General features: G+C 71.4%; 103 protein-coding genes (1 of these 103 only partly in view). 40 read left to right on the top strand and 63 right to left on the bottom strand.

Annotated elements, in window-relative coordinates:
- Positions 1-192 carry the 5' portion of a helix-turn-helix domain-containing protein gene (locus tag ACYSUO_RS13750; RefSeq protein ID WP_461776354.1) on the bottom strand. Its footprint begins 348 nt before the window's first position, so only the first 192 of its 540 coding nucleotides appear in the window; the start codon lies at positions 190-192; its stop codon lies off the left edge, out of view.
- A gap of 108 nt (positions 193-300) precedes the next feature.
- On the opposite strand from ACYSUO_RS13750, the gene ACYSUO_RS13745 reads away from it, so the two are divergent.
- Complete coding sequence (locus ACYSUO_RS13745) at positions 301-1,602, top strand: benzoate/H(+) symporter BenE family transporter (protein ID WP_461776353.1); 1,302 nt, start codon at positions 301-303, stop codon at positions 1,600-1,602.
- On the opposite strand, the gene ACYSUO_RS13740 is transcribed toward ACYSUO_RS13745, so the two are convergent.
- Positions 1,562-2,281 (bottom strand): type 1 glutamine amidotransferase, encoded by a 720-nt coding sequence (locus ACYSUO_RS13740; RefSeq protein ID WP_461776352.1) that lies wholly within the window; start codon positions 2,279-2,281, stop codon positions 1,562-1,564. The genes ACYSUO_RS13745 and ACYSUO_RS13740 overlap by 41 nt on opposite strands.
- Positions 2,282-2,396: 115 nt before the next feature.
- Here ACYSUO_RS13740 and ACYSUO_RS13735 point away from each other — a divergent pair, with 115 nt between their 5' ends.
- Positions 2,397-3,248, top strand: coding sequence for a fructosamine kinase family protein (locus ACYSUO_RS13735; protein ID WP_461776351.1), 852 nt, complete (start codon positions 2,397-2,399; stop codon positions 3,246-3,248).
- Positions 3,249-3,257: 9 nt separating this feature from the next.
- Here ACYSUO_RS13735 and asnB read toward each other — a convergent pair whose 3' ends face one another.
- Positions 3,258-4,808: an asparagine synthase (glutamine-hydrolyzing) gene (gene asnB / locus ACYSUO_RS13730; RefSeq protein ID WP_461776350.1), complete on the bottom strand. Its 1,551-nt coding sequence runs from the start codon at positions 4,806-4,808 to the stop codon at positions 3,258-3,260.
- An 81-nt stretch (positions 4,809-4,889) separates the two neighbouring features.
- Here asnB and ACYSUO_RS13725 point away from each other — a divergent pair, with 81 nt between their 5' ends.
- Positions 4,890-5,660: an IclR family transcriptional regulator gene (locus tag ACYSUO_RS13725; protein ID WP_461776349.1), complete on the top strand. Its 771-nt coding sequence runs from the start codon at positions 4,890-4,892 to the stop codon at positions 5,658-5,660.
- 54 nt (positions 5,661-5,714) lie between these two features.
- Here the strand turns inward: ACYSUO_RS13725 and ACYSUO_RS13720 are convergent, their stop codons facing one another.
- Positions 5,715-6,539: an SAM-dependent methyltransferase gene (locus tag ACYSUO_RS13720; RefSeq protein WP_461776348.1), complete on the bottom strand. Its 825-nt coding sequence runs from the start codon at positions 6,537-6,539 to the stop codon at positions 5,715-5,717.
- Between the two features lie 206 nt (positions 6,540-6,745).
- Here ACYSUO_RS13720 and ACYSUO_RS13715 point away from each other — a divergent pair, with 206 nt between their 5' ends.
- Positions 6,746-7,210, top strand: coding sequence for a cupin domain-containing protein (locus ACYSUO_RS13715; protein ID WP_461776347.1), 465 nt, complete (start codon positions 6,746-6,748; stop codon positions 7,208-7,210).
- A gap of 7 nt (positions 7,211-7,217) precedes the next feature.
- On the opposite strand, the gene ACYSUO_RS13710 is transcribed toward ACYSUO_RS13715, so the two are convergent.
- Positions 7,218-8,174 carry a D-2-hydroxyacid dehydrogenase family protein gene (locus ACYSUO_RS13710; RefSeq protein ID WP_461776346.1) on the bottom strand — a complete coding sequence of 319 codons (957 nt, stop codon included), beginning with the start codon at positions 8,172-8,174 and terminating at the stop codon, positions 7,218-7,220.
- Positions 8,175-8,380: 206 nt separating this feature from the next.
- Between ACYSUO_RS13710 and ACYSUO_RS13705 the strand changes: the two genes are divergently transcribed.
- A complete protein-coding gene (locus ACYSUO_RS13705) occupies positions 8,381-9,241 on the top strand; it encodes a glycoside hydrolase family 16 protein (protein ID WP_461776345.1) in 861 nt (286 codons plus the stop codon).
- 84 nt (positions 9,242-9,325) lie between these two features.
- On the opposite strand, the gene ACYSUO_RS13700 is transcribed toward ACYSUO_RS13705, so the two are convergent.
- Both ACYSUO_RS13700 and ACYSUO_RS13695 read right to left on the bottom strand, forming a co-directional pair.
- A complete protein-coding gene (locus ACYSUO_RS13700) occupies positions 9,326-10,018 on the bottom strand; it encodes a ribonuclease H family protein (protein WP_461776344.1) in 693 nt (230 codons plus the stop codon).
- Between the two features lie 6 nt (positions 10,019-10,024).
- Entirely contained in the window at positions 10,025-10,420 is a 396-nt protein-coding gene (locus tag ACYSUO_RS13695; protein WP_461776343.1) for a nitroreductase/quinone reductase family protein, read from the bottom strand.
- Between the two features lie 371 nt (positions 10,421-10,791).
- Between ACYSUO_RS13695 and ACYSUO_RS13690 the strand changes: the two genes are divergently transcribed.
- On the top strand, positions 10,792-11,619 hold the full coding sequence (locus ACYSUO_RS13690) for an endo alpha-1,4 polygalactosaminidase (RefSeq protein WP_461776342.1): 828 nt from the start codon (positions 10,792-10,794) through the stop codon (positions 11,617-11,619).
- Between the two features lie 9 nt (positions 11,620-11,628).
- On the opposite strand, the gene ACYSUO_RS13685 is transcribed toward ACYSUO_RS13690, so the two are convergent.
- The 4 genes from ACYSUO_RS13685 to ACYSUO_RS13670 form a co-directional block, all read right to left on the bottom strand.
- A complete protein-coding gene (locus tag ACYSUO_RS13685; protein WP_461776341.1) occupies positions 11,629-13,857 on the bottom strand; it encodes a hypothetical protein in 2,229 nt (742 codons plus the stop codon).
- Positions 13,858-13,932: 75 nt separating this feature from the next.
- Complete coding sequence (locus ACYSUO_RS13680) at positions 13,933-15,288, bottom strand: LCP family protein (protein WP_461776340.1); 1,356 nt, start codon at positions 15,286-15,288, stop codon at positions 13,933-13,935.
- Positions 15,289-15,384: 96 nt separating this feature from the next.
- Positions 15,385-16,527, bottom strand: a complete 1,143-nt coding sequence (locus ACYSUO_RS13675; protein WP_461776339.1) for a methyltransferase — start codon at positions 16,525-16,527, stop codon at positions 15,385-15,387.
- A 247-nt stretch (positions 16,528-16,774) separates the two neighbouring features.
- Positions 16,775-17,716: an SDR family oxidoreductase gene (locus ACYSUO_RS13670; protein WP_461776338.1), complete on the bottom strand. Its 942-nt coding sequence runs from the start codon at positions 17,714-17,716 to the stop codon at positions 16,775-16,777.
- 200 nt (positions 17,717-17,916) lie between these two features.
- Between ACYSUO_RS13670 and ACYSUO_RS13665 the strand changes: the two genes are divergently transcribed.
- On the top strand, positions 17,917-18,483 hold the full coding sequence (locus ACYSUO_RS13665; RefSeq protein ID WP_461776337.1) for a rhodanese-like domain-containing protein: 567 nt from the start codon (positions 17,917-17,919) through the stop codon (positions 18,481-18,483).
- 23 nt (positions 18,484-18,506) lie between these two features.
- The gene (locus tag ACYSUO_RS13660; RefSeq protein ID WP_266725789.1) at positions 18,507-18,752 is read left to right on the top strand and encodes a metal-sensitive transcriptional regulator; all 246 of its coding nucleotides are present in this window, start codon (positions 18,507-18,509) and stop codon (positions 18,750-18,752) included.
- Positions 18,753-18,938: 186 nt separating this feature from the next.
- Here ACYSUO_RS13660 and ACYSUO_RS13655 read toward each other — a convergent pair whose 3' ends face one another.
- The 5 genes from ACYSUO_RS13655 to ACYSUO_RS13635 form a co-directional block, all read right to left on the bottom strand.
- Positions 18,939-20,330, bottom strand: a complete 1,392-nt coding sequence (locus ACYSUO_RS13655; protein ID WP_461776336.1) for a GH1 family beta-glucosidase — start codon at positions 20,328-20,330, stop codon at positions 18,939-18,941.
- Positions 20,331-20,350: 20 nt separating this feature from the next.
- Positions 20,351-21,232, bottom strand: a complete 882-nt coding sequence (locus ACYSUO_RS13650) for a carbohydrate ABC transporter permease (protein ID WP_461776335.1) — start codon at positions 21,230-21,232, stop codon at positions 20,351-20,353.
- Positions 21,225-22,232 carry a carbohydrate ABC transporter permease gene (locus ACYSUO_RS13645; RefSeq protein WP_461776334.1) on the bottom strand — a complete coding sequence of 336 codons (1,008 nt, stop codon included), beginning with the start codon at positions 22,230-22,232 and terminating at the stop codon, positions 21,225-21,227. Before ACYSUO_RS13645 ends, ACYSUO_RS13650 begins: the two co-directional genes overlap by 8 nt.
- A gap of 11 nt (positions 22,233-22,243) precedes the next feature.
- Positions 22,244-23,560 carry an ABC transporter substrate-binding protein gene (locus ACYSUO_RS13640; RefSeq protein WP_461776333.1) on the bottom strand — a complete coding sequence of 439 codons (1,317 nt, stop codon included), beginning with the start codon at positions 23,558-23,560 and terminating at the stop codon, positions 22,244-22,246.
- Between the two features lie 185 nt (positions 23,561-23,745).
- Positions 23,746-24,444 (bottom strand): maleylpyruvate isomerase N-terminal domain-containing protein, encoded by a 699-nt coding sequence (locus ACYSUO_RS13635; protein ID WP_461776332.1) that lies wholly within the window; start codon positions 24,442-24,444, stop codon positions 23,746-23,748.
- A gap of 213 nt (positions 24,445-24,657) precedes the next feature.
- On the opposite strand from ACYSUO_RS13635, the gene ACYSUO_RS13630 reads away from it, so the two are divergent.
- Complete coding sequence (locus tag ACYSUO_RS13630; protein ID WP_461776331.1) at positions 24,658-25,101, top strand: GNAT family N-acetyltransferase; 444 nt, start codon at positions 24,658-24,660, stop codon at positions 25,099-25,101.
- On the opposite strand, the gene ACYSUO_RS13625 is transcribed toward ACYSUO_RS13630, so the two are convergent.
- The 3 genes from ACYSUO_RS13625 to ACYSUO_RS13615 all read right to left on the bottom strand — a co-directional run bounded on the left by ACYSUO_RS13625 (position 25,077) and on the right by ACYSUO_RS13615 (position 28,576).
- The gene (locus ACYSUO_RS13625; RefSeq protein ID WP_461776330.1) at positions 25,077-26,009 is read right to left on the bottom strand and encodes a sigma-70 family RNA polymerase sigma factor; all 933 of its coding nucleotides are present in this window, start codon (positions 26,007-26,009) and stop codon (positions 25,077-25,079) included. The genes ACYSUO_RS13630 and ACYSUO_RS13625 overlap by 25 nt on opposite strands.
- 134 nt (positions 26,010-26,143) lie before the next feature.
- Entirely contained in the window at positions 26,144-27,757 is a 1,614-nt protein-coding gene (locus ACYSUO_RS13620; RefSeq protein WP_461776329.1) for an MDR family MFS transporter, read from the bottom strand.
- Between the two features lie 171 nt (positions 27,758-27,928).
- On the bottom strand, positions 27,929-28,576 hold the full coding sequence (locus tag ACYSUO_RS13615) for a TetR/AcrR family transcriptional regulator (protein WP_461776328.1): 648 nt from the start codon (positions 28,574-28,576) through the stop codon (positions 27,929-27,931).
- A 171-nt stretch (positions 28,577-28,747) separates the two neighbouring features.
- Between ACYSUO_RS13615 and ACYSUO_RS13610 the strand changes: the two genes are divergently transcribed.
- Together ACYSUO_RS13610 and ACYSUO_RS13605 are read left to right on the top strand one after the other, a co-directional pair.
- A complete protein-coding gene (locus ACYSUO_RS13610) occupies positions 28,748-29,317 on the top strand; it encodes a DUF4232 domain-containing protein (RefSeq protein ID WP_461776327.1) in 570 nt (189 codons plus the stop codon).
- 133 nt (positions 29,318-29,450) lie between these two features.
- Positions 29,451-29,672, top strand: a complete 222-nt coding sequence (locus ACYSUO_RS13605; RefSeq protein WP_461776326.1) for a hypothetical protein — start codon at positions 29,451-29,453, stop codon at positions 29,670-29,672.
- Positions 29,673-29,682: 10 nt separating this feature from the next.
- Here the strand turns inward: ACYSUO_RS13605 and ACYSUO_RS13600 are convergent, their stop codons facing one another.
- Together ACYSUO_RS13600 and ACYSUO_RS13595 are read right to left on the bottom strand one after the other, a co-directional pair.
- On the bottom strand, positions 29,683-29,946 hold the full coding sequence (locus tag ACYSUO_RS13600) for a DUF5133 domain-containing protein (RefSeq protein WP_461776519.1): 264 nt from the start codon (positions 29,944-29,946) through the stop codon (positions 29,683-29,685).
- 116 nt (positions 29,947-30,062) lie between these two features.
- Positions 30,063-30,791 carry a PP2C family protein-serine/threonine phosphatase gene (locus ACYSUO_RS13595; RefSeq protein WP_461776325.1) on the bottom strand — a complete coding sequence of 243 codons (729 nt, stop codon included), beginning with the start codon at positions 30,789-30,791 and terminating at the stop codon, positions 30,063-30,065.
- A 283-nt stretch (positions 30,792-31,074) separates the two neighbouring features.
- Between ACYSUO_RS13595 and ACYSUO_RS13590 the strand changes: the two genes are divergently transcribed.
- Positions 31,075-33,426, top strand: a complete 2,352-nt coding sequence (locus ACYSUO_RS13590; RefSeq protein ID WP_461776324.1) for a helix-turn-helix transcriptional regulator — start codon at positions 31,075-31,077, stop codon at positions 33,424-33,426.
- A gap of 77 nt (positions 33,427-33,503) precedes the next feature.
- Entirely contained in the window at positions 33,504-35,243 is a 1,740-nt protein-coding gene (locus tag ACYSUO_RS13585) for a sensor histidine kinase (RefSeq protein ID WP_461776323.1), read from the top strand.
- Between the two features lie 11 nt (positions 35,244-35,254).
- Here ACYSUO_RS13585 and ACYSUO_RS13580 read toward each other — a convergent pair whose 3' ends face one another.
- The 3 genes from ACYSUO_RS13580 to ACYSUO_RS13570 form a co-directional block, all read right to left on the bottom strand.
- Complete coding sequence (locus ACYSUO_RS13580) at positions 35,255-35,962, bottom strand: response regulator (RefSeq protein ID WP_461776322.1); 708 nt, start codon at positions 35,960-35,962, stop codon at positions 35,255-35,257.
- 127 nt (positions 35,963-36,089) lie between these two features.
- Positions 36,090-36,548: a cyclic nucleotide-binding domain-containing protein gene (locus ACYSUO_RS13575; protein WP_461776321.1), complete on the bottom strand. Its 459-nt coding sequence runs from the start codon at positions 36,546-36,548 to the stop codon at positions 36,090-36,092.
- 282 nt (positions 36,549-36,830) lie between these two features.
- The gene (locus ACYSUO_RS13570) at positions 36,831-37,418 is read right to left on the bottom strand and encodes an Rv1733c family protein (protein WP_461776320.1); all 588 of its coding nucleotides are present in this window, start codon (positions 37,416-37,418) and stop codon (positions 36,831-36,833) included.
- Positions 37,419-37,663: 245 nt separating this feature from the next.
- Between ACYSUO_RS13570 and ACYSUO_RS13565 the strand changes: the two genes are divergently transcribed.
- The 7 genes from ACYSUO_RS13565 (at position 37,664) to ACYSUO_RS13535 (ending at position 46,415) form a co-directional block, all read left to right on the top strand.
- Positions 37,664-38,521, top strand: a complete 858-nt coding sequence (locus ACYSUO_RS13565; RefSeq protein ID WP_461776319.1) for a universal stress protein — start codon at positions 37,664-37,666, stop codon at positions 38,519-38,521.
- Between the two features lie 99 nt (positions 38,522-38,620).
- Positions 38,621-39,622, top strand: coding sequence for a LacI family DNA-binding transcriptional regulator (locus ACYSUO_RS13560; protein ID WP_461776318.1), 1,002 nt, complete (start codon positions 38,621-38,623; stop codon positions 39,620-39,622).
- A gap of 185 nt (positions 39,623-39,807) precedes the next feature.
- Positions 39,808-41,196: an ABC transporter substrate-binding protein gene (locus ACYSUO_RS13555; RefSeq protein WP_461776317.1), complete on the top strand. Its 1,389-nt coding sequence runs from the start codon at positions 39,808-39,810 to the stop codon at positions 41,194-41,196.
- A gap of 59 nt (positions 41,197-41,255) precedes the next feature.
- Positions 41,256-42,209 carry a carbohydrate ABC transporter permease gene (locus tag ACYSUO_RS13550; protein ID WP_461776316.1) on the top strand — a complete coding sequence of 318 codons (954 nt, stop codon included), beginning with the start codon at positions 41,256-41,258 and terminating at the stop codon, positions 42,207-42,209.
- A 28-nt stretch (positions 42,210-42,237) separates the two neighbouring features.
- Complete coding sequence (locus ACYSUO_RS13545; RefSeq protein WP_461776518.1) at positions 42,238-43,113, top strand: carbohydrate ABC transporter permease; 876 nt, start codon at positions 42,238-42,240, stop codon at positions 43,111-43,113.
- 33 nt (positions 43,114-43,146) lie between these two features.
- The gene (locus tag ACYSUO_RS13540) at positions 43,147-44,751 is read left to right on the top strand and encodes a glycoside hydrolase family 13 protein (protein ID WP_461776315.1); all 1,605 of its coding nucleotides are present in this window, start codon (positions 43,147-43,149) and stop codon (positions 44,749-44,751) included.
- Positions 44,752-44,993: 242 nt separating this feature from the next.
- Complete coding sequence (locus tag ACYSUO_RS13535; RefSeq protein WP_461776314.1) at positions 44,994-46,415, top strand: PP2C family protein-serine/threonine phosphatase; 1,422 nt, start codon at positions 44,994-44,996, stop codon at positions 46,413-46,415.
- Positions 46,416-46,493: 78 nt separating this feature from the next.
- Here the strand turns inward: ACYSUO_RS13535 and ACYSUO_RS13530 are convergent, their stop codons facing one another.
- Entirely contained in the window at positions 46,494-47,993 is a 1,500-nt protein-coding gene (locus tag ACYSUO_RS13530) for a DNA-binding protein NsdB (RefSeq protein WP_461776313.1), read from the bottom strand.
- 233 nt (positions 47,994-48,226) lie between these two features.
- On the opposite strand from ACYSUO_RS13530, the gene ACYSUO_RS13525 reads away from it, so the two are divergent.
- Both ACYSUO_RS13525 and ACYSUO_RS13520 read left to right on the top strand, forming a co-directional pair.
- Positions 48,227-49,381 carry an aminoglycoside phosphotransferase family protein gene (locus tag ACYSUO_RS13525; protein ID WP_461776312.1) on the top strand — a complete coding sequence of 385 codons (1,155 nt, stop codon included), beginning with the start codon at positions 48,227-48,229 and terminating at the stop codon, positions 49,379-49,381.
- 249 nt (positions 49,382-49,630) lie between these two features.
- On the top strand, positions 49,631-51,565 hold the full coding sequence (locus ACYSUO_RS13520; protein WP_461776517.1) for an N-acetylmuramoyl-L-alanine amidase: 1,935 nt from the start codon (positions 49,631-49,633) through the stop codon (positions 51,563-51,565).
- A gap of 27 nt (positions 51,566-51,592) precedes the next feature.
- Here ACYSUO_RS13520 and ACYSUO_RS13515 read toward each other — a convergent pair whose 3' ends face one another.
- Entirely contained in the window at positions 51,593-52,090 is a 498-nt protein-coding gene (locus tag ACYSUO_RS13515) for a hypothetical protein (protein ID WP_266724986.1), read from the bottom strand.
- A gap of 80 nt (positions 52,091-52,170) precedes the next feature.
- Entirely contained in the window at positions 52,171-55,053 is a 2,883-nt protein-coding gene (locus ACYSUO_RS13510) for an ATP-binding protein (protein WP_461776311.1), read from the bottom strand.
- Positions 55,054-55,201: 148 nt separating this feature from the next.
- Between ACYSUO_RS13510 and ACYSUO_RS13505 the strand changes: the two genes are divergently transcribed.
- Positions 55,202-55,924 carry a leucine-rich repeat domain-containing protein gene (locus tag ACYSUO_RS13505; protein WP_461776310.1) on the top strand — a complete coding sequence of 241 codons (723 nt, stop codon included), beginning with the start codon at positions 55,202-55,204 and terminating at the stop codon, positions 55,922-55,924.
- A 46-nt stretch (positions 55,925-55,970) separates the two neighbouring features.
- Here ACYSUO_RS13505 and ACYSUO_RS13500 read toward each other — a convergent pair whose 3' ends face one another.
- The 6 genes from ACYSUO_RS13500 to ACYSUO_RS13475 all read right to left on the bottom strand — a co-directional run bounded on the left by ACYSUO_RS13500 (position 55,971) and on the right by ACYSUO_RS13475 (position 61,415).
- Positions 55,971-56,879, bottom strand: coding sequence for a universal stress protein (locus ACYSUO_RS13500; RefSeq protein ID WP_461776309.1), 909 nt, complete (start codon positions 56,877-56,879; stop codon positions 55,971-55,973).
- A 144-nt stretch (positions 56,880-57,023) separates the two neighbouring features.
- Positions 57,024-57,266: a DUF397 domain-containing protein gene (locus tag ACYSUO_RS13495; protein ID WP_327658884.1), complete on the bottom strand. Its 243-nt coding sequence runs from the start codon at positions 57,264-57,266 to the stop codon at positions 57,024-57,026.
- 94 nt (positions 57,267-57,360) lie between these two features.
- Complete coding sequence (locus tag ACYSUO_RS13490) at positions 57,361-58,527, bottom strand: thiolase domain-containing protein (RefSeq protein ID WP_461776516.1); 1,167 nt, start codon at positions 58,525-58,527, stop codon at positions 57,361-57,363.
- A gap of 11 nt (positions 58,528-58,538) precedes the next feature.
- Positions 58,539-59,597: a thiolase domain-containing protein gene (locus ACYSUO_RS13485; protein WP_461776308.1), complete on the bottom strand. Its 1,059-nt coding sequence runs from the start codon at positions 59,595-59,597 to the stop codon at positions 58,539-58,541.
- A complete protein-coding gene (locus tag ACYSUO_RS13480; protein WP_461776307.1) occupies positions 59,597-60,559 on the bottom strand; it encodes a Zn-ribbon domain-containing OB-fold protein in 963 nt (320 codons plus the stop codon). The genes ACYSUO_RS13485 and ACYSUO_RS13480 overlap by 1 nt, the downstream gene beginning before the upstream one ends.
- Before the next feature lie 55 nt (positions 60,560-60,614).
- On the bottom strand, positions 60,615-61,415 hold the full coding sequence (locus ACYSUO_RS13475) for a crotonase/enoyl-CoA hydratase family protein (RefSeq protein WP_461776306.1): 801 nt from the start codon (positions 61,413-61,415) through the stop codon (positions 60,615-60,617).
- 199 nt (positions 61,416-61,614) lie between these two features.
- Here ACYSUO_RS13475 and ACYSUO_RS13470 point away from each other — a divergent pair, with 199 nt between their 5' ends.
- On the top strand, positions 61,615-63,234 hold the full coding sequence (locus tag ACYSUO_RS13470) for an acyl-CoA synthetase (RefSeq protein ID WP_461776305.1): 1,620 nt from the start codon (positions 61,615-61,617) through the stop codon (positions 63,232-63,234).
- 22 nt (positions 63,235-63,256) lie between these two features.
- On the opposite strand, the gene ACYSUO_RS13465 is transcribed toward ACYSUO_RS13470, so the two are convergent.
- Positions 63,257-63,646, bottom strand: a complete 390-nt coding sequence (locus ACYSUO_RS13465; RefSeq protein WP_461776304.1) for a VOC family protein — start codon at positions 63,644-63,646, stop codon at positions 63,257-63,259.
- Positions 63,647-63,732: 86 nt separating this feature from the next.
- Between ACYSUO_RS13465 and ACYSUO_RS13460 the strand changes: the two genes are divergently transcribed.
- Together ACYSUO_RS13460 and paaK are read left to right on the top strand one after the other, a co-directional pair.
- Positions 63,733-64,521 carry a GNAT family N-acetyltransferase gene (locus ACYSUO_RS13460; RefSeq protein ID WP_461776303.1) on the top strand — a complete coding sequence of 263 codons (789 nt, stop codon included), beginning with the start codon at positions 63,733-63,735 and terminating at the stop codon, positions 64,519-64,521.
- A 108-nt stretch (positions 64,522-64,629) separates the two neighbouring features.
- The gene (gene paaK / locus ACYSUO_RS13455; protein ID WP_461776302.1) at positions 64,630-65,931 is read left to right on the top strand and encodes a phenylacetate--CoA ligase PaaK; all 1,302 of its coding nucleotides are present in this window, start codon (positions 64,630-64,632) and stop codon (positions 65,929-65,931) included.
- A 27-nt stretch (positions 65,932-65,958) separates the two neighbouring features.
- On the opposite strand, the gene ACYSUO_RS13450 is transcribed toward paaK, so the two are convergent.
- Complete coding sequence (locus tag ACYSUO_RS13450; protein WP_461776301.1) at positions 65,959-67,467, bottom strand: acyl-CoA synthetase; 1,509 nt, start codon at positions 67,465-67,467, stop codon at positions 65,959-65,961.
- Positions 67,468-67,821: 354 nt separating this feature from the next.
- Here ACYSUO_RS13450 and ACYSUO_RS13445 point away from each other — a divergent pair, with 354 nt between their 5' ends.
- Entirely contained in the window at positions 67,822-70,233 is a 2,412-nt protein-coding gene (locus ACYSUO_RS13445) for a penicillin acylase family protein (RefSeq protein ID WP_461776300.1), read from the top strand.
- Positions 70,234-70,269: 36 nt separating this feature from the next.
- On the opposite strand, the gene ACYSUO_RS13440 is transcribed toward ACYSUO_RS13445, so the two are convergent.
- Complete coding sequence (locus ACYSUO_RS13440; RefSeq protein ID WP_461776299.1) at positions 70,270-71,868, bottom strand: acyl-CoA synthetase; 1,599 nt, start codon at positions 71,866-71,868, stop codon at positions 70,270-70,272.
- 9 nt (positions 71,869-71,877) lie between these two features.
- Positions 71,878-72,978 carry a nitronate monooxygenase gene (locus ACYSUO_RS13435; protein WP_461776298.1) on the bottom strand — a complete coding sequence of 367 codons (1,101 nt, stop codon included), beginning with the start codon at positions 72,976-72,978 and terminating at the stop codon, positions 71,878-71,880.
- A 177-nt stretch (positions 72,979-73,155) separates the two neighbouring features.
- On the opposite strand from ACYSUO_RS13435, the gene ACYSUO_RS13430 reads away from it, so the two are divergent.
- On the top strand, positions 73,156-74,937 hold the full coding sequence (locus ACYSUO_RS13430; RefSeq protein ID WP_461776297.1) for a serine hydrolase domain-containing protein: 1,782 nt from the start codon (positions 73,156-73,158) through the stop codon (positions 74,935-74,937).
- Between the two features lie 185 nt (positions 74,938-75,122).
- Here the strand turns inward: ACYSUO_RS13430 and ACYSUO_RS13425 are convergent, their stop codons facing one another.
- From ACYSUO_RS13425 to ACYSUO_RS13410, 4 genes are all read right to left on the bottom strand, one after another.
- A complete protein-coding gene (locus ACYSUO_RS13425; protein ID WP_461776296.1) occupies positions 75,123-76,682 on the bottom strand; it encodes a phytoene desaturase family protein in 1,560 nt (519 codons plus the stop codon).
- A gap of 51 nt (positions 76,683-76,733) precedes the next feature.
- Positions 76,734-79,043, bottom strand: coding sequence for a serine/threonine-protein kinase (locus ACYSUO_RS13420; protein WP_461776295.1), 2,310 nt, complete (start codon positions 79,041-79,043; stop codon positions 76,734-76,736).
- A 26-nt stretch (positions 79,044-79,069) separates the two neighbouring features.
- Positions 79,070-79,951: an oxygenase MpaB family protein gene (locus ACYSUO_RS13415; protein ID WP_461776294.1), complete on the bottom strand. Its 882-nt coding sequence runs from the start codon at positions 79,949-79,951 to the stop codon at positions 79,070-79,072.
- Between the two features lie 68 nt (positions 79,952-80,019).
- Positions 80,020-81,786, bottom strand: coding sequence for an aminotransferase class I/II-fold pyridoxal phosphate-dependent enzyme (locus ACYSUO_RS13410; protein ID WP_461776293.1), 1,767 nt, complete (start codon positions 81,784-81,786; stop codon positions 80,020-80,022).
- Between the two features lie 206 nt (positions 81,787-81,992).
- On the opposite strand from ACYSUO_RS13410, the gene ACYSUO_RS13405 reads away from it, so the two are divergent.
- Positions 81,993-83,021, top strand: a complete 1,029-nt coding sequence (locus tag ACYSUO_RS13405) for an endonuclease/exonuclease/phosphatase family protein (RefSeq protein WP_461776292.1) — start codon at positions 81,993-81,995, stop codon at positions 83,019-83,021.
- Here the strand turns inward: ACYSUO_RS13405 and ACYSUO_RS13400 are convergent.
- From ACYSUO_RS13400 to ACYSUO_RS13380, 5 genes are all read right to left on the bottom strand, one after another.
- A complete protein-coding gene (locus tag ACYSUO_RS13400; protein ID WP_461776291.1) occupies positions 82,978-84,156 on the bottom strand; it encodes an acyl-CoA dehydrogenase family protein in 1,179 nt (392 codons plus the stop codon). The genes ACYSUO_RS13405 and ACYSUO_RS13400 overlap by 44 nt on opposite strands.
- A gap of 120 nt (positions 84,157-84,276) precedes the next feature.
- On the bottom strand, positions 84,277-84,705 hold the full coding sequence (locus tag ACYSUO_RS13395; RefSeq protein WP_461776515.1) for a ferredoxin: 429 nt from the start codon (positions 84,703-84,705) through the stop codon (positions 84,277-84,279).
- 147 nt (positions 84,706-84,852) lie between these two features.
- Positions 84,853-85,983 carry an enolase C-terminal domain-like protein gene (locus tag ACYSUO_RS13390; RefSeq protein ID WP_461776290.1) on the bottom strand — a complete coding sequence of 377 codons (1,131 nt, stop codon included), beginning with the start codon at positions 85,981-85,983 and terminating at the stop codon, positions 84,853-84,855.
- Between the two features lie 16 nt (positions 85,984-85,999).
- Positions 86,000-86,992 (bottom strand): LLM class F420-dependent oxidoreductase, encoded by a 993-nt coding sequence (locus tag ACYSUO_RS13385; RefSeq protein WP_461776289.1) that lies wholly within the window; start codon positions 86,990-86,992, stop codon positions 86,000-86,002.
- Between the two features lie 181 nt (positions 86,993-87,173).
- The gene (locus tag ACYSUO_RS13380; RefSeq protein WP_425825199.1) at positions 87,174-87,344 is read right to left on the bottom strand and encodes a hydrophobic protein; all 171 of its coding nucleotides are present in this window, start codon (positions 87,342-87,344) and stop codon (positions 87,174-87,176) included.
- A 73-nt stretch (positions 87,345-87,417) separates the two neighbouring features.
- Here ACYSUO_RS13380 and ACYSUO_RS13375 point away from each other — a divergent pair, with 73 nt between their 5' ends.
- Entirely contained in the window at positions 87,418-88,353 is a 936-nt protein-coding gene (locus ACYSUO_RS13375) for a cation diffusion facilitator family transporter (protein WP_461776288.1), read from the top strand.
- A gap of 12 nt (positions 88,354-88,365) precedes the next feature.
- Here ACYSUO_RS13375 and ACYSUO_RS13370 read toward each other — a convergent pair whose 3' ends face one another.
- The 3 genes from ACYSUO_RS13370 to ACYSUO_RS13360 are packed head-to-tail and all read right to left on the bottom strand — an operon-like array spanning position 88,366 to position 92,869.
- Positions 88,366-89,781, bottom strand: a complete 1,416-nt coding sequence (locus ACYSUO_RS13370; RefSeq protein WP_461776514.1) for a VWA domain-containing protein — start codon at positions 89,779-89,781, stop codon at positions 88,366-88,368.
- The gene (locus ACYSUO_RS13365) at positions 89,778-91,010 is read right to left on the bottom strand and encodes an AAA family ATPase (RefSeq protein WP_461776287.1); all 1,233 of its coding nucleotides are present in this window, start codon (positions 91,008-91,010) and stop codon (positions 89,778-89,780) included. The genes ACYSUO_RS13370 and ACYSUO_RS13365 overlap by 4 nt, the downstream gene beginning before the upstream one ends.
- 59 nt (positions 91,011-91,069) lie before the next feature.
- Entirely contained in the window at positions 91,070-92,869 is a 1,800-nt protein-coding gene (locus tag ACYSUO_RS13360) for a thiamine pyrophosphate-requiring protein (protein ID WP_461776286.1), read from the bottom strand.
- A gap of 135 nt (positions 92,870-93,004) precedes the next feature.
- On the opposite strand from ACYSUO_RS13360, the gene ACYSUO_RS13355 reads away from it, so the two are divergent.
- From ACYSUO_RS13355 to ACYSUO_RS13340, 4 genes are all read left to right on the top strand, one after another.
- Positions 93,005-93,406: a VOC family protein gene (locus ACYSUO_RS13355; protein WP_461776285.1), complete on the top strand. Its 402-nt coding sequence runs from the start codon at positions 93,005-93,007 to the stop codon at positions 93,404-93,406.
- A 111-nt stretch (positions 93,407-93,517) separates the two neighbouring features.
- Positions 93,518-93,676: a hypothetical protein gene (locus ACYSUO_RS13350; protein ID WP_461776284.1), complete on the top strand. Its 159-nt coding sequence runs from the start codon at positions 93,518-93,520 to the stop codon at positions 93,674-93,676.
- A gap of 66 nt (positions 93,677-93,742) precedes the next feature.
- Positions 93,743-94,240: a response regulator gene (locus ACYSUO_RS13345; RefSeq protein ID WP_461776283.1), complete on the top strand. Its 498-nt coding sequence runs from the start codon at positions 93,743-93,745 to the stop codon at positions 94,238-94,240.
- A 129-nt stretch (positions 94,241-94,369) separates the two neighbouring features.
- Positions 94,370-95,434, top strand: a complete 1,065-nt coding sequence (locus tag ACYSUO_RS13340) for an ABC-2 transporter permease (RefSeq protein WP_461776282.1) — start codon at positions 94,370-94,372, stop codon at positions 95,432-95,434.
- A gap of 86 nt (positions 95,435-95,520) precedes the next feature.
- On the opposite strand, the gene ACYSUO_RS13335 is transcribed toward ACYSUO_RS13340, so the two are convergent.
- Positions 95,521-96,147, bottom strand: coding sequence for an HdeD family acid-resistance protein (locus ACYSUO_RS13335; RefSeq protein ID WP_461776281.1), 627 nt, complete (start codon positions 96,145-96,147; stop codon positions 95,521-95,523).
- 126 nt (positions 96,148-96,273) lie between these two features.
- Between ACYSUO_RS13335 and ACYSUO_RS13330 the strand changes: the two genes are divergently transcribed.
- Positions 96,274-96,663 (top strand): DUF488 domain-containing protein, encoded by a 390-nt coding sequence (locus tag ACYSUO_RS13330; protein WP_461776280.1) that lies wholly within the window; start codon positions 96,274-96,276, stop codon positions 96,661-96,663.
- Positions 96,664-96,670: 7 nt separating this feature from the next.
- Here ACYSUO_RS13330 and ACYSUO_RS13325 read toward each other — a convergent pair whose 3' ends face one another.
- The 10 genes from ACYSUO_RS13325 to ACYSUO_RS13280 all read right to left on the bottom strand — a co-directional run bounded on the left by ACYSUO_RS13325 (position 96,671) and on the right by ACYSUO_RS13280 (position 105,516).
- The gene (locus ACYSUO_RS13325; RefSeq protein ID WP_461776279.1) at positions 96,671-97,048 is read right to left on the bottom strand and encodes a helix-turn-helix domain-containing protein; all 378 of its coding nucleotides are present in this window, start codon (positions 97,046-97,048) and stop codon (positions 96,671-96,673) included.
- Positions 97,049-97,109: 61 nt separating this feature from the next.
- Complete coding sequence (locus ACYSUO_RS13320; RefSeq protein WP_461776278.1) at positions 97,110-97,688, bottom strand: dihydrofolate reductase family protein; 579 nt, start codon at positions 97,686-97,688, stop codon at positions 97,110-97,112.
- 19 nt (positions 97,689-97,707) lie between these two features.
- Complete coding sequence (locus ACYSUO_RS13315) at positions 97,708-98,058, bottom strand: luciferase domain-containing protein (protein WP_461776277.1); 351 nt, start codon at positions 98,056-98,058, stop codon at positions 97,708-97,710.
- Between the two features lie 54 nt (positions 98,059-98,112).
- Positions 98,113-98,874 (bottom strand): SDR family oxidoreductase, encoded by a 762-nt coding sequence (locus tag ACYSUO_RS13310; protein WP_461776276.1) that lies wholly within the window; start codon positions 98,872-98,874, stop codon positions 98,113-98,115.
- Positions 98,871-100,091, bottom strand: coding sequence for an acyl-CoA dehydrogenase family protein (locus ACYSUO_RS13305; RefSeq protein WP_461776275.1), 1,221 nt, complete (start codon positions 100,089-100,091; stop codon positions 98,871-98,873). The genes ACYSUO_RS13310 and ACYSUO_RS13305 overlap by 4 nt, the downstream gene beginning before the upstream one ends.
- Before the next feature lie 32 nt (positions 100,092-100,123).
- Positions 100,124-100,753 carry an HAD family hydrolase gene (locus ACYSUO_RS13300; RefSeq protein ID WP_461776274.1) on the bottom strand — a complete coding sequence of 210 codons (630 nt, stop codon included), beginning with the start codon at positions 100,751-100,753 and terminating at the stop codon, positions 100,124-100,126.
- Positions 100,750-101,562, bottom strand: a complete 813-nt coding sequence (locus tag ACYSUO_RS13295; RefSeq protein ID WP_461776273.1) for an SDR family oxidoreductase — start codon at positions 101,560-101,562, stop codon at positions 100,750-100,752. The genes ACYSUO_RS13300 and ACYSUO_RS13295 overlap by 4 nt, the downstream gene beginning before the upstream one ends.
- 112 nt (positions 101,563-101,674) lie before the next feature.
- Positions 101,675-103,180, bottom strand: a complete 1,506-nt coding sequence (locus ACYSUO_RS13290) for a long-chain-fatty-acid--CoA ligase (protein ID WP_461776272.1) — start codon at positions 103,178-103,180, stop codon at positions 101,675-101,677.
- 141 nt (positions 103,181-103,321) lie between these two features.
- The gene (locus ACYSUO_RS13285; RefSeq protein WP_461776271.1) at positions 103,322-104,125 is read right to left on the bottom strand and encodes an enoyl-CoA hydratase-related protein; all 804 of its coding nucleotides are present in this window, start codon (positions 104,123-104,125) and stop codon (positions 103,322-103,324) included.
- A complete protein-coding gene (locus ACYSUO_RS13280; RefSeq protein ID WP_461776270.1) occupies positions 104,122-105,516 on the bottom strand; it encodes an MFS transporter in 1,395 nt (464 codons plus the stop codon). Before ACYSUO_RS13280 ends, ACYSUO_RS13285 begins: the two co-directional genes overlap by 4 nt.
- Positions 105,517-105,676: 160 nt before the next feature.
- Here ACYSUO_RS13280 and ACYSUO_RS13275 point away from each other — a divergent pair, with 160 nt between their 5' ends.
- Together ACYSUO_RS13275 and ACYSUO_RS13270 are read left to right on the top strand one after the other, a co-directional pair.
- Positions 105,677-106,618: an alpha/beta fold hydrolase gene (locus tag ACYSUO_RS13275; protein ID WP_461776269.1), complete on the top strand. Its 942-nt coding sequence runs from the start codon at positions 105,677-105,679 to the stop codon at positions 106,616-106,618.
- A 57-nt stretch (positions 106,619-106,675) separates the two neighbouring features.
- Entirely contained in the window at positions 106,676-107,353 is a 678-nt protein-coding gene (locus tag ACYSUO_RS13270; protein ID WP_461776268.1) for a TetR/AcrR family transcriptional regulator, read from the top strand.
- On the opposite strand, the gene ACYSUO_RS13265 is transcribed toward ACYSUO_RS13270, so the two are convergent.
- Positions 107,302-107,904: a PadR family transcriptional regulator gene (locus tag ACYSUO_RS13265; RefSeq protein WP_461776267.1), complete on the bottom strand. Its 603-nt coding sequence runs from the start codon at positions 107,902-107,904 to the stop codon at positions 107,302-107,304. The two genes, ACYSUO_RS13270 and ACYSUO_RS13265, sit on opposite strands and share 52 nt — an antisense overlap.
- A 91-nt stretch (positions 107,905-107,995) precedes the next feature.
- On the opposite strand from ACYSUO_RS13265, the gene ACYSUO_RS13260 reads away from it, so the two are divergent.
- From ACYSUO_RS13260 to ACYSUO_RS13250, 3 genes are all read left to right on the top strand, one after another.
- Positions 107,996-108,397 carry a nuclear transport factor 2 family protein gene (locus ACYSUO_RS13260; RefSeq protein ID WP_461776266.1) on the top strand — a complete coding sequence of 134 codons (402 nt, stop codon included), beginning with the start codon at positions 107,996-107,998 and terminating at the stop codon, positions 108,395-108,397.
- Between the two features lie 150 nt (positions 108,398-108,547).
- The gene (locus ACYSUO_RS13255) at positions 108,548-110,893 is read left to right on the top strand and encodes a molybdopterin cofactor-binding domain-containing protein (protein ID WP_461776265.1); all 2,346 of its coding nucleotides are present in this window, start codon (positions 108,548-108,550) and stop codon (positions 110,891-110,893) included.
- Between the two features lie 46 nt (positions 110,894-110,939).
- Positions 110,940-111,416 carry a (2Fe-2S)-binding protein gene (locus ACYSUO_RS13250; protein ID WP_267073281.1) on the top strand — a complete coding sequence of 159 codons (477 nt, stop codon included), beginning with the start codon at positions 110,940-110,942 and terminating at the stop codon, positions 111,414-111,416.
- A 63-nt stretch (positions 111,417-111,479) separates the two neighbouring features.
- Here the strand turns inward: ACYSUO_RS13250 and ACYSUO_RS13245 are convergent, their stop codons facing one another.
- Complete coding sequence (locus ACYSUO_RS13245; protein WP_461776264.1) at positions 111,480-111,893, bottom strand: Zn-ribbon domain-containing OB-fold protein; 414 nt, start codon at positions 111,891-111,893, stop codon at positions 111,480-111,482.
- Between the two features lie 134 nt (positions 111,894-112,027).
- Entirely contained in the window at positions 112,028-112,747 is a 720-nt protein-coding gene (locus ACYSUO_RS13240; protein WP_461776263.1) for a TetR family transcriptional regulator, read from the bottom strand.
- Positions 112,748-112,878 lie beyond the last annotated feature (131 nt).

Raw genomic sequence — 112,878 nt, 5'->3', positions numbered from 1 at the left:
GGCGCTGAGCGGGCGGCCGAGCGCGGTGGTCAGGGCGTAGAGGGTTTCGAGGGTGGGGTTGCGGCGGCCGGTCTCGAGCTCGGAGAGCGTGCCCTTGCCGACGCCCGAGCGGCGCGCGAGTTCGGACAGCGACAGGCCGCTGTCCACGCGCAGCTGCTTCAGCCTGCGCCCCACTTCGTCACCAAGCCCCATCGCCCGGCCCCCTCCCGCGCCGGTCGGCGCGTGTTGACGTGTCGCCATCCGCGTCCTTAGTGTTCCACAAACAGAACGTTCTGTTCATGGAACGCTCTATGAGGCGCCTTGCGCGCTCCCACCATCCTGCCCTCCCCTGCCCCCGGAAGTGACACCCGCATGTCCTCGCTCGCCCGCATCCGCGCCCTCGCACCACCCTCGGCCGTGGTGGCGGGGCTCATCGCGACCACCGTCGGTGTCACCAGCGCGGCCGCCATCGTGTTCACCGCGGCGCGGACCGCGGGGGCGGACGCCCGGGAGGTGTCCTCGTGGATGCTGGCGCTCGGGGTGGGCATCGCCGTGACCACCGTGGGCCTCTCGCTGCGGAACAAGGCGCCCGTGCTCACCTCCTGGTCGACGCCGGGGGCCGCACTCCTTGCCACGAGCCTCAGCGGGGTGTCCATGGAGAAGGCCGTGGGCGCGTTCGTGTTCAGTGCCGTGCTGACCGTGGTGAGCGGTCTGACGGGGTGGTTCGCGCGGCTCATGGACCGGATACCGGTGCCGCTCGCCTCCGCGCTGCTCGCGGGGGTTCTCCTGAACTTCGGTACGGGACTCTTCTCGCAGATGGGCGGGCACTTCGGGATCGCGTTCCCGGTGTTCGCGCTGTATCTGCTCGCCCGCCGACTGCTGCCGCGCTACGCCGTGGTGGTCGCGCTCGCCGGCGGCGTCGTGGCCTCCGTGATCGCCGGTGGCTGGCACCTGGAACGGGTTCAACTGTCGCTCGCGCAGCCGGTGTTCACGGCTCCCGAGTTCGACTGGAAGGTACTCGTCAGCGTCGGTGTGCCGCTGTTCGTGGTCACCATGGCCTCGCAGAATCTGCCGGGTGTCGCCGTGCTGCGCACGTCCGGCTACGAGGTGCCGATCTCGCCCGTCCTGACCTGGACCGGTGTCGCGCAGGCGGTGCTCGCCCCGTTCGGTGCCTTCGGCCTCAACCTCGCGGCGCTGACCGCCGCGATCTGCACCGGGGAGGAGGCGCACCCCGACCGGAAGCGGCGCTACCTCGCGGCCGTGTGGGCGGGTGTCTTCTATCTGTGCGTCGGCCTGCTCGGCGCGACCGTGGCCTCGCTGCTCGGCGCGATGCCGCACGCGCTGGTCCTGGCGGTCGCCGGGGTGGGCATGCTCGCCACGATCGAGTCCGCCCTGGCCGGCGCCCTGTCCGATCCCCGGTCCAGGGAGGCGGCCGTCGTCACCTTCCTCGCGACGGCCTCCGGCGTGACGCTGCTGGGCATCGGGTCCGCGTTCTGGGGCCTGCTCGCGGGTGTGCTCACCACGGTCGTCGCGTCGGTGGCACGGCGCCGCCCCACCCCGTCGGCGCCCGCCGACCGGCCGGTCACGGCATCGTCGCGCACACCCGAGCGAACCTCCGTGTGACCTTTGACCATGCCGCGACGGCCGCGCCCTCTTCGGCCACCGCCGCGGCGTGCAGTCGGTCCCGGTCGAAGCCCTGCCGGGCCAGCGGAACCGGGTCCCACCCCGCGATCCGCGCAGCCTCCGCCTCCGGGTGGAACTGGACACCCCAGGCCCGCTCCCCCACCCGGAACGCCTGGTGCGGACAGTCCTCGGTGGACGCCAACCAGGCGGCGCCCGGCGGCAGTTCGGTGATCTGGTCGACGTGCCGCTCGATCGCCGGAACCGTGTCACCGAGCCCGTGCAGCAGCGGGTCATCGGCGGCCTCGGGCCGCAGCCGTATCCGGGTACTGCCGTACTCGGGCCGCCCGTGACTCCCCCGCACACGCCCGCCCGCGACGTGTGCGAGCAGCTGGCCGCCGAGGCAGATGCCGAGGACGGGCGTGCCGCCGTCGAGGGCCTCCGCGACGAGGCGGCGGGTGGCGGGCAGCCAGGGCGCACGTTCGTCGTCGTCCGGCAGAAAGCCGCCGCCCAGCACCAACAGGGGCCTGCCGTCGAGCGTCCCGGGCATCTCCCCACCCTCGTACGGACGCAGCACTTCGAGCGCGAGACCCGCCTCGCGCAGCCAGTCGCCGACCCGGCCGGGGCCGCCGCTCTTGGTGTTCTGCACGACCAGGACGGGAGCAACTGCCGTGGTACTCATCCGCGTTCGCCTCGTTCCCTACGTAGACGGGGTCGAGCCCCGCGTTGATCACCGCAGCAGACCAGCGCGCGGCGCGCCACGTCAACGGCCTCGCGGTCGTCCTACGCTGAGGGGCATGTCAGCACTCGAAGCCGCAGCGACCCGCTTCACCGGCCGTCCGGCCACCGCTCAGCGCCGCCTGTCGTCCCACCTCGGCGAGGTCACCCTCGACGACGGCCGCGTGGTGATGGTGAAGCAGGCCGACGCCCCGGCGGCAACGCGCGCGGAGGCGGCCGGGCTGCGGTGGCTCGCGGCGGCCGACGCCGTGGCGGTGCCCGCCGTGCACGGTTACGACGAGCGGTGCCTGGTCGTCGACCGGGTCGCGCAGGGGCGGCCGAGCGCGGACGCGGCGCAGCGGTTCGGCGCGGACCTCGCGCGGCTGCACGGCGCCGGAGCCCCGGCGTTCGGCGCGCCGCCGCCCGAAGGGCCGACGGAGGCGTACATCGGGCTCGCCCCCATGCGCAATGTGCCGGGCGACGACTGGCCGCGCTGGTACGCCGCCCACCGGGTGCTCCCCTACCTGCGCGAAGCCGTCGACGCCGGCACCGTCTCCCCCGCCGAGGCGAAGCCGATCGAGCAGGTCTGCGAGCGGCTGCCCGAGCTCGCGGGCCCCGCCGAGTCGCCCGCGCGGCTGCACGGCGACCTGTGGAACGGCAACCTGTTGTGGGGCGCCGACGGCGCGGCCCGGCTCATCGACCCGGCCGCGCACGGCGGGCACCGCGAGACCGATCTGGCGATGCTGCACCTGTTCGGCGCGCCGCACCTGGACCGGATCCTCGACGGCTACCAGCAGGCGGCGCCGCTCGCCGCCGGCTGGCGCGACCGCGTCCCGCTGCACCAGCTCTTCCCGCTCCTGGTGCACACCGTGCTGTTCGGCCGCGGCTACGCCGAGCAGGCGGTGGCCGCGGCCCGCTCACAGCTCGGGTAGTCGTTGGGCCTACGCCGTCGCGAACCGCGTGAGCACCGCCTCCGGGCGTACGCCGGGCAGCGCGGCCCGGAACGTTCGGTAGTAGCCGAGCTCCTCCTTGCTGCGCAGCTCGGGCGCCCCGACCTCGGTGGTCGCCGTCGCGAACTCCGCGTCCGTGATGCGGCTGTCCCACAGCGGGCTCAGGACGCTCTCCGCGCCGCTGCCCGTGCCGAACTGCTCCTTGCGCCGCCACAGCAGGTGCTCCGGGAGCCAGCCCGTGAAGGCGCGGCGCAGGTGGCCCTTCTCCATGCCGTCGGCCTCAAGTCCCTTGACGGGCGCGGGCAGTGACATGGCGTGCGCGATGACGTCGCGGTCGAGGAACGGGACGCGTGCCTCCAGGCCGTGGGCCATGGTGACGCGGTCGCAGCGCTGGAGGTTGAGGCCGTGCAACGCGCCTATGGTGCGCCGCAGTTCGGCGTCCAGCTCGTCGGGAGCGGCGTGCCGCTCGTGGTAGTAGCCGTATCCGGCGAAGAGTTCGTCGGCGCCCTCACCGGTGAGCACGGCCTTGACGTGCCGGGAGGCGAGTTCGGACAGGAACCAGTTCGGGACGGCGCTGCGGATGAGGCTGGCGTCGAAGGACTCCACGCACCCGACCACCTCGTCGAGCACCCGCGCCGCGGCCTCGGCGTCGAGCACCGCCTCGTGGTGCTCGGTGCCCAGGAACGCGGCGGCGTCCCGCGCGGCGAGCAGGTCCGGGGAGTCCTCCGTGCCGACGGCGAAGGTCTTGAGGCGGCGGCCCTGGCGGGCGTACTCGTCGGCTGCGACCGCGGCGACGAGGCTGGAGTCGAGCCCGCCGGAGAGGAACACGCCGACCTCGACGTCCGCCATCAGATGCCGGCGGACGGAATCGGCGACGGCCTCGAAGGTGGCCTTCTCGACGACCTGCTCGGACACCCCGCCCCAGGAACCGGTCGCCTCGGGAACCGGCTCCGCGAAGCGGCGCAGACCGTCCTCGGGCGTCCACCAGTGACCGGGCGGGAAGATCTCGGCGTTCGGCTGGACGTCGGGGTGGAACGCGCGCAGTTCGGAGGCGAAGTGCACGGCGGTGTCGGTGCGCGCCCAGTACAGGGGCTTGATGCCGATGGCGTCGCGGGCGGCGACGAACCGGCCGCCCGGGGTGGCCGCGCACAGCGCCCACATGCCGCACAGCCGGAGCAGACCCTCGGGCCCGTCCGTGCGCAGCACGGCGAGCGCCGCCGCCGAGTCGGAGGAGGAGCCGAACGCCTCGGCGGGCAGTTCCTCGCGCAGTGTCTGGTGGTTGTAGATCTCGCCGTTGCACACGAGCGACCAGTCGTCGTCGCCGTCCGTGCCGCCGAGGGGCTGGTGTCCGCCGTCGAGGTCGACGATGGAGAGGCGGCGGTGGCCGAGCCAGCTGTGGCCGCCGACCGTCCGGGTCCCGCTGTCGTCGGGCCCGCGGTGGGCGAGCCGGTCGAGCATGCCCTGTGCCGCCGCGTCGGCGCACTCGGTGTCGGGACTGTCGGGACTTCCGTGATGACTGTGTATGGCTGCGATTCCGCACATGTCGATCGACCATAGAGCGGTCCGTGCGAATGGAACAATGCGAGTTGCTCTATACGCACGCCGCTGTGGCACGCTTGCGTCATGGCAGCGGAGAACCTGAGCAGCGTGCACCGCGCGCTGGACGTGCTGCGCGCGCTCGCGCAGGGCCCGATGGGCGTACAGGAAGTGGCCCGGGCGGTGGGCCGGGAGAAGACGCAGGTGTCACGGACCCTGAAGGTCCTGGCGCAGGAAGGGTTCCTGGAGCGGGACCCGCGCACGCTGCGCTATCGCGTCGGCTGGCAGCTGCTCGCGCTGGCCTCGTCGGCGGGCGAGGAGCGGCTGTACGGGGAGGCGCCGCCGGTCCTGCGGGATCTGGTGCACCGCGTCGGGGAGCCGGCGTATCTGACGGTGCTGTCCGGGCACGGCGTGGTGACGGTGCTCACCGAGCGCACCTCGCGCGGCCTCCAGGCGCACGAGTGGATCGGCCGCACCTCGCCCCTGAACTGCACGTCCGCGGGCCGCGCCCTGCTGTTCGGGCTGCCCGACGACCAGGTGGCGGCGCTCCTGACGACCGAGAACGGAGCCCCGCTGCCCGGCACGGACGCGGCGCCCCGCGACGTACCGGCCGTCCTGGAGCGGCTGCGGGCGGAGCGGGCGCGCGGCTTCGCGCTGGCGGCGGAGGAGATGGAGCCGGGCCTGACCGCGGTCGCCGTGCCGGTGCACGACCACCGGGGCGATGTGGTGGCGGCCGTCAATGTGTCGGCACCTGTGTTCCGGCTGCCGCCGGAGGCGCTGCCAGGGGTCGCGGAGGCGGTGGTCGCGGCGGCGCACCAGCTGTCGGCCCGGCTCAATGGCGCGCCGCCGTCCGCGTGACTCAGGAAATCCGTATATCCGTATGACGGAAACCCGAATTCAGGAAATCCGTATTCAGGAGATCCGGGCGACGCCCGAGTAGATGCCGCTCGGCTCGGGCGCGGGAGCGGGCTCGCCGCGGAACCACTCCGTGGCGGTCACCAGACCCGGCTCGACGAGGTCGAGCCCCTTGAAGAACCGCGCCACCCCGTCGCGGGTGCGGAAGCCCAGCTGGATCCCGGCCTTCGTGTACTGGGCCACGACCTTCTCGACCAGCTCGGGGAAGATGTCGCTGGAGGCGTTGGACAGCACCAGGTGACTGCCGGGCGGCAGCTCGGACACCAGCCTGGAGACGATGCCGTACGCCTCCTCGTCGTCCGGGATGAAGTGCATCAGCGCGATCAGCGACAGGGCGATCGGCCGGTCGAAGTCCAGGACGGTGCGGGCGTGTTCGAGGATGGCGTCCGGCTCGCGGACATCGCCCTCGATGTAGTCGGTGGCGCCCTCGGGGCTGCTGACGAGCAGCGCCTGCGCGTGCCGCAGCACGATGGGGTCGTTGTCGGTGTAGACGACCTTGGCCGCCGGGACGATCCGCTGCACGATCTGGTGCAGGTTCGGCGCGGTCGGGATGCCGGTGCCGATGTCCAGGTACTGGTCGACGCCCTGCCCGGCGAGCCAGGCGGCGGCCCGGTGCATGAACTCCCGGTTCTGCCGCGCCGCGTCCCGCGCCTCGGGCGGCAGCTGCTCGCCGACGGCCTCGTCGACGGGGTAGTTGTCCTTCCCGCCGAGCAGCCAGTCGTAGACCCGCGCGGGGTGCGCCTGGCTGGTGTCGATACGGGGCCGGGAATGGGGCCTCCCCTGCTCGAGCGAAGCCGAGAGCTTGGGGATGGGTGCTGTCATGAGGACTCTCCAACGTCGCTGAGCGGGCGGGGCGATGCGTGTGACCTGCCCGCAGTCTTTCATGCCAACTCCCGTCGTTCACCACGGAGTTGCAGGTCACGGCGGGTGCGCGGGCGACAGCGCACGGTACTCGCGAGCCTCCCGCGGCCCTGCCCCGCGCCCTCTACGCTTGACCACCCATCCATGATCCACCCTGAGGAGCGACCGTGCGCGACTGGCGTTGCGAGTTGGACCTGGAGCCGCACGGCGAGGGCGGCTACTTCCGCCGCGTCTACACGAGCCCGCACGACCTTTCGACGCCGCACGGCCCCCGCCCCTCGGCGACATCGATCTACTACCTGCTCGACGAGCGGCAGCCCAGCGGCCTGCTGCACCGCAACCGCAGCGACATCCTGCACTTCCTGATCGACGGCGGCCCCCTGGAGTACGTGACCGTCTCCCCCGACGGCACCCTCCACCGCACGGTCCTCGGCCCGGACGACGAGCGATTCCTGCTGGTGCCCGGCGGCCACTGGAAGGCCTCACACCTGCTCGGCGACGCCCACCACGGCCTGGTGGCGGAGGTCGTCACCCCGGGCTTCGACTACACGGACCACGAGTTCGCGACGCGCGCGGCACTGGAGGAGTTCCCGCACCTCGCGCAGGAGTTGCGGGAGTTCGTACGCGACTGATCCCGGGTCAGCCGAGGGTGCGCACCGGGCTCCCCGCCAGATACGCCTCGATGTCCTCCACGGCGCCCTGGAAGAAGCCCTCGTAGTTGCGGCGCGTCACGTAACCGAGGTGGGGCAGGCCGAGGAAGTTCGGGGCGGTGCGCAGGGGATGGTCGGCCGGGAGGGGCTCGGTGTCGAAGACGTCGCTGCCCGCGCCGGCGATCCAGCCCTCGCGCAGCGCCCGTACCAGCGCTTCCTGGTCGACGATCGCGGCGCGCGAGGTGTTGACGAGGTAGGCGGTGCGGCGCATGCGGCGCAGTTCGTCGGCGCCCAGCAGACCGCGGGTGCGGTCACCAAGGACGAGGTGGACGGAGACGAAGTCGCTGGATTCGAGGAGTTCTTCCTTCGAGGCGGCGAGGGTGGCACCGGCTTCGGCGGCCCGCTCGGCGGTGAGGTTCTGGCTCCACGCCGTCACGTCCATGCCGAAGGCGGCGCCGACGCGCGCGACTCGTGCGCCGATCTTGCCGAGGCCGAGGAGGCCGAGCCGGCGGCCGTGCAGGTCGGCGCCGAGGGTGGACTGCCAGGGGCCGCCGTCACGCAGGTTGGCGCCCTCGGTGAGGACGCCGCGGGCGAGGCCCAGGATCAGGGCCCAGGTGAGCTCGACGGGCGGTTCGGGGTTGCTCGCGGTGCCGCAGACCGTGACGCCGTGCGCGGCGGCGGCGTCGAGATCGATGGACGCGTTGCGCATCCCCGACGTGACGAGGAGCCGCAGCTTCGGCAGGCGCGCGATCAACTCGGCGGGAAACGGGGTGCGTTCGCGCATCACGACGACGATCTCGCAGTCACCGAGCAGCGCGACGAGTTCTTCGTGCGTATCGATATAGCGATTGAGGTACGTGACGTCGACGCGGCCCGAGAGGCGGTCCCAGTCGGCAAGTTCACGGGCGACGCCCTGGTAGTCGTCGAGTACAGCGCACCGCAGCATGCTCACATCACTCCTGGTTCGAAGATCGTCGGGAAACCTTAACCGGGAACACTGGTACGGACTTTCTGTGCAGTCCCTTGACGCCCCTTCGTCCCACCCCTTAAATCAACTCTTGAACAGAACACGTCAAGCGCAGCTTTCTTGCCTTCACTTTCTGGCGTGCCGCGGGACGGCACGACCCCCTACCCGAAGTGATGTGATGCCCCATGCGCAGTTCCCTCCGCCCGCTGAGCCGCAGACTCCCGCTGGGCGCCGCGGCCCTGCTGTGCGTCGCCGCCGCGTTCGTGCCCTCGGCGAACGCCGCCGAGACCGACGGTGACACGCACACCGCGGCGGTCACCTTCTCCGACGACTTCGACGGGCCCGCGGGCTCGTCGGTCGACGGTTCGAAGTGGCAGACCGAGACCGGAGACAACGTCAACAACCACGAGCGGCAGTACTACACGGCGGGCAACAACAACGCCAAGCTCGACGGCCAGGGCAACCTGGTGATCACCGCAAAGCGCGAGAACCCGTCCAACTACCAGTGCTGGTACGGGACATGCGAGTACACCTCGGCGCGGCTCAACACGTCGGGGAAGTTCGAGACGACGCACGGCCACGTCGAGGCCCGGATGAAGATCCCGCGTGGGCAGGGCATCTGGCCCGCGTTCTGGATGCTGGGCAGCGACATCGGTTCGGTCGGCTGGCCGAACTCCGGCGAGATCGACATCATGGAGAACGTCGGCTTCGAACCGTCGACGGTGCACGGCACGATCCACGGGCCCGGCTACTCCGGCTCGGGCGGGATCGGCGCGGGGTACTCGCTGCCGAACGGCCAGGCCTTCGCGGACGCGTTCCACACGTTCGCGGTGGACTGGACGCCCACCAAGATCACCTGGTCGGTGGACGGAACGGTGTACCAGACCCGGACGCCCGCCGACGTCGGCGGCAACCAGTGGGTCTTCGAGAAGCCGTTCTTCCTGATCCTCAACCTCGCCGTGGGCGGGTACTGGCCGGGCGACCCGGACTCCAGTACGCAGTTCCCGCAGCAGCTGGTGGTGGATTACGTGCGGGTGAGCACGTGAGTACGTGATCACGTAGGGAACGGAGAGGGGCCCGGCGCCGTGTTGCACGCCGGGCCCCTCTTTGTCGTCTCGGGTCGTCTTCGGTCAGGCCGACGTGCGGCACTCCGGGTGACCCCAGCCGTCGGGGTTCTTGGCGATGTCCTCCCCGGCGGCGTACGAGCGGCCGCAGCGGCAGCGGCCGGGGAACTTCGCCTTGAGGGTGCGCGAGGAGGAGCCGGAGGAGGTCTTCTTGGCGGACGCCGACTTCGCGCGCGGCGGCTTCGCGGAGGACGGGCTGGAGGGCGGCGGCTCGGGAGAGCCGAGCGCGCTGCCCGCGTCCTCCTGGGCGACGGCGGCCTGGCTGGCGGCGCGGTCCGCGAAGTCGTTCAGCGGGTCGCCGTCGACCTGGTGCGCGGGCACGTACTTGAACTCGACCTTGCGGCCGTCGAGCAGCGCGTCGATCCGCTGGACGAGCTCCTGGTTGGCGACCGGCTTACCGGCCGCCGTCTTCCAGCCCTTGCGCTTCCAGCCGGGCAGCCACGTCGTGACCGCCTTCATCGCGTACTGCGAGTCCATCCGCACCTCGAGCGGCACGTCCGCCGCGACCGTGCTCAACAGCCTTTCCAGGGCGGTGAGTTCGGCGACGTTGTTCGTCGCGGTGCCGAGCGCGCCGGCCTCCCACTGCACGGGCTTCTCGTCACCGTCGGCGACGACCCAGGCCCACGCCGCGGGTCCGGGATTTCCTTTGGACGCGCCGTCACACGCGGCGATCACACGTTCTGCCATGCCCCCGATCATGCCAGGTCAGTCGTCGAGGTCGACGCGTACGGTCAGCAGATCGACGCCGAGGCCGCGGACGGCGGCGCTGTTGAGGCGCGGCAGGACCCCCAGGCGGGCGCGGGCGTCGTCGTCGGGCAGCAGGTGCGCGGTGCCGCTGTGCCAGTGGCCGCGCAGGCGGACGCGGACGCGTGGGTCGGCCTGGATGTTGCGCACGTACTGGGACTTGAACCCGAATTCCGAGACCAGCCAGAAGGCGCCGCCGACACGTCGCCCGCCGACCGGGGTGCGGCGCGCGAGCCCCGACGTGCGCCCGGTCGTCTCCAGGAGGACCTGGGTCGGCAGGCGCCGGGTCACGGGATTGGCGATGTGGCGCTGGAAGGTGGTGACGAGCCGGTGCTTGGTCTCGTGGAAGCGCGTCATGGGCGAACTCTAGGTCCTGTCGTCGCCGGGCAGACGGGAGTTTGACGACAGGCCCTAGACCGGGGCCCGGCGGCGCATGAGGAAGCCCCGGCCGTGACGGGGGACCACGGCCGGGGCGGCTTGGGTGGGACACGGATGGCGGTCGCCTCTCGGCGGAGGGCTCCGCAGGGCTTCAGCCGAACGATCTTCCCTGCGGGCGATAGGTTGGGCCCGGGGACACTGTTCCATCCGCGTCCACATCTGAGTCAACGGACTGGGTGGCAGGGTTGTTCCCGACGGTGCCGGGAGGCGGCGTGAGGTGAGTCACGACCGGTACCGATTCCGGCACCCGTTGTGAACGGTGGCCGAGCTTTTCGTTCTAGGCTGCGACGATGATCTTCCGCCCGGCTTCCCGACGTCTGTCGGCTTTGTGCCTCGCCCTGACCGCCGCGTTCGCGCTGTCCGCCTGCTCGTCACCGGAGTCCGGGGACCGCTCCCCGCGCGTCCAACGGCCGACGCCGGACGCGCAGTTCGACTACCAGCTCGGCGGCGCGTACAAGCCGCCCGCGGGCGTGAAGGCCGTCTCCCGGGACCGCGGGGACGCCCCCGCCCGCGGTCTCTACAACGTCTGCTACGTCAACGCCTTCCAGGCCCAACCCGACGCGGTGCAGTGGTGGCGGGCCCACCACGACGACCTGCTGCTGCGTGACGACGACGGGAAGTTGGTGGTCGACGAGGACTGGCACGAGCCGCTGTTCGACATCTCCACGAAGACGAAGCGGGCGCGCCTTGCGAACATCGTGGGCGGCTGGATCCGGGGCTGCGCCGACGACGGGTTCCAGGCCGTCGAGCCGGACAACCTCGACTCCTACGAGCGCTCCGACGGACTGCTCGACCCCTCCGACGCGGTCGCGTTCGCCAAGCTCGTCGCCGACCGGGCGCACGGGTCCGGGCTCGCGGTCGGGCAGAAGAACACCGCGGAACTCCTGCCGAAGCGCCGCGACATCGGGTTCGACTTCGCGGTGACGGAGGAGTGCCAGGCCTACGACGAGTGCCGGGGGTACGCGTCGGCGTACGACGACCGGGTCTTCGCCGTGGAGTACCGCAAGGCCGACTTCAAGCGGGCGTGCCGCGCGTGGGGCGACCGGCTCTCGATCGTGCTGCGCGACATGGACGTGCGGCCCGCCGGTACGAAGGGGTATGTGCGGCGGGCCTGTTGAGCGGCGGGGTCAGGCCCTACGGGTCGGGTCGCTCAGCGCGTCCAGGCGGCGCTTGATCGCGTCGAGGGCGCCGGGGCGGCGGCCCGGCACCTGCTCCCGCAGGGCGGTGAGACCGGCGGCGTGGCCGCGGGCCCGGTCCGGGTCGCTGACCTGTTCCCACTGGTGGTGGGCGCGGTCGACGGCCGCCTCCACGTCCTCGTCGGAGGGCGACTCGCCGCGCGCGATCCGGGCGTGCGCCACGGCGATCCACAACTCGCAGCTGCGACCCGGCTCATCGGCCAGCCGTGCGAGGTCGGCACGCACCTCCATCCAGTGCACGACCTGCGAGGACCGCATCCCATGCACCCGCAACGCCTCCCCCTCCCACGCTGCAGCAATGGACGCGGCCTCCCCATGCCGCCCCGCCTGCACGGCGGCGAGCAGCAGGGCGTGCGGGTCGGGCGCGGTGGGTTGGGCGGGGGCCGCGGGCGCGGTGGCGGGCATCGGCGGGATGGCAGGCGCGGCCGGCGCGGGGGCGGGCGGGGCCACCGGGTTGGGCGGGACGGGCGCGGGCGCGGCGGGGGCGGATACGGGGGCCGGGCTGGGCGTGGGCGCGGCGGGGACGGGTGCGGGCTCCGGGCTGACGGGAGCGGGTACCGGGGCCGGGGTGACCTGGCTCGGCGCCGGCGCCTTGGCGAGCTGCACGGCGGGTGCGGGTGCCGAGGTGGGGGCCTGAGCATGGCTCGCGGCCGGAGCCGCAACCGTGTCCGCCCCGTGGGCGTGGCCCGAAACCGAGGCATCAGCGGGTGCCGGAGCTGCGACGGCGGTCGGGTTCGGCTGCGAAGCCGAGGCAGCCCCCACGGCAGACGCCGGAGCCGGCGTCGGAGGAGCCCCCGGCCCCGATGGCTGGGCCGAGGCCGGAGCCGCAACCGAAGCGGGTGCCGAGACAGGACTCGGAGCCGGCACTGCCGCAGGGGCCGAACCTGAATTCGAAGCCGGGACCTGGACCGGCTCCGGCCCGGGCGCCGGTTGCGCGGCCGATATCGGAGGCGAGGCCGAGACGGAAGCCGCCGACGGACCCGAAGTGGCCGTCCCACCCGCAGCCGAAGGCGGTGCCGACGCGGGAGCGGCGCCTACCGCGACAGCCAGTGGCGCACCCGGATTCGAGAGCTGGTCCTGAGCCGAATCCGGAACCGGAACCGGATGTGCAGCCGGAGACGTCACCGAGTCCCCGGCCGACGCCACCGACGGGCCCTGTCCGGGGACGGATCCAGAAGCCGGACCCGCGGCGGGAACGGCAGGCGGAGGCGAAGCAGCCGCTGGCTCACCAGCGGACGGAACCGGAGCGGAAGCCGCGGGCTGACCGGCAGCCGGAAGCGGAGCAGCCGCGGGCTGACCAGCGGGCGGCGTCGACGTCGGGGCCGGAATCGTTGCCGAACGCGGTGGCGTGGCGGCAGGTGTTTCCGCGGCCTCCGCGCCAGTGGGCCGCCCCGAGGGCGTGGCCTCGATCGGGCCCCCGGCGCCGGGCGCGTGGCCGGTCCCCGTCGCAGGTGCCGGCTCACGACCGCCGCTGGGCGTCCCCGGCGGCACGTAACCCGAACCCAGCGCCACGAAGAGCGCGTCCTTCGGGCCCGCGTGGGACGCCGCCGTTTCGTGGAGGTCGGGTGGGGTGGGGCGGGCTCCTGTGCGCCAGATGTCCGCGTAGGCGCGGAGGTACGTGGGCGTGAGGGTCGTGCGGCGGGGCGGCGGCGGCAGGACCCGGCCGAAGACGTTGGTGCCGTGGCCGAGGCCGAGGCCGCCCACGCCGACGTGCTTCCACGCCTCCGCGTCGGCGACGAGGTCGAGCACGACGGTCGTGGTGTGCGGGCGGCGCAGGGTGAGTTCACCGGTGAGCCAGTGCCAGGGCAGCGCCGTGTAACGCAGCGTCGACGGGGTGGTCCTGGCGAGGGCCAGGTGCAACAGGCGCTGGCGTTGGTCGAGGTGGAGCTGGCCCGCGAGGTACAGGTGGAGCGGTCCGGGCTGCGCGGCCACCGTCCGCAGGCGGGTGAGGACGGCCTGCGGGTCGAGCGGGTCGGCGAGTTCGACGACGGACGCCGCCGCCGTGCCGGTGAGCACGCTCGGCGGCACCGCCGCGAGCGTGGGCAGCACGGAGACCGCGTCGATGAGGCCCGCCTTGCCGACGGGCGCGGCCGCGAGGAGCAGCGCCGTGCCCGGCTCGGTGGAATGTGCCTCGTTGTTGCCTTGCGCGTTGATCACCACAGCAGAACCGTAACCGCAACACAGAGCGTCGCGCTTCCGTCACGGAACCCCAAGTGGCCCCGCAGTGGTCGGTTTTCAGCCCTTTTTGCCCGAAGGGTGCCCGCAACGCAGCCGGTCTCCGGTAACCGGCGCCCCTTCCACCATGCTGCGGTCGTACGTCACTTGCGTCACACCCCGATCGTCACCGCCGACGACGACGCGGAAGGCGGGACCGAATCCGGCCACGGGCCGCAGCTTCGCACCGGGGAGCGCGGCCGCCAGCGAGGGCGCGAAGCGGGCGCGTTCGGGATCGTACGTGACGACGGTGGGTCCGCTCGGACGGCTGCTCGGCGCGGGCACCTCGGTCACGTCGAAGCCGCTCTCGCGCAGCCCGTCGGCGATGCGCGGGTCGTCGACCGTCACCTTGGTCTCCTGGGGCGGCATACCGACCGGGACCGGACCGCCCGACTTCCGCGTGGACGTCAGCGGCCGGTCCGCACGCAGCGCCCCGAACATCCGCTTCGCCCGCTTGTCGTCCCACAGCAGCGACGAGCCCCATGTGGGGTCCCGGTAGTCGAAGTTCGAGATGGGCACGGTGGCGAACTCCGTCTGCCGTGGCGTGAGGTCACGCAGCTTCCACGCCAGGGTGGTCAGCGTACGGACGTCCGTGTGGCCGTCGGTGCGTACGTGTGACATCAGCGCGCGGGCCGTACGGGCCGTCGCCATCGGGTCCTTGAAGACCTTCGCGTCGGAGAGCCGCGCCAACATGCCGAGCAGCAGCTTCTGTTGGCGGCGCACCCGCCCGAGGTCGCCGGGCGGGTTGAGGTGCCGTGCGCGGACGTAGCGCAGGGCGTGCTTGCCGTCGACGTCGTGCGTTCCCGCGGCGAGGTCGAGCCCCGAGTTCTCGTCCCGCAGCGGCCTGTCGCTGCACACCTCGGCGCCGCCCAGGCCGTCGACGGCCGCCACGAACCCGCGGAAGTCGGCCTCCATGTAGTGGTCGATACGCAGGCCGGTGGCGCGCTCGACCGTACGCACGGTCAGGTCCCGGCCCCCGTGCGCGTACGCCCCGTTGATCTTTCCGCTGTGCGCGGGGTGGTCGTGCCGGGCGAAGGGGACGAAGGAGTCACGGGGCAGGGAGACGACGCTGAGCCGGCGGCCGTCGGCGGCGATGTGCACGAGCATCAGCACGTCGGTGCAGCCGCACTCCTGGCCGCCGACGTGCAGCCGCTGGATCTCCTCGCGGGACATCCCGCTGCGGCGGTCGAGCCCCGCGACGAGCAGGTTGGTGCCCCTGCCCTTGCCCACGCCCTGACCGGACCCATGGCCGACGGCGGGGGCGGATCTGCCCTCCGCCGCTCCGGCCCCCGCGGGCGCCGCACCCGCGAGCGTAGTGATCAGCAGGGCGGCCGCGGCCACCGAATTGCGGCGGCGGAGACGATGCTGAGGGGCCATGGAGTACCTCCGTCGAGCGGATGTCGGGGCGGATGCGATCTGACCCCTTTACCCCACATTGCCCCTCTGGTCCCACCCGCCGCGCCTGATTCACCGTCATGTACGCATGGGTGCCTCCCCCGTCGGAACCAATCGCCACAACGACGTCGTCTCCGCCGCGCGTGCGGCGTGCAGCGGATCGGTGCGGTCGCGGGAGCGCGGGTGGCGCGGCCGGACGTCGAGCCGCTCGGCGACACGCAGGCCCGCGGCGGCGAACGCGTCCGTGAGCAGGTCGCGTTCGCGGAGCCCGAGGAGTTCGGCCAGGTCGGAGAGGATCAGCCAGCCCTCGCCGCCGGGTTCGAGGCGGCCCGGGAGCCCGTCGAGGAAGCCGTGCAGCATGCGCGAGTCGGGGTCGTACACGCCTTCTTCGAGGGGTGAGGTGGGGCGTGCGGGCAGCCACGGCGGGTTGCAGACGACGAGCGATGCGCGCCCGTTCGCCGGCCAGAGCCCCGCGTCGCTCACCTCGATCCGGTCCGCGAGCCCGAGCCGGTCGACGTTGTCGCGGGCGCAAGCGAGGGCGCGCGGGGCCGCGTCCGTGGCGACGACCCGGCCGACGCCGCGCCGGGCGAGGACGGCGGCGAGCACGCCCGTGCCGGTGCCGAGGTCGAAGGCGACACCGCCGACCGCGCCGCGCGGCAGCTCCGCCTCCCCGACGAGGTCGACGTACTCGCCCCTGACCGGGGCGAACACTCCGTAGTGCGGATGGATGCGGGCGCCGTCGAGCGCGGCCACGGGCACACCGGTGCGGCGCCACTCGTGCGCGCCGAGCACACCCAGCAGCTCGCGCAGCGGTACGACGCCGGGGGTTCCGGGGGCGGGCCCATAGGCCTCGGTGCACGCGCGGCGCACATCGGGGGCGCGGCGCAGGTCGAGCCCGTAATCGGCGTCGAGGACGACCAGGAGCATGCCGAGGACGCGGGCACGGTGGGCGCGGTTCCTGCGGTGCTCGTGGAAGCCGTCGGCGGGCGGCAGCGCCCGGTCGACGCGGCGGCCGAGGGCGCTCAGCAGCTGCCGGGCACCGTGGTGGTCGCCGCGCCACAGCAGCGCGGTGCCTTCGCAGGCGTGGCGGTAGGCCTCCCGCGCGCTGGTCCGGTCGTCGGCGACGACGACGCGCCGGGGCGGCCGTCCGCCGCCGAGCGCGCGCCAGGGTGCGGTGCGGGTGGTGTCGGTATCGGGTTCGGTCCAGGACAGGACGGTCACCGTGGGAACTCCTCGTAGTGGAACGTGCGGGGCACGAAGCGCACTTCGGCGAGGAGCGGGAGGCGGCCCGGTGACGGTCACCGGGCGAGCACATGGGTCAGGGGCGGCTCGGCTCCCGCGTCGCGGTGCGCGGGAGCGAGTCGCCGAGGACCAGGCCTGGAACGATGCCGGATGTCATGGCGCCGATTGTCGCAGACCGTACGAGCAGAGTCGCAGACCATACGAGCAGATCAGAAGCCTTGGGCTGTCAGCGGTACCCCGTGACGTCGGCCGGCTTGCCCGCGTCCTGGACCTCGACGAGGTAGCGCCAGGAGTCGGGCCTGCTGCCGTCGAGATCGGTGAATCCGTAGATCTTGGCGAGGCCGCCGCTGGACTGGGACGTCCCGTTGAACCGGGCGACGTCCGGGTCCGCGGCGAGCGCGGCGACGGCGCGGCCGGTGTAGCGGGGCGTCTCGGAGATGGCGAAGTGCGGCTCCACCCGCAGTCCGTCGCGCCAGTTCTCCTCCGTGACACCGTAGTGGCCGAGCATGATCTCCGAGCGCATCCAGCCGGGCGTGAGGGCGACGGCGGTGGCGCCGCGTGAGCCGAGTTCGTGGCCGAGGGCGAAGGCCATGCGCAGGACGGAGCTCTTGGCCAGGTCGTAGAAGAAGGACACGCGGTAGTTCGTGCTGTTGTACTCGGCCGTGCCGTCGGTGACCTCGACGACCAGGCCGCCGGGGTTGCGCAGCAGGAGAGGCAGCGCGTAGTGGCTGGTGATGGCGTGCGTCTCGACGGCGAGGCGGTGCAGCCTGAGCCCGTTGTCGAGGTCGTGCTCCCAGACGGGGGTGTCCCATGCGAAGAGGTTCTCGCCGCCCCAGATGTCGTTGACGAGGATGTCGAGGCGGCCCTGTTCGCGGTCGATGCGCTCGACGAGGGCGCGCACCTGGTCCTTTTCGAGGTGGTCGGTGGGGACGGCGATGCCGTGGCCGCCCGCCTCCGTGACGAGGTCCGCGGTGTCCTCGATGGTCTCGGCCCGGTCGTACTCGGAGCGGTGGGCGCGGGTGGTGCGGCCGGTGACGTAGACCGTGGCGCCGGCCGCGCCGAGTTCGACGGCGATGCCGCGACCCGCGCCGCGGGTGGCGCCCGCGACGAGGGCGACCTTGCCGCGCAGGGGTTGTTCGTCCGTCGCCGGGTGGGCGTTGTCAGACATGAGGGTGTCTCCCGTTGTTTCCAGGTGTCTCGCGTTGGTGCCGTGTGGCTCGCTCTCACGAGCATGTCCCGGAAACCCGACAACCCTTGTCCTGCTTTCGGTGGGACTTTGCCCGGCCGATCGAGCCGGGTACCTGCGGGCGTACCTACGGGGCACGCATTGATACCCTCGGGGGTATACCAGTGAGACAGGAGAGAGACATGAGCACCACCCTCGCCCCCGCCGAGCTGCACGGCAGCGCCGCCGACGACACTCTCGTCCTCGATGTGCGCCCGCCCGCCGAGTACGCGTCGGGGCACGTGCCCGGCGCCCTCAATGTGCCCGCGGAGCTCATCGACGAGCTGCTGCCCGACCTGCGTGACGCGGCCGGGCGCCGCCGGATCGTCGTCGTGTGCGCGGCCGGGCACCGCTCCGCCGCGGCCTGCGCGAAGCTCGCGGAGGCGGGCGTCGACGCCGTCGGCCTCGACGGTGGCACGCAGGCCTGGACCGCCGAGGGGCTGCCGGTCGACACCGCGGCCCGCCCCGAGCGCGCCGTCTGGGCGATGGACCGCCAGGTCCGGTTCGCCGCCGGTTCCCTGGTGCTGCTCGGTCTCGCGCTCGGCCGCCGCGCCCCGAAGGGCCGGCTGCTCGCGGCGGGCGTCGCCTCCGGCCTCGTCTACTCCGGCGTGAGCAACACGTGCGGCATGGCGGCGTTGCTCGGCAAGCTCCCGTTCAACCAGCCGGCGCCGGGCGCGCTCGACACCGCCCGCGCGGCCCTGCGTTCGTGAGCGGTACGGGCAATCCGGAGGCGATGGACGCCGTCCTGAAGCGGCTTCGCCGCGCGCAGGGGCAGCTGGCCGGCGTCATCGCGATGATCGAGGCGGGCCGCGACTGCAAGGACGTGGTCACCCAACTGGCCGCCGTTTCGCGCGCGTTGGACCGGGCCGGATTCAAGATCATCGCCTCCGGTATGCGGGACTGCATGAACGCGGCGGACGGCGAGCAGCCGCCGCTCAGCGAGGAGGAGCTGGAGAAGCTGTTCCTGTCGCTGGCGTGACGGGGCCGCCGGGTTCGTGCCACGCGGGGTGGCGCAGGCGGGCGACTTCGGGGTCCTGACGGCCCTCGTGGCGCGGGGCGCGGGCGTGGCGCTCGTACCTCAACTGACCCCGCCCGCCCGACGTCGCGTACGTACTGGACCGGCTCAGCGAGGCCGCTTCCGGTCGGCCCCGCTGAACCGGTGGCCTCAGGCGGCCCGCCGCGCCAGCGCACCGTGGCGGCGCACGAGGTCCGCGTACCGGTGACCGCTGCCCTTGATGGTGCGTTTCTGCGTCGCGTAGTCGACGTGGACGAGGCCGAACCTCTTGTCGTAGCCGTACGCCCACTCGAAGTTGTCGAGCAGCGACCAGGCGAAGTACCCGGCCAGCGGGACGCCTTGGTCGATCGCGCGGGCGCAGGCCGCGAGGTGCCGCACCAGGTACGCCTCGCGCTCGGGGTCGTCGACGGTGCCGTCGGGACGTACGACGTCGGGGTACGCGGAGCCGTTCTCGGTGACGTACAGCTTGCGGGCGCCGTAGTCGTGGGTGAGGCGGAGCAGCAGCGCCTCGATTCCGCCGGCGTCGACCTCCCAGTCCATGCCGGTGCGCGGGAGGCCGGGGCGGCGCACGGCGTCGGCGTGCGGGGCGGGTCCCGATGGGTCGTCGGCGATGGCGGAGGAGAAGTAGTAGTTGAGGCCCAGCCAGTCGAGGGGCTCGGCGATGGTGGCCATGTCCCCGGACATCTCCGGGAGTTGGACTCCGTACACCTCCAGCATGTCCGCCGGGAAGCCGCGGCCGTGCACCGGGTCGAGCCACCAGCGGTTGGCGTGGCCGTCCATGCGGCGGGCGGCGGCGATGTCCTCGGGGCGGTCGGTGGCGGGTTCGACGTGGGCGAGGTTGTTGACGATGCCGATCTCGGCGTCCGGCACGGCGGCGCGGATCGCCTGCGTGGCGAGGCCGTGGCCGAGGAGCAGGTGGTAGGAGGCGCGGACGGCGGCGGTCAGGTCGGTGAGCCCCGGTGCCATCCGGCCCTCCAGGTGGCCGATCCACGCCGAGCACAGCGGTTCGTTCAGCGGCGTCCAGTGCTTCACCCGGTCCCCGAGACGCTCTGCGACCACGGCGGCGTACGCGGCGAAGTGCTCGGCGGTCTCCCGCACCGGCCAGCCGCCGCGGTCCTGGAGCGCCTGCGGCAGGTCCCAGTGGTAGAGCGTGACCGACGGGGTGATGCCCTCGGCGAGCAACGCGTCGATCAACTCGTCGTAGAAGTCGAGGCCCTTGGGGTTCACCGGCCCGTCGCCGCCGGGGACGACGCGCGGCCAGGCGACGGACAACCGGTAGGCGTTGGTGCCCAGTTGCCGCATCAGACCGATGTCCTCGCGCCACCGGTGGTAGTGGTCGCAGGCGATGTCACCGTCGTCGCCGCCGTCGATCTTCCCCGGTGTGTGCGCGAAGGTGTCCCAGATGGAGGGCGCGCGACCGTCCTCGGCGACGGCTCCTTCGATCTGGTACGCCGATGTGGCCGTGCCCCACAGAAAGTCGTGCGGGAAGGCGGAGACATCAAGAGCGGAGTGGGGGTCGGACACGAAGTTCCTTTCAGTCATGGTCACTTGACCGGCAGCGGTCACTTGACGGCGCCCGCGGTGAGTCCGGTCACGAGGTAGCGCTGGAGCAGCAGGAAGCCGGCCACGACGGGCACGCTCACGACGAGCGAGGCGGCCATGATCTGGTTCCAGTACACGTCGTTGAGGTTGGCGTAGGCGCCGAGGCCGACGGAGAGCGTGCGGGTGGTGTCGTTGGTCATGACGGAGGCGAAGAGGACCTCGCCCCAGGCCGTCATGAACGAGTAGACGGCGACCGCGACGATGCCGGGGATCGCGGCCGGCACGATGATGCGGAACAGGGCGCCGAGCGGCCCGCAGCCGTCGACCAGGGCCGCCTCGTCGAGGTCGCGCGGCACCGACTCGAAGTACCCGATGAGCATCCAGATCGAGAACGGCAGCGTGAACGTCATGTACGTGAGGATCAGCCCGCCGCGCGATCCGAACAGGGCGATGCCGGTGGCGTTGCCGATGTTGACGTAGATCAGGAACAGCGGCAGCAGGAAGAGGATGCCGGGGAGCATCTGCGTCGACAGCACCGTCACCGTGAAGACGCGCTTGCCCCGGAAGCGGTAGCGGCTGACGGCGTACGCGGCGAAAATCGCGACGACCACCGAGCAGACGGTCGCCACACCCGCCACGATCAGGGAGTTCATGAAGTAGCGGGCCAGCGGGACCGTCGACCAGATGTCGATGTAGGGGCGGATCGTCAGGCTGCTGGGGATCCAGCGGAACGCGCCCTGCACGTCCTGGAGCGGCTTGAGCGAGCTGGACACCATCACGTAGACGGGCAGCAGGACGAAGCCGGCGAGCAGGGTGAGGAAGATCCGGCGGGACCAGAGGAAGGAGCGCGGCGGCGCAGACGGCGACCTGTACCGCGCACGCGCCAGCTGTGTGTCAGACATCGGCGGTCTTCCTCCCCCTGGACGTGAGCACCAGGTACACGCCCGTCACGACGAGCAGGAACAGCAGCAACAGGACGGACATCGCGGAGCCGGTTCCGAAGTCCCATGTCACGAAGGACGCTTGATAGATGTGGACCGAGATCAGGTCCGCGGCCTCGGGCGCCGCCTTGCCGAACATCACGTACGGGGTGTTGAAGTCGTTGAACGTCCAGAGGAACAGGACGAGGACGAGGACCTGGTTGACGGGCCGCAGCGACGGCAGCGTGATGCGGCGCAGTTGCTGCCACAGGCCCGCGCCGTCGAGGGCGGCGGCCTCGTACAGATCCTTCGAGATGTTCTGAAGCCCGGCCATCACGATGAGGAAGGCGAACGGCCAGCCCTTCCACACGGAGACGGTGAGCAGCGCGAAGAAGCTGTTGTCACCGATGAGCCAGAACGACGGTTTGTCGGTGATGCCGAGCTGGTCGTGCAGCACGTGGTTCACCAGGCCGTTGTCGTGCTGGAACAGGAACACCCAGGTGATGACGGCGGCGTACACGGGCAGCGCGTACGGGACGAGGAACAGGGCACGCAGCAGGCCGCGCCCCTTGAACGACTCCTGCATGAAGACGGCCGCCGCCGTGCCGATCACCCAGCACAGGGCGACCGAGGACACGGTGAACAGGCACGTGGTGACGAAGGACTTGAGGAGCGCCTCGCCGATGGCGCCGTCGAAGTCGACGGCGACCTTGAAGTTGTCGAGGCCACTCCAGGGTGCGGTGGTCCAGTCGCGCAGGAAGAGCCGGGTGAGCTGCTTGAAGCTCATCAGGATGCCCATGGCCATGGGCACGAGGTGGACGAGGAGTTCGAGCACCAGGGCGGGCAGGAGCAGCAGGTAGGGCAGGCCGAACCGGCGGATCCGGCCGGGGCGGCGGGTCCGACCGCCCGCCGCCTTGGGGGACTTGGGGTCGACGGCCGGCTCTGCCGACCGTTCGACCGTCGGGGTGGGTGTGGTCGTCATCGGGGTTCCGCTCACTTGGTCGGCATCTGCTGCTGCGCCTTGGCGAGCTTGGCCTTGACGGTGGCGGTGGTGACGGGCCGGCCCTCGGCGGCGTCCGCGAAGAGTTCCTTCACGGCCGTGCCGACGGCGGTCTCGAACTGCGACTCGTCGGCGACCTGGGGCAGCGGCGCCGCGCTCGTGGCGATGGTCTCCTTGAGCGTCGCGACGGCCGGGACGTTGAACGCGGCGTCGTCCTGCGCGGACTTGACCGGCGGGATGGACCCGTAGGCCTTGTTGAGGATCTTCTGCTCGGAGTCACTGGTCATGAACTTCACGAACTTGGTGGCGCCGCCGAGGTTGTCGGTGTCCTTGAAGACGGCCATGTTGATACCGGCGACCATGGAGTTGGTGCCGCGGCCCTGGCCCGGCGCGCCGGACTGCACGGGAGCGGGCACCACACCCCACTCGTCCTCCTTCATGCCCTGCGTCTTGAAGGTCGCGGAGGCGGTCTGCCACAGGACCATCGCCGTCTTGTCCTTGGAGAAGTCGCTCAGGGACTGGTTCTGCGCGTACTCGGCGTTGCCCGGCGCGATGATCTTGTCCTTGGCCATCAGGTCGACGTACTGCTTCACGCCCGCGACCGCGCCGGCCGAGGTGAAGTCGGGCTTGCCGTCCGCGGTGAACCAGTCGGCGCCGTGCTGCTTGGCGAGGACGAAGACCTGGTGGATGTTGTTGGACAGGTTCGAACCCTCGGCCCCGATGCCCCACTTGCCGCCCTTGGAGATCTTCTTGCCGGCAGCGACGACCTCGTCCCAGGTCGCCGGGGGCTTCGCTATCCCCGCGTCCTTGAACATCTGCTTGTTGTAGTAGAGCGCGTACGCCATGGAGTACAGCGGCACCGCGGCCGGGTCCTTGCCCTGCACGCCCGCCGACCCCAGCGCGGAGGCGACGAACCGGTCCTTGCCGCCGATCTTGTCGAAGTTCTTGGCGTCCCAGGGCAACAGGGCACCGCTCGCCTGCAGCGAGGCGCTCCAGGTGTTGCCGATGTTGAGGACGTCCGGGCCCTGGCCCGAGGTGGTGGCGGTGAGGATCCGGTCGAGGAGGCTGGACCAGGGAACGACCTCCAGCTTCACCTTGATGCCGGACTGCTTCTCGAACTTGTCGAGTTCCGGCTGGAGGACCTTCTTGTCGACCTCGACGCTGGCTCCCTGGTTCGAGGCCCAGTACGTGAGGGTCTTCGGGGAGTCGTCGGATCCACCGCTGGTCGGCGAACCGCCGCCGCAGGCGGTGGCCGCGAAAGCGAGCGAGAGGGTGACGGCACAGGCACAGGCGGCGTGGATTCTGCTCATGGCTCCAGGCGTCCCTTGTCCGGAGGGTGGTCCTACGCGTTCAGGAACTGAACGCCGTCAGGACTTAATTTAGGACGTGAGTTAAGCGCCGAGGGGCTGAGGCGTCAAGGACTTCGACAAGTTCTGGCCCCGAGCGAGCGGAGCGGGTTCAAGACTCGGACCCGATGGCGTACCGCGGCGACCGGTCAGCCGATCACGAGGGGCAACTTCCCGGCCGGCGCGCCGAGTTCGCTCTTCTCCCGCTCCGTCGCAGGCCGGCGCCCCGTTCCGACGAGCAGCACGTCCGCGTCGCGCCACGACGCGGGGAACGCGGTGCCGGCGATCCCCTCCAGGAGCGCCCGCGCCCGTGCCAGGCCCTCCGCCGGCGGCCCGGGCACGTCCGGGAGGTGGGCGATCAGGTCGAGGTGGTGCAGCGTCCACTCCAGGACGTACGCGGTGAGGTAGTCGCCCACCGTGAGGACCTGCTCCTGCGTACTCACGCGGGCGTCCGGGTCGGCGAGCCCGGCGGCACGCCCCGCCGCCGAACCGACGTCGTCGAGGTGGAACGTGAGCAGCGCCGGGTCCTGATAGGCGGCGGCGAGGCGGACGGTCAGCGCGTCGAGCGGGTCCTCACCGGTCGGCGGCTCGTCGCTCACGTGCCAGTACGTCACCGCGTCGACGGTCGGCTCCGTCGACGCGGGGGTGGCGAGGGTGATCAGCACGTCCTGCGCGTCGATGACCAGGTGACACACCAGGTCGCGCACCAGCCAGCCGGTGCAGCCCGAGGGCTGCTCGAAGGCCCGCTCGGGGAGGTCGGCGACGGCGGCGCGCAACGCGGCCCATGAGCGCGAGAAGAGTTCCGTCGAACGCGAGGAGAGATCCGCCGAACGCGAGAAGTGATCCACGGCGGCACGCTATGCGGGGCGGCGATGCGGGACAAGCGCATTCGGCGTGTGTGGTTCGATGCCCTCGACGGGACAGGCGGCGGGACGGGTGCGCGAGCGTGAGCGGCGAGACGGGTGTGCGGGTGTGAGCGGCGAGATGGATGTGCAGGGGTGAGCGGGGATACGTGTGTCAGGGCGCGGCGGAGCAGTGATCTGGCCGCCTGCGTAGAAGCGATGCGTGCCGTGCATCACGCGGACGGCTATCCGACCAACTGGCCGAAGGATCCCGCGGGTTGGCTGAGTGACGGAGACACTCTCGGCGCGTGGGTCGGATGCCACGACGAGCGCGTCGTCGGGCACGTCCTGCTGGCCCGGCCCGCCCCGGGCGACGTGGCACCCACCCTCGTCCCGGCGGGCACTCACGTCGCCGTCGTGGGGAGACTGTTCGTGGCACCGTCCGCGCGCGGTCACAGGCTCGGTGCGGCGCTTCTGGAGCGGGCAGCGCGCGAGGCCCGCCGACACGGCACCCTGGCCGTGCTCGACGTCGTCACCACCGACGCCGCCGCGATCGCGCTGTACGAACGGCTCGGGTGGCGGTTCCTCGCGCAGGGCCAACAGGATTGGGGGCCGGGCGAGTTGGTGGACGTCAGGTGTTATTCGGCGCCGTCCGGGGACTGACCGCCGGAGGCCGGACGCCTGCGGCGACGCAGGGGCACCACGTCCATCGACGCCAACCGCTGCTCGTCCGCCACGAGTTCGATGCCGGTGATGCGGGGCGGGTCCGTCGTGAGGTCGACCTGGACGGCGAAGGCGACCTTGAGGGTGCCCGCGTGCGTCCACACGACGCCGGCCGTGCCGTCGAGCAGAGCCAGCCGGGCAGCCTTGGCACGGCCCGCGTACAGCGAGGCCACCGCACGCGCGCCGATCACCTCCGGCTCGGAGCCCATGGCGATGGCCGCGGCGTCCGAGCGGACCACGACCTCCGGGTCGAGCACGGTGAGCAGCGCCTCGAAGTCACCGCCCTGCGTCGCCGCGAGGAAGGCCTCGACGACCTCGCGGCGGCGCTCGCGGTCGGCCGCCTCCGTGGCGCGCGGGTCGGCCTCGCGCACCCGGCGCCGCGCGCGGCTGGCGAGCTGGCGGGTGGCGGCGGGGGTGCGCTCGACGATCGGCGCGATCTCGTCGAACGGCACGGTGAACAGGTCGTGCAGCACGAAGGCCAGGCGCTCCGCCGGGGCAAGCCGGTCGAGGACGACCATGAGCGCGAGGCCCAGGGAGTCGGACGTGACCGCCTCGTCCGCCGGGTCCACGGGGCCTTCGCCCCTCTCGTCCTCCTGGACCTCCAGCGGGTCCTCGCGGCGGGTGGCGCGGGCGCGCAGCGCGTTGAGGCAGATACGGGAGACGACCGTGGTCAGCCAGGCGGCGAGGTTGTCGATGGAGCCGGCCTCGTCCGTGCGACCGAGCCGGAGCCACGCCTCCTGCACCACGTCGTCGGCCTCCGCGGACGAGCCGAGCATCCGGTGGGCGACGGCGCGCAGCCGCGGGCGGTGCTCCTCGAAGCGGGCGGCCAGGACTTCGGCGTCGGCCATCTGTCGGATTCCTTCGTGATGACGTGTCGTAGCGGTGCGCCACCCATCTTGGCCGTAAAGGAGAATCGCATGTGCCCCCGCCACGCTCCGGAAGCGCGGCGGGGGCACAGGTCGTACGGGACAGGGGGCGGAGGTCAGCCGACCGGCTCCGGCTCCTTGTCGGCCGCGGGACCCGCGTTCTCCGCGTGCCAGTCGGCGTTGTCGGCGAGCGGCTTCTCCTTCAGGACGAAGGCGAGGACCAGGCCGACCGCGAAGACGGGCAGCAGGTACAGGAAGATCGGGACGAGCGCTTCCTGGTAGGAGCTGACGACCGTGTCGCGCAGGTCGGCCGGCAGGGCGCGGACCAGCGCCGGGGTCAGCGAGTCGCTGTCGCCGACCTTGGCGGCGGCCTCGGCGGGGATGCGCGAGGCCAGCTGGTCGGTGAGGCGGCTGGCGAACACGGCGCCGACGACGGCCGTGCCGAGCGTCGCGCCGATCTCCCGGAAGAAGTTGTTCGCGGAGGTGGCGGTGCCGACCTCCGAGCCCGGGAAGTCGTTCTGCACGGCCAGCACGAGGGTCTGCATCATCAGGCCGACGCCCGCGCCCGCGAGACCGACGTACACGCACACCAGCCAGACCGGGTCGGACACGTCGAGCGTCGACATCAGGTACGCGGTGAGCATGATGATCGCGGTACCGGCGATCGGGTAGATCTTGTACTTGCCGGTCTTGGACATGATCGCGCCGGACGGCAGGGCGGTGCCCATGATGCCGACGACCATGGGGATCAGCAGCAGTCCGGACTCGGTGGCCGACTTGCCGTACACCATCTGCAGGTAGGTGGGCATGTAGCCGACGATCGCGAACATGCCGAGACCGATGACGATCATGCCGAGCAGGGTGGCGACGTTGAAGATCGGGCTGCGGAACAGGTGCAGCGGGATGACCGGCTCCGCGGCGCGCTTCTCGGCGAAGAAGAACAGCACCCAGGCGACGACCGCTCCGATACCGAGGCCGATGACCAGCGGGTCGGACCACTCGTACTGCGTGCCGCCCCAGCTCGCGAAGAGCACCGTGCAGGTGACGGCCGCGGCCATCAGCACCGTGCCGAGGTAGTCGAGCGTGACCTGGACGGCCTTGCGCGGCAGCTTGATCGCGACGGCGGCGACGAAGAACGCGAGGATGCCGAGCGGCAGGTTGATCCAGAACGCCCAGCGCCAGGAGTGCTCGTCGGTGAACCAGCCGCCGAGCAGCGGCCCGACGACGGAGGAGAGACCGAACACGGCGCCCATCGGGGCCATGTACTTGGCACGCTCACGCGGCGGCACCAGGTCGGCGATGATCGCCTGCGAGGTGATCATGAGGCCACCGCCGCCGAGGCCCTGGAGGGCGCGACCGGCGATCAACGTGCCCATGTTCTGGGCGAGTCCGCAGACCACCGAGCCCACCAGGAACAGGGCTATGCCCGCGAGAAAGATGTTCTTGCGGCCCATGAGGTCGCCGAGCTTGCCGTAGACCGGCATGCCGATGGTGGCGGCGAGGATGTACGCGGTGGTGATCCAGGCCATGTGCTCGATGCCGTTGAGCTCACCGACGATCGTCGGCAGCGCGGTCGAGACGATGGTCTGGTCGAGCGCGCCGAGCAGCATGGTCAGCATCAGCGCGGCGAAGATCAGGCCGAAGTTGTGCGGCTTGGCGATGCTCTCTTCGATCCCCTTGGCCGGGTCGGGGCCGGAGTCGATGCCCTCGGAAGCGGGGGCGTGCGTCATTACGGTGTTCTCCGATGTGGTGTTGCGGGTGGAGTGGTACGGGGCTGACCCTGCGGCGGGAGAGCGGTTGCCGCGTACGGGGTACTTCGGTGGTGCCGATCCGGGGAGGAGCGGGGAGAGGGGAGTTGTGTGGGTGACCGCGAGGGGGAGGTGGTCACACGGGTGGCGCGCCTACTTCACGGCGGCCGGTCCCAGCAGCGCCCGCAGCGCATCGAAGGATGCGCGTACGCGCTCGGCGGGCCCGGCACCTTCGTCGGCGTGCGTCCCCGACTGGTGCCAACGCTTGATCCCGCTGCGTACGGTCGCCATGGCGACGCCCGCGAGCAGTTCGGCCGCCTCGCCGTCGGGCGGGGTGCCGGTGCGCCGGGCGATGAGTCCGGCGAGGTCCCGTTCGACCGCCTCGCACTGGGCGAGGAACGTGGCCAGGACCGAGGGCACGCCCTCCGCGATGCGCAGCGAGTCCTCCAGTTCCTGCGGCTCGGGAGCCGCTTCCTGGAGGTGGTCGGCGAGGATGTCGCCGAGGTCGCGCAGCACCGCGTCGGTCCCGCTCCCCTCCCCCGCGGCGAACCGCTCCGCGAGTGCGGGCGGCACGGTGCCGGGGAGAGCGAAGAGGGCGGCTTCCTTGCTGGGGAAGTAGTTGAAGAAGGTCCGCGGTGAGACGCCGGCCTCCTTGCTGATCATCTCGACCGTGACCGACGCGAAGCCGTGCTGCCGGGCCAGCCGGACCGTGGCCGCGTGCAGCTCGCTGCGCGTCTGGCGACGCCTGCGAGCGCGCAGCCCCTCGGCGGGGGCGCTCGGTTGCTGGTCGGAGACGGTCACGGGCGTGATTCTTGCACACTGTGCAAACCTTGCGCGCACTGCACCCCCCGCCTCGCGACGTGCCTCGCGTCACACATTCGCGTTAGGGTCGTATGCCTGCATTCGCCGCATTTCATTCCTTTGGCGGCACACAACGACCACGACGGACCAACCACGGACTGGGGACTTCCGATGCGCGCTCGTCACGTCACACGTCATGCCACGGCGGCCGCGGCCGCCGCCCTCACTCTGACGGCACTCACCACGCCCACCGCGGGAGCGGCCGGCTCCGCCGCGCCCGCCGCACTCGCGCGCTGCGGCGAGAACGATGTGACCGTGCGGGCCGAGCCCTCCGACGACAACGCCGACATCCTGAAGCTGAGCGTGCGCAACGACTCCTCGAAGGCCTGCCTCGTCGACCGCGTCCCGACGGTCACGTACGGAGAGCTGGACGGGGCGGCGCTGCCGCTGCCGCTGGTGCCGCACGCCGGGCGCACGCTGGCCGCGCACGACACGGCGTACGCGGCCGTCCTGTCGGTCTCCGACGCGGAGGACGCGAAAGACGAGGCGCCCGCCGTCATGTACGTGACGGTCGCCGCGATCCCCGATCACCAGGGCCGCAGCTTCCAGGCGCTGACCCTCGGTTCACCGACCGGCGTACGTGTGTGGGAGCCCGTGACGACGCTGTGGCAGTCCTCGGCGTCCCAGGCTCAGCGGGTACTGGAGGAGGAGACCACGGGCCGCGACACACTGGCGGTCTGACGCCCTGTCGAACCCCCGGTCGGGACCAATGCCCACGCACCGGGGACCTTGGTCCTCGCCCGCTGCCCCGTACGCCGCCCCTAGCCTTGGGTTACTCCCCCGTAACGAGTCCGCACGAGACCGAGGCACCACGATGGCGCATCTCCCCTACCCGAGTGGTCCCCGCCCCTCGCGGCACAGGCGGCGTTCGACACGTACCCGACTCACGCTCGGCGGCGCTGTCGCCGCGGTCGCCGTCGCCATCGGCGTGATCACGGCATCCGGCGGCGCCGACACCCCGGCGGCGGACGGCACGGCGGGGCGGTCGGCCTCGGACGTGACGATCGGCACCGTCGACGGCGCCCAGGAGCGCTGACGTCCCACTCTCACCGGTGGCTCGGCACCCGTGATGTCCTGCGCACTCGCGCGGTGAGGGCCGAGTCGTCGTGCACGCGCGCCCCGGGCAGCCGGTGCCGGGCGGCGACGAGTGCCGCGTCCACGTCGCTCGTGCCGGTGGCCATGCAGAGGCTGTATCCGATGTCGTCGAGCCGGCGCTGCGCGGCAGGTCCCCCCTCGTCGGCGTCGAGCGCGCTGAGCATCTCGTACTCGCGGATGAGATCGGTCAACAGGGCGGGGTGGGCGAGGAGCATGGTCTGCCACTCCCTTCCGTCGTCGTCTGCTGTCACACGGTCCGCCCTCTGACTCCCCTGTCACAGGAGACCAAAACACACCCCGGGGACGGGATTTCGGAACGCCCCTGCAGGCATCAGCGCGAGGCGGGCGGCGCGGAGTTCACCGGCTCCAGCGCCAGCAGGGTGGCATCGTCCTGGAGGCGGCCTCCGGCGTGGTGCAGCAGGTCGGCCGAGAGCGCTGCGGTGAAGGGGGCGAGCGGCAGTGCGCTCAGCTCGGTGGCGCGCTCGGCCAGGGGGTAGAACTCGCTGTCCGCGTCGCGGGCCTCGGTGACGCCGTCGGTGTGCAGCAGCATGCGGTCCCAGGAGGCCGCGGATATCTGCTCGGCGCCGCACCAGCCGTGCGCGAGGTCGAGCAGCCCGAGCGGCGGCGCCGGGACGGGCACGGCGGCCGGCACCGCGGACCCGTCACGGATCAGGAGGGGCGGCGGATGCCCGCAACAGACCACCTCCGCGGACCCGTCGGGCGCGACCGTCACCAGCGTGGCCGTGACGAACCTGTCAGGGTCCTCGGAGTGCGCGACCAGCGAGTGCAGCCGCACCGCGAGCACCTCCAACGTCCGCTGCACGCACGCGAGCCGGCGCCAGGTGCGCAGGACCGCGTCGGCGGTGCGGGACAGCTCGGCGCCCTTGCCCATCACGTCCCCGATGAGCAGCCGGGTCCCGTACGGCGTGTCCACCACGCCGTGCAGATCGCCGCCCTCGCCGCCGTCCGGACCCGCGCCGGCCGCCAGCCGCCGGGCGCTGACGCCGAGCGTGCCGAACGTCTCGGGCAGGGAGGTGGTCGATGACGGACGGGTGGTCATGAGGGCCTTTCGAGAGGGGTCCGGACGTCTCGGCTCCGGTGGTGCCGGTGGGGCACGGCTCGATCGGCGCGACGGCCGTGGCGTTCCCGGAAGTGTAGTCAGCCGGGCGCGTCGTGTGACGGTTTCCCCGAAGTGCGTGCGGAAATCGCGGGGGACGTGCCAACTCCCCATGTTCCCATTCCCGTTCGAGTGGTCGTGCGGTGAAGGGGGCTCGCTCGCGCCCTGTTCCCTCTAGCCTGGCGACGGCCGTCGCCAGCATCCGCGCCGCACGAGGTGAGCTCGCATGAATCCCAGTCCCACCCGGCGTACGCCGGGAGACCTGCCCGCCGAGACCACCAGTTTCGTCGGGCGGCGCCGGGAGCTGGGCCAGGTCGCGGACGTGCTGACGCGGGCCAGGCTCGTCACGCTGACCGGGCCCGGCGGCGTCGGCAAGACCCGGACCGCGGCGCGTGCGGCACGCGAGTTGCGGGAGAGGTATGCCGACGGGGTGCGGCTCGTGGAGCTGTCCGCGCTGCACGACCCGGCGCTGCTCGCGAACGCGGTCGCTGCGGCGCTCGACCTGCCGGAACAGGCGGCACGGCCCGCCATCGAGGTGATCGCCGACCACCTGGAGGGGCGCGAGCTGCTGTTGCTGCTCGACACCTGCGAGCATCTGGTCGACGCGTGCGCGGCGCTCTGCGACGAACTGCTGCGCTCCGCACCCCGGTTGAGGATCGTCGCCACCAGCCGGCAGCCGCTCGACGTGCCCGGGGAGCACGTCCTGGCGATCGGCCCGCTGAGCATGCCGGAGCCCGCGGACGGCGCGGGGCGGGAGTGCGACGCGCTGGCACTGTTCGCCGACCGGGCGTCCGCGGCGGTGCAGGGGTTCACGGTGAGCGAGGACAACCGGACGGACGTGCTGGCGCTGTGCCGCCGGCTCGACGGGATCCCGCTCGCCATCGAACTCGCGGTCTCCCGGCTGCGCGTGCTGTCGCTCGACGAGATGCTGGCCCGGCTCGACGACCGGTTCCGGCTGCTCACCGGCGGGCGCCGCACCTCGGTGCCGCGCCATCAGACACTGCGTACGGCGATCGGCTGGAGCCACGACCTGTCGACCGTGGCGGAGCGGCTGCTGTGGGCCCGACTGTCCGTGTTCGCGGGCGAGTTGAGCCTGCAGGCGGCCGAGGTGGTGTGCGCCGACGAGGAGGTCCTGCCGGTCGAGGACGTGCTGACCTCGCTCATCGGGCTCGTCGAGAAGTCGGTCGTGGTGCGGGTCGAGACCCCCGAGGGCACGCGGTACCGGATGCTCGACACCATCCGCGAGTACGGCCTGGAGCAGCTCGCCACGCTCGGCGGCGAGGAGCGGACCCGGCGCCGCCACCTGGAGTACTTCCTGGACGCGGCGCGCGCCTTCGACCAGGAGTGGACGGGTGACGCGCAGATCCCCCTGCTGCGGGCACTCGTACGGGACCAGGCCAATGTCCGGATCGCCCTGGAGCACTGCGTCGCGACGCCCCGGCTGCACTGCGACGGCCTGGAGATGGCGACGGCGCTGTGGGGCTACTGGCACGCGACCGGGCTGCTCACCGAGGGCCGTTACTGGCTGCGCCGCACCCTGGACGGCTGCCGCGAGGACACGCCGCAGCGCGTCAAGGCACTGTGGCTGATCAGCTGGTACATGGACATCCAGGGGGAACGGGGCAAGAACGAGGCGCTGTTGAAGGAGGCCGAGCAGATCGCCGCGCGGATCGGCGACCGGGTCGGCGCCACGTGGACGTTCTCCTTCCAGGCGCACCGCCGGTACTTCCTCGGACAGATGGAGGGCTGCGCGGACGACTTCGACGAAGTCCGGGCCCGGATGACGGCGCTCGGCGACGACACCGGCCTGCTCATGCTGGGCTTCTACGCCGGGTTCATGCTCATCATCACCGGCGACCACGAGAAGGGCATCGCCTGGTGCGACGACTCGCTCGCGCGCGGCGCCGCGCATCCGGGCGAGCAGTGGGCGCGCAGCTGGGCCCTGTGGGTCAAGAGCGTGGGCCTGTGGCTGAAGGGCGATCACGAGGCGTCCGTGGAGTGCGCCCGCGAGGGCATCCGCAGCAAGGCGGCGCTGCACGACCTGATGGGGCTCGCCCACTTCCTGGAGGGACTGGCCTGGCACGCGGCGCAGTTGCGGCGCTTCGAGCGGGTCGCGACGCTTCAGGGCGCGGCCGACGCGCTGTGGCGCCGGGCCGCGAAGGAGGCCAGGTTCGGCCTCCCCGTGCTGCACGAACTGCACACGCGGGCCGCGGACCCGGCCCGCGAGGTGCTCGGTGCCGACGGTTACCACCACTCGTTCGAGGAAGGCGCGGCGCTGCCGCTCGACACCGTGCTGGACCTGGCGCTCGACGCCGGTTCGGCGCCGTCCCCCGACGTCCCTCCGCAGCGCTCGGGCCCCACCGACGGGCTCACGCCGCGCGAGCGTCAGGTGGCCGCCCTGGTCGGCGACGGCTGCACCAACCGGGAGATCGCGGCGAAGCTCGTGGTGTCGAAGCGGACGATCGACTCCCATGTGGAGCACATCCTCACCAAGCTCGGTTTCACCTCCCGTTCCCAGATCGCCGCGCTGCACGCCGCATCCTCCGCGGACTCCGCCGTTCCACCCTCCGAGGTGTGACGAAGCAGGTCGTAAGGGCGCGAACAGCCGCTACCTTGAGTACGAGACGACACCTCACCCAGGCCCACGGAGGCCGGATGGCCGAGGACGGTGCACGGGGGTCGGGCCCGCTGCCGAGGTTGCGGCTCGACGAACTGCTCGAGGAACTTCAAGTACGCATCGGCGCGGTCCGGCGTACCCGCGACCGGTTGCAGGGGCTGCTCGAGGCGGTCCTCTCGGTGGGTCAGGAGCTGGATCTCTCCCAGGTGCTGCGGCGCATCGTGGAGGCGGCCGTGGTCCTGGTGGACGCCGAGTACGGGGCGCTCGGGGTGATCGGCGAGGACCGGCGCAAGCTGTCGCAGTTCCTGCCGGTCGGGATCAGCGACGATCTGCGCGCGGAGATCGGTGACCTGCCGTCGGGGCACGGTCTGCTGGGCGAGCTGATCCGGCATCCGGAGCCGCTGCGCCTGTCCGAGCTCGCCGGGCACCCCGCCTCCGCGGGCTTCCCGCCGCGCCATCCGCCGATGCACACCTTCGTGGGCACGCCGATCCGGGTCCGCGACGACGTGTTCGGGAACCTGTATCTGACGCAGAAGCGCGGCGGCGGCGACTTCGACGACGAGGACGTGGCGGTGCTGCAGACGCTGAGTGCCGCCGCGGGCGTGGCGATCGAGAACGCGCGCCTGTACGAGGAGGTTCGACTCCGGGAGCGCTGGCTGCAGTTGAGCGCCGACTTCACCGGGAGTCTGCTCTCGGGCGCCGACGAGGCCGAGGTGCTGCGCCTCATGGTGGACCGGGCCCGGGAGATCACCGCCGCGGACCTCGGGGTGGTGGCCCTCCTCGTCCCCGGCGACCATCTGCTGCACGAGACGCTGGCGCTCGGCGAGCGCGCCCGTGCGCACAGCGACGTGACCTTGCCGCGCGAGGGCACCTTCGCCGGAACGGCGCTCGCCGCGGGCGAGTTGGTCACGTCGGACGACATCCGCAAGGACCCGCGGATCACCTACCAGCCGGACCGCTGGGACGGCCTCGGGCCCGCCGTGGCGGTGCCGATCGGCACGTCGGAGGGCGTGCGCGGGGTGCTCATGCTGGCCCGCCGGGCCGAGCACGCGCCGTTCTCCGCCGCCGAGTTGATACCGCTGGGCGGGTTCGCGGGGCAGGCGGCGCTCGCCCTGGAACTCGCGGACCGGCGGCGGGACGCGGAGCAGATGAGCCTCCTGGAGGACCGCGACCGGATCGCCCGCGACCTCCACGACCTGGCGATCCAGCGGCTGTTCGCGACCGGCATGACGTTGCAGAGCGCGCAGCGGTTCGTGCACCACCCGGAGGCGGCGGAGCGCCTGCTGCGGGCCGTGGACGACCTGGACACCACCATCAAGATCATCCGCTCCACGATCTTCGGCCTGCGCGAGCGCGGCGCCCCGCCGACGGGATCCGGCCTGCGGGTGCGGGTCGTACGGGCGGTGGAGGACGCGGCCCAAGTCCTCGGCTTCACCCCGTCGTTGCGCATGGAGGGCCTGATCGACGCGGATGTGCCGGGGCCCATCGCCGACGACGCGCTCGCCGTGCTCGGTGAGGCGCTGACGAACGTGGCCCGGCACGCGCACGCGTCCTCCGCCGATGTCGCGCTCGTGGTGCGCGGCGGTGCGCTGACGCTGACCGTGGCGGACAGCGGCGTGGGCATCGCCACGGAGGCCGACGGCCATCGCAGCGGGCTCGCCAACCTCGCGGCCCGCGCGGCACGGCGCGGCGGAGCGCTGACGGCGGCGGCACGGGACAGCGGCGGCACCCTCCTGGAGTGGACGGTGCCGCTGGCCTCACCGCCGCAGGGCGCGTGAGCCGGTCCCCTTCACGGTCGGTGCCTGTCCTGCGGCAGTTTCGTCGCGATCACGGCGGCCTGGATCCGGCGCTCCACGCCCAACTTGGCGAGCAGCCGGGAGATGTTGTTCTTCACCGTCTTCTCCGACAGGAAGAGCCGCCGCCCGATCTGCCGGTTGGTGAGCCCCTCCCCCACCAGGGCGAGGATGTCCCGCTCCCGGTCGGTCAGTTCGACGTCCTCGACCACCGGCGCCCCGGCGGTCGTCCCGCCCGGTCCGCCCTGCTCGGGACCGCGCAGGCTGCGCATCAGGCGGGCCGTCGTCGCCGGGTCGAGCATGGACTCGCCCGCGGCGACGGTGCGTACCGCGGAGACCAGGTCGGAGCCCTTGATCTGCTTCAGTACGTAGCCGCCCGCGCCGGCCATGATGGCGTCGAGCAGCGCGTCGTCGTCGTCGAACGAGGTGAGCATCAGACAGCTCACGTCCGGGATGAGCACGCGCAGTTCGCGGCAGATCGTGATGCCGTCGCCGTCCGGGAGGCGCACGTCGAGCACGGCCACGTCGGGACGGAGCGCGGGGCCCCGCGCGAGCGCCTGCGCGGCGGTGGCGGCCTCGCCGACGACGGTCATGTCGGGTTCCGCCCCGAGGAGGTCGCGCAGGCCGCGCCGCACCACTTCGTGGTCGTCGAGCAGCAGGATGCGAATGGGCCGGTCCGCTGAGAACGTTCGTGGTTGTGGCATACGGCCCCCTCGGATGTGGTGTCCCCGCACGGGTGGGTGCGAACCCGTCTTGATCCTGGGGCCGGACGGACTGATCCGCCAGGGCCGAACGGTACCGATCGTCCGGCCCTGGGGCCCGTCGTCCGTACTACGCGGCCCCCGCCCCGTAGGGGGCGTACAGGTCGAGGAGCCGGGTGCGGGTGACGCTGAGCCGGTGGGCGAGCACGCCGCCGACCCACTGGGCCACGAACGAGCCGAGGTCGGGGTCGGACGCGCACAGGAGGCGGACCGTGAAGGCGTCGAACTCGTGGGCCCTGACCCGGGTTTCGGCCCGCGCGCCGAGCTGCCACACGTACGGCGGGAACAGCCATGACCAGCCGACCAGTTCGCCGTGGCCGAGGTACTCGACGACGGGAGCGTGGCGGCCCGGCACCCGCATGTCGAGGGCGACGGTGCCGGTGCGCAGGATCCAGAAGCGGTCGGCGCGGGAGCCCTCGGCGAAGAGCCGGGCGCCTTCCGGGAAGCTCATGTCACGGGCGAAGCGCATCAGCCGGCCGCGGTACTCCTCGGGCAGGGTCTGACTCATCCGTGGTGCCGTGGTGGTCATGGGCGGACTCCTTCCGGGGCTCGGGCGACGGCCGGAGCGCTCCCCTTCGGGGACGCCGCCGGGGCCCGGCTGTCGGCGAAGCAGGGCTCCCGCGTCGTCATCGCGTCTTCCGGACGGCGTCCTTGCGATACCTCGACGATGCCCGCTCCCCGCCCACGGGGGCAGGGGCCGAACGGCTCCGGCGCAGGGCCCTGTCGGCTCTGTCAGTGGGCCCCTTCGGGCCCCTGAGCAGGCGCTCCGTGGCGCCGTCGAACTCCCGCCCGACGCAGCAGCGGCCCGGCTCTACGCGTGCCGCCGGCTCCACTCGGGCCCCACGCGGCTCCAGTCGCGCTCCCATGCCGCGATCCTGCGGTGGTCGAGGGCGCGGCGCAGGAAGAAGCGGGCGAGGAGGGCGAGGGTCGCGATGATGATGGTGACCAGGAAGGCGGCGGTGAGCGTGCGGGCCCAGATCGCCTCGGTACCCCAGGGCTCCGTGGTGACCCGGCCGCCCGGGTCGAGCCAGACGGTGGTGCGATCGCCGCGTTCGAGCCCGGCGGGAACGGGGGCCGTCGCCACGACGCTGCCTCGTACGTCATCGCTCCAGCGGACCTTGACCGGGTACGTGACCGTGTTCTGTACGCCGCTCTGGGACGGCACGTCGTCCGGGGCGTCCTCGACGAGTTTGGCCCGCACCATCTGCCGCTGCGCCACCTGTATGCGGGCCTCCGCGGCGGCGTCGGCATGGGTGGCCCAGCCGGCCACGGCACCCGCGGCGGGCGCCATCAGGAGGGCGAGCAGTCCGAGCAACAGCGCCGCCCACCCCTCGACCGCGTCCGACCTGCGCCGCAGGGGGTTCCCCTTGGCTTGCCTGAACTTCTTGCAGGTCGTCATCGTCACCTCCCTGCCAGCGTAAGGCCACGCTCGCCCTCCCGGGCCGTCCGGCACAGGGGCCGAACGGCCCCTCGTCGAGGGCCGGTTCGCCTCTGCCTGCGCAGGTCGGACCGGTGAGAAGGTCCCCGACACCGGGGCCCGTGAACACCCGATCCGTCCGTGCTCCACACGAGTGACCACCGCCAGGCGTGGAACCCGCGGCGGAGGCACACCGTCCGCGTCACCGCCACGGAGAGGTTCCCGTCATGACCAGTAGCCGCGTACTGAGCGTCGGGACGGACGCTTCACGCGAGAGCGTGCACGCCGCGGACTGGGCGGCCCGCGAGGCCCTGCGCCGCCGCCTGCCGCTGCGGCTCGTGCAGGCGGCGGGCACTCAGCGGCCCGCGCCCCGGCTCCCGGACGTCGATCTGCCCGACCGCGGCGTCCTCGACGTGGTCGCGCTCCGGCTCTCGTACGCCCACCCCGCCCTGGAGATCATCGCCCGGCGCCGCGCCGAGCAGCCGGTCGCCGCCCTGCTGGAGGCGGCAGCGGAGTCGGAGACCCTGGTGCTCGGCTCGCGGGGCTTCACCGGCTACTCCGGCTTCCTCGTCGGTTCGGTCGCCCTCGCGGTCACGGCGCGCGCCACGCGTCCGGTGGTCCTGGTGCGGGCCGGCGGGCTGCCGGAGGACGAGCGGGAAGGCCCCGACTTCCGACCCGTGGTCGTGGGGCTCGATGTGACGGCGCCCGCCGACGAGCTCCTCTCGTACGCCTTCGAGGCCGCGGCCCTGCGCCGCGCCCCGCTGCAGGCGCTGCACGCCTGGACGCTGCCGCCGATGCGCGGCGACCGGCAGGACGGGGCGAGGCCGGGCGACGCCGCGCGCCAGGAGGAGCGGCTGCGCCGGTCCCTCACGGAGGCGGTGCGGACCTGGCGCACGAAGTATCCGGAGGTGCGGGTCGAGGAGCGGCTCCTGTACGGGCAGGCGGGCCACCATCTCCTCAAGGCGGCCACCGGGGCGAGCCTCACGGTGGTGGGGCGGCAGACCGACGTGGCCCATCTGGGCTGCACCGCACACTCGGTGGTGCACCATGTGACCAGCCCGGTCGCGATCGTCCCGCACAGCTGAACGCCCGGGCCTCGGCGCACCTCGCCGAGCGACCGTGGCCTCGGCGAATGTCGCCATCACGCAAACAGGACGCAAGTTCTTGCGCTAATCTTGCGCTCCATGACGCGCAGACTTGCTCAAGTGGCGAAGAAGGTCGGGGTCAGCGAGGCCACGGTCAGCCGGGTGCTCAACAACAAGCCCGGAGTGTCGGAGGCGACACGCCAGTCGGTGCTCACCGCACTCGACGTCCTCGGCTACGAGCGGCCGACCCAGCTGCGCGGTGAACGGGCACGGCTGGTCGGCCTGGTCCTGCCCGAACTGCAGAACCCGATCTTCCCCGCCTTCGCGGAAGTGATCGGCGGCGCACTCGCCCAGCAGGGCCTCACTCCGGTGCTGTGCACGCAGACCAAGGGGGGCGTCTCGGAGGCGGACTACGTGGAGCTGCTGCTCCAACAGCAGGTCTCCGGCGTGGTGTTCGCGGGCGGCCTGTTCGCGCAAGGGGACGCCGAGCACGGCCACTACCAGCGGCTCGCCGAACGCCAGGTGCCGGTGGTGCTCGTCAACGCCGCCATCGAGCGGCTCGGTTTCCCGTGCGTGGCGTGCGACGACGCGGTCGCCGTGGAGCAGGCGTGGCGGCACCTGTCCTCGCTCGGCCACGAGCGCATCGGCCTGGTGCTCGGCCCCGAGGACCACATGCCTTCGCAGCGTAAACTCGCCGCGGCCCGCGCCATGGAGGGCAAGCTCCCGGCCGCGGCGGTCGAGCGGGCCATGTTCTCCCTGGAGGGCGGGCACGCCGCGGCGACCCGGCTCATCTCCCGCGGCATCACCGGCATCATCTGCGCCAGCGACCCCCTGGCGCTCGGCGCGGTGCGGGCCGCCCGCCGCGCGGGGCTCTCCGTGCCACGTGATGTGTCGGTGGTCGGCTACGACGACTCGGCGTTCATGAACTGCACCGAGCCTCCGCTCACCACCGTGCGCCAGCCCATCGAGTCGATGGGCCGGGCCGCCGTCGAGATGCTCGTCGCGCAGATCCAGGGCGGCTCGGTGCCGCCCGGTGAGCTGCTGTTCGAGCCCGAACTGGTGGTGCGCGGGTCGACGGCGCCGCCGGCCCCGGCGTCGTAGGAGGCGCCCCAACTCCCCCGACAAACCCGCCTGTTCATTTTTTGCGGAATACGCGCGACATCTTGCGCCCATCGGTCGGCGGTGCTTGAGTGTGGCTCGCTCCGGCGCCCCGGTCTCACCCACCCCGGCGCCGCGGGCCTCCACGTTCCTGCCTGCACAGGCTCAGGCCCTGAGGGGACCCACCGATGAGAAGCACTTCCGTGAAGGTTGTCGTCACCGCGTTCGCACTGGCCTCGCTCGCGGCCTGTGGCACCAGCAGCTCCGACGACGGCGACGGGACGGGCGCCGGCTCGAAGGCCGACATCAGCGCCCCGCTCGACCCGAAGACCAAGGTCTCGCTGACCATCGACTGCATGCCGCCGAAGGCGAAGGCTGCCGAGCGGCGGCAGTGGAACGAGGACGTGAAGACGTTCAACAAGAAGTATCCGAATGTCACGATCAACGGGAAGTCGACCGCCGGACAGTGCGAGGAGCCGGCCCGGTTCACCGCCGCCCTCAAGGCGAAGTCCCAACCGGACGTCTTCTACACGTACTTCACCGATCTCCAGCAGGTGCTCGACAACAACGGCGCCGAGGACATCACCCCGTACGTCACGAAGAAGACGGTCCCCGCGCTCGACTCGATCGACCCGAACGTGCTCGCCGCGCTGAAGAAGGACAACAAGCTCTACGGCCTGCCCACCAGCAACTACACGATGGGCCTGCTCATCAACCGCAAGCTGTTCAAGCAGGCTGGCCTCGACCCGGACAAGCCGCCGACGACCTGGGCCGACGTGCGCACGGCCGCGAAGAAGATCGCCGGGCTCGGCAACGGCATCTCCGGATACGGCGAGTACAGCGCGGAGAACACCGGCGGCTGGCACTTCACGGCGACGATGTACGGGCTCGGCGGCGACGTCGTCACCCCCGACGGCAAGAAGGCCGCGTTCAACGACGCCACCGGCAAGCAGGTCGCCAAGCAGCTGCACGACATGCGCTGGAAGGACAACAGCATGGGCAAGACGCAGCTGTTGAAGTGGGGCGACCTCCAGAAGCAGATCGCGTCGGACAAGCTCGGCATGTTCCTCGCCGCGCCCGACGACGTGACGTACATGGTGCAGCAACTGGGCGCCGACTACGACAACTTCGGGATGGGCCCGATCCCCGGCGGCAAGGCCACGCTCTTCGGCGGCAACGACTACATGATCAAGAAGGGTTCGTCCCCCGACAAGATCAAGGCCGCGATCGCCTGGCTGAACTTCAAGACGCTCACCCCCGGCAAGGGCCAGTTCGACTGGGCCAGGACCAAGGAGGACAAGCTCCCGGTCGGCCTGCCACAGCCCAACTTCTTCACCGGCGCCGTGAAGGCGGACGACCTCCAGTCGCGGACGAACAACGCCACCATGCCCGTGCGCAACTTCGAGCCGTTCATGGCGAATCCGGTGCGCGGCAAGGCGGAGCCGCCGAAGGCGCAGGAGGTCTACAAAGTCCTCGACAACGTCATGTCGGGCGTCCTGACCAACAAGAACGCCGACGTGGACAAGCTCCTGTCCAGTGCCGAGCAGCAGGTCAACCAGGTGCTGGCCAACCAGTAGGACGCCCACGGCACGCAGGACACCCCACCGGTACCTGATCCTTGATCCGAGGAGTGACCATGTCGGCCCCGACGCTGCCCGCGAAGCCCCGGCAGTCCGCACCGCCCGCACGAAAGCACCAACTCACCCCGCGCGACGGCTCGTTGACGCGCACGGTGAAACGCAATCTCTCCGCCCACGGCTTCCTGATCGGCGCGGTGCTCTGCTTCTCCTTCTTCTCCTGGTACCCGATGGTCAGGGAGTTTTTGCTGGCCTTCCAGAAGACGAAGGACGGCCGCACCACCTGGGCCGGCTGGTCCAATCTCACGTACGTCTTCAATGACCCGGCCTTCTGGCAGGCCTGGCGCAACACCCTCCTGTTCACCGCCCTGGCCCTGCTCCTGGGCTTCGCCGTGCCGTTCCTCGTCGCGGTCCTGCTCAATGAATTCCGGCACGGCCAGGGCTACTTGAGGATGCTGGTCTATCTCCCGGTGATGCTTCCGCCGGTCGCCTCGGTGCTCCTGTTCAAGTATTTCTACGACCCCGGGTACGGCCTGTTCAACCGGATCCTCGGCGTCTTCGGGATACCGGAACAGCAGTGGCTGCAGTCCACCGACACCGCGATGCTGTCCGTGGTCATCGCGGCGACGTGGATGAACATGGGCGGCGCGACGCTCATCTATCTGGCGTCACTCCAGGGGATCCCGGGCGAGCTGTACGAGGCCGCGGAGCTGGACGGCGCGGGCCTGTGGCGCAAGATCTGGCACGTGACGATCCCGCAGACGCGGCTGATCCTCTCGCTGATGTTCCTGATGCAGATCATCGCGACGATGCAGGTCTTCACCGAGCCCTTCCTGCTGACGAACGGCGCGGGCCCCGAGGGCTCCACGACCACGGTCGTCTATCTGATCTACCAGTACGCCTTCAACTTCAACAACTACGGCGGCGCGGCGGCCCTGGGCCTCGTCCTGCTCGTCCTGCTCGCGGCGTTCTCCGCTGTGTACGTACGGCTGAGCCGCGCATCGGACGACTGAGGAGACGGCACACATGGCCACCGACACGATGCGCCCCCGCACCCTGATCTCCCCCGCCCAGCTCGGCCGGCGGCGCGGGAAGATCCTCTACTGGACGGTCTTCGGCCTCACCATGACCCTGTTCACGCTGGTCTTCCTCGGCCCGCTGTACTGGATGGTGACCGGCGGCCTCAAGACCACGGCGGAGATCGTCCAGTCCCCGCCGACCCTGGTGCCCGACAGCGTGCACCCGAAGAACTACCAGTCGGCCTGGCAGGTCATGGACCTCGCGAAACTCCTGTTCAACACGCTCTACTACGCGTTCGGCGCGCTCGCCTTCCAGCTCGTCCTCGACGTGGCCGCCGCGTACTCGCTCTCCAAGCTGCGCCCGCTGTTCGGCAACGTCATCCTCGGCATGATGCTGGCGACACTGATGATCCCGGCGACCGTGCTCGTCGTCCCGCAGTATCTGACGGTCCTCGACGTGCCGATCTTCGAGCGCAATCTGCTGAACAGCCCCTGGGCGATCTGGCTGCCGTCCGTCACCAACGCCTTCAACATCTTCCTGCTCAAGCGGTTCTTCGACTCGATCCCGCAGGAGCTGCTCGACGCCGCGTCCATCGACGGCGCCTCGGCGCTGCGCACCCTGCGCTCGGTGGTGCTGCCGATCTCCCGGCCGATCCTCGGCGTCGTCTCCATCTTCGCGGTGGTCGGCGTGTGGAAGGACTTCCTCTGGCCGATGCTGACGCTCCCCGACCCGGCGAAGCAGACGCTGAACGTCGGCATCTACTCGCTGTCCAACGGCGTCCCGCAGAACCAGCTGATCGCCGCGCTCACCATCGCGTCCGTGCCGACGCTGATCCTCTTCCTGCTCTTCCAGCGGAACATCATGAGCGGCCTGACCGCCGGCGGCCTCAAGGGCTGACTCCGTCCCGCTCCGCACACCCAACACCCTTGCGTGAAAGGACCCTTCGTGGTGGTCGACGACTGGTGGCGCAGTGCTGCCATTTACCAGGTGTACGTCCGCAGCTTCGCCGACGGCGACGGGGACGGCACCGGCGACCTCGCCGGCGTCCGGCCCCGCCTGCCGTATCTGGCCCGGCTGGGCGTGGACGCCATCTGGTTCACTCCCTGGTACCGCTCGCCGCTCGCGGACGGCGGCTACGACGTGGCGGACTACCGGGCGATCGACCCGGCGTTCGGCACCCTCGCGGAGGCCGAGAAGCTGATCGAGGAGGCACGGGACCTCGGGATCCGCGTGATCGTGGACATCGTGCCGAACCATGTCTCCGACCAACACCCCTGGTTCCAGGCCGCGTTGGCAGCGGGCCCCGGCAGCCCTGAGCGCGAGCTGTTCCACTTCAGGCCGGGCCGCGGCACGCACGGCGAGCTGCCGCCGAACAACTGGCCCTCCCAGTTCTCGGGCTCCACCTGGACCCGGGTGCCGGACGGCGAGTGGTACCTGCACCTGTTCACGCCGGAGCAGCCCGACCTCAACTGGGCGCATCCGGCGGTACGTCAGGAGCACGAGGACGTGCTGCGGTTCTGGTTCGAGCGGGGCGCGGCGGGCGTGCGCGTGGACTCAGCGGCCCTCCTCGCCAAGGACCCGGCGCTCGCGGACGCAGCGCAGGACGACACGAGCGGCTACGTCGACCGCGACGAACTGCACGCCGTCTACCGCTCCTGGCGCGCCGTCGCCGACTCCTACGACGGCGTCCTCATCGGCGAGCTGTGGGTCCCGGACCCCGAGCGCTTCGCCCGCTATCTGCGCCCCGACGAGCTGCACACCGCCTTCAACTTCGACTTCCTCGCCCGTCCTTGGGACGCCGCCGCACTCCGGGCGTCCATCGACGCCACCCTCGCCTTCCACGCCCCGGTGGGCGCGCCCGCGACCTGGGTGCTGTGCAACCACGACGTGACCCGCACGGTCACCCGCTACGGCCGCGCCGACACCCGCTTCGACTTCGCCACCAAACGGTTCGGCACCCCCACCGACCTCGGGCTCGGCCTGCGCCGGGCCCGCGCGGCGGCGCTCCTCTCGCTCGCCCTGCCCGGCTCCGTATACCTGTACCAGGGCGAGGAGTTGGGCCTGCCTGAGGTGGAGGTGGACCGTGCGCACATCCAGGACCCGATGCACGCCCGGTCGGGCGGCGTCGACCCCGGCCGCGACGGCTGCCGCGTGCCGCTGCCGTGGACCGGGCACGGAGCGACGTACGGCTTCGGGGACCCCGACAGCCGCGCGGCATGGCTGCCGCAGCCGCCCGGCTGGGGGACATACGCCGCCGAGCGCCAGGAGGGCGACCCGCGCTCGATGCTCTCGCTGTACCGGAGCGCCCTGCACCTGCGGGCAAGCCAACCCGGCTTTCGTGGCGACGAGTTGACGTGGCTGAGCGCTCCCGACGGGGTGCTCGCGTTCGCCCGCGGAGACGGCCTCGTGTGCGTCGTGAACCTCGGCACGGAGCCCACCCCGCTTCCGCCCCACCAAGAGGTGTTCCTGACCAGCGACGCACTGGACGGCGACGGCCGACTGCCGGGCGATACGGCGGCCTGGCTGCGCACGTAGGAATGACTACGCCGATCGGAGGGGTACGCATCACCGCACGTATGAACGCGGCATACGCCATCCCCGGCCGTGCGTTCGAACGCAACCCACGAAAGAGACCACCTGAAGGACAATGGCATATGCCATAAGCACCACCGCATCGTGTATGGCCAAATCCCTTACGGGGCAACGCGGCCTGTGCCAGAGTCTTTAGCGGTCCTTCCGTCAGCCCCGGCCATCGTGCCCCGCATCGGAGTTTCCTCATGCCGCCCCATACCTTCGCGGACCGCCCCGCCGGCCAACCGCCGGAGCGTGGCGCCGTCGACGCACTGATCTCGCAGACGCGCCGCCTGCTCGGCGACGTCGACGCGGTGCGCCGCGAATCGGTGATGACGGACGAGGCCGATCCCGAGTCCCGCTGGCAGCGCGCCCTGTACGAGCTGGCGGTGCACCAACTCAGCGACCTCGACCGGCACTTGGCACAGCTGCGGGAGGGCCCCGCCCCCCTGGTGGCGGGCCTGCCTTCCCAGCGGGTCACCGCGACGCCGCCGCCCGGCTCCCTGCTGAGCCGGGTGGGCAGCGCCGAGTGGAATCTGCTGACCGACGAGGCCACCTGGTCCGGCGAGCTGTACCAGATCCTCGGCAGGGACCCCGCCGCCCCCGCGCTCACGCTCGACGAACTGCCCGCACTCGTGCACGCCGACGACCAGCCGAGACTGACCGCGATGGTCACCGACTGCCTGATCGACGGCAAGCCGATCGACGGGGAGTTCCGCGTCGTACGCCCGGACGGATCCGTGCGCACGGTGCACATGATGGGCGAGCCCGTGCTCGACGCCGACGGCGCGACCGCCTCGATGTGGGCGGTCGTTCGCGACGTCAGTGAACTGCGGCGCAGCCAGCGCGCGGTGAGTGAGACCCGTGACTCGCTCCAGCGCCAGCGGCACATCGCGCAGACCGAGCACCGGCTCGCGGTCGAGCTGCAGGAAGCCGTGCTACCGCCGTGGCGTGGCTCCCTGCGGCTCCCGCGCAGCGGTCCCGGCGGCCTCGATCTGGCCGCCCACTACTTCCCCTCCTCCGTCGGCAACCTCGTCGGCGGCGACTGGTACGACGCGCTCGAACTGCCGGGCGGCCGCACCCTGTTGACCGTCGGCGACCTCACCGGGCACGGCGTCTCCGCCACCTCCGGCATGGCGATGCTGCTCGGCGCTGTCCGCGGCATGGCGATGTGCGACACCCCGCCCGGCGAGCTGCTCGGCTCCCTCAACCACCTCCTCGACTCGTCCGTGCAGCCCGCGCTCGGCAGCGCCCTGTGCTGCCGCTACGACCCCACGCCCCGGGCACTGACCTGGGCGCAGGCGGGACACCCCGCCCCACTGCTGTTCCGCGACGGGACAGGGCGTGCGCTCACACCGCCCGAAGGTGTCCTCCTCGGTGCCTCGTCCGGCGCCGGCTACGGGCAGGCCGAAGAGCCGCTGCGCGCCGGAGACCTGCTGCTCCTGCACACCGACGGACTCGTGCCACGGCGTGGCTCGACCGCGTCCGTGGGCCGGCTGCTCGCACTGGCGGAGCCGCTGACCGCGGCCCGGGACGCACAGGACTGCGTGCGTGTGCTCCGGGAGGAGTTCGGTCAGGGCGAGCGCGAGGGCGACGCCTGTGTTCTCGTCGCCAGGATCGGTTCCTGACGGCGTACACGCCTTGCTCTTCGTGCGCATTGCTCTTCGAGCCGGTGCCTCCGGCGACCCTTTGGCGATAGCCGGCGGTTACGCCTGGATCCGCTTGCCCGACGACCTCGGCAGCGCCAGCTTGATCTCCTGACGCAGGTCGTCGATCTTCGGGTAGTCCGCGTAGGTTCCGGTGAGCCGGTACATCTCGCGCAGCCGGTCCCAGGTGCGGTGCGAGGAGTTGGAGCCCATCGAGTTGAGCGCCAACCGCGCGTACCTGTCCGCCTGTTCGGGGTCGTCGGCGATGAAGCAGGCCGAGGCCATCGACAGATGGTCGAAGATGTTCGAGCGGTCCCGGCCTCCGCCGCGCAGCGCCAGGGCCTCGTGGGCATGCTGCTGCGCGATGACGGCGGCGGACGGATCGTGCTCGGCGAGGGTGCGGTAGGCGAGGGCCTGCATACCGTGCAGGTCCGCCTCGTCGAACATCTGCATCCAACTCGGCGGCGGCACATCGCCCTTGTCGGAGACGAAGAGCTCCTCCGCCTGACCGAGCGTGCGGCGCATCGCCTGCCCCTTGCCCATGGACGCCTGTGCCCAGGCCTCGATGGTGTAGAGCATCGCCTTCGTACGCGGCAACACCTGGTCGCCGGAGCCGGACTTGGCGAGCTTCATCAGGTCGAGCGCCTCACCGGGCGCCCCCAGATGGATCTTCTGGCGGGCGGCCCGCGACAGGGCCTCGCCGGCCCGCGGCCGGTCCCCGCCCTCGCGCGCGGCGTGCGCGGCGATGACGAAGTACTTCTGGGCCGTGGGTTCCAGGCCGACATCGTGGGACATCCAGCCCGCGAGGACGGCGAGATTGGCGGCGACGCCCCACAGGCGCCGCTGCAGATGGTCGGGGTGGCGGTAGGAGAGCATTCCGCCGACTTCGTTGAGCTGGCCCACGACCGCCTTGCGCTGCAACCCGCCGCCGCGGGATGCGTCCCAGGCCCGGAACACCTCGACCGAGCGCTCGAGTTCCTCGATCTCCTGGGACCCGATGGGGGCCGCTTCGTAGCGGTCGAATCCGGCCGCGTCGGCGTGGGCCGGAGAGGACAGCGGATCGTTGGCCCTCGGGGCATCGGCCGCGAGGGCCGGGTCGGTGTGCAGCCAGTCGTGCATGGCGCTGCTGAGTGCGGAGCCTGCGGCGAGCGCGGCACCCGCGCCCACCAAGCCGCGTCGGTTGAGCATGAGGTCCATTCCCGTGAATTCGGTGAGGACCGCCGCTGTCCGCTCGGGCGCCCACGGCACTCCGTCGGGGCCTTGTTGTTCCAAGCCGCCGCCTTGCCGTTTCCCTACGCGCCCGTGTCGGACGAGACCGAGGTCCTCGATGGTCACGACACGGCCGAGTCGCTCGGTGAACAGCGCCGCCAGCACCCTCGGCACCGGATCGCGCGGGATCTCTCCCGTGTCGATCCACCGCCGCACCCGCGAGGTGTCGGTCGCCAGCTGCGCGTGGCCCATGGCCGCCGCCTGCCGGTTGACCAGTCTCGCGAGTTCGCCCTTGGACCAGCCGGCCAGGCCGAACAGGTCGTTCAGACGGGTGTTGGGTTGTCCGTTCACGTAAGCCCCCAGGTTCTCGGCTGAAATTGACAGTAGCCCTCTGTCAGTTGCAGGGCGACTATTCGCCAGGGTTCGCCAGGGTGCGCCAGCTGTTGTGCTCTTGGGCGCCTGGTGTCAGGTAGGAGTGCGCCACCCCGACCCGGTCGCCACAGGGCATTCCCCAGGGTGTACCGAATCGGCCGGGCCGGGACGGCGCAGGCACTCACTGGCACACGAAGGGATCTGTTTCGCCCATGTACGCAGCATCGTCCTCCGTGTCCGCCCCGCCCCGGCCGCTGCGCCCCGCCCGTCCGGCGGTCGGCGGAAGCGGCCCGTACCTCGACCCCGCGCGGCCCGCGGCTCCGACGCTGAACGGCATCGCCCGGCCGCGTCGCGCCCCGGGGCTCGGCACGCAACCGCTCAGCGGGAGACTCGACTTGTCCGGCCCTCAGGGCGCCCAGCTGCGCACGGCGATCGCGTCGGTGCACCGGATCTGCCCGGAGTTCCATCCGGTGCAGGTGTTGCGCCGCTCCCCGCGCTCCGTGCTCCTCGTCGGAACGACAGGGCGCAGCACCGCCGTCGCGAAGTGTTTACTCGACCATGCCCCCGCCTACGCGGCGCGGATCCGGCACGAGATAGCCGCATACCGCTCGTTCGTCCGACACCGGCCCCCGGTGCGGGTGCCCCGGCTCATCGCCGCGGACCCCGACAACGGCACGCTGGTGATCGAGCGGATGCCCGGTCGGGTGGCGGCCCTGCAGCGCCACCCGGTCGAGGCACCGCCCCGGGCGGATGTGCGCGCCGCGCTCGGCGCGATCTGCCGGGTCAACCAGTGGCGGCCGCCGGCGGGCACCTTCGACGCCCCACTGGACTACGCGGCGCGGATCAACCGCTTCCATGACCTGGGTCTGCTCACGGACCGGGACATGGGTGACCTGCAGAAGCTGCTGCACGGGATCGCGCACACCGCGGGCCGCGGCGGCATGGGCCAGTTCTGCCACGGCGACGCCCTGTTGTCGAACGTGCTGCTGGCTCCCACCGGCCCGGTGCTCGTGGACTGGGAGCACGCGGGCTGGTACCTGCCGGGCTACGACCTGGCGACGCTCTGGTCCGTGCTCGGCGACGCCCCGGTGGCGCGGCGTCAGATCAGTCAGCTCGCACAGTCCGGCGGGCCCGCGGCACGCGACGCCTTCCTGGTCAACCTGATGCTCGTACTGACACGGGAGATCCGTACGTACGAGACGGCCGTGCAGCGTTCCCTGCACGAACAGACCCCGGCGGCACCGTCGGTTCAGGCCCACGCCGGTGCTGCGCCGTCCGGTGAGGAGCAGCGGCTGTTGCTGCGCCGCCTGCACGACGACTGCAATATGGCCCGCAAGGCGGTGCGAGCGGCAGTCGGCACTCGCTGACGGGGACGACGATCCGCGGGGCGCCCGGAACATCAGGGCGCACCGCGGATCTTCGTATGTCCGCAGCCATGGGCACGGGCGGGAAATCCGGGGGAAACTCCGCTGGGCACCGCATGATTGACGGATCGTCGGCGGGCCGATAGCACTGAGCCATCATCGGCCCGCAGGCACCGCGCGGCATCCCGAACCCGGCGTTCCCAGGAGGCACCGTTGTCCCGATTCCTCAGCGAAAGACGTTCCCGTGCGGGTGTGCGGGTGGCGGGCGGCACCATCGGGGTGGCGGCGCTGCTGCTGCCGCTGCTCGGTGCGTCACCGCCCGGTGCCTCGGCCGAGGCACCTTCGGGTCGGCTGCAAGGGGCGTTCGCCTCGGCGGCGGCCGAGTACCAGGTGCCGCAGAGCGTGCTCCTCGGTGTGTCGTATCTGCAGTCGCGGTGGGACGCGCACGACGGGGCGCCGAGCGTCACCGGCGGCTACGGCCCCATGCATCTGACGGACGCGCGCACCGCCTTGTCGAAAGTCGCGGCGCACAGTCATGCGGAGGGTGACGCGCGCGGTGACGACTCGCGGGCCCCGCTCCGGGCCACGGAGGCCGTGCCGCCGACCGGTCAACTCCCGGCCCGACTGCGGACGTTGCCGCGCGCGGCGAAGCTCACCGGACTGCCGGCGGATCGACTGCGCAGCGATCCGGCGGCGAACGTGCGGGGCGGCGCCGCTCTTCTCGCGGCCGCCCAGAAGAAGCTCGGCAAGCCGCTCAGCGACCGGCCCGCCGACTGGTACGGGGCGGTCGCGGCGTTCTCCGGCGCGGACGACGCCGCGACGGCCGGTACATACGCGAACGATGTGTTCGCGGTGATCCGCGACGGCGAGCGGCGCACCACGGACGCCGGCCAGGAGGTCACCCTCCGCGCCCGGCCGGACGCCGAACCGCAGGCCGCGCAGATTGAGAAGATGGGGCTGCGCAAGGCGGACGCGGGCGGGACGGAGTGCCCGAAGACCGTGTCGTGCGAGTGGATCCCGGCACCGTACGAGGAGTTCGGCGACGGCGACTACGGCAATCACGATCTCGCGGACCGTCCGAAGGACCAGAGCATCGACTACATCGTCATCCATGACACGGAGGCGACGTGGGAGCAGACGCTCAAGCTGGTCCAGGACAAGACGTATCTGGCGTGGCACTACTCGCTGCGCTCGACGGACGGGCACATCGTGCAGTCCATCAAGAACAAGGACGTCGGCTGGCACGCGGGCAACTGGTACGTCAACGCGAAGTCGATCGGCCTGGAGCACGAGGGTTTCCTCGCGCAGCCGGACTCCTGGTACACGGAGGAGATGTACCGGTCGTCGTCGCGCCTGGTGAAGTACTTGTCGAAGAAGTACGGCATCCCGCTGGACCGGCAGCACATCCTGGGTCATGACACGGTGCCGGGCACGACGGCGTCCACCATCAAGTCGATGCACACGGACCCGGGCCCGTACTGGGACTGGTCGCACTACTTCGCCCTGATGGGCAAGCCGTTCCACCAGACGGCGGGGCCGAACGGCGGCCTGGTGACCGTCGCCCCCGAATTCGACGAGAACCGGCCGAAGTTCACCGGCTGCGAGAAGGCGGGCGTGGCCTGCGCGCCGCACGGTTCGAGCGCCGTGCGTCTCTACTCGGAGCCCAGCGAGGACGCCCCGCTGATCAAGGACATCGGGCTGCGTCCCAATGGCGACCCCTCGACGATCGACGTCAACGACATGGCGTCGCGAGTCTCCGCGGGCCAGCAGTACGCGGTCGCGGGCCGCGAGGGCGACTGGACGGCCATCTGGTACCTGGGCCAGAAGGCCTGGTTCAAGAACCCGTCCGCGCAGCCGACCGCCGTACCGGCCAAGGGACTTGTGGTCACTCCGAAGCCGGGCGCGAGCGATGTCCCGGTGTACGGGAGGGCCTACCCGGAGAAGGAGGCCTACCCGTCGGGCATCACGCCGCAGGCGATCTCGCCGCTGCCGTACAAGCTGCTGTCGGGCCAGCGCTACGCGACGGGCGGCACGACCACGGGCGAGTACTTCTACTCCCCCACGTTCGACACCTCGTCGCACAAGGTGGTCAAGGGCAAGGACGTGTACTACGAGATCCAGTTCGGGCACCGCGTCGCGTATGTGCGGGCGGCGGACGTGCAGGTGCTGCCGTCGAAGGTCTCGTAGGACCCGGGTACTGACCCGTCGTGCTGCTCAGCCCTGCTGGAACAGCTCCGCCGGCAGCGGCTTGAGCAGCGCGTACAGGTCGTCCGTGATCGGGCGGTCCCAGGACGCGATGGTCACGAGCACATTGTCGCTGCGGTCGAACTGGACGCAGGAGATCCGCGTCTCGGAGAGCTTCAGGCGGCGCACCACGAGGAGGTTGTCGCCCTGCATCACCGGAACGTCCTCCACGTCGGTGACGGTGACTTCCTCGTCGTTCTCGAGCGCGACGAGGAGCTGGGCGACCTCGAAGGGGATCTCGCCGTCGTCCACCTCGCGGGCCGGGGAGCCCTCGGGCAGATTGCCGATGACCATCGCGGGGCCGCGGCCGCCGAACAGGTCGTAGCGCAGGAAGACACCCTGGCAGGTTCCGTCGGGGGCGGGCAGCAGACCGGCGCCCAGGTTGCCCGGCCAGTCGCCCGGATCCATGGCCAGGACGTCGAAGTCGGGACCCGCGGGGGTCGCAGCGCGGCGGCGGAGGAAGGACATGCCGCAATGGTACGTCCACGCTCCGCGTGGATCGGGCTCGGGTCGTCCTCGATTCGCTGCATGGGGCGCACAGCGGTGGCCTACTCCCCCAGCGCCGCCGCCAGCCCCTTCGCGTCCGTGCCCAGCTTGCGGTAGACGGACGACAGCAGTCGGACGACCGTGGGCTCGTCCGTGTGGAGGTCCCGCGCGATCTCCGTGGGGCAGGAGCCGCGCGCCGCGCCGGACGCCGCCGCCCGCTCACGCGCGGTGAGGGTGTCCGTGACCGCGCCGTGCAGGGGCCGCGGTCGCAGGCCCGCCGCTGCCAGCTCGTCCCGGGCCTGCTGCGCCAGGCCGTCGGCGCCGCAGCCGATCGCCGTGTCGAGCCCCCGGTAGAGGTGGTCCGCCGCTTCCTTGGAGCGGCCCTTGCGGCGCTGTTCCGCGCCGAGGGCGACGAGGGAGCAGGCCAGCTCGTAGCCCGCGGGTGAGCGCTCCAGGTGGGCGACGGACTCCTCCAGGAGCTTGGCGCGCTCGGTACCGGTGGAGACCTCGGCCACGACGCGCAGGGCCTGGCCCACGGTGGACGGAGCCCCGTAGTGCCGGGCCCGCTCGACGGCGTCCTCGGCGAGCGCCCGGGCCCGCTCGGGCGCGTCGGGCGCCTCGGCGCGGGCGAGGTGCAGCTGCCAGGGGCACCACGCGGGGTTGCGCATGCCGCGCGGGTCGAGGCGGCGGCCCGCCGCGGCGAGCTCCTCGACGGCGTCCTCGGTGCGGCCGAGCGCGAGGAGGAGTTCTCCGTACACGGTCTGTGCGTCGGGGAAGACGACGGCAGCGGGGAACGGCGGTCCGAAGGCGTGCTCGTCCGCCACCTCCTTGGCCTCGGGGGCCCGGCCGCGCGCGAGCAGCACCTCGACGAGGGTGCCGACGGCGTACCAGTGGGCGGGGGTGCCGGGCCCGACGCGCCGGGCGAGGCGCAGGCCCGCGCGCACGAAGTCCTCGGCCTCCGCGAGCCGCCCGCGCCGGTAGCGGATGTAGCCGAGGAGCGTGTACGCGAAGGAGAGGTGGGCGCCGCGCCAGCCCGCCTGCTCGAAGTCGGCGATGCCCTCGACGAAGAGTTCCTCGGTGCGGCCCGGCCGGTCGGCGTAGAGGAAGGCCATGGCGACGAGGACGGGGACCTCGAAGCCGCGGTCCTCGTCCGCGGCCCAGCGCAGGCCGCCGGCCAGGGCCCGCTCGGCGTGCCGGATCGCCGTGTCGGCGGGCTCGCCGCGCAGGGTGGCGTCCCAGGTGCGCAGGCCGATGAGGTAGCGCTCGGTGAGGTCGCGGCCGGTGAGCCGGTCGGCGAGTTTGGCGAGGCGTCGGGAGCGGGCCGGGGAGTCGGGTTCGTCGGCGCGGAAGGCGTCCCACATGAACTGTTCGGCCTGCATGCGCAGGCGTACGCGCGGGTCGTCGGTGACGCGGATCTCGCGGGCGAGCGTCTCCGAGGCCTCGGCAAGGCGGTCGGTGTGGGCGAGGACTTGGGAGAGGCGGTAGACGATGCCGTGGCGCAGGGCCGGGTCGGTGATGGGTTCCTCGAGGGCGGCTCGCAGGTGGTTGACGGTGGTGGCGGGCTCGGTGAGCAGGGAGGCGCTGCCGAGTTCGTAGAGGACGGCGGCGCGGTCGTCGAAGGCCGGGGGTTCGCGCAGGGCGCGGGCGAGGTAGCGGCGGGCGGCGTCGGGGGCGCCCGCGCGGACGGTCTCGGCGGCGGCGGCGCGCAGCTGCCGTACGACCCAGGGGTCGCCCTCGGGGTGGGTCTCCAGGAGGTGCCGGGCGGCGGCGATGGGGCCGAGTCCCGCGTCGAGGACGGTCCAGGCGGCCTGTCCGTGCAGGGCCACGCGGATGCCGCCGGGGATGGCGCGGTAGACCGCGGTGGCGATCAGCGGGTGGACGAATTCGAGCGGGTCCGCGCCCTTGAGTACGCGCGCCGCCCTGAGCCTGTCGGTGGCGTCGGCGGCCTCTTCCGGGCCCAACCCGGCGACGTTCGCCGCGAGTTCGGGCGCGATCTCGGTGCCGAGCACGGCGCAGGCCCAGGCGTAGCGGACGGTGGAGGCGCCGAGGCGTTCGATGCGGGCGACGAGGCCGCTGCCCTTGGCCGCGGCAGCGAGGTCGCGCAGCAGGTGGGCGCCGGTCTCGGTGGGGACGAGGCCGCGGTCGCGCACCTTCGCGGTCAGCTCGACCGCTTCGAAGGGGTTGCCGGCGGTGACGGCCCAGCATTCGCGGCAGAACGCGTCGTCGGCGTGGCCGCCGAGGGATTCGCGGACGAGGCCGGCGATGGCGGAGGCGCTGAGGGGTTCGAGTCCGAGGGCGCGCCGGCCCGAGCGGCCCGGCAGGCCGCGCAGGGCCTCGGCGTGGTCCGGCAGTTCTTCCGGCCGGTAGGCGACGACGAGCAGGAGCGGCAGTTCCTCGGAGCGCGGGGCGAACGCGGCGAGCCAGCTCAGGGACTCCGGGTCGGCCCAGTGGGCGTCGTCGAGGACGAGGACCATGGGGGCCTGTTGCACGGCGAGGTGGGTGAGCACCCAGTCGAGGCCGTCGCGCAGGCCCTGTGGGTCGGGCGGCGCGCCTTCGGTGGGGGCGCAGAGGCCGAGGGCGGGGCCGACGATCGCGTACCAACTGCCCAGCGTGGCGCGAAGCTCGGCGGCGGAGGCGCCCGCGAGGCGTGGCTGGAGGAGCTGGCGCGCGACGTGGAAGGCGACGCCCTGCTCCTGGTCACCGCCGCGTGCGTACAGGACGGTGCAGCCCTTGGCGGCGGCCTTGCGGCGCACTTCGGCGAGGAGGCTGGTCTTGCCGAGTCCGGCGGTCGCGGCGACGGCGAGCAGCGCGCCGTGCGGCCGGTCCGGGGGCTCTCCGCCATCCCTCGGGAGTCCGGTCAGCTCGTCCAACGCCACGTCCACGACGGCGAGTTCACTGTCCCGCTCGAACAGCTTCCGCCTGCCCCGGCCATCGCTCCGCACCATGGCGCACCCCCACCCGCGGCACGGTCGCGCGCCGCGGTTTCCAGGAACCTCAGCGTACGCCGGGGCGCCCCCGCCGGAGCGTGATGCGTCATTCTCGGTACGAAAACCGGTGCGGTTTGCGGTTCCGGTGCGGTTAGGGTAAGGCGTCATGAACGGGACGGTGCTCGACCACTGGCGGGGCGGCCTGGGCGCGGTGCCCGAGGAGGTGTGGCGGCATCCCGAGCTGGAGGTGCTGCTGCTCGCCGACAATCGGCTCACACACCTCTCCGGACGCATCGGCACGCTGACGCGCCTGCACACCCTCGACCTCGGGCACAACCTGCTCACCTCGGTCCCGGCGGAACTCGGCGACCTCACCGGCCTGAGCCGTTTCCTGTATCTGCACGACAACCGGCTCACCGAACTACCGGAATCGCTCGGCGCCCTCGACCGGCTCGCGTATCTGAATGTCGGCGAGAACCGGCTGACGGCGCTGCACTCCACGCTCGGCGCGATGACCGGTCTCGTGGAGCTGCGCGCTCAGCACAACCGGCTCGACGCGCTGCCGGACGGCATCGGCGGGCTCACCTCACTCCGGGAGCTGTGGCTGCGCGGCAACCGACTGACCGCGCTTCCAGCGTCCGTAGGCGATCTGGCGGAGCTGCGGGAGGTGGAGCTGCGGGACAACGCGTTCACCGTCGTGCCCGAGGCGCTGCGGGCTCTTCCTCGCCTGCGCCGGCTCGATCTGCGCGGCAATCGGCTGCGCGAGGTGCCGGGGTGGGTCGCGGAGCTGCCCTGCCTGGAGAAGCTCGACCTGCGCTGGAACGAGGTGCGGCTCGCGCCCGGCCTGCTCGACGAGCTGACCGGGCGCGGCTGTGTCGTGCTGCGCTGAGCGCGGCTGTGTCGTGTGGCGCTGACCGGGACGCGGCCGTATGGGCTCAGTCGTTCTCGGGCGGCACCACCGCGACAGGGCCGGCCGCGTGCAGCAGGGCCGCGTGCGTGACCGAGCCGAGCATCGGGGCGGGGCGGGTGAGGCGGCGGCGGTGGCGGCCGACGACGACCAGTTCCGCGTCGCGCGAGTTCTCGACGAGATGGCCCGCCGCGTCGCCCGGCACCACCAACACCTCAACCTCAACTTTAGGGTGAGAGTCCCGTAGCTCCGCGAGAGTCTCATCGGCCACTCGAAGCGTGTCGCGCTCCGTCGCCTCCTGGTCGACGGCCGTGGGCGTGAAGTCCCCGTACGCCGTCCACGCCAGGACCGGCCACGGATAGGCGACGAGGACCTGGAGCCGGGCACCCGTGCGGGCCGCGTGCGCGAACGCGAAGGCCAGCGTCGTGTGGTCCGGCGCGTCCGCCTTGAGCCCGACAACAACGCGCGGCCCAGGCGGCACCTCCGCGTCGCCGTGCACCTCGCGCCCCGGAGGCGGCACCACGACGACCGGGCAGGCCGCGTCGCGCGCCGCCGACACACTGTTCGAGCCGAGCACCAGGCCGGCGAAGCCGCCGCGCCCGCGCGAGCCGACGACCAGGAGCTGGGCCTCGGCGCTCATCTCGGACAGCACCACGGCCGGCAGACCGACCCGGCTGATGAACTCGAGTGGCGGCAGCCCCTCGCGCCCCTCCAGGTCCTTGCGCAGCTCCGCGAGGACCGTGTCGTTCTCGGGCTCCTCGTCGAAGTCCGCCACGAGCACCTCGGCCTGGAGGAACGGCGCGTACTGCTGTACGTGTACGACACGAAGCTCGGCGCCGCGTCGGACCGCCTCGGCGAGCGCCCATTCCAGGGCGCGGCGGCTGCCGTCGGAGCCGTCCACCGCGGCGAGGACGGGCAGGTGGTGCGGTGTTGCCATGATCTCTTCGCCTCCGACACCGGGCGCGTCGCCGCGCCCTCATTGACCGGCTGTTCCTGTGGCCAGGCTCGCAAATGCCGGGGCCACAGGACAGGGCCGTTGGTCCTGTGTCGGAACCGCGTAGGAAAAGAGCCGCGAAAGCGACTACGTGAGGTCGAACTCGCCCTCTCGGGCACCGCTCACGAACGCCCCCCACTCGGCCGGCGTGAAGATCAGGGACGGGCTCTCTGGGTGTCCGCCGTTGCGCATCGCGATGAAGCCCTCGACAAAGGCGATCTGGACATCGCCCTGGCCCCCGCTGCTGGACCGCCAATCCGCTTTGCTGAGGTCCAGGTCCGGCTTCTGCCACCCCATGAGCGGGTGCTGGTCGATGGTGCTCTCGGCCACGTCCGTGCTCCTCCCGGTTCGTCGTCCGTGCGCCAGCCTAGCGATCGGTACGTGCCGCGCACAGGCCGCGAAAGGGATGAAGGTCAACGCGCGTTCATCGGGTGGGCTGTTCGGCGCCGACGAGCCACATGGAGAAGAACTGCGAGCCGCCTCCGTAGGCGTGCCCGAGGACCTTCCGTGCGCCCTCGACCTGGTGTTCCCCGGCCTGACCGCGCACCTGGAGCGCCGCTTCGGCGAAGCGGATCATCCCGGAGGCGCCGATGGGGTTGGTGGACAGGACGCCGCCCGACATGTTGACGGGGAGGTCCCCGTCGAGCTCCGTGACACCGGATTCGGTGAGCTTCCAGCCCTCGCCCTCGTCCGCGAACCCGAGGTTCTCCAGCCACATCGGCTCGTACCAGGAGAACGGCACGTACATCTCGACGGCGTCGATCTCGCGGCGCGGGTCGGCGATCCCGGCCTGTCGGTACACGTCGGCGGCGCAGTCCTTGCCGGCCTGCGGGGAGACGAAGTCCTTGCCCGCGTGGAGGGTCGGTTCGCTGCGCATGGCGCCGCCGTGCACCCAGGCGGGCGGCTTCGAGGAGCGGGCCGCCCCCGCGCGGTCGGTGAGGACCATCGCGCAGGCGCCGTCGGACGAGGGGCAGGTCTCGGAGTAGCGGATGGGGTCCCAGAGCATCGGCGAGGCCTGGACCTTCTCCAGGGTGATGTCGTGCTCGTGGAGGTGGGCGTACGGGTTCTTCAGCGCGTTGCGCCGGTCCTTGTAGGCGACGACGGAGCCCACGGTGTCGGGGGCGCCGGTCCTGCGCATGTACGCGCGCACGTGCGGGGCGAAGAAGCCGCCGGCGCCCGCGAGCAGCGGCTGCTGGAACGGGATGGGCAGCGAGAGTCCCCACATCGCGTTGGATTCCGACTGCTTTTCGAAGGCGAGGGTGAGTACGGTGCCGTGGACGCGGGCCGCGACGAGGTTGGCGGCGACGAGCGCGGTGGAGCCGCCCACGGATCCCGCGGTGTGCACGCGGAGCATCGGTTTGCCGACGGCGCCGAGCGCGTCCGCGAGGTACAGCTCCGGCATCATGACGCCCTCGAAGAAGTCGGGCGCCTTGCCGATGACGACGGCGTCGATGTCGGCCCACGTCAACTCGGCGTCGTCCAGGGCGCGTTGGGCCGCCTCGCGGACGAGGCCCGCGATCGACACGTCCCGGCGGGCGGCGACGTGCTTGGTCTGCCCGATCCCGACGACCGCCACCGGCTCTTTCGACACGGCCTTGCTCATCACTGGTCCTCCCCTTCGAGTACGGCGACCAGGTTCTGCTGGAGGCAGGGCCCGGAGGTGGCGTGGGCGAGGGCGCGCCGGGAGCTCCCGCCGTGGATGCGGGCGGCGGCCTCGCCGATGCGGATGAGCCCGGCGGCCATCACGGGGTTGGCGGCGAGCGCGCCGCCGGACGGGTTGATGTCGACGTCGTCGCCGAGGCTCAGGGCGCGGCGCAGGACGACCTCCTGCGAGGTGAACGGGGCGTGCAACTCGGCGGTGTCCACGGGCCGTTCGAAGGCCCCGGCGTTCTCGGCGGCGAGCCGCGCGGAGGGCGAGTCGGTGAGGTCGCGCACCCCGAGGCTGTGTGCCTCGATGCGGTGGTCGATGCCGCGGATCCAGGCGGGCCGCTCGCACAGTTCCCTGGCGCGGTCGCCCGCGGCGAGGATCACGGCCGCGGCGCCGTCCCCGATCGGCGGGCAGTCCCCGGTCCGCAGCGGATTTACGACGTAATCGCCGTGCGGCACGCTCCCGCGCAGCTGGGCGTGCGGATTGCCCGAGGCGGACTCCCGGCTGCGGGCGGCGACCCCGGCGAGCGCGGGCTCGTCGGTGTGTCCCCCGTCGATCAGCGCCTGCGCCTGGAGGGCGGCGAGCGCGACGGAGTCGGGCCACAGCGGGGCGACGTAGTACGGGTCGAGCTGACGCGTCAGGACGTCACGTACGGAGCCCGGTGAGGACTTCCCGTAGGAGTAGACGAGCGCGGTGTCGGCCTCACCGGTCAGCAGCTTGGTCCACGCCTCGTACAGGGCCCACGCGCCGTCCATCTCGACGTGGGACTCGGAGATCGGCGGCCAGGCGCCGACGCCGTCGAGCGCCATGGTGAACGAGAAGGCGCGCCCTGCGAGGTAGTCGCTCGATCCCGAGCAGGTGAACCCGATGTCGCTGGTCTTCAGGCCCGTGGCGTCGAGGACCTGGTGCAGGACGGGCATCAGCATCTCGACCTCCGACTGTTCGTCGGAGGTACGTGTGTGGTCGGTCTGCCCGAAGGCGACGACGGCGATGTCCCGGATCGGCGGCCGCATCAGATCATCTCCCTGTACGTGTCGTAATCGGCGTCGGGTTCACCGGTGGGCCGGTAGTGGTCCGGATAGCGCCCGCCCTCCGTCCACACGGGTTCGACGCGCAGCCCCATGCGCACCTGGTCGTACGGGATGCCCGCGATGCGGCCGTGCAGGGCGAGGTCGGCGCCGTCGAGGGCGATGTGGGCGTAGACGTACGGGACTTCGATGTCGAGGTTCTTCGCCTTGATGTTCACGATGCAGTACGTGGTGACGGTGCCCGCGGGCCCGACCTCGACCGCTTCCCCGGTGGCGACGCCGCAGGTGGGGCAGGCGCCGCGCGGCGGGATGTAGACCTTGCGGCAGGAGGGGCAGCGCTCGCCGACGGTGCGGCGCTCCGCGAGGGCGTTGATGTAGCGGGTCTGGGCGGCGCCGGGGCTGTAGGTGTAGTCGAGGCGGGCGTGGGCGACGATGCCGGTGACGGCGTCCTCGAACTCGCCACTGTGGGGCGCCGGTTGGGAGGGCGTGTCGTCGCCCTCGTACGGCTCGAAGCATGCGATGTCCGTGATGGCGCCCTCGCGTTCCTCGGCCCAGCGGACGCGCACGCGCATGCCGGAGTGCACGGCGTCGGGGCCCGGGGCGTCGAGGGCGTGCAGCAGGGCGGTGTCGGCGCCGTCCAGCTGGACGAGGACCCAGGCGAAGGGGGTGTCGAGGGGCTGGCCGCGCCGCGGCTCGGGGTTCCAGGCCCAGGTGGTGACGGTGCCGGTGGCGCCGACCTCGACGAGGTCGCGGATCTCCTCGGCGGTCACGGGGTCGTACTCGACCGGCGGCACCAGGACCTTCCCTTCGCCGGTCCGCACGCCGAGGACGGTGCGGTCGCGCAGACCGCTGAGGAAGGCGGACTGGACGGGGCCGAGGGAGCGGGTGAACGGGAACTCCACGACCAACGGCGCGCGCAGCACCTCCGGCCTGGCGGTGGATGTCATGAGGCCTCCTTGACGTAGGGGCGGGCGGGGCAAGGGGTGGTCATGGCGGTGGGCCTCACTCGCGCCGGAACTCGGCCGGTCGCTTCTCCGCGAACGCGCGGGCGCCCTCCTTCGCGTCGGCGGTGTCGAAGATGGGCCAGCCGCGCTTCAACTCCGAGGCGAGACCGTCCGTTTCGGTCATCTCGGCGGTCTCGTAGACGGACGCCTTGACCGCCTCGACGGCCAACGGGCCGCATGCGTTGATCTGTTCGGCGATCTCCAGCGCCGTCTCGAGCGCGGTGCCGTCGGGCACCACACGTCCGACGAGCCCGATCGCCGCGGCCTCCGGCGCCGGGTAGGGCCGCCCGGTCAGCAGCATCTCCAGGGCGTGGGTACGGGGAACCTGGCGCGGCAGCCGCACCGTCGAGCCACCGATGGGGAACAGACCGCGCTTGACCTCGAAGAGCCCGAACGTCGCCGACTCCCCCGCCACCCGGATGTCCGTGCCCTGAAGGATCTCGGTGCCGCCCGCGACGCAGTGCCCCTCGACCGCCGCGATGACGGGCTTGCGCGGCCGGTGGTGGCGCAGCATCGCCTTCCAGTGCAGGTCGGGGTCGGCCTTGAGGCGGTCCCGGTAGTGCTCGCCCTCCATCCCCTTGCCCGCGAGTGCCTTGAGGTCCATGCCGGCGCAGAACACACCACCCGCCCCGGTGAGCACGATGGAGCGGATCGAGTCGTCGGCGTCGGCCTCCAGCCACCCGTCGTAGAGGCCGACGAGCATCGGCAGGGACAGCGCGTTCTTGGCCTCCGGCCTGTTGAGCGTGAGTACGAGCGTGGCGCCCTCGCGCCGGACGTCGAGATGTTCGGTCCCACCCATGAGGGGTCCTCCAGTCAGCCGCAGCCTCGGACCTGGAACAGGTTGCAGGAGGGCACGTGCCAGTTCAAGAGTTTTCTGACACTCAGTCAGTTTTCTTGTGCGGAGGCCCTTCCCCCTTACTCCCGGTTCTGTTCTGATGACGGCCAGGAGGCGCCCGGGAGACATCCGGCCCTGGATCATCTGGATCAGGAGGAGCGCGGTGGAGTACAACCTTGCCGACCTGTTCGAGTCGGTCGTCGACGTGGTCCCCGACCGCGAGGCGCTCGTCTACGTGGATCATCCCGGTACGGGCGCGGAGCGCCGGCTCACCTACGCGCAACTGGACGCGGCGGCCAACCGGGTCGCCCACCACCTGATCGCGGCCGGGATACGCCCCGGCGAGCATGTGGGCCTGCACCTCTACAACGGCATCGAGTACCTGCAGACGGCGCTCGGCTGCGTCAAGGCGCGGGCCGTCCCGGTGAACGTGAACTACCGCTACGTGGAAGAGGAGTTGGCCTACCTCTACCAGGACGCGGATCTCGCGGCCCTCGTCTTCGACACGGAGTTCACGCCGCGCGTGGCGGCGGCGCTGCCGCGTGCCGAGAAGCTGCGCCACCTGGTGCGGGTGGGCGCGCCCGAGGCGGACGCGCCGCCGCTGAAGGCGGTGGACTTCGAGGAGGCGACCGCGCAGTCCTCCCCCGAGCGCGGCTTCCCGCCGCGCTCCCCCGACGACCAGTTCATCATCTACACCGGTGGCACCACGGGCATGCCGAAGGGGGTGATGTGGCGTCAGGAGGACCTGTTCTTCGCCGGGTTGGGTGGTGGCGCGCCCACGGGTGAGCCGGTGTCACGGCCCGAGGAGCTGGCCGAGCGGGTGGCGGCCGGCGGCGACGGCATCACGTTCTTTCCCACTCCCCCGCTGATGCACGGCACGTCGACCCTCACGGCCTTCATCGGCTTCAACTTCGGCCAACGCGTCGTCATCCACCGCAAGTTCGCCCCGGAGGAGGTGCTGCGCACCATCGAGAAGGAGAAGGTGACGAGCATGTCCCTGGTGGGCGACGCGATGCTGCGCCCGCTCATCGACGCGCTCAAGGGGCCGTTGAAGGGCACGGACTGCTCGTCGATGTTCAGTGTCTCGTCCTCGGGCGCGATCATGTCGGACACGGTGCGCGCCCAGTTCCAGGAGCTGGTGCCGAACACCATGCTGCTCAACAACTTCGGCTCGTCCGAGTCCGGCTTCAACGGCACGGCGACGGCCGACTCGGGCGCGGGATCCGGCTTCCACGTCCAGGTCAACTCCCGTACGCAGGTGGTGGACCCGGCGACGTACGAGCCGGTCGCGGTCGGCGAGGTGGGGCGGATCGCGCAGCGCGGGCACGTACCGCTCGGCTACTACAACGACCCCGCGAAAACCGCCGAGACGTTCTTCCAGAAGGGCGAGGAGCGCTGGGTGCTGCTCGGCGACATGGCGACGGTCGACGAGCAGGGCATCGTCACGGTCCTCGGACGCGGCTCGCAGTGCATCAACACGGGCGGCGAGAAGGTGTACCCGGAGGAGGTCGAGCAGGCACTCAAGTCCCACCCGGACATCTACGACGCGCTGGTGGCCGGTGTGCCGGACGAGAAGTGGGGCAACCATGTGGCGGCGGTGGTCCAGCTCATGGACGGCGCGGAACCGCTGACCCTGGACACCGTCCAGAGGCACTGCCGCAGCCATCTCGCCGGTTACAAGATTCCCCGGCAGCTGGTGGTGACGGACAGCATCCAGCGCTCGCCGAGCGGGAAGGCGGACTACCGGTGGGCGCGGTCCGTGGCCGCGGAGGGGAACGCGTAGGCCCCCTCCGCGTGGCTCGTGCTCAGTCGAGGCAGAACTCGTTGCCCTCGATGTCCTGCAGCGTGATGCAGGACTCGTTCTCCTCGTCGGCGCGTTGCGTCAGGACGTGGGTCGCGCCGAGCTTGTACAGGCGCTCGGCCTCGGCTTCGAGCACCGCGAGCCGCTCGTCGCCGACGAGGCCAGCCCCGGCCCGCACGTCGACGTGCACCCGGTTCTTGACGACCTTCCCCTCCGGAACGCGCTGGAAGAAGAAGCGCGGCCCCTCGCCCTTGGGGTCGGCGCAGGCGGACCATGTCTCGTCCTCGTCGGCCCCGGGCGGCATGACGTATCCGAGCACCTCGCACCAGAAGCGGGCGACCCGTACGGGCTCCGCACAGTCGAAGGTGATCTGGACCTTCTTGATCGATGTCATCGGCGCACCATAGCAAGGGTGTTCCATGGCGCGCGGCCGGATTTATCTCGGTTGCCCGGCCGTCGTCCCGGTGCTGAAGTTCGCGCATGAATCATGCGAAGGTCAGGGACCTGTTCGATCAGCAGATGCGGCGCGAGGCGCAGCCCGACGAGCCCGGGGCGCGGGTCGAGCGGATCGGCGACGTGGTGCGCCACGTCGGCCCGGCGGCGGGGTGGAACGGGGTGCTGTGGTCGGGCCTCGACGAGGATTCGGCCGACGCCGCGATCGCCGAACAGGTCCGCTTCTTCGGCGACTTGGGCCGGGAGTTCGAGTGGAAGACGTACGCGCACGACCGCCCCTCCGACCTTCCCGACCGGCTCGAGGCCGCCGGGTTCGTACCGGAGGTGCCGGAGACACTGCTCGTCGCGGAGACGGCCGCGCTGCCTGTCGACACCGCGCCACCCGAAGGGATCCGGCTGCTCCCGGTCACCGACGAGTCGCGGGTCGAGCTGGTGGAGCGGGTGCACGAGCTGGCCTTCGAATCCGGCCGCTCGGCCATCGGTCACCAGCTCAGGACCCAGCTGGCCCAGGACCCGGCCACCGTCCCCGCGGTCGTGGCGCTGCACGGCGACGAGCCGGTGAGCGCCGCCCGCATGGAGCTGCACCCGGGGACGGCCTTCGCGAGCCTGTGGGGCGGCGGCACGGTGCCCGAGTGGCGTGGCCGCGGGATCTACCGGTCGCTCGTCGCGTTCCGCGTCCGCATCGCCGCCGAGCGCGGCTTCGCGTACGTCCAGGTGGACGCGACGCCGTACAGCCGGCCGATCCTGGAACGCCTGGGGTTCGTGGCACTCGGGACCACCACGCCGTACGTCTGGGAGCCCCCGGCCGGCCGCTGACACCGGAACCGGCGCGTCGCATGTCTTGACGAGCGCGGGCACTCCTTGAATTACTGATCGACAGCAGGGCAACCGAATGATCGGTCGGGAGTTTCGGGAGTGCGTGCGATGGCGTCGATGGCGACGGACTGGCGGGACGAGGGCGAGCGGCTCGGCGCGGACGAGCTGCGCGCGCTGCAGCTGGAGCGGCTGCGCGGGACGCTGCACCGGGTGTACGAGCGGGTGCCGTTCTACCGCGAGGCGTTCGACAAGGCGGGGGTGCGGCCCGAGGACTGCCATGCCCTGGCGGACCTGGGGCGCTTCCCGTTCACGACCAAGGCGGACCTGCGGGACAACTATCCCTTCGGGATGTTCGCCGTGGAGCAGTCCGAGGTGCGGCGCCTGCACGCGTCGAGCGGCACGACGGGGCTGCCCACGGTCGTCGGGTACACCGAGGCCGACCTGTCGATGTGGTCGGACATGGTGGCGCGGGCGATCCGCGCGGCGGGCGGCAGGCCGGGGCACAAGGTCCATGTGGCGTACGGGTACGGCCTGTTCACCGGCGGGCTGGGCGCGCACTACGGGGCGGAGCGGCTCGGGTGCACGGTGATTCCGGCGTCCGGTGGCATGACGTCGCGCCAGGTGCGGCTGATCCTGGACCTGAAGCCCGAGATCATCATGGTGACGCCCTCGTACATGCTCACGCTCCTCGACGAGTTCGAGCGCCAGGGCGTCGATCCGCGCACCAGCTCCTTGAAGGTCGGCATCTTCGGCGCGGAGCCGTGGACCGAGGAGATGCGGCGCGAGATCGAGGAGCGGGCGGGGATCGACGCGGTCGACATCTACGGTCTGTCGGAGGTCATGGGTCCCGGCGTGGCCCAGGAGTGCGTGGAGACGAAGGACGGGCTGCACATCTGGGAGGACCAGTTCTACCCGGAGATCGTCGACCCGATCACGGGTGAGGTGCTGCCGGAGGGCGAGCACGGCGAGCTGGTCTTCACCTCGCTGACCAAACAGGCGATGCCGGTGGTGCGGTACCGGACGCGGGACCTGACGCGGCTGCTGCCGGGGACGGCGCGGCCGGCGTTCCGGCGCATGGAGAAGATCACCGGGCGCAGTGACGACATGGTGATCCTGCGGGGCGTGAACCTGTTCCCGACGCAGGTCGAGGAGATCGTGCTGCGCACCCCCGGCGTCGCCCCGCACTTCCAGCTCCGCCTCACCCGCGAGGGCCGCATGGACGCGCTCACCGTACGCGCCGAGGCCCGGCCCGACGCGACGCCCCAGGAGCGGGAGACTGCGGCGCGCGCCATCGCGGCCGGGATGAAGGACGGGGTGGGGGTGTCGGTGTCCGTGGAGATCGTGGAGCCGGAGTCGCTCGAGCGGTCGGTGGGCAAGATCAAGCGGATCGTGGACGAGCGGAAGTCCTGAGCGGGGCTGCGCCACTCCCCCGCTCCGTCATGCGAACCGGTCCCGCAGCTCCCGCTTGAGGATCTTGCCGCTCGCGTTGCGCGGGAGTTCGTCCACGAAGACGACCCTCTTGGGCGCCTTGAAGTGGGCGAGCTGCTCGCGCGCGTGGGTGATCAGATCCTCCTCCGTGACGTCGGCGGACCGCACCACGACCGCCGTGACCGCCTCGATCCAGCGCTCGTCGGGCAGTCCGACGACGGCGGTCTCGGCGACGGCCGGGTGGGTGTAGAGAGCGTCCTCGACCTGGCGTGAGGCGACGAGCACGCCGCCGGAGTTGATGACGTCCTTCACCCGGTCCACGACGGTGAAGTAGCCCTCGCTGTCGCGCACCGCGAGGTCTCCGGACCTGAACCAGCCGTCCCGGAAGGCCTGTTCGGTCTCCTCCGGCTTGTCCCAGTAGCCGTCGCACAGCTGCGGGGAGCGGTAGACGACCTCGCCGGGTGTGCCGTCGGGCACGTCCTTGCCCTCGTCGTCGACGACCTTCGCCTCGACGAACAGCACAGGACGCCCGCACGAGTCCATCCGCCCCTCGTGCTCGTCGGGTCCGAGGACGGTGGCGAGCGGGCCGATCTCGCTCTGCCCGAAGCAGTTGTAGAAGGCGAGTCCCGGCAGCCGGGCCCGCAGCCGTTCGAGCACAGGGACCGGCATGATCGAGGCGCCGTAGTACGCCTTGCGCAGCCCGCTCAGGTCGCGGGCGGCGAACTCGGGGTGCTGGGAGAGCCCGATCCACACCGTCGGCGGCGCGAACAGGCTGTCCGCCTCCCCCGCCTCCACGAGGTCGAAGACCCGGTCGGCGGCCGGCGCGTCGAGGATCGTGTTGGTGGCGCCCACCGCCAGGTACGGCAGCAGGAACACGTGCATCTGCGCCGAGTGGTAGAGCGGCAGCGCGTGCACCGGCCGGTCCGTCTCCTTGAGGTCGAGCGCGTGGATGGCGCTCACGTACTCGTGGACGAGCGCGCGGTGCGTCATCCGGGCGCCCTTGGGCAGTGCGGTGGTCCCGGACGTGTAGAGCAGTTGCGCCAGGTCGTCGGCGTCCGGCGACTCCCCGTCGTACGGGGCGCTGGCCGCCAGCCGTGTGAGCAGGGTGTCGTCCGCGTCGCGCAGCGGCAGCACGGGCACGTCGCCGGGGAGGCGGTCCGCGATGTCGGGGTCGGCGAGGACGAGCGAGGCGCCGGACTGGCGCACGATGTACACGAGGTCCTCGCCGGTCAGGTTCTGGTTGACCGGGACGTGCACGAGGCCCGCGCGGGCGCAGGCCAGGAAGCCGATCAGGTACGCGTCCGAGTTGTGCCCGTAGGCGCCGACCCGGTCGCCCGGCGCGAGGCCCTCGGCGCGCAGGGCGCCGGCCGCGCGGGACACGGCGTCGTCCAGCTCCCCGTACGTCCAGGAGCGCGGCCCGTAGCGCAGGGCGACGCGCTCCGGGGTGCGGCGGGCGCTGCGGCGCAGGACTCCGTCGACGGTGCTGCTGGCGGCTTCGGCGGCAGGTGACCTCGTCATGGCGTGATCCTGTGCGGTGACGGGCGCCGGGTCAAGGCGGCGGACGCGGCGGGTCGAACGACCGATGCGGTGCATCCGATCCGGCCGTTCGGGGCGAAGGGAGGAGTGAGGCAGCGGGTTCCACCTCGCCCGCTGATCCCCTTCGCCGCTGACGCCGGGTGCCTGCTCGCCTCGGTGTCAGCGGCCCTCATCGCCGGGCATGTCCGGTACCGGACATGCCCGGTCTCGGCTCAGGGCCGACTTCCGGTACGGGCTCCGCTCCCGCCGACCTCTCCGCACCGGACATACCCGTTGGTACGCTCAGCGCCCTCACGCAGCTCAACCACCTCAGCCCGCACTGCAGTTGGGAGCACGATGCGCACACGTCCGGGACACAGACGCCTCGCGGCCCTCGGGGTCGCCCTGTTGACCGCGCTCAGCGGCACCGCCTCGGTGTCGTCCGCCGCGGCCGACCGTGACACACATCCGCACGGCGGCGGCCTGTCCGCCACCATCCGCTACACCGAGTACGGGATCCCGCACATCGTCGCCAAGGACTACGCGAACCTCGGTTTCGGCACGGGGTGGGCGCAGGCCGCCGACCAGGTGTGCACGCTCGCCGACGGGTTCGTGACGCTGCGCGGCGAGCGTTCGCGCGTCTTCGGGCCCGACGCGGCGCCCGACGGCTCGCTGTCGTCGGCGACCAAGAACCTCTCAAGTGACCTGTACTTCAGGGGTGTTCGCGAGGCGCACACCGTGGAGAAGTTGCTCGACGTCCCCGCGCCCGCGGGCCCGAGCCGCGATGTGAAGGACGCGATGCGCGGCTGGGCCGCCGGGTACAACGCGTGGCTGAAGCAGAACCGGATCACCGACCCGGCGTGCAAGGGCGCGGACTGGGTGAAGCCGGTGACCTCGCTCGACGTGGCGACGCGCGGCTTCGCGATCGCGGTGCTCGGCGGGCAGGGCCGCGGGATCGAGGGCATCACGGCCGCGCAGCCGCCGACCGCGGGTGCCGCGCAGACTGGGCCGGACAAGGCCGATACCGCCCGCGCCGCCCGCGAGTTGTTCGCGCAGGACGACTCCGACATGGGCTCGAACGCGGTGGCGTTCAGCGGCGCGGCGACGGCGAACAAGCGGGGCCTGCTGCTCGGCAACCCGCACTACCCATGGCAGGGCGGCCGCCGCTTCTGGCAGTCGCAACAGACGATCCCGGGCGAACTCAACGTCATGGGCGGCTCGTTGCTCGGCACCACCGGGATCTCCATCGGGCACAACGCGAACACAGCGTGGAGCCACACGGTCGCCACGGGCGTCACGCTCAACCTCCACCAGCTCACCCTCGACCCGTCCGACCCGACGACGTACGTGGTCGACGGCAAGAAGGAGAGGATGACGAAGCGGACCGTGAGCGTGCCCGTCAAGGGCGGCGGCGACGTGACCCGCACCCAGTGGTGGACCCGCTACGGCCCCGTCGTCACGAACCTCGGCGCCCAGCTCCCACTCCCCTGGACCGCGACGACGGCCTACGCCCTGAACGACCCCAACGCGGTCAACCTGCGCGCCTCCGACACGGCGCTCGGCTTCAGCAAGGCCCGCTCGACCGCCGACATCCTCGCGTCGCTGCGCCGCTCACAGGGTCTGCCGTGGGTGAACACGATCGCCGCGGACTCCTCGGGCCACTCGCTGTTCACGCAGTCGCAGGTGCTGCCGCGGATCACCGACGAGCTGGCGGAGCGCTGTTCGACGGCGCTCGGCAAGGTGACGTATCCGGCCTCGGGTGTCGCCGTCCTCGATGGCTCGAAGAGTGACTGTGGGCTGGGCAGGGACAAGGACGCCGTGCAGCCGGGCATCTTCGGCCCGTCGAAGATGCCGGTGCTCAAGGACGCCCCGTACGCGGAGAACTCCAACGACAGCGCCTGGCTCGCCAATGCGGACCACCCGATCACCGGCTACGAGCGGGTCTTCGGGAACATCGGCACGCAGCGGTCGATGCGCACGCGCGGCGCCGTCGAGGACGTTGCAGGGATGGCGGACAAGGGCGGGCTGAAGGTCGCGGATCTGCAGCGGCAGCAGTTCGCCGACCGGGTACCCGCCGCCGATCTGACGGCCGCCGACACCGCGAAGGCGTGCGCCGCGCTGCCGGGCGGCTCGGCAACGGGCAGCGACGGCAAGCCGGTTGACGTCTCGCGGGCCTGTGACGTGATCGGCGCGTGGGATCGCACCATGAACACCGACAGCCGGGGCGCCCTGCTCTTCGACCGGTTCTGGCGGAAGCTGACGGCGGCGGTGCCCGCGGCCCAACTGTGGAAGGTGCCGTTCTCGGCGGCGGATCCGGTGCGTACACCGAACACACTGAACACTCAGGCGCCCGGTTTCGCCACGGCGCTCGCCGACGCGGTGGCCGAACTCAAGGCCGCGAACATTCCGTTGGACGCCGAGCTCGGGGATCACCAGTTCGTGACGCGCGGCGGCGAGCGCATCCCGGTGCACGGAGGCACGGAGTCGCTCGGCGTGTGGAACAAGGTCGAACCGGTGTGGAACGCCGCGGGCGGCGGCTACACCGACGTCACGACCGGGTCGAGCTACATCCAGGCGGTCGGCTGGGACGGCGGGCGCTGCCCGGTGGCACGCACCCTCCTCACGTACTCCCAGTCGTCGAACCCGAACTCGCCTCACTACAGCGACCAGACCCACCTCTTCTCAAAGAAGAAGTGGGTCACGGAGCGCTTCTGCGAGAAGGACATCCTCAGGTCGCCCGCACTGAAGGTGGTGCGGGTGCGCGACTGACGGGCCCTCCAGGACCGGGGTGGTCTCACACTGGTTTCACACCACCCTGGTCCGCCCCTCCCAGTACGGGTCTCGCAGGCGGCGCTTGTAGAGCTTGCCGTTGGGGTCGCGGGGCATCGTCTCGATGAAGTCGACGCTCTTGGGCCTCTTGTAGCCCGCGAGTTGGGTCTCGCAGTGGGCGAGGATCTCGGCCGCGAGCGCGTCACCGGCTGTTCGGCCCTCCGCGACCTCGACGACCGCCTTGACCTCCTCGCCCCAGTCGTCGTGCGGGATGCCGAACGCGGCGGCGTCGGCGACGGCGGGATGGGTGAGCAGCGCGGATTCGATCTCCGCGGGGTAGATGTTGACGCCGCCCGAGATGATCATGTCGATCTTGCGGTCGCGCAGGAAGAGATAGCCGTCCTCGTCGATCACCCCGAGGTCACCGACGGTGAAGAAGTCGCCGATGCGGTTCTTCTTCGTCTTGCCCTCGTCCTTGTGGTACGAGAATCCGCCGGTGTTCATCTTGAGGTAGACGGTGCCGAGTTCACCGGCCGGCAGCTTGTTGCCATCGTCGTCGTAGATCGCCAACTCGCTGATGGGCCAGGGCTTTCCGACGGTGCCCGGCTTCTTCAGCCAGTCCTCGGCCGTCGCGAACGCGCCGCCACCCTCGCTGGCCGCGTAGTACTCCTCGACGCACGTCCCCCACCAGTCGATCATGGCGCGTTTGACGTGGTCGGGGCAGGGCGCGGCGCCGTGGATCGCGTGCCGCATGGACGTGACGTCGTAGCGGTCCCTGACCTCCTGCGGGAGCGCGAGCAGGCGGTGGAACTGGGTCGGCACCATGTGCGTGTGCGTGCACTTGTGGGTGTCGATGAGGCGGAGCATCTCCTCGGGCGTCCACTTGTCCATCAGGACGAGCTTGTGCCCGATGTGCAGGGACGCTCCCGCGAACTGGAGGACCGCCGTGTGGTAGAGCGGCGAGCAGACCAGGTGCACGTTGTCGTCGTACGGCTTGACGCCGAAGATGCCGAGGAACCCGCCGAGGTACGACTCCTCCGGCAGCTTTCCGGACAGCGGACGGCGGATGCCCCGGGGGCGACCGGTGGTCCCGGACGTGTAGTTCATGACCCAGCCGAGCGTGCGCTCCTCGGGCGCCGACTCGCTCTGTCCGTCCAGGAGTTCGGCGTACGGGCGGAAGCTCGCGACGTCACCGACCGCGTACCGATGGCTGTCGGGCAGGCCCGCCTCGTCGGCTGCGGACCTCGCCGCGTCGGCGAACCGCTCGTGCGCGATCAGCACCTTGGCGCCCGAGTCGGAGACGATCCAGGCGATCTCCGGCCCCACGAGGTGGTGGTTGACCGGCACGAGATAGAAGCCGGCCTGTGAGGCGGCGAGGTAGGCGGTGAAGAACTCGACACTGTTGGGGAGTACGACGGCGAATGCGTCGCCCCGCTGAAGGCCTGCCGCGCGCAGACCGTGGACCATCTTGTTGGACGCGGCGTGCAGGCGCCCCGCCGTCCACGGTTCACCGTCAGGGGCGATCAGGATCGTACGGTCGGGATCGGCGGCGGCCTGCGCCCAAAAGCCATTGGCCGGAGTGCTTTTGGAAGGTGCGCCGTTGGCGGAGGTGTTGCCGTTGGGGGATGCGCTCATGCTGGTCACTCACCGTCCTGCGATCTTGTTGATGCGGTCGATCGCCTTCTCGAAGCCGCGCGTCAGGTCGTCGAAGACCGCCTGGACACTGCGCTCCTCGTTCATCCGCCCCACGATCTGCCCCACGGGCGTGCCGAGCAGGGGCTCCACCTCGTACTTCTGGATCCGGGACACGGCCTCGGCGACGAGCAGGCCCTGGAGGGGCATCGGCAGGGTGCCGGGGCCCGCCGGGTCGTCCCACGCGTCCGTCCACTCGGTGCGCAGCTGGCGCGCGGGCTTCCCGGTCAGCGCGCGCGAGCGCACTGTGTCGCCGGAGCCCGCGGCGAGCAGCTTGCGGGTGACGGCGGGCGAGTGCATGTCGGCCTCCGTCGTCGTCAGCCACACGGAGCCCAGCCACACCCCCTGCGCGCCGAGCGCGAGCGCGGCCGCGACCTGCTGCCCGCTGCCGATGCCGCCCGCGGCCAGGACCGGCAGCGGGTCGACGGCCTCCACGGCCTCTGGGGTGAGCACCATGGAGGCGATCTCGCCGGTGTGTCCTCCGGCCTCGTAGCCCTGCGCGACGACGACGTCGATGCCCGCCTCGGCGTGCTTTCGGGCGTGCCGGGCGCTGCCGGCGAGCGCGGCGACGAGGATGTCGTGCTCGTGCGCGCGGGCGATGACGTCTGCGGGCGGCGATCCGAGCGCGTTGGCGAGGAGTTTGATCGGGTAGTCGAAGGCGACGTCGAGTTGGCTGCGGGCGACCTTCTCCATCCAGCCGGTGATGCGCCAGCCGGACGCCTCGCCCTCGGCGAGTTCCGGGACGCCGTACTTGGCGAGGGTCTCCTGGACGAACTGCCGGTGCTCCGGCGGGATCATCGCCTCGATGTCGGCCTCGGTGACGCCCTCGACCTTCTTCGCGGGCATGACGACGTCGAGCCCGTAGGGCCGGCCCTCCACATGCTCGTCCAGCCAGTCGAGATCGCGTTTGAGTTCGTCGGGTGCCGCGTAGCGGACCGCACCGAGCACGCCGAAGCCTCCGGCCCTGCTGATGGCCGCGGCCACCGCAGGGAACGGCGTGAAGCCGAAGACGGCGTGCTCGATCCCCAGTTTCTTGCTCAGCTCCGTCTGCATGCGCGCAGGATGCCGCAGCGCGGCGGACGACGGAAGAGGTTTTCTGATGCGGCGTCAGATTCTTCACCGGCCGGTCATGACGCGCAGGTGGCGCACGGGTGTTGACACGAGGCAGCGCTGACAGAGAAGTTTCATCCGTCGCACGAGATCACGAAAGATACTTTCAGGAGGCCTTCCATGGGCTCAGCGGAAGCAGACAGATCGTCGGCCGGCCTGACCAGGCGCCACCTGGGCGCGGCCACGCTGGCGTTGGGCGGCGCGATCGCCCTCGCCCCGTTCCCGGCGGGCCCCGCCGTGGCGGCCGCCGACGCGCCGTCGCGCCCCACCCTGCGCCGCGGCTCCCCCGAGCGCGCGGGGCTGCTCGCCGGCCATCTGCGGCAACTGGTCGTGGACGCCGAGAAGTTCCTCGGCCCCTCGCCCAAGCACCCCTGGTACGCGGGCGCGGTGCTGCTCGCGGGGCGCGGCGGCACGGTAGCGCTGCACCAGCCGATCGGCAAGGCGGTGCGCTACTCCCACTACGACGACAAGACGGACACGGGGATCGAGTTCCCGGCGGACCAGCAGATCGACATGGCCGACGACACGGTCTTCGACCTCGCCTCGATCTCCAAGCTGTTCACCTCCATCCTCGCGGTGCAGGAGATGGAGCGCGGCGCGCTCGAACTCGAGGCGAAGGTCGTCACGTACCTGCCCGAGTTCACCGGCGGCGGCAAGCAGGACGTCACGATCCGCCAGCTCCTCACCCACACCTCCGGGTTCAGGCCCTTCCTGGCCTTCTACAAGGAGTCCGAGCACGACGCGCAGCTCGCCCTCCTGTGGAAGGAGGCGCTGCTCAACCCGGCGGGCACCACCTACCTGTACTCGGACCTCAACCTCATCACGCTCCAGCTCGTCATCGAGAAGCTCGCCGGCAAGCCCTTGGACGTGCTGCTCCCCGAGCGGATCACGGGGCCGCTCGGCATGACCCGCACCCGCTACAACCCGCCCGCCTCCTGGAAGCCCAAGGTCGCGGCCACCGAGGACGCCCGCGCGCCCTGGTCGGGCCTGGACCGGGGCCTGGTGTGGGGTGAGGTGCACGACGAGAACGCGTACGCGTTCGGCGGCGTCGCGGGCCACGCGGGCGTCTTCTCCTGCGCCTGGGACATGGCGGTGCTCGGCCGGGCGCTGCTCAACGGCGGGATCTACGGCAAGGCAAGGATCCTGTCCCAGAAGTCCGTGGACCTGATGTTCACCAACTTCAACACGGACTTCCCCGGCGACGAGCACGGCCTCGGCTTCGAGCTCTACCAGCACTGGTACATGGGCGCGATGGCGACGCCGCGCACGGCGGGCCACACCGGGTTCACCGGTACCTCGCTCGTGCTCGACCCGACGACCGACTCCTTCCTCATCGTGCTCGGCAACTCGGTACACCCCGTGCGCAGTTGGCGATCCGGTTCCGCTCCCCGGGTCGCCGCGGGCAACAACATGGCGCGCGCGGTCGCCGTCCGCCCCAAGCACGGCCGCACCGCCTGGTACTCCGGCATGGCGAGCGCCACGTCGGCGACGCTGACACTGCCGGATCTGCGTCTCGCCTCGGACGGGGCGCGCCTCGCCTGCGACCTGTGGTGGGACACGGAGCCGCACTCCGACTTCCTGTTCCTGGAGACGTCGACGGACGGCGGCAAGAACTGGAAGCCGCTGCCGTTCACCACCGGCCGCTCCGACGCCCACCCGTCCGGTGCGGTCGACGGCTACGCCGACCGCACCTGGCACCGCCTCACCGCCGACCTGGGCCCCTTCGCCACGGCGCGGCTCCGGCTCCGCTGGCGCTACGCGACGGACCAGCTGTACGTCGGCCGGGGCGCCTACGTCGACGGCATCCGCGTCCTCGACGGGGACGAGGTGGCGTTCGACGACGCACGCCCGGCGGACGCGTCCCGCATCGAGGCGAAGGGATGGACGGCGTCCCGGGACTAGGGCCTGCCGTTTGGATCAGGCCGGGCTCGCGGGGCCCGGCACGCACGCTCGCGGCGTTGTCGTCGGTCGACGACGCTCCGCGTCGACTCCCTCCTCCGCCTTGCGATCGCACGCACCGGACCCCGCTCCCTGATCCGGCCCGATCCAAACGACAGACCCTAACGTCTACGCGCGTGCGGCCGGGGTCAGTGGCCGAGCACCGCCATCGCGGCGTTGTGCCCCGGAATCCCGCTGACCCCGCCGCCGCGCACGGCGCCCGCCCCGCACAGCAGGACGTTCGCGTGACCGGTCTCCACACCCCAACGGCCGGTGCTTTCCGAGGCGTACGGGAACGAGAGCTCCCGGTGGAAGATGTTGCCGCCGGGCAGCCGCAGGTCCCTCTCCAGGTCGAGCGGGGTCTTCGCCTCGATGCACGGCCGGCCGTCCGCGTCCTCGGCGAGGCAGTCCTCGATCGGTTCGGCGAGGTGGGCGTCGAGCTGGGCGAGCGTGGCCTTCAGGAGGTCCGCGCGGGCCGTGTCGTTGTCGGCGGTGAAGAGCCGGGCCGGGGTGTGCAGGCCGAACAGGGTGAGCGTCTGGTAGCCGCGTTCGACGAGGTCCGGGGCGAGGATCGTCGGGTCGGTCAGCGAGTGGCAGTAGATCTCGGAGGGCGGTGCGCCGGGCAGGGTGCCCGCGGCGGCCTCGGCGTGCGCCGTGGCCAACTGGCCGTATCCCTCGGCGACATGGAAGGTTCCGGCGAACGCCTCGCGCGGGTCGACGGAGGTGTCCTTGAGGCGCGGCAGTCGCTTCAGCAGCATGTTGACCTTGAGCTGGGCGCCCTCCGCGGGGGCCGGCGGGGTGTCGCCGGTGAGCCGCGCGAGGTCCTGCGGTGAGGCGTTCACGAGGACGTTGCGGGCGGCGACGGTGCCCTCGGAGTCGGCCGTCCTGTACGTGACCTCGGCCTCGGTGCCGTCCGTCTCGATCCGGGTCACCTCGTGCCCGGTGACCAGGTGCGCACCCGCCAAGCGGGCCGCGGCGGCGAGCGCGTCCGTGAGCGCGCCCATGCCGCCGACGGGGACGTCCCAGTCGCCCGTGCCGTTGCCGATCACGTGGTAGAGGAAGCAGCGGTTCTGGGCGAGGGAGGTGTCGTGGGCGTCGGCGAAGGTGCCGATCAGGGCGTCGGTGAGGACGACGCCGCGCACCAGGTCGTCCGTGAAGTGCTCCTCGATGCCGACGCCGATGGGGTCCTCGAACAGCAGCCGCCAGGCATCCTCGTCACCGACGCGCTCACGCAGGGCGTCCCTCGAAGGGAGCGGCTCGGTGAGCGTCGGGAAGACCCGTTCGGCGACGCGCCGAGTCGTCTCGTAGAAGCGGGTCCACGCCTCGTACTCCCGCTCACCACCCGTGAGTTCGCGGAACGCGGCGCGGGTGCGCGCCTCCCCGCCACCGACGAGCAGCCCCGTCGGCCGCCCGTCGCGGACGGTCGGGGTGTACGAGGAGACGTCGCGGGTCGCGGTCGCGAAGCGCAGCCCCAGGTCGGCCACGATCTTCTTGGGCAGCAGGCTGACGAGGTACGAGTAGCGGGAGAGGCGGGCGTCGACGCCGGGGAACGGGCGGGTGGAGACGGCGGCCCCGCCGGTGGTGCCGAGGCGTTCGACGACGGCGACGGACTGTCCTGCGCGGGCCAGATAGGCGGCGGCCACCAGGCCGTTGTGGCCGCCGCCGACGATGACCGTGTCGTAGCGGGCGCGGAGATCATGTGCGGGCATGGCCCTTGGTAACACGGGCCGCGCACGGCGGACCAGAGGGCGGGCCCACGGTCACGCGCGTGGTGCGCCCTGTTGGCGCAGCGCCGCCACTCTTCGGTAGAGGGCGACGGCGTCCGCCGTGCGGCCGAGCTGCTCCAGGCAGTGCGCCTCGTCGTTGCGGCTGGCGAGGGTGCTGGCGTGGGCCTCGCCGAGGACGCGCTCGCGGGCGGTGGACACCGCGCGGTACTCGCCGAGTGCGTCCTGCCAGCGTCCGAGCCAGCCCAGACCGACGGCGACCTCGCGGCGGCTGACGAGCGTGTCCGGATGGTCGGGGCCGAGCACCCGCCCGCGGATCGCGCACACGTCGCGGGCCTCCGACAGGGCCTCCTCCCAGCGGGCCAGCCGCCCGAGGTTCACCCCGAGCCCGTGCCGGGCGCGCAGCGTCTCGGGGTGCTGCGGCCCGCTGACCCGCGTACGGTCGTCGATCAGGTCGCGGTAGAGCGTCAGGGCCTCGGCGCTGCGGCCGAGGCGGCCGAGGCTGATGCCCACCTCGTAGCGGACGGAGAGGGTGTCCGGGTGGTCGCCGCCGAGGGCCCGCGCCCTGGCCCGGGCGACCTCCTGATACGTCGCGAGGGCCTCGCTCCACCGCCCCAACTGGCCCAGTGCGTAGCCAACTTCGCAGCGTGTGACGAGCGTGTCGGGGTGGTCGGCGCCGAGCACACGTCCGCGCGCATCGGCCACCTCCTCCGCCATCCGGTACGAGTCCTCCAGGCGGCCGAGCCTGCTGAGGTTGAAGGCGAGGTTGTGGCGGCAGCGCAGCGTGTCCGGGTGCTCGGGCCCCATGGCCCGCTCACGGGCGGCGAGGACGGTGCTGTACACCTGGTGCGCCTCGAAGTGCCGACCCAACTTCCCCAGGACGTAGGCGACTTCCTGCCGCGCCCCGAGTGTGTCGGGATGCTCCGGGCCCAGCACCCGCTCGCGCCCCTCGACGACGCCGCGGTACTCGCGCAGCGCGTCGGCGGCCCGCCCGGTGCGGCTGAGGGTGAAGGCGACCTCGTAGCGGCTGGCGAGGGTGTCGGGGTGGTCGGGGCCGAGGGCGTGCTCCCGCTCGGCGGCGACCGAGCGGTGCACCTCGCCCGCCTCGGCCCAGCGCTCGAGCCGGCCGAGGCTGAGCCCCGCGTTGTGCCGGGAGACGAGAGTGGCGAGCAGTTCCGGGTCAGGGGCGGTGCGCCTGGCCGCCTCCGGCAGCGCGGGGGTGTGGTCTGTGTCGCGTGGGATCCACTCACCGGAGAGCCCGGCCGCGGTGTCCGGGGGTGTGACGCGCGGGCCGGTGCCCCCGGCGGCCTTGTGTCCTGTGGTCATGCCGCGGGTCCAGGAGGGCAGCCGGGGCTCGCGCGACGCGGGCTGCTCCCGTACGGGCTGCTGCGGCAGTTCCGGCTGTTCGCGCACGGGAGCGTCCGGGCGCGGCTCGATCTGCGGCGCCCGCACCGTCGGCACGTACGTACCGGGCCCGGGCCGCGCGCCTTGCGTGATCCGGCGCTCCAACTCCCGCGCGTCACGCGGCCGTTCCTCGGGGTCCTTCGCGAGCAGGTCCAGGATGATCCGGTCGAGATAGTCGGGCAGCTCGGGCCGGTGCCCGCGCGGCGCCTCGGGCGCGGTGTCGCGGTGCCCGACGAGCACGGACCACGCGTCCTCGAGGTCGAACGGCGGGGCGCCCGTGGCGATTTCGTAGAGCACGCATCCCAGCGAGTACAGGTCGCTGCGCTCGTCGACCTGGTCGCCGCCGATCTGCTCGGGCGACATGTAGTGCGGGGTCCCCATGGCGATGCCGGTGCCGGTGAGGCGTGCGGTGAACCCGATGTCGTGGCCGAGCCGGGCGATGCCGAAGTCGCAGATCTTGGCGGTGCCGTCGCCGAGCCGCATGATGTTCGCGGGCTTCAGATCGCGGTGCACGACGCCCTGTTCATGGGTGTAGGCGAGGGCGGCGGCCACCTGCTCGGCCATGTCGACGATGTCGCCCACGGGCAGCGGGTGGTGCCGATTGTCGTCGAGGAGCTGGCTGAGGTTCTTCCCGTCGAGCAGCTCCATGACGAGATAGAGAATGCCCTCGTACTCGCCGAAGTCGTGCACGACCGTGATGCCCCGGTGCTGGAGCGCGGCGGCGACCCGCGCCTCCCTGCGGAAGCGCTCCCGCAGGATGCGGGTGAAGCTCTGGTCGCGCTCGGGCCCGAGCGGCTTGAGGCACTTCACCGCGACGTGCCGGCCGAGCGCCTCGTCGCGCGCCCGCCAGACCTCGCCCATACCGCCCCGGCCGATCAGGTCGAGCAGCTGATACCGCCCGTGGATCAGCCTGACATCCCGCGTCTCCCCCACCCCTGGCATCTCCCGCCGTCGCCCCCGTCGCGTCGCTACGCCCTCCCCGGCCCGTCCAGTATGGCTTCCCCTCTGTCGACTTTGTACGGGGCAGGACGGGCGTCCACACCGAGTCTCCCCATGGCCCGCAGGATGTGTTTGGGCGGCAGTTGCCAGCGCACACGGGCGGGAATCAGGCGCAGCGCGGTGCCCGTGGCGCGCAGCCGGCGCGTGACGGCGCGCGGTTCAGGGGCCTGTCTGCCGTACAACTCATGGGCGTACGGCGGCAGGGAGGCGTACGCGAGGTTGGCCACGCGCCGCCACAGAACTTCGCGCGCGGGGATCAGCAGCAGGCGGGTGGGCGGCCGCTGCAGGAAGTCGTCGACGTCGCGCGCCTCGGGCCCGGCGGCCAGCTCGGGACGTACGGACTCGAAGTACGCCGCCAACTCCGCCTGGCTGCCCGGAACCTTCGCCGGGTCGAGGCCGACGAGCCGGGCGCTGGTGCGGTGCTCGGCAATGTACCGGTCGGCCTGCGCCTCGGTGAGGCGGAAACCGGAGCGGCGCGCGACGTGCAGATAGGAGTCGATCTCGGCACAGTGCACCCACAGCAGCAACCCGGGTTCGTCGACGCCGTAGCGCTCCCCCGTGTCCGGGTCGGTCGCCCCCAGGTGGCTGTGGATCCGCCGCACGCGCGCACCGGCCTTCTCTGCGGCCTCGCTCGTCCCGTACGTCGTCGTGCCGACGAAGCCCGCGGTCCGCATCAGCCGGCCCCATGCGTCGCGCCGGAAGTCGGAGTTCTGCATGACGCCGCGCACGGCGCGTGGGTGCAGCGCCTGGAAGTACAGGGCGCGCACGCCCGCGACCCACATCATGGGGTCGGCGTGCAGCTGCCAGGTCACCGAGTCGGGGCCGAAGAGCCCGGGGTCCGCTTCGCTCATGTCGCACAGCACCTCCTGTGCGCAGCGTACGCACCCGCTTCCGGTCGGCGGACCGTCCCGGCCTCCCGTCAGTGGACCGTTCCGGTGGCGAACGCGGGTACGGGGGCGGGCACCAGCGGCAGCAGTACGTCCAGGGCGGCCTGGCAGGCGGCCACGATGCGCGCGTTCTCCTCGGTGTCACGGACCGCGATCCGCACGGTCCGGCCCTCGTACGCCGTCGACAGCGGTGACAGGTCGCACAGGTACACGCCGTGGCGGCGGCACTCGGCGACGAGCCGTGCGGCAGACGGTCCGCCGTGCGGCAGGGTCACGTTGAGGAAGTTCGCCACGCCGTCCTGCACGCTCACCCCCTCCCCCAGCTCGGCGAGTTCGGCGGCCAGTCGCGAGCGCAGGGCGTGGGTGCGCAGCCAGTGGTCGGTGTAGTACGCGGGCTCGCGCAGGGCGGCGACGGCGGCGAGTTGGGCGGGCAGGCCGACGGGCCAGGGCGGTGTCCAGCGGCGCAGCCGGGCGGCGGTGTCGGGGGCGGCAACCAGGTAGGCGGCCCGGACGCCGGAGAGCGCGTACATCTTGGACAGGGAGCTGCAGACGACGACGCGCGGGTCCGTCGCGGCGAGCGGGGCGAGCGATTCGGCGGGGTCGACGTAGCCGAGGTAGGCCTCGTCGATCCACCACCGGGTGCGCCCGGACGTGGCGGCGATCGCCCGGCGCAGGTCGGCGGCCGGGAGATGGACCCCCGTGGGGTTGTTCGGGTTGACGATCACGACGAGGTCGTAGCGGCCGGAGCCGACGGCCGCGGTGAGCCGGTCGGTGTCGATGCGCCAGCCGTCCTCGCGGCGCAGCCGGAACCGGTCGGCGCGGCAGCCGATGACCTGCTCGGTGACGTGGGCGTACTCGCCGTAGCCCGGGTCCATGAGGAGGACGCGGCTGCTCGGGGCCAGCCACTGGCCGAACGCCCGGAAGATCAGGTCGGAGGAGCCCGCACCGACCGCGAGCGCCTCGGCGGGCAGGCCCCTGCTCTCGGCGATCCGGGCCACGAGTCCCTCGGCGGCGGCCGGCGGAGAGGTGCGGGCGATCCAGCCCGGATCGTCGGTGAGCGCCGCCCGTACGCCGGGAGCCGGCGGGAACCAGGCGTCCAGCACGTCGGCCGCGACGATCTGCTGCCTGCGGTGCAGGGTGCGGAAGTCCGTGCCGATGGCCGTGAAGGAGTCGCCGCCGTGTTCGCAGCCGTCGGGGCGGGCGTCGAAGGGCGTGTCGAGCCGCCAGTCCGCGGCGTCCCGCAGCCGTGCGAGCAGGCGGTGGTGCCGGGTGCGGGCGGCGCGGGTCAGTTCGCGTACGTCGCCGGTCAGCACCTCGAAGGTCCGGGCGCCGCTGCGCACGGTGCGGCCGACGGCTCGCAGCCCGGTGGCGAGGTACATGTCCAGCAGGTCGCTGCGGCCCATGGCGACGATCCGGCGGCCGCCGCGCGCGGCGATCCAGCGCAGTGCCGCGTACATCAGCAGGGGCGCCGCCGCGGTGGTCCGTGCGCGGGGCTCGACGGTGAGGATGCGCACCTCGAACACGTCGGGGTCGGCGAGGAGCGGCAGTTCGTCGCGGGTCAGGTACTTGTCGAGGCCGTAGCGGCCGGCCCAGGGCGGGGTGAGGCTGACGAAACCGGCCCGGTCGTCGCCGCGCGCGGCGACCAAGTACACGTTGTCGCCGTCGAGTCCGTCGCGCAGCCGGCCGTCCGGGGTCGGGGCGTGCTGGCCCAACTCCTGGGCGTACACCCGGAGTCGGAGCTCGTGGATCCAGTCCAGGTCCTCGGGTGTGGCGGCGCGCAGTTGCAGTGGACGGCTCATGGCTCCCTCGTTCCGAACGGCGTGGGGGGGGCGGTCACATCGTGCGCGCCGGGAGGCGGCGGACGGCAGGGCTGCCGTGCGCAGTGCGTCTGAGTACGGATACTCAGGCGCGCCCGCCGCCCGGCGCACCCAGGACCGCCGAGGAACTCGATCACGGGCTGCTTCGTCCTGTTGAGCAGGGACAACGGGCGAGCGGGCGGGGCGACATGAGTGAGCGGGCCGGCGGGACGACGACTTCCACGGGCGGTGCGGGCGGCAGACGCCCGCTCTGGCGTCGCGGCCGGGTGCTCGCGGCGCTCGCCGTCGTGACCGCGCTCGTGCTGCTCTTCCACCGGCAGGTTCCGAACACGCCGGGGCGTCTTGGGAGCCTGGTGGAGTCGTTCCTGCCGTGGTTCTGGGTGCCGCTGGTCGTCATGTTCGGGCTGGGGCTGCTGCGCAGCGCGCCGCTCGCGCTGCTGGCCCTGCTGCTGCCGACGGCGGTCTGGGCCCATCAATGCGGCGTATTGCTGCCCGAGCCCCGGTCCGACGGGCACGACCTCGTCGTCGTGCAGCACAACGTCAGTGACGAGAACACCGACCCGCAGGGCACGGCGCGCGACCTGTCCGGGCCGTCCCCCGATCTCATCGCCCTGGAAGAGCTACTGCCGAAGGCCCGCGGAGTGTACGAGCGCGGTCTCGCCGCGAGCCATCCGCACCACGCGGTGGTCGGCACCGTCGGGCTCTGGTCGAAGTACCCGCTCACCGGCGTCCGGGCCGCGGACATCAAGCCCGCCGGGATCAAGGAGCCGTGGAACCGCGGCCTGCGCGCGGTCGTCGAGGCCCCGCAGCGCGACATCGCCGTGTACGTCGCCCACCTGCCCTCGATACGGATCGGCGCGAGCGGCCTGGCGTCGCAGTGGCGGGACGAGAGCGCCCGCAGGCTCGGCGCGGAGGTCACCGCCGAGAAGACGGACACGGTCCTCGTCCTCGGCGACTTCAACGCAACGGTGGACGACCGCGGCCTCGCCCCACTGACCTCCCAACTGGACGTGCCGGACCGTGGGTTCGCCTTCAGCTATCCCGCCGCGTTCCCCGTGGCCCGGATCGACCAGATCATGGCCCGCTCGGCGAACGTCGGCCGCATCCGCACCCTGCCCGGGACCGGCAGCGACCACCTTCCCGTGCTCGCCCGGATCGCCCTGGAGGATCCGGTCAGCGCCGCACCCTCGGCATCCCCAGACCGATCCACGAGATGATCTCCCGCTGGATCTCGTTGTTCCCGCCGCCGAACGTGAAGATGACCGCCGACCGGTAGCCGCGCTCCAGCTCCCCGTGCAGGACGGTGCCCGCGCTGCCCTCCTTGAGCGCGCCCGCCGCGCCCACCACCTCCATCAGCCAGGCGTACGCGTCCCTGCGGGCCTCGGAGCCGTAGACCTTGACGGCGGAGGCGTCCTGCGGGAGGAGGGTGCCCTGCTGAACGGCGTTCACCATCTGCCAGTTGAGGAGCTTCATCGCGTCGAGCTTGGTGTGGGTCTGGGCGAGGCGCTTCCTGACCCATCCGAGGTCGATGACGCGGCGGCCGTCGGCGAGCTTCGTCTCCATGGCCCAGCGCTGCACGTCGTGCAGGGCGCGGATCGCCATGGTGCCGTGCGCGGCCAGCGTGACGCGTTCGTGGTTGAGCTGGTTGGTGATCAGCCGCCAGCCCTTGTTCTCGTCGCCCACCCGGCGGGAGACCGGGACGCGGATGTTCTCGTAGTAGCTGGCCGTCGTGTCGTGCGAGGCAAGGGTGTTGATGACGGTGCAGGAGTAGCCGGGGTCGCTCGTCGGGACGAGGAGCATGGTGATGCCCTTGTGCGGGGGCGCGTCCGGGTCGGTGCGGACGGCGAGCCAGACCCAGTCGGCGGTGTCCCCGTTGGTCGTCCAGATCTTCTGGCCGTTGACGACATAGTCGTCGCCGTCCCTGACCGCACGGGTCTTGAGCGCCGCCAAGTCGGTGCCCGCGTCCGGTTCGCTGTAGCCGATCGCGAAGTCGAGCTCGCCGGAGAGGATCTTCGGAAGGAAGAACTCCTTCTGCTCGTCCGTGCCGAACTGCATGATCGTCGGGCCGACGGTGTTCAACGCCATCAGCGGCAGCGGCACGCCCGCCTGGGCCGCCTCGTCGAAGAAGATGAACTGTTCCATCGGGGACAGGCCACGGCCGCCGTACTCCTTCGGCCAGCCCACGCCGAGCCACCCGTCACCGCCGAGCCTGCGGACCGTCTCCCGGTAGAACCGCTTCTGCGCGGCCGGGTCCTCGTAGCGCGCGTACGCGTTCTCGGGGACGAGCTCGGCGAAGTACGCGCGCAGCTCGGTGCGCAACTGCTGCTGCTCAGGCGTGTATTCGAGGTGCACGGCCCCTCCTGGCGTTCGACTGCGTGGTCCGGGAGCCGGCTTGCGCCAGCCTGACGGCGCACACAGTAGAACGCGTTCCAGAAATAGGGAATGCCGTGGACCGCGGGAACTGATGGAACGTCAGCCGAGGGTCGCGAGGAAGTCCGTGCAGGCCCGCGCGCAGGCCCGGCACTGTTCGGCGCAGTCGGCCGCGTCGCGCGTGCGGTCGCAGGCGTGCGCGCACTCCAGGGTGACGGCCCGGCACCACTCGACCTGGAGCCGGATCCCGTACTCGTCCTGGTGCGCCTCCTCCGAAAGCAGTCGGCAGGTCGCGTCGCACACCTCGACGCTGAGCAGCAGTGCGCGCCGCAGTCCGAGCGGCGCGTCGGCCTGTTCGGGGCCCTCGTCCGGGACCGGACGTACGGGCCCGTGCACATGCGGGGCGGCGGGGCCGAGGTCGGTGGAGCTGACCAGCAGGGCGCAGGAGCGCGCGCACTCCGTGCACGACTGCGCGCAGGCGAAGCGGTCCTCGAGGAAACGGACGAGGTCGTCCTTGGGTGGTTCGATCATCAGGCCACGGTCGGCGCCCGTGGGGGCCTCGGCGTATGGATGCGGATACTTCGCCAGGGAGGTCACCGGCCCGGCTCCTTTCCAGGGGACGTACGGCTTCGGTGCGAGTAGCCGGATCGACGGGCGTGAAACCGGTCACCGGGGGACTCAGGCCACCCGGTACTCCTCCACCTCCTCGCTTCGCAGGAGCAGGCCGTTGCCCGGGCCGTTCTGGCCGGGGCGGACCGTGCCGCCCGAGGGGTCCAGGACGCCTGCGAAGAACATGGACTCGATGCGGACGTGGTCATGGAACCACTCGGCGTGGCGGAGGTTCGGGATCGCCGCCGCCACGTCCGCGTGGGCGTGCGGGGCGCAGTGGGCCGAGACCTCAAGGCCGTGGGCGTGCGCGAGGGAGGCGGCGCGGAGGAATTCGGTGATGCCTCCGCAGCGGGTCACGTCGACCTGGAGGCAGTCGACGGCGCCCGCGGCGATCATGCGGGCGAAGTACGGGACGTCGTAGCCGTATTCGCCGGCGGTGACGTCGCAGACGAGGGCGTCGCGGACGAGGCGGAGGCCTGTGAGGTCGTCGGAGGAGACAGGTTCCTCGAACCATCCGACGCCGTGGGGGACGAGCGCCTCGCCGACGCGGATCGCCTGTTTGCGGTTGTAGCCGCCGCCCGCGTCGACGTACAACTCGGCGTCCCCGCCGATGACTTTGCGGGCGCTGCGGACCCTTTGGAGGTCGCGGGGCACCGACCGGCCGCAGGCCTCGCCGATCCTTATCTTGACCTGGGGGATGTGCTGCCCGTGCACCCAGCCGCTGAGCTGGGCTGCCAGGTGACTGTCGTGGTACGTGGTGAAGCCGCCGCTGCCGTAGACGGGGACGGTGTCCCGTGCCGCACCGAGGAGGCGGACGAGCGGGAGGTCCATGAGGCGGGCCTTGAGGTCCCACAGGGCGAGGTCGACGGCGGAGATCGCGCAGGACGCGATGCCGGGCCTGCCCGCGTTGCGGATGCCCTGGCACTGCGCCACGTGGGCGGCGGGGATGTCGAAGGCGTCGCGTCCCTCGACGAGCCCGGCGAGTTGGTGGCGGACGACGTCGGCGGCGGCCGGTGGCGCGTACGTCCAGCCGACGCCGGTGAGGCCGCCGGCCCTGGCCTCGACGAAGACGATCGTCGTGCTGTCCCAGGCGAGGGTGGCATCGGCTTCGGGGGCGTCGGTGGGCACCGTGTAGGCGCTGACGTCGAGGCGTTCGACGGGGAGGCAGGTGCTCGGGGACTTCGGGGTGTCGGTCATCATCGTCGTCGGCCGCGCCTCACCCTGCCGAGCCGCTGGTCGCGGGTCCGGGCGTGGCGTCCTTGAGCTGCGGCAGCACCTTCGTCCGGTAGAAGTCGAAGAACTCCTGCTGGTCCGGGCCGATCTGGTTGACGTAGACCCGGTCGAAGCCGGCCCGGGCGAAGGCGTCGAGGGCGCCCACGTGCTCGTCGACGTCGGGGCCGCAGGGCAGCGCGCCATCGACCATCTGCTCGGTGACGAGGGTCTCGGCCTGCTCGAAGTGGCGCGGCGTGGGCAGGACTTGGCCGAGTTCGCCGGGCAGCAGCTGGTTGGCCCACAGCCCGTGCACCCGGCGCACGGCCTCCGCCCGGTCGGGCCCATAGCAGACCTTGAGGCCGCCGGCGACGGGCTTCGCACCGCCTCCGCCCTTACGGAACTGGGTGACCAGCGCCTCGTCGGGGCTCATGGTGATGTAGCCGTCGCCGACGCGGGCGGCGAGCGCCGTGGCCTGCGGGCCGAAGCCGGAGATGTCGATGGGCACCGGGCCTTCGGGCAGCGTGTAGATGCGGGCGTTCTCCACCGTGTAGTGCTCGCCGCGGTGGGTGACCTCGCCGCCGTCGAGGAGCCTGCGGATGATCGCGACGGCCTCTTCGAGCATCTCCATGCGCACGTGCGCGGAGGGCCAGGGTCCGCCGAGGATGTGCTCGTTGAGCGCCTCCCCGGTGCCGACACCGAAGCGGAAGCGCCCCTCCAACTGCACCGCGCTGGTGGCGACGGCCTGGGCGAGGACGGCGGGGTGGATACGGACGGTGGGGCAGGTGACCGCGGTCTCCACGGGCAGCGACACGGCCTCCGCGAGAGCGCCGATCACGTTCCAGACAAAGGGGCTCTGGCCCTGGGCGTCGTTCCACGGGTGGTAATGGTCGGAGATCCACAGGCAGTCGAAGCCCGCCTGTTCCGCCATTCGGGCCTGTTCGACGAGCTCGCGCGGCCCGAATTCCTCCGACGCCAGAAAGTAGCCGTACTCGGGCATGCCGCCCTCCCGGGGGTGTGGTTTGTGCCAGGCCTTCCGGGTAACCCCGGCCCCCGCCGGGAAACCCGCCGTGACATCACACAAGTGCCGTCCGGACCGGCATTTCGCGGATCATTCCCGCCGGTCCTGACGGCACTTCAAAGGTTTCGTTCCGGGGTTTATCGGTACCTGGTCCGGTTACTCACCACCGGTACCATCGTGACCTCGATCCACTCGCCGACGTACTGCGCATCACGAATCCGAGCAGCCACACGACCAGCACGGCAATCGCCACCCACCACAGCAGTTTCACGGCGAATCCCGCACCGAAAAGCAACAGCGCGAGCAACAGAACCAGCAGAACAGGAATCACGGTAAATACCTCCTCGAGGCGCCGAGTTCCCGAGAATTCCCCCCGTACTCCACTCCCCCGTCTGCGAGTTGACGTGACCGCGAAGAATTCCAAGGAAGACGACCGGCGGACCCGGATCACCGTTCTTGTGGCGCTCGCCGCCAATCTGCTGATCGCCGTGGCCAAGGCCGTGGGCGGTCTCATCGCCGCGTCGCCCGCGCTGCTCTCGGAGGCGGCGCACTCGGTGGCCGACAGCCTCAACGAGGTGTTCCTGCTGGCCGCACTGCGCCGCAGCCGCCGGCCCGCCGACCACAGGCATCCGTTCGGGTACGGCAAGGAGCGGTTCTTCTGGTCGCTGCTCGCCGCCGTCGGCATCTTCGTGATGGGCGGCTGCTTCTCGTTCTTCCAGGCGTTCGAGGCGCTGACGTCGGGCGGCCAGGAGGAGTCCCGCAGCGGGTACGTCGCCGGGCTCGCGGTCCTCGGGGTGGCGCTGCTCGCCGAGGGCAGCTCCCTGATCCGGGCCGTGCACCAGGTGCGCACCCAGCCGGGCGAGGGCATCGGCTCCGACCCCGCGCTCCGCACGGTCCTCGCCGAGGACGGCACGGCGGTGATCGGTGTGCTCCTCGCGGCGGGCGGGATGGTGCTGCACATGGTGACGGGGCGGATCGAGTGGGAGGCGGCCGCCTCGTTCTCCATCGGCCTGCTGCTCGTGTACGTGGCGTACCGGCTCGGCAGGAGCGCCCGCGACCAGTTGATCGGCGAGGCAGGCGACCCCGAGCTGCACCGCGGCATCCGTGAACTCCTCGCCGCGCAGCCCGAGATCGACAATGTGGCCGAGCTGCACACGATGCAGCTGGGCACGGACTCGACGCTGGTCGCGGCGCGGATCGATCTCGCGCCCGGCATCGAGAGCGAGCGCCTGGAGCTGGTCCTCGAACGCATCAAGCGGGCGGTCGGAGACCGCTGGCCCGAGGCCGACCAGGTGTTCCTGGACGTGGTGGACGCGCCGAAGCCGGTACGTGAGGGGTGACCGGGGGGCGGGTCAGATCACGCGGAACAGATCGGCGGCCGCATGCACGTCGGTGAAGTCCTCCACCGAGCGGAGGTTGTCGCACAGCGCGTCCAGGACGGAGTCGCTCTCGGCGGCGCGCGGCGCGCCGACGGCCACGCCGAAGACGCGGAAGCCCAGGCGGTGCTTGGCCGCGTTCCAGCCGCGCATCCACTCCTCGGTGACGCCGCAGTCGTCGTCGGTGAGGAGCACGATGTCGCCGCGGGCGCGGGCGGCGTCGTCGAACTCCCGCTCAAGGACGTCGCGGGCGGCGCCCAGCGGCGCCTGGTAGCTGGTGCCGCCGCCGAGGAAGGTCTCCGCGAACTCCAGGGTCGTCTCCAGCGCCGCCGGCCGGTCGGCGGGGAAGCGGAAGACGCGGACCTTGTCGGCGGCGGAGAACACGATGCCGACGAAGTCCCGCCCGCCGGCGCGGGCCTGGTCGAGCAGCGCGAGCGCGCACGCCTTCGCCCACACCTCACGGGTGACTCCGCCGGGCCCCGCCTCGTACATGGAGTGCGAGGTGTCGACGCAGGCGATGACGGCGCCGCGTCCGGTGGGCTGCTCGCCCCGGCTGTCGTAGAGCATCAGCTCGCCGGCGGCGTACCGGGCGGCGAACACCGCGCGCAGGGCGGGCACGCCGAGTCCGGCGAGTTCGGAGGGGACGACGCGGGACAGGTCGTCGCCGAGGGTGACGCCGACGAGTTCCCCGGTGGTGTTCTCCACCTTGCGGGCGCGTTCGCCCGCGGCCATCTGCCGGAAACGGCCGATGAGTTCGGCCCACTCGGCGAGCCGCCCGGTACGCAGCCGCTCGGCGAGCCGGGCGCGCTCCTCGAACGGCAGCCGCTCCAGCTCGCCGGGCCCGACACCCCAGGCCCGCATCAGGGAGGCCTCCTGGCGTACGGCGCGGGATGCCTGCGCGGCGGCGCTGCGGGCTGCGGCACGGACGCCGGGAGAGCCTGGGGAACCCGGGGCGCCTGGAGTGCCTACAGCCGCCTCGACGGCATCCTTGCCGTCGCGTCCGGCGGCCTCTCCCGTGCGCTCCTGCGCTTCCCGCTCCAACAGCCCCCGCAGCGCGGGCCCCTGCGCCAGTAGGGCCATGGCCGCGGCGTACGGGTCGCCGGCGGTGTCCCGGCGCAGCTCCGCGAACTCCGGCGAGTCCACGAGCGCGCTCACGAACTCGTGGTTCACGAGCCGCGAGCGCGCCATGTCCGTGCGTTCGCGCACCTGCACGCGCGTCTTGTACGCGGCCAGGAACACATCGACGAGCAGATCCTCCGCGCACTCGTGGCGCGCGCCGAGTTCCACCGCCAACTCCCTTACTCCGGCGGCCTGTTCATATGTATCGCGCCATGTCATCCGGTCGAACCGGTCCGCCGCGACGGCCGCGCGGGCGGGCTCCGGCGCGTTCAGGGCCGGTCCCGCACCATGTTGGCGTCCACGCCGAGTGCCTCGGTGAGGATGCGGGCGCGGACGGCACGCTGGCGTCCCGTGACCCGGTCGATGGCGGCGGTGGAGCGGCCCGCGCCCGCCGCCTCCGCGCGGAGCTTCTCCAGGCGCTGCCCGGCCGTGGCGAGCTGGTGGTGGGCCTTCTTGATGACCCAGTCGCTCAGCGCCTCGCGGGACTGCCCGGCCATGGAGTCGAGTTGGGTCTCCAGCTCCTCGATGGTGTCTGCCAGGTCGAGCGCTTCCTTGGCGTCGGGGTTGACCAGGTGCAGCACCTCGCGCTCGACGGTCGGGCGCTGGGCGGGCGAGTCCCACAGGACGTGGGTGAGCACCGACAGGTCGGTCTCGGCGACTTCCGGGCGGCCGTCGAGGTACGCGGAGGCCTGGAGCAGGCCCACCGCCTGCCGCCAGCGGCGGTCGGACGCGACGAGTTCCTTGCGGCGCAGCGCGGCCCGCAGTGTGCACACGGCGTCGACGATGGCGTCGGGGACATCCACGGCGGGGACGGTTTCGGTCACGGCCCGCTGAAGGTCGGCCAGTTGGACGGTAGTGCGTGGCGGGGCCTCCGAGCGGCCGCCGACGGCGGAGCGGACGAGGGCGGCGAAGTTCGAGGGGTCCTCGAGGTAGCCGACCTCGATCCGTACGAGGAGCCGGTCGTAGATCGCGGCGGTGTCCTCGCCTTCGGGCAGTTCGTTGCTGGCCGTGATGGCGCCGATCAGCGGGCAGTGGATCGGCGCGCCGCCGTTCTCGGGGTGGTAGATCCGCTCGTTGAGGTAGCCGAGTGTCTCGTTGAGGGCGGCGGTGGAGCACTTGAAGATCTCGTCGATGAACGCGATGTGCGCGGTCGTGGCCCGGCCGTCGTAGACCTGCCGGTACTCGCCGCGGGCCAGGGCGGCGACGTCGATGGGCCCGAACATCCTGGTGGGCCCGGTGAACTTGGACAGCAGGATCTCCCAGTACGCCGCCCCCTCGACCCGGCCGGTGAGCTCGCGGGCCAGCTCGGACTTGGCCGTGCCGGGCGGCCCGAGCACCAGGGAGTGCTGCCCGGCGAGCAGCGCCGTCACCAGGGTCCGTACGACGTCGGCGCGTTCGTAGAAGCGCTCCGACAGCTCGTCGCAGATGGCGCGCAACCGCCCGGCCGTGTCGTCCCGCTCGGCCGTGTCGTCCCGCTCCCCCAGCGCGTCCCGCGCGTCCACTGCCGCTCCCCTGCCCGCAAGGCCCCACCGATCCGTCTCAGGTCGGACCCCAAAATACGTCAGTGGCCGCGCTTGCCGACGCCCGGCATGAACTCCTGCACCTTCGCCTTGAAGCCCTGCTTGACCACGTCCGTGCTCTGCGGGTCACCCTTGAGGATCGCCTCCGCCGTGGACTCCATCTGCTCCCACGTCGCGTGCGGCGGGATCGGCGGCACGGACGGGTCGGTGCGGAAGTCGACGACGGCGGGCCCGTCGGCGGCGAGGGCCGCGCTCCAGGCGTCGGCGACCGCGTCGGGCTTCTCCACGCGGATGCCGGTGAGCCCCAACTGCCGTGCGAACGCGGCGTAGTCGACGTCGGGAAGCTCCTGCGAGGGCACGAAGGACGGCGCGCCGCCCATGGCGCGCAGCTCCCACGTCACCTGGTTGAGGTCCCGGTTGTTGAACACGCCGACGACGAACCGCTGATCGGTCCAGCGGTGCCGGTACTTGGCGGCGGTGATGAGTTCGGCGAGCCCGTTCATCTGCATCGCGCCGTCGCCGACGAGCGCGACGACGGGCCGGTCGGGATGGGCGTACTTGGCGCCGATCGCGTACGGGACGCCGCAGCCCATCGTGGCGAGGGTGCCGGACAGGGAGCCGCGCATCGTGCCGCGCATGGTGATGTGGCGGGCGTACCAGTTGGCGGCGGAGCCGGAGTCCGAGGTGAGGATCGCGTTGTCCGGGAGCAGCGGGTCGAGGGCGCGGGCGACGTGTTCCGGGTTGATCGGGTCGGCGCTCAACTCGGCGCGGCGGTCCATGACGTCGTGCCAGCGCCGGATGCTCGCGCAAGTCTCGTCGAACCAGTCGCGGGCCTCGTTGCGGCGCAGCAGCGGCAGCAGCCGGCGGAGGGTGGCGCGGGCGTCGCCGACGAGGTTCACCTCGTACGGGTAGCGCATGCCGATCATGTGCGGGTCGATGTCGATCTGCACGCCGCGCGCCTTGCCGTAGTCGGGCAGGAACTGCGCGTACGGGAAGCTGGAGCCGATGGTGAGGAGGGTGTCGCAGTCCCGCATCAGCTCGTAGGAGGGGCGGGTGCCGAGCAGGCCCGACGCCCCTGTCACGTAGGGGAGTTCGTCGGAGAGCACGTCCTTGCCGAGCAGCGCCTTGGCGACTCCGGCGCCGAGGAGTTCGGCGACCTCGCACACCTCGTCCTTCGCGCCCGCCGCGCCCTGGCCGACGAGGATGGCCACCTTGTCGCCCGCGTTGAGCACCTCGGCGGCCCGTTCCACCGCGTCCTGCGCGGGCTCGGCGGTCCACGAGCTGCGGTCGAGGCTGGAGGGCACCATCTTGAACGCGTGCGGGGGCGGGGTGTGGTCGAGTTCCTGCACGTCCCCCGGGATGATCACGGCGGTGGGGGCGCGCCGCGCGTATGCGGTGCGGATGGCCCGGTCCAGGACGTTGGGCAGCTGCTCGGGGACGTTGACGGTCTCCACGAAGTCGGAGGCGACGTCCTTGTACAGCGTGTGCAGGTCGACCTCCTGCTGGTACGAGCCGCCCATGGCGCTGCGGGCGGTCTGGCCGACGATGGCGACGACCGGTACGTGGTCGAGCTTGGCGTCGTACAGGCCGTTCAGGAGGTGGATCGAGCCGGGTCCTGACGTGGCGACGCAGACGCCGAGGCGGCCGCTGAACTTCGCGTAGCCGACCGCTTCGAAGGCGGCCATCTCCTCGTGCCGCGCCTGGACGAACTCGGGCCGGTTGTCGGCGCGGCCCCAGGCGGCGAGCAGGCCGTTGATGCCGTCGCCCGGGTAGCCGAAGACCTGTTCCACGCCCCAGGCGCGCAGCCGGTCGAGGACGTGATCGGCGACCTTGGTGCTCATGCCGGGACCTTTCGCTTCGAGGAACGCTGCCGGAGGCCGGGTGACCAGTCGGGGACCGGGGAAACCCGGTTGGCACCGCCCTCACGGGGTACTCGGCGCCCCGACGCGCCACGGGGGTGCGACGGAGGAGGAGACATGAGCCTGGTGCGGGCTGGAGTGCTGGTCCTGGACTGTGCGGAACCCGAGGAACTGGCCGAGTTCTACCGGGAGTTGCTGGGCGGCGAGATCGAGGCACTGCCGGGCAGCAACCGCATCGACATCGTCGGCGAGCAGGGCATGCGGATGGCCTTCCGCCGCGACCTGAACGCCGCCCCGCCCAGCTGGCCGCGCCCCGACGACTCGCAGCAGGCCCATCTCGACTTCCTGGTGGACAAGGAGAACCTCGACGAGGTGGAGCGCCGGCTCATCGGCCTGGGCGCCCGCCCGCTGGAGACCCGCGGTGCGCGCGGCCCGAACGAGATGCGTATGTACTCCGACCCGGCCGGGCATCCGTTCGCGACGCACTGCGCCCGGCACCCGGCGCCGAAGACCGGCTGAGCCGGCCGCCGGGAAGGCTCACGGCGCGGCCCCGAACGGGGCGTCTACAGAACCGTCTACAGCCGAACTCGACCGAATTCCATCGGATATCGGTCGGAGAGGGATCCGATCATGAACACAAAGGAGCGCGCCCCGCACCCCGCAGAGACCAAGCGCGAGGTCAAGGGCAGGATCCGCACCTGCAGGCCCGCGCGGCGCGACGGACGCGAGTCCTCCGGCGGCGCGAACGACCGCGACACGGACTGGAATCTGGTGCGCGGAGAGGACTGAGCGACCTCTTCCCTCCCGTTGATTCCGGCATATGCTGTCGGTGCCGACGAGGGGAGGCGCCCCGCGATGCCCACCGCTGCACGGCCGAGGATTCTCGTCGTCGACGACCGGGACGACACTCTTTTCGCGATGGAGAGTGCGCTGGCCCCGCTCGGCTATCCGATCGTCCGGGCCCAGACCGGGGACGACGCGCTCAAGGCCGTGCTGCGCGGCGGCATCGGCCTGGTCCTGCTCGACGTGCTGATGCCCGACGTCGGCGGCTTCGAGGTCGCGCACTACATGACGCGCCTCGAACAGACGCAGGACATACCGATCATGCTGATCACCGGCGCGGGCCAGGACACCAAGCTCGCCGCCAGGGCCTTCGAGCTCGGCGTCGCCGACTACGTGGTGAAGCCGATCGAGCCATGGATGATGCGGACGAAGGTCCGCTATTTGTACGAGACGAGCCTGCGCATGAACGCGTTGCGCGAGCGACTTCGGACGTATGAGAACGGCGACGCCAAAAAGTCCGCGCCACCGGCGCACGCCGCCGCGGGCCGCCCCCTGTCACGCCCCGCCTGACCTGCCACTTCACTGCCGGGTGGCCATGGTCACACCGGCTCGGGGACTTTCGACCCCCTCCATGGTTGTAGAGTACAACTGCACCAAGAGTTGTAAAAGCCAACCGATTCGACCGTGGAGGTCCTGCTCATGAGCGGCACGCGCGAACCTGCGCTGCGCCACGTTCTGACGCATCTGCTCACCCCGCTCCTGATGTGCGTCGGCATGGGCCTCGCCTATCTCGGCGCCTTCGCCTCGCCCGAGCCGCACCATCTGCCGATCGCCGTCGTCGGCTCGGGCCCGGAGGCGAAGGTCTTCGCGCAGACGGTGAAGGACAAGGCGGGCGACGCGCTCGACGTCCGCACGCTCGCCTCCCGTTCCACCGCGGTCGACCAGCTCGAGACCCGGGACATCGACGGCGCCTACGTACTCGGCGACAAGCCCGAGCTCGTCGTGGCCTCGGCCGGCTCCGACACCACCGTCTCCGTCGTCCAGAAGATCTTCACGCCGGTCGCGGCCGAGCAGGGCGCACCCCTGAAGGTGACCGACGTGGTGCCCTCGGTGGACGACGACCCGACGGGTCAGGGCCTGTTCTTCCTGCTCGTGGCGGTCAGCATCGGCTCGTACGCCTCGGTCGCGGTGATCGGCGGCGCGGGCGGCGTGCTGCGGATGCGCACCCGCGCGCTGCTCGTCGTCGGAGCGTCGGGCGTGGTCAGCCTGATCGGCGCGGCGTTCGCAGGCCCCGTCTTCCACCTGGCGCACACCCACCTGTGGGGCCTGTGGGGCATGACGTGGCTGTACTCGGCGGGCGTCCTGCTGATCGGCGTGGGACTGCACACGTTCCTGAAGAAGTGGACGACGCTCGGCGTGATGGTGCTGTTCGTGATGCTGAACTTCACCAGCTCCGGCGGGATCTTCCGCCCCGAGCTGCAGGACGGCTTCTTCGCGAGCCTGCACAGCTTCTGGAACGGCGCGGGGTACGTCGAGGGCGCCCGCAGCCTCCTGTACTTCGGGCAGCACGATCTGGCCCGCAACATCTGGACGCTCGTGGCCTGGCTGCTCGTGGGAGCGGCCATGATCACGGTGGCGGGCCTCGCCGAGCGCCGGCGCGGCACCCCGGCCGCCGTCGAGTCGGCCCCCGCGCACAAGCACAAGCGGGAGGCCGTGCGCGACCAGGAGCAGGAAGAGGAGATGGAGGAGGCCGTCGGCGTCTGAGGCGCACTCCCCCACCCCGCATACGGCGAGGGCCCCGCTGGAGCAGCGGGGCCCTCGCCGTATGCGTTACGTGGCTGCGGTTGCGGTCACACGCCGGACGGGATGTCCTTCGCCCGCTTGCGCACCGCGAACGACGTGCCGATCTCCACGACGCCGACCACGAGCAGCCAGATGCCGGTGACCAGCGTGAGGACCGCGAGCGTCTCGAACGGCGACACGATCAGGACGACACCGGCGAGCGCGGTGATGACGCCGAGGAAGATCTGCCAGCCGCGGGTGGGCATCGCGGGGTCGGAGGCCGCGGCGACGGTCTGCGTGATGCCGCGGAACAGCCAGCCGATGCCGATCCACAGAGCGAGCAGCAGCGTCGACTCCATCGCGTCGCGGAAGCAGAACAGGCCCAGCAGCACCGACAGGGCGCCGCTGATGAAGCCGATGACGCGCATCCCGGCCGTCGCGTGCGTGCCGAACGCGGCGACGAGCTGGAAGATGCCACTCACCAGCAGATACACGCCGAAAAGGACGCCCGCCACGCGCAGCGAGACGCCCGGCCAGACCAGGACGAGCACCCCGAGGATCACCGAGGCGACGCCCATGAGCAGCACGGCCTGCCAGGCGGATTGGGCGAGTCTGCCGAGCGGGCCCTGCCCCTGCGGGGCGTCACCGCCGGGCGTCCGGTGGGGAGTCTGCGGGTCGTACGGTGCTTGGGTCATGCTCGACTGTCGCTACGGAACACCGGGCTCCGCCATCGCGCGTGAGCCGAACGGCTGACGCCGGGCGCCGTCCGTCGCACCACCGCACCCATGACGCAAAGCGCAGGAAAGCAGCACAATGGGTCCATGACCGCGAAACACGGCTCCGGAACCTTCGCCGTCCGCCGGGTCTACGATCCGCCCGCCCCGGCCGACGGCACCCGCCTGCTGGTCGACCGGCTCTGGCCGCGCGGCATCTCGAAGGAGCGCGCCGATGTCGACGAGTGGCTCAAGGACATCGCGCCGTCGAAGGAGCTGCGCTCCTGGTACCACGAGGACAAGACGGACCGGTACGACACGTTCGCCGAGCGCTACGCGGCGGAGCTGGCGGAACCGGAGCGCGCCGGACTCGTGGACCGCGTGCGCGAGCTGGCCGGGCACGGGCGGGTGACGCTCGTGACGTCGGTGAAGGACATCGAGCACAGCCACGTCCCCGTGCTGCGGCGCCACCTCGAAGAGGGCCTCGAAGGGAGCTGATCCCGGCTCAGGCGGCGAGGCAGACGGTGCCCCGCGAGCCCTGGCCGGATGTGGTCACGCCGGTGCTGGATACCAGCCGGACCGGCCGCACCGCCTGCGCCAACTCCCCCTGAGCGAGGGCGAGTACGTCGACGAGACCGAGCCCGAGCGCTCCCGCCACGGCGGCCAGCATCTCCGACGAGGCCTCCTTGCGGCCGCGCTCGATCTCCGACAGGTAGGGCATCGAGATCCCGGCGACGTCCGCCACGTCCTGCAACGTCCGCCCCTGCGCCCGCCTGCGCCGCCGCAGCACGTCGCCGACGACATGGCGCCACAGCGGCTCCTGGGCCGGAGCGGATTCCTGGGCCGGAATGGGACGGGGGCGGCGGCTCTCCTGGATGCTCATCGGCCCACCGTACGAGCCCCGGCCGCGGCCGCGCCCCGCACTTCGCCCACGGCGATATCGCTCAGCCGCGGTCCCGCTCGTGCCGCAGCAGGACGACTCCGTTCCCGAACGTGTGCGTCTCCGCGAGGCGCAGCGGACGCACCGCGAAGGTGGTGGCGGGATGGAACATCGGGGTGCCCGTGCCGACCATGACGGGGTGCACGTAGACCCGGAACTCGTCCACGAGGTCGTGTTCGAGGAAGGTCTTCGCCATGTCCGCCCCGTCGATGACCAGGTCTCCCCCGGGCTGTTCCTTGAGGGCGCGGATCGCTTCGGGCGCCACCTCGTTCATGACGGTGGTGTTCCAGTCCGCGGGGCCGGGCTTCAGGGTCCGGGAGAACACGATCTTCGGCACGTCGCGCCAGATGCCCGCGAACTCGACCACGGCGGCCGACGCCTCCGGGTCCTTGTCCGCCGTGGGCCAGAATTCGGCCATGAGCTCGTGCGTGACGCGCCCGCTGAGGATGCCGCCGAAGGTCCGGCACACGTCGTTCATGTGCTGGTGCAGTTCCTCGTCGACGCGGTGCCAGCCGATGTCCCGGCCGGGTCCCTCCATGTAGCCGTCGAGGGAGATGCCCATCATGAAAACGATCTTGCGCATCGGAGTCTGCCTCTCGCCGTCAGCCGCGCTCCCAGTCACACGGAGGTGAGGGGCAGGCGTGCGCATCGTGTTCCTTCAGAGCGACGCTCACCAGGCTCAGCAACAGCTGCACATCCGTGTCGCATTCGAGAAGCACGGTAATCCAGGAGGCCCCCGGTTGCACCCTGATGGCGCTGTTGTGTCGCAGTTGGGGCAGCAGTCGCTGCACGGCCGACGACGTCAGGTACAGATCGGCGCAGTCGTCGGCGTGGAAGTGCACAAGATCGTGGCCCGCCGCGCGGAACGCGTGCCCAACCGAGCACTGGGGCGGGCCACTTACCAGGTTCGGCCATGTCCCGAGCTCGGTCATGGCGCGCTGGGCCGCGGTCATGCCTCCATCCTCGCGCACGCTTCACCTGGAGGACCACCCCCATCCATCACGCCTTTACAGCGGGCCCGATCCGACGAGTTGGCCACCGTCGACGACGAGGGTCTCCCCCGTGATCCAGCGGGCGCCCTCACCGGCGAGGAAGGCGACGGCTTCGCCGATGTCCTCGGGTTCGCCGATCCGGCCGAGCGGTGTCGCGCCCGCGACGGCCTCCTCGTTGTCCTGCCAGAGCGCCTCGGCGAGGCGGGTGCGCACGACGCCGGGGGCGATGGCGTTCACCCTTACCTTGGGGCCGAGTTCGAGGGCGAGGTGCTTGGTGAGGTGGATCAGGGCGGCCTTCGAGACGTGGTAGATCCCGACGTCCTTGGCGACCGAAAGTCCCCCGATCGAGGCCGTGTTGACGACGGCGCCGCCGTGTTCGCCCATCCATGCCTTCACCGCGAGCGACGTCCACAGGATCGGCGCCCACAGATTGACGTCCATGGTCTTGGCGAAACGCGCGTGGTCCTGGTCGACGATCGGGCCGTACGCCGGGTTCGTACCGGCGTTGTTGACGAGGATGTCGAGCCGGCCGTACGTCTCCACGACGTGCTCGACACAGGCGCGCGCGGCGTCCTCGTCGGTGGCGTGCGCCCCGAACCCCTCGACATTGTCGCCGAGCCCGCGGGCCGCCTCCTTCGCGCGCTCCTCGTCGCGCGAGGTCACCACGACGCGGGCGCCGCGGTCGCGCAGGGCGCCGGCCGCCGCGAGGCCGATGCCCCGCGACGCGCCGGTGACGAGCGCGACCCGTCCGTGCAAAGAGGCCTCCGGAGAGGTCACTTCTCACCCCGTTCCTTCTGCCGACGGCGCAGCTCGCGCCGGGCGATCGTCCGCTTGTGCACCTCGTCGGGGCCGTCGGCGAGGCGCAGGGTGCGCAGGTGCGCGTACATGCTGGCGAGCGGGAAGTCGTCGGAGACACCGCCGCCGCCGTGCACCTGGATGGCGCGGTCGACGACCTTGAGCGCGACGTTCGGCGCGGCGACCTTGATCGCGGCGATCTCGGTGCGCGCTTCCTTGTTGCCGACGGTGTCCATCAGGTACGCGGCCTTGAGCGTGAGCAGCCGCGCCATGTCGATCTCGATACGGGCCTCGGCGATCCAGTCCTGGATGTTGCCGCGGTCGGCGACCGGGGAGCCGAAGGTCGTACGGGACTGCGCCCGGTCGATCATCAGGTCGAGGGCACGCTCGGCCATGCCGATGGAGCGCATGCAGTGGTGGATGCGGCCGGGGCCGAGCCGGGCCTGGCTGATCAGGAACCCGTCGCCCTCGCCGGAGAGCAGCGCGGTGGCCGGGACCCGTACGTTCTCGAAGAGGACCTCGGCGTGGCCCTCGCGGTCCTGGTAGCCGAAGACGGGCAGTCCGCGCACGATGGTGACACCCGGGGTGTCGATCGGCACGACCATCATCGACTGCTGGCGGAAGGCGGGCCCGTCGGGGTCCGTCTTGCCCATGACGATGAGGACCTTGCAGTGGGGGTGCAGGGCGTTGGACGTCCACCACTTGCGGCCGTTGAGCACGTAGTCGTCGCCGTCGCGCTCCATCCGCATCTGGATGTTGCTGGCGTCCGAACTGGCCACCGCGGGCTCGGTCATCGCGAACGCGGAGGCGATCTCACCGTTGAGCAGCGGCTTGAGCCACTTCTCCTTGTGCTCCTCGGTGCCGAAGAGGGTGAGGACCTCCATGTTGCCGGTGTCCGGCGCGTTGCAGTTGGTGGCCTCGGGTGCCAGGCCCGCGCTGCGGCCCATGATCTCGGCGAGCGGCGCGTACTCGAGGTTGGTGAGTCCGGGGCCCCACTCGGGGTGCGGGTGGAAGAGGTTCCACAGGCCGCGCTTCTTCGCCTCGGTCTTCAGCTCCTCGATGACCGGCGGGTGGAAGTGCGGGTCGCCGGACTCGGCCATCTGCGCGGCGTAGACCGCCTCCGCGGGGTAGATGTGCTCGTCCATGAAGGCGAGCAGCTTGTCCTGGTATTCCTTGCCCCTGGCGGACTGTTCGTACACGAGTGGTTCCTCCAAAGTCTTTACGTACGGTGTCACACGCGGCTCGACGCGCCCAGCAGGCGGTCGAGTTCGGCGGCGGTCGTGGCGGCGTCCCGGTGCACGACCCCGGCGATGCCGATACGGGCCGCGGACGTGATGTTCTGTTCCAGGTCGTCGACCATGACGGTCTGTTCGGGTGCGACGCCGAGGCGTTCGCAGGCGATGGCGTAGGCGCGCCGCGAGGGTTTGCGGACGCCGATCTCGCCGGAGATGGTGACGGCGTCGAACAGCGCGGGCAGGTCGAAGCCCGCGTAGCAGTCGTCGCCGAGGGAGTTGGAGAGCAGCCCGACGCGGTGTCCTTCGGCGCGCAGCTTGGCGACGAGCGCGACCACGTCGGGGTCGGGGCGCAGCCCGGCCTGCATGCGGGTGACGAGGCCGGGTGCCTCCACGTCGGCGCCGTGGGCGCGAAGCCGCGCCGCGAAGCCCTCTTCGAACGCGCGCTGCCCGATGAGCCCCTTCTCGTGCTCGACGAGCAGGGCGCTGCTCTCCTTGTCGTGTGTCAGCAGGCGCAGCAACAGGCCGGGCTCACCGGTGAGTTCGCGCCCCAGGTCCTCGAAGGCGTCGATGAGGCTCGTGGTGAGAACACCGCCGAAGTCGAAGAGGACGGCGCTGCGCGCGGTCATCGCACGGACTTCTGGTAGCGGCGCATGCCGCGCAGCCACCGGTCGTAATCGCTGCCCTTGTGGCGGTAGAAGTCGAGCACCTGCTGGTGCGGCAGTACGAGGAAGCGCTCGTCACCGACGGCCGCGAGCACCTCGTCGGCCACGTCGAGCGGCTTGAGCAGGTTCCCGGCATCCAGCACGGCGCGCGCCGCGGCCTGCTCGGTGGGGTCGGAGGAGCGGGTGCCCGCCATCAGCAGCTCGGTCTCGACGCCCTGCGGACACAGGCAGCTCACGCGCACACCTTCGTCCCCGTACGTGACCGAGAGCCACTCGGAGAAGGCGACGGCGGCGTGCTTGCTCACCGCGTACGTGGCCGATCCGATCTGCGTGAGCAGGCCCGCGGCCGAAGCGGTGCTGAAGAAGTAGCCCTCACCGCGCTCCACCCAGCCCGGCACGAGGAGCTTCGCGGCGCGCACATGCGCCATCACGTTGATGTCGAGCGCGCGGCTCCACTCGTCCTCGGTCGCGTCGAGGCCCGCCGCGCCGCTGATCCCGGCGTTGGCGAAGTACAGGTCGACGGGCCCGAAGCCCTCCTCCGCCGCCGCGATGAGGCCGCGCAGGTGCTCGGTGTCACCGGCGTCCCCCGCCCGGCCCGCGACGCGCTCCCCATGGCTCTCGGCGAGCCGCTGCACGGTCTCGTCCAGGCGGGCCGCGTCGAGGTCGGTGAGCAGCACACCTCGGGCGCCGGCCTCCAGGAGGCGCTGGGCGACGGCGGCGCCGATGCCTCCGGCGGCCCCCGTCACGATCGCGACCTTGTCGTTGATCAACATCCCGCAGTCCGCTCCTTCGCTTCCTTCGTCCCACCCGGTGCGTGGCACTCACCGTACTTGAATCCGACGTCAAGTTCTAGAGATTCCCGGAGCGCCGCGGAGGTCGGCGATGTCACATCCGGCCTCCGTTGACGACGGCCGGGTCGATGGCACGCTTGAGAATCTTGCCGGTGGCGCCCTTCGGCAACTCGTCGACCACGGCGAGCAGATGGGGCACCTTGTAGGCGGACAGCCGCTCCTTGGCCCAGGCCCGCAACGCCTGTACGTCGAGCGCGGCGCCGGGGCGCAGGGCGACGACGGCAGCCACCTCCTCGCCGTAGTGCGGGTCGGGCACGCCGATGACGGCGGCCTCGACGATGTCGGGGTGCTCGTACAGCACCTCCTCGACCTCGCGCGGGTACACGTTGTAGCCGCCGCGGATGACGAGGTCCTTCTTGCGGTCGACGATGCGCAGATCGCCCTCGGCGTCGAGGGAGCCGAGGTCGCCGGTGCGCAGCCAACCGTCCGGGTCGAGTGCCTCCCCGGTCGCGTCGGGCCGGTTCCAGTACCCCTTCATGACCACGGGCCCCTTGATGTGCACCTCGCCCACCTCCCCCGGCGGCAGCTCGGCGCCCTCGTCGTCGCGGACGGCGACGGCACAGCCCGGCAGCGCGCGGCCCACGGTCCCCGGCCTGGCCGGTTCGCCCGCGAGATGGCAGGTGCCGGCGCCCGTGGTCTCGGTGAGGCCGTACCCCTCGACGATGGTGCACCCGAACCGCTCCTCGAAGGCCCGCATGACCTCGACGGGCAGGGAGGCCCCGCCGGAGGAGGCGAGACGCAGGCCCGCGAAGTCGGCTCCCGCCTCGTCGGTGGCCCGCAGCAGGGCGTTCCACATGGTCGGCACGCCCGCGATGAAGGTGGGCCGGTCGCGCCGGATGAGCGCCGTCATGGCACCGGCGTCGAACCGGTCGAGCAGGGTGAGCGAGCCACCCGCACGCATCGTCGTCCCCATCACGCAGGCCTGCCCGAACACATGGAAGAGCGGAAGCCCGGTGACGGCACGGTCGTCGGCGCCGATGGCGTGGATGTCGCAGAAGATAGCGGCGCACGATTCGAGATTGCCGTGGGTGAGCTGGGCACCCTTGGGCTTGCCCGTGGTGCCGGAGGTATAGAGGAGCGCGGCGGTGTCATGGACGTCGACGGGGTGCGGCTCGGGCGTGGTGGAGGCAGGCGCGAGGTCTGCCAGCCCTTCCCCCATCTCCCGGAAAGGCACCCCGAGTTCGGCGGCCGTGCGCCGGGCCGCCGGGGCGAGCGCGGTCCACGCCAGAACGAGCCGCACGTCCGCGTCCCGCGCCATGTACGTCAACTCGCGCTCGGTGGCCATGGTGTTGACGGTGACCGCGATGGCGCCCGCGCCGAGAATCCCGTAGTACGCCATGGCGAACTCGGGCACGGAGGGCGCGACGAGCAGCACCCGGTCACCGGGCCCGACGTCGTGCGCGTCCAGCAACTCCCTTACGGCGCAGGAGCGTTCACGCAGTTGACCGTACGTCCAAGCAGCCGCGGTCGAACCGCGCAACGCGATCCGATTCGGGGCGGAGGCGGCGTGGGCCCAGACGGGTGCGGAGGCGTTGGACATGTGAGCCTTTCCGTATGTCGTTCCAGGCCGCGGCCACGGCCGGGCGGCCGGCGGGTCGGCCATTCAAGCCCCTGCGGCGATTGAGCAGCGGGGCCCGGGGCAGCGCCCCGCGACCCCGCGCCGGGGTGACCGCAACAACACTCAGGCCGGCCCCAGTGGCCGAAACCCCGGTTCCCGCCCCTCCAAATAACTCCGCACCCCCTCCCCCGCATCGGGCCGCCCGAACGACTCCTCCATCAACGCCTCCGCCCGACGCGCGGCACCGTCGAAGTCCGTGTCGAACGCCTCGCTGAGCTGCCGCTTCATCACACTCATCGACGTCGGCGACGACCACGTCGCCAACTCCGTGGCGTAGCCGACCGCCTCGTCGAGCAGCGCGTCCCGCTCGACGACCCGGTTGACGAGCCCCATCTCGTACGCCTCCGTGCCGCGCACCACCCGCCCCGAGAACAGCAGGTCCGCCGCGCGCGCGGGCCCGACGATGCGGGGCAGCAGCCACGCGATCCCGTACTCGGCGATCAGCCCTCGGCGCGCGAACGACGTGGTGAACTTGGCGTCCGGCGTGCTGAACCGGATGTCGCAGTACAGGGCCTCGACGAGGCCGAGCCCCGCCGCCGCCCCGTTGATCGCGCCGATCAGCGGCTTGCGCAGGCTCAGCGGGAACCAGCGGGGCCGATCCCGCTTCGGCCGTTCCTCGCTCGCCGCGTCGGCGGAGCCGATCCGTTCCAGCTCGGCCATGTCGGCGCCCGCGCAGAACCCGCGGCCCGCCCCGGTGACGACGACCGCGCGCACCTCGGGGTCGGACTCCGCCTCGTCGAGGAGCGCGAAGTAGCGGTCCTCCAGCTCGTTGGTCCAGGCGTTGAGCCGGTCGGGGCGGTTGAGTGTCACCACGGTCACGGCCCCGCGCCGCTCGGCGTACGCCAGGTCCTGGTCGCTCGTCGTCACGATCGCACTCCTTCCACGGCGCCCGGCACCGCTGTCGGGTCCTCGCGCACCTCGCGCGGGTTGGTCTCGCGCAGCACCCAGGCGCAGCCGAAGGTGAGCAGACCCATCGCCGCGACGAACACGGACACCCAGGTGGTGCCGCCGGTGCCGCCGATGATCGCGGTCATGATCAGCGGGGTGCCGCCGCTGATGGTCAGAGCGGCGATCTGGTAGGCGAGCGAGGCGCCGGAGTAGCGCACCCGCGGCTCGAAGAGTTCACCGATGTACGCGGCGAGCGGCCCGTACGTGAGGGACTGGCCGAAGCCGCCGATCAGCACGGCGACGCCGAGCCACAGCAGCGAAGCGGTGTTGACCAGCCAGAAGTAGGGGAACGCCCACAGCACGATGATGGCCGCCCCGACGAGCACGGCGGGCCGCCGCCCGACCCGGTCGGACAGCCATCCCGCCCACAGCACGAACAGGGCGCCGACCGCGGTGACCGGCATCGCGACCAGGAGGATGGAGTCCTTGTCGAGGCCGAGGTGCTCGGCGGCGTAGCTGATGACACCCGCGATGCTGATGTAGAAGAGGCAGTTGGTGCCGGCGAGGAGCCCGGCCGCGAGCAGCACGGTGCGCCACTTGGTGCGGAGCACCTCGACGACGGGCGCCCGCGCCACCTTCTCCTTGGAACTCTTGGCGGCGGCCTCCTCTGAAAGCCGCCGGAACTCCGGCGAGTCCTCCACCTTGTTCTGCACGTACATCACGACGGGCAGCAGCACGGCGCTCACCAGGAACGGGATGCGCCAGCCCCAGCTCATGAACGCCTCGTCCGAGGTGACCGTGCTGGCCAGCAGGAAGACGCCGTTGCCGAGGAACACACCGAGCGAGACACCCATCTGCCCGAAGGTGCCCGCGTACCCCTTGCGTTTGGGTGACGCGGACTCGGTGAGCAGCAGCGCGATGCCTCCCCACTGGGCGCCGCAGGCGAGGCCCTGCACGAAGCGCAGCAGCACCAGGAGCAGCGGCGCCGCGGCGCCGAGGACCCCGGCCCCCGGCAGGCAGCCGATCAGGAACGTGCAGGCGCCCATCAGCGCCATGGAGAGGACGACCATGGCCTTGCGGCCGTGCCGGTCGCCGAGGTGTCCCGCGACGACACCGCCGATCGGCCGGGCGACGAAGCCCGCCCAGAAGGTGCTGAACGACAGCAGGGTGCCGGTCAGCGCCGATGAGTCGGGGAAGAAGACCTGCGGGAAGACCAGCGCTGCGGCCGTCCCGTAGAGGAAGAAGTCGTACCACTCGATGGAACTGCCGATGAGTCCCGCGGCGAGCAGCTTGCCCGAGGCGCGCCCCGGGGATGTCTCGGCGGCTGCCTGCTGGGCGCCTTTTCTGGGCTGTGCGGTGGGCGGATTCACGTGCGGGGCTCCTCCGTCGTCCAAACATGTCACGACCGCTGCGGCCCTGCGGCCGCCCCCTGTATATTTGAACCCAACGTCAACTTCAATACCTTGAACACGCCCTTGAACAGGCACTGTTCAAGTTGTCACCCAGTGCCGAGATCGAGGAGATGCCCCTATGAGTGCCCCCACAGCCCTGGCCGAGTGGAAGCGCGTGAGCGCGCGGCAGGTCGATGTGAACGGGATCTCGCTGTGCGTCTTCGAGCACGGCCCGGCCGACTCGGACAAGCCACTGGTGGTGCTCTGCCACGGCTTCCCGGAGCTGGCGTTCTCGTGGCGCCACCAGGTGCTCGCGCTCGGCGCGGCGGGGTACCGGGTGCTCGCCCCGGACATGCGCGGGTTCGGCGGGAGCTCGCGGCCCGCGGATGTCGACGCGTACGACACGCTCACCATCTGCGCGGACCTCGTCGGGCTGCTCGATGCCGTGGGCGCGGACGACGCGGTGTTCGTGGGGCACGACTGGGGTTCGATGGTGGTGTGGCAGATGGCCCTGGCGCACCCGGAGCGGGTGCGGGGCGTGGTGGGGATGAGTGTGCCGGCGACTCCGCGCTCCCCCGTGGCGCCCGTGCCCGTCATGCGCCGGCGACTCGGTGACACCTTCTACATCGTGTGGTTCCAGGAGCCGGGCGTCGCGGACCGCGCGCTCGCGCAGAACGTGCGCAGGACGCTGGTGACACGGGAGATCTGGTCGGCCGAGTGGGCCGAGCGCCCGGACGAGAAGTTCCCGCCGCCAGCGTGGCTGAGCGAGGAGGAACTCGCCTACTACGTTGAGGAGTTCGAGCGCACCGGGTTCACCGGCGGCCTCAACTACTACCGGAACATGGACCGCACCTGGGAGCTGACGGAGCACCTCGACGGGCGCACCATCGACTGCCCCTCACTGTTCGTCACCGGATCCGCGGACCCGGTGGGGCAGTTCATGCCCGCCGACCGTCTCGAAGAGGTGCTGACCGATCTGCGCGGGCGCGTCGTGCTCGACGGGGCGGGGCACTGGATCCAGCAGGAGCGGGCCGGTGCGGTCAGCGCCGCTCTCCTGGAGTTTCTCGCGGATGTCGGCTGATAACATCCGCAGCCACCAGCCGCGCAAGCGCTGGTGACACGAACGAAGGGACCCGCGTTGGCTGCCCAGGCCCCGGCCGCAGACGGCGGACAGAAGCAACCCATCACACCGCGCAGCGCCCGAGGCGTCCGCACGCGCAACGCGCTGGTCCTCGCCGCCCGTGAGGTGTTCGAGCGCGACGGGTATCTCGACGCCCGGATCACGGACATCTCCAAGGCCGCGCATGTCGCGTCCGGCTCGTTCTACACGTACTTCAACAGCAAGGAAGAGATCTTCCAGGCGCTCGTCGCGCAGGTGCAGGAGGAGATGCTCCACCCGCATCTGCGCGAGCGCACCGGGATCACCGATCCGCGCGAGATGATCGACGCGTCGAATCGCGAGTATCTGCGCGCCTACAAGAAGAACGCCCGCCTCATGGCGCTCTTCGAGCAGGTCGCCCAGGTCGACGAGACGTTCAAGCAGCTGCGCATCGAGCGGGGCAACGCGTTCGCGCGCCGTAACGCCAAGCTGATCCGCTCCCTGCAGGACGCCGGCGCGGCCGACCCGGCCCTCGATCCGCTGGTGACGGCGCACGCGCTGTCCGTCATGGTGAGCCGCATGGCGTACCTGGTGTTCGTCCTCGGCCAGCGCATCCCGTACGAGAAGCTGGTGACGACGCTCAACAAGATCTGGGAGAACGGGCTTCAGCTCAGGGAGCCCGACTCCCTCAAGGAAGCCGGAGAGCCCGGGGCCTGAGCGGCGCGGCGCTCCAGGATCGCCAGGACGCGCCGCCCCCAGCGCAGGTTCTCCTCCTCGAAGGAGATGCCGCGCAGCAGCGTCAGATACGGTCCGACGCGCTCCCCCTCGGCGAGGAAGTCGTCCTCGTCCAGCTCGCCGAGCAGATGCCGCCGCACCCGCTCGTAGCGGGCGAGTTTTCCGCGCGCCCAGTCCATCCGCTCCTCGATGTGCGCGCGGACGGCGTCGAGCTCGCCGACGTCGACGGCCTGCACCTTCACCATGAGTTCGTCGCGCAGCGCGAGCGGCCTGGGCTGCCGCCGCGTGAACGCCGCCAGGTCGGCGCGGCCGGCCCCGGACAGCGTGAACATCCGCTTGTTCGGCCTGCGCTCCTGCGGCACCACCCGCGCGTCGATCAGCCCGTCGGCTGTCAGCCGGTCCAGCTCCCGGTAGAGCTGCTGGGGCGTCGCCGCCCAGAAGTTCGACACCGAGACGTCGAAGATCTTCGCCAGGTCGTACCCGGAGGCCTCACCCTCCAGCAGGGCGGACAGGACGGCGTACTTGAGCGACATATGGACACCATACAGCGATGCGATTACTGTCACCCGCACCTATTCAACTTGTTGCCTATGACCCTGTGGGCGAGGAACCGAGGTGGCACCCGTGCATCCCTTCCGTGCAGCCGTGGAGAAGGACGATCTCGACGCGGTCGAGGCCATGCTGGCCGAGGACGTGGTCTTCACCAGCCCGGTCGTGTTCAAGCCCTACCCGGGCAAGGCGATCACCGCGGCGATCCTGCGCGGCGTCACCCGCGTCTTCGAGGACTTCCGCTATGTGCGGGAGATCGGTGAGCCCGGCGGGCGGGATCACGTGCTCGTCTTCGAGGCGCGGGTCGGCGAACGGAAGATCACCGGCGCCGACTTCCTGCACTTCGACGAGGACGGCCTGATCGACGACTTCATGGTGATGGTGCGTCCGCTGTCCGGCGCGCAGGCGCTGGCCGAGGCGATGGGCGCCCAGTTCGACCGGATCGCCGAGGAGGCGGCGCGGGCCGACGGCTCCTGAGGCGGACGCGCGGCAAGTGTGACGGTCCTGTGGACCAGCGGCGAGGAACGTGCCGTGTCCATGTCGGGCGAGCGGGCGACGTGTCAGGCTCCGCGGTGGTGCCGGGCCGATCCCGCCCGAGCGCCCGCCCGCGTTCCGGAGGACCGCCGCATGGCCGAGCAGAGTCGCTCACCTCAGCACGACGAACCGTCGACGTCCGCCGCACCGGGGCGGCGCAGAGTGCTCGCGTATCTGCTGGCCGCGCCGACGCTCGCCGTGGGCGCCCGGTTCGCCCTGGACGCCGCGGACCCGGCCGAGGCAGAGGCGGCGGTGCCCTCGCCGCCGCAGCCCGAGGAGCTGTTCGACCTCGGTGACATGCAGAATCTGGCGGCGGCCCCGACCTCGGGCCTGATCACCGTACGTGTGCACGAGGACGGCACCGCCTCGTTCGCGGTGCCGCGGGCCGAGGTCGGGCAGGGCATGACCACCGCGGTGGCGATGATGATCGCGGAGGAGTTGGACCTGCCGCTCGACGCCGTGCGGGTCTCCCTGGCCGACGCCCGCCCGGAGTTGCTGATGAACCAGCTCACCGGCGGCTCCAACTCGATGCGCAGCGTCTACCGCCCCGTGCGCACCGCGGCCGCCCTCGCCCGGCAGCGGCTGATCGCCACGGCGGCGCGGCAGTGGGGCGTCGCGGCCTCGGAACTGACCACCCAGGAAGGCGTCGTCTCGTACGGCTCCGGTTCCTCGGCGAAGCGCGCCGCGTACGGATCCCTCGCGAAGGCGGCGGCGAGCGGGCAATCGCTGGAGGTGGCGGCGGCGCCGCTGAAGGAGCGGTCCGAGTTCAAGGTGCTCGGCACCCCGCAGAATCGCGTCGACGCGCTGGAGGCCGTCACCGGGCGCAAGAAGTTCGGTATGGACTACGAGGTGCCCGACGCCAAGCCCGCCATGGTGCGCAGGCCGCCGACGCTCGGCGGGACCGTACGGACGGTGCGCAACGCGGACGCCGTGCGGCGGATGCCCGGCATCACGGACGTGGCGACGCTGAAGCACGGCGTCGCGGTGCGCGGCGAGACGTTCGGGCAATGCATCGACGCATTAAGGGAGTTGGACGTCGACTGGGGCCCGGGCGACGTCGACGGCGAGTCCGACGATTCGGTGGAGCGGAAACTCAAGGCGGCCACTCCCCCGATGGTCGTGCCGCCGGTCCTGACGCAGAAGCTCGACGCCGAGTTCACCTTCGCGTTCGCCAGCAACAGCCCGCTGGAGCCGGACAACGCCATCGCCGACGTGCGCGAAGGACGTGCCGAGATCTGGTCGAGCCTGAAGGTCCCGATCGTCGCGCAGCGCGACATCGCGACGAGGCTAGGCCTGCCGCAGCACGCCGTGACGGTGCATGTGGTGGAGGGCGGCGGCTCGTTCGGCCGGCATCTGTTCCACGACGTCGCGGCCGAGGCGGCGGAGATCTCGCAGAAGATGGGCAAGCCGGTCAAGCTGTCCTGGTCGCGCACCGACAGCTTCCGACACGGCCGCGCCCACCCGATGTCCGTCTCGCGCGTGCGCGCCACGTACACCGGCAAGGAAGTCCTCAGCTATGAGCAGCGGCACGCCAGTTCACAGACCGACTTCGGGCACGGGCTCGGCGAGGTGATCACGTCGACGGCCGCGAAGCTGCCCGTGGCCGGCAACCTCACCTTCGCCGAGACCATCTTCACGCTCACGCAGACCACTCCGTACGACTTCGGTGTCACCACGCAACTGCTCAGCGAGGTACCCCTCAAGTTCGCGACCGGCAGCATGCGCAACATCTACTCGCCGAACGTGGCGTGCGCGCGGGAGCTGATGGTCGACGAGCTGGCGCGGAAGATGGACCGGGATCCGGTGGAGTTCCGGCGCTCGTTCCTCAAGGACGAGCGGCTGCGGGCCGTCCTCGACAAGGCGGCCGAGGCGGGCGAGTGGGGCCGGTCTCTGCCCGAGGGGGTGGCGCAGGGGATCGCCCTGCACACCGAGTACCGGGGCGCCGTCGCGGTACTCGCCGAGATCGACTGCCGGCCGGAGACCGTCGGCCGCGAGGTCAGGGACGGGGTGACGGGGCCGCGGGTCACCAGGGCGCTGATCGTGGTGGACGCCGGGTTCGCGATCAACCCGCGGGGCCTGGGCGCGCAGATGATGGGCTGCTTCAACGACGGCCTCGCCATGGCGCTCACCTCCAGCCTGCACATCGAGGACGGCCTTCCCCTGGAGGGCAGTTGGGACAACTACTTCTACACGCGGCAGTGGAACACACCGCCCGAACTCCGGGTCATCGTCATGCCGAACACCGGTGAAAAGCCTTCGGGAGCTGGGGAGTTGGGCGTCGCGCCCGCCTTCGCCGCCGTCGCGTGCGCCTACGCGCGAGCGACCGGCACGCTGCCGACGCGCTTCCCCATCGACCACGCGGAGCTCGCGTTCGAGCCGCTGCCGCGCGAGCCGTCGACACCGCAGTCACCGACGGACGGGCTCGACCGGGCGTACTGAGCAAGGCCCCGCACTCCCCCGACTACCGAGGAGACCTGATACCCCGATGCCGCGCCACACTTTCACGCTGAACGGCGAGCGGATCACTGTCGAGGCCGAGGACGACGTGCGGCTGCTGTGGGTGCTGCGCGATCTGCTCGGCGTCACAGGACCCAAGTACGGCTGCGGGATCGGCGTCTGCCAGGCCTGTACGTCGCACATCAACGGCAAGGCGTTCAACCCGTGTTCGGTGCCGGTGTCGCGGATCGGCGAGGACGACGAGGTGACGACGATCGAGGGGCTCCCCGCCACCGTCGGCCGCGAGCTGCACCCGATGCAGGAGGCCTGGCTGGAGCGCGACGTGGCACAGTGCGGCTACTGCCAGCCGGGCCAGATCATGGCCGCCGTCGCCACGGTGCGCAAGGTGCGGGACGAGGGCCGTGAGATCACCGAGGCGGACCTCGACGCGATCCGCAATGTGTGCCGCTGCGGGACGTACAACCGGATCCGTGAGGCGATCAAGTCGGGGGCGCGGGCCATGTGATGCCCGTGCACCCGCGGTCGGCGCCGGTCGTGATCGACGGGCGGCGCAGGCCGTGGCCGGATGTCAGCGTAGGTCGTAGTCGACGGCGAAGTCGTCCTCGAGCTCGAAGAAGACCTCACCGGAATCGGCGGCCGCGTTGGCCACGGGGCGCACGGTGGCGCCGAGCCACACCATGTGCGGCGCCGTGCCCACGATGCGGCAGGGCACGATGAAGTCCTCGGGGAAGCGGACCAGCGCCTCGTTGCGCGCGACTCCGGTGCCGCGGTTGACGACGCGGGACTGGACCACGACGCCGGGCCCCGCACTGTGCTCGGTCTTCAGGTCACTCGAGGCGCAGACCGGACACAGCAGCCGCCGGAAGGACGGGGTGCGGCACCAACGGCAGCGCTGATAGGGGAATCCCGGCTCCGCTTCCGCGGCGCCCTCGACACCCTTCGGCGCCATGACACCGATGCCACTCGTGAACGTCCCTGACATCACTGACATCCTTCGGCCTCCCGCTCTCGCCGGCGCGCGCCGGGCGGCGGTGCCTCGACGCACTCTCAGCCTATGACACTCAGTGCCAGCCGGTAAAGACACTGAGTACCATCAAGTTGCTTCGGGCTCCGTTTTCAGTCGTCCCGCAGCGCCGACTCCACCCGCTGGATGACCCGCCACATCGGGGCCCCCTTGGTCGCCACCATCACGACGACGTCCTCCTGCGGGGGCTGGGGCGCGCCCGCACCATCACTCCCCTCCCCCCACGTACGCCGCACGAGCCGCAGCGCGCGGTCCACCGCGACCTCGGCGTCACCCTCGCCACCCGAACGCAGCCACGAGCGAAGGCCGTTGTTGTGCGCGGCGACGACGGACGCGGCCACCACCTCGGCGCGCAGCGCGCCGTCCTCCGCATCGGCCCAGCGCCGCCGCAGATACCCGGCGAGCATGCGCTCGTAGCGTCGCACGACGGACAGCTCGTACGTCCGAAGACCCGGCACCTCACGGGTCAACTTGTAGCGCTGCACGGAGAATTCGGGATTCGTGGCGTAGACGCGCAGCACCAGGCGCGCGGCGTCGGACACCACGTCCACGGCATCACTCTCGTCGCTCGCGGCCTCCAGGAAGGCCGTCATGTCGGCGAGGCAGCTCTCGTGGTCCGGGAAGACCACGTCCTCCTTCGACGGGAAGTAGCGGAAGAACGACCGCCGCCCCACACCGGCCCGCGCCACGATGTCGTCCACGGTCGTCCGCTCGAACCCGCGCTCCAGAAACAGCTGGAACGCCGCCTCGGCCAGCACCTCCCGCATGGGTGCCTTCTTCTGTGACCCGTTGACCTCGCGCGCCTCGCTCATGCCGGGAACGTAACACCGGAAGGTCACCTTTGGCACTAGGTACCTTTACAGAGGGAACTGAGTGCCATACGTTGGCGGGAGTAGTTGGACGACTGCAGTAGCGCAGTAGGGCAGCAGGGTTGTGGAGGAGT

Source organism: Streptomyces sp. UC4497, from assembly GCF_054871485.1.
This window is presented reverse-complemented; position numbering and strand designations above follow the sequence as displayed.

Coding starts and splice junctions, on each gene's coding strand:
- ACYSUO_RS13740 (WP_461776352.1), bottom strand. CDS start 2,281: ATGAGTACCACGGCAGTTGCTCCCGTCCTGGTCGTGCAGAACACCAAG.
- ACYSUO_RS13735 (WP_461776351.1), top strand. CDS start 2,397: ATGTCAGCACTCGAAGCCGCAGCGACCCGCTTCACCGGCCGTCCGGCC.
- asnB (WP_461776350.1), bottom strand. CDS start 4,808: ATGTGCGGAATCGCAGCCATACACAGTCATCACGGAAGTCCCGACAGT.
- ACYSUO_RS13725 (WP_461776349.1), top strand. CDS start 4,890: ATGGCAGCGGAGAACCTGAGCAGCGTGCACCGCGCGCTGGACGTGCTG.
- ACYSUO_RS13720 (WP_461776348.1), bottom strand. CDS start 6,539: ATGACAGCACCCATCCCCAAGCTCTCGGCTTCGCTCGAGCAGGGGAGG.
- ACYSUO_RS13710 (WP_461776346.1), bottom strand. CDS start 8,174: ATGCTGCGGTGCGCTGTACTCGACGACTACCAGGGCGTCGCCCGTGAA.
- ACYSUO_RS13705 (WP_461776345.1), top strand. CDS start 8,381: ATGCGCAGTTCCCTCCGCCCGCTGAGCCGCAGACTCCCGCTGGGCGCC.
- ACYSUO_RS13700 (WP_461776344.1), bottom strand. CDS start 10,018: ATGATCGGGGGCATGGCAGAACGTGTGATCGCCGCGTGTGACGGCGCG.
- ACYSUO_RS13695 (WP_461776343.1), bottom strand. CDS start 10,420: ATGACGCGCTTCCACGAGACCAAGCACCGGCTCGTCACCACCTTCCAG.
- ACYSUO_RS13690 (WP_461776342.1), top strand. CDS start 10,792: ATGATCTTCCGCCCGGCTTCCCGACGTCTGTCGGCTTTGTGCCTCGCC.
- ACYSUO_RS13680 (WP_461776340.1), bottom strand. CDS start 15,288: ATGGCCCCTCAGCATCGTCTCCGCCGCCGCAATTCGGTGGCCGCGGCC.
- ACYSUO_RS13670 (WP_461776338.1), bottom strand. CDS start 17,716: ATGTCTGACAACGCCCACCCGGCGACGGACGAACAACCCCTGCGCGGC.
- ACYSUO_RS13665 (WP_461776337.1), top strand. CDS start 17,917: ATGAGCACCACCCTCGCCCCCGCCGAGCTGCACGGCAGCGCCGCCGAC.
- ACYSUO_RS13660 (WP_266725789.1), top strand. CDS start 18,507: ATGGACGCCGTCCTGAAGCGGCTTCGCCGCGCGCAGGGGCAGCTGGCC.
- ACYSUO_RS13655 (WP_461776336.1), bottom strand. CDS start 20,330: ATGACTGAAAGGAACTTCGTGTCCGACCCCCACTCCGCTCTTGATGTC.
- ACYSUO_RS13650 (WP_461776335.1), bottom strand. CDS start 21,232: ATGTCTGACACACAGCTGGCGCGTGCGCGGTACAGGTCGCCGTCTGCG.
- ACYSUO_RS13645 (WP_461776334.1), bottom strand. CDS start 22,232: ATGACGACCACACCCACCCCGACGGTCGAACGGTCGGCAGAGCCGGCC.
- ACYSUO_RS13640 (WP_461776333.1), bottom strand. CDS start 23,560: ATGAGCAGAATCCACGCCGCCTGTGCCTGTGCCGTCACCCTCTCGCTC.
- ACYSUO_RS13630 (WP_461776331.1), top strand. CDS start 24,658: ATGCGTGCCGTGCATCACGCGGACGGCTATCCGACCAACTGGCCGAAG.
- ACYSUO_RS13625 (WP_461776330.1), bottom strand. CDS start 26,009: ATGGCCGACGCCGAAGTCCTGGCCGCCCGCTTCGAGGAGCACCGCCCG.
- ACYSUO_RS13620 (WP_461776329.1), bottom strand. CDS start 27,757: ATGACGCACGCCCCCGCTTCCGAGGGCATCGACTCCGGCCCCGACCCG.
- ACYSUO_RS13610 (WP_461776327.1), top strand. CDS start 28,748: ATGCGCGCTCGTCACGTCACACGTCATGCCACGGCGGCCGCGGCCGCC.
- ACYSUO_RS13605 (WP_461776326.1), top strand. CDS start 29,451: ATGGCGCATCTCCCCTACCCGAGTGGTCCCCGCCCCTCGCGGCACAGG.
- ACYSUO_RS13600 (WP_461776519.1), bottom strand. CDS start 29,946: ATGCTCCTCGCCCACCCCGCCCTGTTGACCGATCTCATCCGCGAGTAC.
- ACYSUO_RS13595 (WP_461776325.1), bottom strand. CDS start 30,791: ATGACCACCCGTCCGTCATCGACCACCTCCCTGCCCGAGACGTTCGGC.
- ACYSUO_RS13590 (WP_461776324.1), top strand. CDS start 31,075: ATGAATCCCAGTCCCACCCGGCGTACGCCGGGAGACCTGCCCGCCGAG.
- ACYSUO_RS13585 (WP_461776323.1), top strand. CDS start 33,504: ATGGCCGAGGACGGTGCACGGGGGTCGGGCCCGCTGCCGAGGTTGCGG.
- ACYSUO_RS13580 (WP_461776322.1), bottom strand. CDS start 35,962: ATGCCACAACCACGAACGTTCTCAGCGGACCGGCCCATTCGCATCCTG.
- ACYSUO_RS13575 (WP_461776321.1), bottom strand. CDS start 36,548: ATGACCACCACGGCACCACGGATGAGTCAGACCCTGCCCGAGGAGTAC.
- ACYSUO_RS13570 (WP_461776320.1), bottom strand. CDS start 37,418: ATGACGACCTGCAAGAAGTTCAGGCAAGCCAAGGGGAACCCCCTGCGG.
- ACYSUO_RS13565 (WP_461776319.1), top strand. CDS start 37,664: ATGACCAGTAGCCGCGTACTGAGCGTCGGGACGGACGCTTCACGCGAG.
- ACYSUO_RS13560 (WP_461776318.1), top strand. CDS start 38,621: ATGACGCGCAGACTTGCTCAAGTGGCGAAGAAGGTCGGGGTCAGCGAG.
- ACYSUO_RS13555 (WP_461776317.1), top strand. CDS start 39,808: ATGAGAAGCACTTCCGTGAAGGTTGTCGTCACCGCGTTCGCACTGGCC.
- ACYSUO_RS13550 (WP_461776316.1), top strand. CDS start 41,256: ATGTCGGCCCCGACGCTGCCCGCGAAGCCCCGGCAGTCCGCACCGCCC.
- ACYSUO_RS13545 (WP_461776518.1), top strand. CDS start 42,238: ATGCGCCCCCGCACCCTGATCTCCCCCGCCCAGCTCGGCCGGCGGCGC.
- ACYSUO_RS13535 (WP_461776314.1), top strand. CDS start 44,994: ATGCCGCCCCATACCTTCGCGGACCGCCCCGCCGGCCAACCGCCGGAG.
- ACYSUO_RS13525 (WP_461776312.1), top strand. CDS start 48,227: ATGTACGCAGCATCGTCCTCCGTGTCCGCCCCGCCCCGGCCGCTGCGC.
- ACYSUO_RS13515 (WP_266724986.1), bottom strand. CDS start 52,090: ATGTCCTTCCTCCGCCGCCGCGCTGCGACCCCCGCGGGTCCCGACTTC.
- ACYSUO_RS13510 (WP_461776311.1), bottom strand. CDS start 55,053: ATGGTGCGGAGCGATGGCCGGGGCAGGCGGAAGCTGTTCGAGCGGGAC.
- ACYSUO_RS13505 (WP_461776310.1), top strand. CDS start 55,202: ATGAACGGGACGGTGCTCGACCACTGGCGGGGCGGCCTGGGCGCGGTG.
- ACYSUO_RS13500 (WP_461776309.1), bottom strand. CDS start 56,879: ATGGCAACACCGCACCACCTGCCCGTCCTCGCCGCGGTGGACGGCTCC.
- ACYSUO_RS13485 (WP_461776308.1), bottom strand. CDS start 59,597: ATGCGGCCGCCGATCCGGGACATCGCCGTCGTCGCCTTCGGGCAGACC.
- ACYSUO_RS13480 (WP_461776307.1), bottom strand. CDS start 60,559: ATGACATCCACCGCCAGGCCGGAGGTGCTGCGCGCGCCGTTGGTCGTG.
- ACYSUO_RS13475 (WP_461776306.1), bottom strand. CDS start 61,415: ATGGGTGGGACCGAACATCTCGACGTCCGGCGCGAGGGCGCCACGCTC.
- ACYSUO_RS13465 (WP_461776304.1), bottom strand. CDS start 63,646: ATGACATCGATCAAGAAGGTCCAGATCACCTTCGACTGTGCGGAGCCC.
- ACYSUO_RS13460 (WP_461776303.1), top strand. CDS start 63,733: ATGAATCATGCGAAGGTCAGGGACCTGTTCGATCAGCAGATGCGGCGC.
- paaK (WP_461776302.1), top strand. CDS start 64,630: ATGGCGTCGATGGCGACGGACTGGCGGGACGAGGGCGAGCGGCTCGGC.
- ACYSUO_RS13450 (WP_461776301.1), bottom strand. CDS start 67,467: ATGACGAGGTCACCTGCCGCCGAAGCCGCCAGCAGCACCGTCGACGGA.
- ACYSUO_RS13445 (WP_461776300.1), top strand. CDS start 67,822: ATGCGCACACGTCCGGGACACAGACGCCTCGCGGCCCTCGGGGTCGCC.
- ACYSUO_RS13440 (WP_461776299.1), bottom strand. CDS start 71,868: ATGAGCGCATCCCCCAACGGCAACACCTCCGCCAACGGCGCACCTTCC.
- ACYSUO_RS13435 (WP_461776298.1), bottom strand. CDS start 72,978: ATGCAGACGGAGCTGAGCAAGAAACTGGGGATCGAGCACGCCGTCTTC.
- ACYSUO_RS13430 (WP_461776297.1), top strand. CDS start 73,156: ATGGGCTCAGCGGAAGCAGACAGATCGTCGGCCGGCCTGACCAGGCGC.
- ACYSUO_RS13425 (WP_461776296.1), bottom strand. CDS start 76,682: ATGCCCGCACATGATCTCCGCGCCCGCTACGACACGGTCATCGTCGGC.
- ACYSUO_RS13420 (WP_461776295.1), bottom strand. CDS start 79,043: ATGCCAGGGGTGGGGGAGACGCGGGATGTCAGGCTGATCCACGGGCGG.
- ACYSUO_RS13415 (WP_461776294.1), bottom strand. CDS start 79,951: ATGAGCGAAGCGGACCCCGGGCTCTTCGGCCCCGACTCGGTGACCTGG.
- ACYSUO_RS13410 (WP_461776293.1), bottom strand. CDS start 81,786: ATGAGCCGTCCACTGCAACTGCGCGCCGCCACACCCGAGGACCTGGAC.
- ACYSUO_RS13405 (WP_461776292.1), top strand. CDS start 81,993: ATGAGTGAGCGGGCCGGCGGGACGACGACTTCCACGGGCGGTGCGGGC.
- ACYSUO_RS13395 (WP_461776515.1), bottom strand. CDS start 84,705: ATGATCGAACCACCCAAGGACGACCTCGTCCGTTTCCTCGAGGACCGC.
- ACYSUO_RS13390 (WP_461776290.1), bottom strand. CDS start 85,983: ATGATGACCGACACCCCGAAGTCCCCGAGCACCTGCCTCCCCGTCGAA.
- ACYSUO_RS13385 (WP_461776289.1), bottom strand. CDS start 86,992: ATGCCCGAGTACGGCTACTTTCTGGCGTCGGAGGAATTCGGGCCGCGC.
- ACYSUO_RS13360 (WP_461776286.1), bottom strand. CDS start 92,869: ATGAGCACCAAGGTCGCCGATCACGTCCTCGACCGGCTGCGCGCCTGG.
- ACYSUO_RS13355 (WP_461776285.1), top strand. CDS start 93,005: ATGAGCCTGGTGCGGGCTGGAGTGCTGGTCCTGGACTGTGCGGAACCC.
- ACYSUO_RS13350 (WP_461776284.1), top strand. CDS start 93,518: ATGAACACAAAGGAGCGCGCCCCGCACCCCGCAGAGACCAAGCGCGAG.
- ACYSUO_RS13345 (WP_461776283.1), top strand. CDS start 93,743: ATGCCCACCGCTGCACGGCCGAGGATTCTCGTCGTCGACGACCGGGAC.
- ACYSUO_RS13340 (WP_461776282.1), top strand. CDS start 94,370: ATGAGCGGCACGCGCGAACCTGCGCTGCGCCACGTTCTGACGCATCTG.
- ACYSUO_RS13335 (WP_461776281.1), bottom strand. CDS start 96,147: ATGACCCAAGCACCGTACGACCCGCAGACTCCCCACCGGACGCCCGGC.
- ACYSUO_RS13330 (WP_461776280.1), top strand. CDS start 96,274: ATGACCGCGAAACACGGCTCCGGAACCTTCGCCGTCCGCCGGGTCTAC.
- ACYSUO_RS13325 (WP_461776279.1), bottom strand. CDS start 97,048: ATGAGCATCCAGGAGAGCCGCCGCCCCCGTCCCATTCCGGCCCAGGAA.
- ACYSUO_RS13320 (WP_461776278.1), bottom strand. CDS start 97,688: ATGCGCAAGATCGTTTTCATGATGGGCATCTCCCTCGACGGCTACATG.
- ACYSUO_RS13315 (WP_461776277.1), bottom strand. CDS start 98,058: ATGACCGCGGCCCAGCGCGCCATGACCGAGCTCGGGACATGGCCGAAC.
- ACYSUO_RS13300 (WP_461776274.1), bottom strand. CDS start 100,753: ATGACCGCGCGCAGCGCCGTCCTCTTCGACTTCGGCGGTGTTCTCACC.
- ACYSUO_RS13295 (WP_461776273.1), bottom strand. CDS start 101,562: ATGTTGATCAACGACAAGGTCGCGATCGTGACGGGGGCCGCCGGAGGC.
- ACYSUO_RS13290 (WP_461776272.1), bottom strand. CDS start 103,180: ATGTCCAACGCCTCCGCACCCGTCTGGGCCCACGCCGCCTCCGCCCCG.
- ACYSUO_RS13275 (WP_461776269.1), top strand. CDS start 105,677: ATGAGTGCCCCCACAGCCCTGGCCGAGTGGAAGCGCGTGAGCGCGCGG.
- ACYSUO_RS13265 (WP_461776267.1), bottom strand. CDS start 107,904: ATGTCGCTCAAGTACGCCGTCCTGTCCGCCCTGCTGGAGGGTGAGGCC.
- ACYSUO_RS13255 (WP_461776265.1), top strand. CDS start 108,548: ATGGCCGAGCAGAGTCGCTCACCTCAGCACGACGAACCGTCGACGTCC.
- ACYSUO_RS13250 (WP_267073281.1), top strand. CDS start 110,940: ATGCCGCGCCACACTTTCACGCTGAACGGCGAGCGGATCACTGTCGAG.
- ACYSUO_RS13245 (WP_461776264.1), bottom strand. CDS start 111,893: ATGTCAGGGACGTTCACGAGTGGCATCGGTGTCATGGCGCCGAAGGGT.
- ACYSUO_RS13240 (WP_461776263.1), bottom strand. CDS start 112,747: ATGAGCGAGGCGCGCGAGGTCAACGGGTCACAGAAGAAGGCACCCATG.